This window comes from Nitrospirillum bahiense (assembly GCF_007828025.1).
Taxonomy (GTDB): Bacteria; Pseudomonadota; Alphaproteobacteria; order Azospirillales; family Azospirillaceae; genus Nitrospirillum; species Nitrospirillum amazonense.
Genome location: NZ_VITO01000027.1, coordinates 1 through 83,661, shown reverse-complemented (window position 1 = coordinate 83,661; position 83,661 = coordinate 1). Strand labels below are relative to the sequence as shown.

Here is an 83,661-nt window from a genome sequence, read left to right as displayed (position 1 = left end):
TCCCAGAACGCATTCCCGCGGGGTGGAGCAGCCCGGTAGCTCGTCAGGCTCATAACCTGAAGGCCGCAGGTTCAAATCCTGCCCCCGCAACCAAATACAAACCCCCCGCCCGCGTAAGCCGGCGGGGGGTTTGCTTTTTGGGCCCCGGGGGATTGGCCAGGAGGACCCCGGCTCGATCCTTTGGCATGGCCAAGGCTGGCGGAACCCAACCGCCTTCCCTATGTTCTTCACGCCCACATCGCCAACCCGAGGGTCGTGCATGCACTTGAATTTGCTCGCCGTGGATATCCCCGCGCTGGATACCGTGGACCAGAAGACCCAGGCGTTCCTGGTCAGCCTCAACGCCCTTATCCCCTGGATCGTGACCAACGGTGTCAACCTGCTGGCGGCCATCCTGATCCTGCTGATCGGCCTCTGGCTGTCGGGCAAGGTCAGCCGCATCGTCACGGCCGTCCTGGGCCGCACCCCCCAGTTCGACGCCATGTTGCGCGGTTTCTTCGCCAGCCTGGCACGCTACGCCGTGCTGACGTTGACCGTGCTGGCGGTGCTGGCCCAGTTCGGCATCCAGACGGCCAGCCTGGTCGCCGTCATTGGCGCCGCCGGCCTCGCCATCGGCCTGGCGCTGCAGGGCACTCTGTCCAGCCTGGCGGCCGGTGTCATGCTGTTGATCTTCCGCCCCTTCAAGATCGGGGACAAGGTGCAGGTCGGTGGCGCCACCGGTACCGTGCGCGACCTGTCGCTGTTCTGGACCGAACTGATTTCCGACGACCAGATCCAGATCATCATCCCCAACAACAGCGTGTGGGGCCAGGCGCTGCGCAACATGAGCGTCCATCCCACGCCCGCCCATGCCGGCGAGCTGCGCTTCCGCATTCCGGAAACCAGCGACCTGGATGGCATGGCCGAGGCGGTGCGTCATATCGTGGCCGCCGACCCGCGCATCCAGCCCAATCCCACCATCCTGTTCGACCGCACCGGTGATACCCGCGCGCTGGACGTGGTGGTGGGCTTCTCCACCGCCGACGACATCGTGCCCGCCGTGAAGAGCGACCTGATCCGCGCCATCCACGCGACGGCGCTGCCCACGGAGCCGCCGGCCACCTGACGCCGCCGCCCATTCCCATGATGACAGCCGCCCGGTGGCCCCGCCGGGCGGCTGTTGCGTCATGAGGCTACCGCGCCCCTGGCGTGGCCTTCGCGACTCGCATGGCGGACGAGCGACTGACACCGTTGTCTATTATCTCGCAGGTGCCATATTTGTGTTCGCAGTTGCAGCATGAGGCTGCCGCCACCTTCCCGTTCGAGGTCCGCCATGTCCCGCTCTATCGCCGCCCACTCCATCCTGTTTTCCGCCGTCGTCGCCGGGGCCGTGGGCCTCGCGACCGTGGCCCGTTCCGAGACGCTGTCCGCCGATACGGCCCTGAAGGCCAAGTTCGATGCCGTCGATGTCAACCTCTACTACCATCCGACCCAGGCCGGGTATCAGGTGGTGGTGACCGCCGGCACCCAGGACCCGGCCAGCACCGTTCGTTTCGTGTCCACCCTGGCCCCGGACCAGGAGACCGTCGTGTCCGTGCCGCGCGGTGCCGGCCAGCAGGCTCTGGAGCTGCATTTGCGCCGCGTCGGTGACCAGCTGGAGCTGGTGCGGCCGGTGTCGTGATCTGACCAGCACCTATCCATTCGCTTCCGTCAAAAGCCCGTGGCCCCGGCCACGGGTTTTTTTGTCGTGCCCAGCGGGCTATGCCCCCAGCATCTCGCGGACCTTGGTGCCCAGGGCCTCCAGCGTAAAGGGCTTGGCCAGGATGTCCATGCCGGGCTGCAGGAAGCCGGCGCGGGCTGTGGCGTTCTCGGCATAGCCGGTGATGAACAGCACCTTCAGGCGGGGACGGAACTGTCGGGCGATTTCCGCCAACTGGCGGCCGTTCATGTTGGGCAGGCCCACGTCGGTCACCAGCAGGTCGATGGCGCGCCGGGATTCCAGGTGGGGAATGGCGCCCCGCGCGTCGGCCGCCTCGATATGGCGGTATCCCAGGTCTTCCAGAACATCGATGACCAGCATGCGCACCGTGCTGTCATCCTCCACCACCAGCACCGTCTCCCCCAGCCCGGGCGGCGCGGCAGGCTCGGGCGGCGGCGCCTTCGCCTCTTCCGGCGGGGCCCGGCGCAGGGTCAGGGTGACGGTGGTGCCCTGACCGACCTCGCTGTCGATATGGACATGGCCACCGGACTGACGGGCATAGCCGTAGATCATCGACAGACCCAGGCCCGTGCCCTGGCCGATGGGCTTGGTGGTGAAAAAGGGATCGAAGGCCTTCTCCCGTACCGAGGGCATCATGCCCGTGCCCGTGTCCGACACCTGGACCACGACATAATCGCCCGCGGCGCGCGTCTCCGCCCCGTCGCTGCTCTCGCCCAGGGCCTGGTTGGCGGTGGTGATGGTCAGATGGCCACCGCCCGGCATGGCGTCGCGAGCGTTCAGCGCCAGGTTCAGCAGCGCGCTCTCAAACTGGTTCGCGTCGGTCAGTGCTGGCCACAGGCCGGGGGCCAACCGCGTTTCCAGGGTGATGTCCGCTCCCAATGTTCGACGCAACACGTCGGCAAAATTGGCGACCAGGGCGTTCACGTCCTGGGGGCGGGTATCCAGCGACTGTCGCCGGGCGAAGGCCAGCAGGCGATGGGTCAGGGCAGCGGCCCGCTGCACCGCCGTCGATGCCGCCTCCAGATAGCGGTCCAGCCCCTCAGGACGCCCCGCGTCCACCCGCCGGCGGATCAGTTCCACCGCGCCCGAGATGCCCATGAGCATGTTGTTGAAGTCATGGGCGATGCCCCCGGTCAGCTGGCCCAGCGCCTCCATCTTCTGCGCCTGGCGCAGCTGTTCCTCGGCGGCGCGGCGGGCGGTCACGTCCATGGCCTCCGGCACGATGGCGATGACCTTTCCCGCCCCGTCGAGCACCGGCCGCAATGAGAAGTCGAAGATGTGCCGGCCGGCGGGCAGGTTGATGATGACCTCCCGGCGCACGGTGCGTCCCGCCCGCACCAGGGGCAGGGCGGTGCGCACCAGGTCGGGCATGCCCGGCGTGGCGGTGAACCACGGCGTTTCCCAGAAGGGCTTGCCCACCACGTCCTCCCGCCGCGCCCGGATGCCGGCCAGCGAGGTGGGGTTGGCGTCCAGCACGACGCCCTCGGGCGACAGCAGGCCTTGATGCTGGTAGCTGGTGTTGAAGACGGAGCGTAGTCGCGCCTCCGACCGCTCCAGGGCCTGGGCCTGCTCCCGCTCCCGCGTCACATCGCGGCCGGCGGCATAGATCAGGCCGTCCTCCGGTGCCGCCACCCAGCCGATCCAACGATAGCTGCCATCGCGATGGCGGCAGCGGGCCTCGATATTGTTCAGCGCCTCCCGTGAGGCGTGGGCCAGGGCCTTGGCCTTCAAGTCCCGGTCGTCGGGATGCGTCAGGTCTAGATAGTGCTTGCCGATCAGTTCCCCGGGCTCCCAGCCCAGGATGGTGCGCCAGGCGGGGTTGGCGGCGTGGAAGACGCCCTCGGGGCTGATGACCAGCAGCAGGTCCTGGGCATTGTTCCAGGCGCTGTCCCGCTCCCGCGTGCGCTCCGCCACCTGGCGTTCCAGGGTTTCGTTCATATGGGCCAGGGCCTCGGCGGCGGCCTTCTGGTCCTCGATATCGGTGGTGGTGCCCAGCCAGCGCAGGATGCCGCCGCCCTCGTCACGGATGGGGACGGCGCGCGCCAGATGCCAGCGATAGATGCCGTCGGCCCGGCGCAGGCGGAACTCCGCCGTGTAGGTCCCGCCCGCCTTCACGGCGGCGGCCCAGCCTCCGGCGGCCCGGGCCAGGTCATCCGGATGGGTCACCCAGGTCCACGCCTGGCCGTCTAGGGCGCCGGTGGGCGCGCCGGTATAGGCATAGGCGTGTGGGTTGAACCAGTCGAGGTTTCCCTCCGGTGTGGCGGTCCACACCAGCGCGGGCATGGCTTCCGCCAGGGTGCGGAACTGGGCCTCGCTGTCGCGCAGGCGCTGCAGGGCCATCACGCGGTCCGTCGTCTCATCCACGATGCAGACCACGCCCTCCACCTCCCCCGCCTCGTTGCGCGCGGGGGAGTAGGAGATGTCGAAATAGACGGTCTCGATATAGCCCTTGCGCTCGATGCGGAAGGGGCGGTCTTTGGCCACCACCGTTTCGCCGTCCCGCGCCTGTCGCAGCAGCGGCTCCAGATCGTCCCACAACTCCGTCCAGTATTCACGGGCGGGGCGGCCCAGGGCGTGGGGGTGCTTATTGCCGATGGTGGGGGCGTAGGCGGCGTTGTAGAGCGCCACGAACTCCGCCCCCCAGAACATGACGATCTGGGCCTGGGCCGGCAGGATCAGGCTGACGGCCCCCTTCAGGGTGGGCGACCAGCCCGCCACCGGACCCAGCGGCGAGGTGGACCAGTCCATGGCGCGCATCCGCGCGCTGATGGCGCAGTCGCCGTCCGGGAACGGTTTGCCGCTCCGGCCATCCACGTCGTCCCGCACCGCCGCTCCCTTCCTCACCACCTGGCCCCGCCCCGAAAATCCGGCCTCCTGAAAATCCGGCCCGGACTCTTGCCTCGAAACCTTGCTCAGACAGCAAACTAGGCTGAACAGCCTTGGCTTACAGGGCGGCTCCGTCAATCGCGCCGCTGGTGGCGGGCGAACCGTCTTTCGTCCTATGACGCGGGAGGCGGGCTTAGCCCTTCGGCCTGGCGGACATCTGCCGTCTTGAGCGGCGGGGGAATAAATGTGATTAATGAAACGTTACCGCTAACATCGCCCTTCCGGCCTCTGGAAATCGTTTTCATCCGGAAGATTGACTATAAAAATGAACGATAGGGAGTGAGTCCATGAATCGCGCGTTCCGGGCCGCGGCCTGTGCCGCCCTGCTCAGCCTGCCGCTGACCGCCCTGCTTGTGCCGCCCATGGCGGCGGCCAAGGCAGCCCCATCAACAGCCCCGTCGACGTACCAGAACTTTCGGGTGGCGATCTACATCGCCGTCATCAGTACCCGCCAGCTGGCCGACAAGGCCACCTTCGACCGCGAGTTCGAGCGGGCGATGCGCCAGACCCATTTCAACAAGGTCTACCTTGAGGTCTATCGCAACCACGTCTTCGCCACCGATGAGGAGGTGACCCGCGTCAAGAAGTGGTTCGAGGAAAAGGGCGTGCAGGTGTCGGGCGGCATCACCCTGGCCGCGGGCGGCGAGGGTGGGCAGTTCGGCACCTTCGACTATGAGAAGCCGGCCGACCGCGAGGAATGCGCCAAGGCGGCGGCGCTGGCCGCCAAGCACTTCGACGACGTGATCCTGGACGATTTCTTCTTCTATGCCAGCAAGAGCGACGCCGACATCGCCGCCAAGGGCAACCGCAGCTGGACCCAGTACCGGCTGGAGACCATGCGGCAGGTGGCGCGCGACCTGGTGCTGAAGCCGGCGAAGGCGGCCAACCCCAAGGTCCGCATGATCATCAAGTACCCCAACTGGTACGAACACTTCCAGGGCGCGGGCTATGATCTGGAGCAGGAGTCCCAGGATTTCGACGCCATCTACACCGGCACCGAGACGCGCGACCCGGTGATCACCGACCAGTTGCTGCAGCAGTACGAGAGCTACGAAATCTATCGGTACTACAGCAACATCCGGCCCACCGACGCGAAAGGCGGGGTGGGCAACGGCGGCGGCTGGGTGGACACCTATTCCACCCTCTACGTCGACCGCTATGCCGAACAGCTGTGGGATACGCTGTTCGCCAAGGCGCCGGAGATCACCCTGTTCAACTGGCGCCCCATGTCGGAGGCCGAGGCGGTGCGGCCGGGCGACCGCCAGGCCTGGGCCGACCTGCCCACCAGCTTCCGCTGGCAGGAGATGGTCTCAGGCTACAAGGCGGGCGCCCAGGCCGGCGACCCCGGCCCGGGCTGGGGTCGCGCCGCCGGTTATGCGCTGGAAACGGTGGACAAGGATCTGGGCAAGCTGGGCAAGCCCATCGGCATCGCCAGCTACAAGCCCTACCAGTCTTCCGGCGAGGATTTCCTGCACAACTACCTGGGCACCATCGGCATCCCGATCGAGCTGTCGCCCAAGTTTCCCACCAACGCCGACGTGGCCCTGCTCACCCAGGCGGCGGCCCAGGACCCCAAGATCGTGGATGAGATCAAGGGCAACCTGGTGGCGGGCAAGACGGTGGTCATCACCTCCGGCCTGCTGTCAGCGCTCAAAGGGAAAGGCATCGAAGATGTCGCGGAGGTGTGGGACACGGGCCGCAAGGTGGCCATCCACGACTTCATCAACGGCTACGGCGCCGGCAACGGCGACAGCCTGAACGACCCAGCGCATGATGGCGTGTCCGATAGCAGGCCCGCCGTGCTGTTCCCCGAGATCCACTACTACACCAACGACAGCTGGCCCATCATTCGCGGCGTGGCCAATGCCAAGGGCTTCCCCATCCTGCTGATGAACCGGTATTCCAAGGGCGTCCTCTATGTCCTGACCATGCCGGACAACCCGGGCGATCTCTACAACCTGCCCCAGGGCCTGGTGACCGAGATCAAGAAGTACCTGCAGCAGGACTTCCCCGTACGCCTGGACAGCCCGGACCATGTCAGCCTGTTCGCCTATGACAACGACACCTTCGTGGTGGAGTCCTTCCGCGACCAGCCGGTGCCGGTGACCCTGTCGCTGCTGGGCCGGGGCGTGCATCTGCGCAACCTGTCCACCAACGCCGATATCGCCGCCGCGCCGGTGATGGCGCCCAAGGATGGCAAGTTCCGGCGGGACAACGTGGCCGCCCGCACCGATTTCGGCGTGACGGTGCAGCCGCACTCCTACCAGGTGTTCAAGATCGAGAAGTGAAGCGGCGTACGCCAATGTTCCGCATGTGCTCCTAAGGCCGGCGACCGCCGGCCCCGGAGCCAGAAATCAACCTGTGATCTGTTCTCTTTCCGTTCATGGGTGATCTGCTAGGATGCCGGGGCCATGACCAGCCCCGGTATCCGCAAGATCATCCACGTCGACATGGACGCGTTCTATGCGTCGGTGGAACAGCGCGACAACCCGCATCTGCGCGGGCGGCCGGTGGCCGTGGGCTATGGCGCCAAGCGCGGCGTGGTGGCGGCGGCCAGCTATGAGGCGCGGGAGTATGGCGTGCGCAGCGCCATGCCCTCCACCACCGCCTTGCGTAAATGCCCGCCGCTGATCTTCGTGCCGCCGCGGTTCGAGGTCTACCGCGCCATCTCCCGCCAGATCCGGGAAATCTTCGCCGACTACACCGACCTGATCGAACCCCTGTCGCTGGACGAGGCTTATCTGGACGTGACGGAAAACCGCCGGGGCCTGCCCACGGCGACGGCCACCGCCACGGAAATCCGCGCCCGTATCAAGGCGGAGACGGGGCTGAACGCCTCGGCCGGCATTTCCTACAACAAGTTCCTGGCCAAGCTGGCCTCAGACTACCGCAAGCCCAACGGTCAGTTCGTGGTGCCGCCCGGCCATGGCGAGGCCTTCGTGGAAAACCTGCCGGTGGCCAAGTTCCACGGCGTGGGCCCGGTGACGGCGGAGAAGATGAACAGCCTGGGCATCCACACCGGCGCTGACCTGCGCCGTCAGACCGTCAGTTTCCTGCAGACCCATTTCGGCAAGTCCGGTCCCTGGTACCACGCCATAGCCCATGGCGAGGACCATCGCCCCGTGGTCTCTGACCGGCCGCGCAAGTCCTCCGGCTCCGAAACCACCTTCCTGGAGGATTTGACGGAGCCGGCGGCGGTGGAGCAGGGCGTGCTGTCCATGGCGGATGAGGTCTGGGCCTGGTGTGAGAAGGCCCAGGCCTTCGGCCGCACCGTGACCGTGAAGATCAAGTACGGCGACTTCCGCCAGGCCACCCGCAGCCGTACCCTGGCGGCACCCGTGGTGTCGCAAGAGTCATTGCGCGCCATCAGCGTGGAACTGGTGCGCACCGTCTACCCCCTGCCCACGGGCGTGCGCCTGCTGGGGGTGACCGTTTCCAGTTTTGAGGCGTCCGGCCCGCCGGCGCAGCTGGAGTTCGGGTTCTGACACCCGGCCCCGCCCCCCAACCCCGCTGCACCGGCCGCCGGGATCATCCGGCCACGCTTTCCACCGCCTCCACGATGACCTGGGCCACGGCCTCCGGCATCGACAACAGGGACAAATGGCTGGCCTTCAGCTCGGTGGTGCGGGCGTTCATCAGGCCGGCCAGCTTGCGCTGCAACTCGACGCTGACGATCCGGTCGTCGCCGGAAACGATGTACCAGTTGGGCCGGCTGGACCAGGCGGCCTCGGTGATCGTGTCGGTGAAGGTGCGGGCCGCCAGGGGCGGCTGCAGCACCGCCAGCAGCCTGGCCTCATCCTCCGGCAGGTCCTGGCCCACGTCCTGCACCCAGCCCTCGGCGCTTAGGGTCAGGAAGCCGGCGCCGTCGTCGATGATCTTGGCCAGCGCCGGCGGCGGAGCATGCGCCCCGACCAGGTCGCCGGTGCTCTGGCCCACGCCCGGCGCGAAGGCCGCCACATAGACCAGCGCCTTCACCTTCGGATCGTTTCCGGCCTCGGTGATGACCGTGCCGCCCCAACTGTGTCCCACCAGCACGACCGGTCCGGGGATGGTGTTCAGCGCCCGCCGGGTCGCCGCCACGTCGTCGGCGAGGGAGGTGGTGGGGTTCTGAACGGCGACGACGCGCACGCCTTTCTTCATCAGCAGGGGAATGACGTGGCGCCAGCTGGAGGCATCGGCCCAGGCGCCATGGACAAGCACGACGGTCGGGCTGGGGGAGGGCGGGGTGGGTTCCATGGGCTTCAGCTCCTGAGTGAGACGACCCGTCGGGGGACGGTCGTCACATCTTCAGGGGCGGGGGCTGGTGTCGTATTGGAGAATGCGCGAGGCTTTGGAGGTTTGGCGGCCATATTTGGCCCCGGAAGGCCGTGCCCATCATTACGCCACGCGTAATAATGAAGTGCCGAGACCGATAATTCTCAGCATGGGCCGATTGGGCGACCCTGCGTTCGCGGATCGGGAATGGCCCCGGTCCTGAACATCGGGAACCGGATCATGAAGCTTTATCACTACACCCCATCGGGCCACGCGCACCGGGCGCGCCTGTTCCTGTCCCTGCTGGGCGTACCGCACGAATTGGTCGAGGTCGACCTGAAGGCCGGGGACCATAAGAAGCCGGAATTCCTGGCCCTGAATCCCTTCGGCCAGGTGCCGGTGCTGGACGACGACGGCATCGTCGTGTCGGACTCCAACGCCATCCTGGTCTACCTCGCCCGCAAGCTGGGACGCGTCGACTGGCTGCCTGAGGACGCGCAGGGCACCGCCGCTGTGCAGCGCTGGCTGTCGGTGGCGGCGGGTGAGGTGGCGTACGGTCCGGCGGCGGCCCGCCTGGTCACCGTCTTCGGGTCCAAGCACAACCCGCAAGAGGTCATCGCCCGGGCGCACGGCCTGCTGAAGAACCTGGAGGCCCATCTGGCGGACCGGGACTGGCTGGTGGGCGGGGCGCCGACCATCGCCGATGTGGCGCTCTACAGCTATGTGGCCCGCGCCCCGGAAGGAAACGTCGACCTGTCGGGCTATCCCGGCGTCATCGCCTTCCTGCGCCGGATCGAGGCGCTGCCGGGCTTCGTGCCCTTCGTCGAGACGCCGGTGGGCCTGTCCGCCGCTCAAGGCGTGACCGCCGCGTGACCCCGTGGCGCGGGCGCGCCACCAGGTGCGCCCGCCCGGCCCAGACCGAAAGAGGTGGGCCAGACCGAAGGAGGTGGAAATGAGCGACACCACTTTATCCAAGCTGGCGGTCTGGCATGCCGGCGAGAAAACCATCCAGGAGAAGGTCGGAGTGGCCGAGAGGATGGCGAGCGTGGGGCAGCGGGTGATCCGCGACTACATGCCTGACCAGCACCGCGACTTCTACGCCCAGATCCCCTTCATCGTGGCGGGCAGTGTCGATCCCGCCGGCGATGCCTGGGCCACGCTGCTGGCGGGACGGCCGGGTTTCATCACCTCCCCCACGCCCCGGTCGCTGGCGATCGAAGCGCGGCCCGACCCCACCGATCCGGCGGCACAGGGCATTGGGGAAGGTCAGGCCATCGGCCTGCTGGGCATCGAGCTGCACACCCGCCGGCGCAACCGGGTGAACGGCATCCTGCGGTCCGGCGCCGGCCCCTTCCTCTTCCAGGTCGATCAGAGTTTCGGCAACTGCCCGCAGTATATCCAGTTGCGCGATTACCGTCTGGTGCGCGACCCCGGCGAGGTGTTCACCGGCCCGGTGCTGGAAGGTGCCGAGCTGGATGCCGAGGCGCGGCGCATGATCGCGGCGGCGGACACCTTCTTCGTGGCGTCATACGCCGACCGGGACGACCGCCGCCAGGTGGACGTGTCGCACCGCGGCGGCAAGGCGGGCTTCGTCCGCGTGGCCGCGGACGGCACGCTGACCATCCCGGACTTCGCCGGCAACCTGTTCTTCGCCACGCTGGGCAACATCCTGGTGAACGGCAAGGCCGGGCTGGTGTTCATCGACTTCGAGACCGGCGACATGCTGCAGCTGACGGGCGACGCCCAGGTCATCCTGGACAGCCCCGAGGTCGCCGCCTTCCAGGGGGCGGAGCGGCTGTGGACCTTCCGCGCCCGGCGGGTGGTGCAGCGCCCGGGCGCCTTCGCCCTGCGCTGGGATTTCCAGGAGGACGGCTGGTCCCCCAATTCCCTGATGACGGGCGATTGGGCGCAAGCCGCCGATCGTCTGCGCGCGGCGGACCTGGCCACGCGCTGGCGGCCGTTCAAGGTGACGCGGATCGTGGATGAAAGCGCCGCCATCCGTTCCTTCCACCTGATGCCGGACGACGGCGCCGGCCTGATCCCGCATGAGGCGGGGCAGCACCTGCCCATCCGCTTGACCCTTCCCGGCGCGGACAAGCCGGTCATCCGCACCTACACCCTGTCGGTGGCACCGTCCGACGCCGTCTATCGCATCAGCGTGAAGCGCGACGGCCTGGTCTCCAGCCATCTGCACGACCATGTCCGCGTGGGTGACGTCATTGAGGCGCGGGCGCCGGCCGGGGGCTTCACCATCGACGCCCGGCAGAAACGGCCGGCCGTGCTGCTGGGCGCCGGCGTGGGCATCACGCCCATGCTGGCCATGCTGCGCCACGTGGTTTACGAGGGACTGCGGACCCGCGGCGTCCGCCCCACCACCCTGTTCCATGCCGCCCGGACCAAGGCGGACCGGCCCTTCGAGGCCGAAGTGGCGGAACTGGTGGCGGCGGCCAGGGGTGCCGTGCGGGTCGTGCGGGTGCTGAGCGACGCCACCGGCGCGGCGGAGGGGGCCGATTACGAGGCCGCCGGGCGCATCGACATGGCGCTGCTGGGCCGCTTCCTGGCGTTCAACGACTACGATTTCTACCTGTGTGGCCCGGGGCCCTTCATGCAGGCGATCTACGACGGCTTGCGCGGCCTGAACGTCGCGGATGAGCGCATCCATGCCGAGGCTTTCGGGCCTTCTTCCCTGGTGCGGACGGCCGACAAGGCCACCGCCGCGCCGCCGCCGCGTCAGCCGCCCGCCACCGGCCCCGTGCCGGTGGTCTTCACCACCGCGTTGAAGGAGGCGCGCTGGACGCCCGGGTCCGGCACGCTGCTGGAACTGGCGGAGGCTCGGGGCCTGAGCCCGGAGTTCAGCTGCCGCTCCGGCACCTGCGGCAGTTGCCGGACCAAGGTCCTGGCCGGGGCCGTGACTTATGTGAAGGAACCAACCGCCCCGGTGGCCGAGGGCGAGGCGCTGATCTGCTGCGCCGTCCCGGCCGAGCAACCCGAGGGCGCGGGCCCCCTGCAACTGGCCCTCTGATCCCGAACCGGAGACGACATCATGTTTTACCTGCTGATGCCGGAGGCCATGGACATGGCCGCCGAAGCCGCCCGGCTGACCCTCTGGCTGTTGCGCCGGCGGCTCGCCCGCCTCCGCTTCCTGCTTCGCGGCCCCGCTGCCGTCGGCGTCGATCTACGGGGCACCCTGGCCAAGGGCGAACTGCCGGCCACCTTGCGCGAGCGTATCGCGCTGGCCATCGCCGAAGCCCACGGCTGCGACTTTTGAGAAGGTGTGGACCCCATGATCACCAACCCACTGGACAGGCGCGCGCGCCTGTCGATCGAACTGGCCCTGACCGCCGGCAGCCCCGACCCCCGGCAGGACGCAGCCGCCCGCGCGCTGGGCATGTCGGGTGCGGAAATCGACGCCGCCCGCCAGGGCTGGAGCTTCGATCTGCGCACGTCCCTGGCCCTGGGACTGGCGCTGGCGGCCGAGAACATGCGCCAGGATCGCCGGGCCAGGGCGCTCAAGGCCGGCATTTCCGAAGCGGCCTGTCGCGAGATCGAGGCCCTGGTGCGCCAGGCCGGCACCGGAGGGCCCCGCCATGTGTGACGCCGACCAAGCGGATGACGGGGAGGAGGAGCCTTCGGCCCGTTGGGACGGCGCGCCGCCGGCGCCTGACTATTTTCGCGACATGATCATCCAGGATCCATGTACTTATGCGGAGTTTCTGGCCCGGCTGATGTGAAGGCCGGGCGCGGGGGAGGGGTCCATGGATCGTTGGCAGGCCATGCGCATCTTCGTGAAGGTGGCCGAGACGGAAAGCTTCGCCGAAGCGGCGCGCCATCTGCACCTGAGCGCGCCGGCGGTCACCCGCGCCATCGCGGCGCTGGAGGAAACCATTGGCGCCCGCCTGTTCGTGCGCACCACACGCTCGGTCAAGCTGACCGAGGCCGGCGGGCGCTACTTCGATGATTGCCGGCGCATCCTGGCCGACATCACGGAGGCGGAGGCCGCCGCCGCCGGGTCCTACGCCACGCCCTCGGGAACGCTGACCGTTACGGCGTCCTTGCTGTTCGGGCAAATGTACGTGCTGCCCATCGTGACGGACTATCTGGACGCCTATCCCGCCATGACGGCGCGCACCTTCTTCGTCGATCGTCCGGTGAACATCGTGGAGGAGGGGGTGGACGTGGCCGTCCGCATCGGCCGCCTGCCGGATTCGGGCTTCACCGCCATCAAGGTGGGCACGGTCCGCCGGGTGGTCTGCGGTGCGCCGGCCTATTTTGAGAAGCATGGCGTGCCCACCGCCCCGGCGGAGTTGAAGGATCATCGCATCGCCGTTTCCACCAGCGCCTGGGCCTCACCCGAATGGCGCTTCGCCAGCGATCAGCGGGTCGTCATCCATCCCACCCTGCACTGCAACACCAACGAGGCGGCGATCGCCACCGCCCAGGCCGGCTGGGGGCTGACGCGGGTGCTGCACTACCAGATCGGCCCGGCCTTGCTGGAGGGGCGCCTGCAGGTGGTGCTCAGCGAGTATGAGGAGCCGCCGCTGCCCATCCACGTGCTGTACGCCGAGGGGCGGCAGGCGCCGGCCAAGATCAGGGCCTTTGTCGACAGGGCGGTGGCCGCGTTGCGGGGCAATCGCTTATTGAACTGACCCGCTCAAACGCCCGCGCGCCGGCGCAACTCGTCGCGCTTGGCCGCCACCTCGGCGCGGGCGCGCTGCACGGCCTCCATCTCCGTCGCCTCCAGCAGGCCTTCGATAACGCGGCCCAGATGGTCGCGCATGGCGGCGCGGGCGGCCTGGGGGTCGCGGGCGGCCAGGCTCTGCACGATGCGCTGATGTTCCTCCACCCGGGGGTGGTCGCCCACGGTGCGGGCGCGTTCCAGCATGGCCATGCACAGTGGCGACTTGTAGCGCATGTCCCACAGCTGCTCGACCACGCCGACCAGGGCGGTGTTGCGGCTGGCCCGTGCGATGGTCAGGTGGAAACGGCGGTCGGCCTGCTCTCCCACCGCGTTGCGCTCGTTCTCCTCCCCGATCTCGCGCAGCAGGGCGGCCAAAACCGCCAGCTCCTCATCGGTGATCGTGGTGGCGGCCAGGGCGGCCACCTCGCCCTCCACCAGGCGGCGTGCCTCCGTCAGCTCAAAGGCGCCGATGTCCAGTTCCGCCGCCGCCTCGCTGGGGGGCAACTGCTCCGTCACATAGATGCCGGAGCCATGGCGCGCCTCCACCAGCCCCAGGATTTCCAGGGTGATCATGGCCTCGCGCACTGTGGGGCGGCTGACATCGAACGTTTCCGCCAGATCCCGTTCGGAGGGCAGGCGCTGGCCGGCGGCGTAGACGCCCCGGCGGATGTCGGCGGCGATGGCATCGGCCACCTGGCGGTACAGGCGCTGGCCGTTGGCGGGAAGGGGCAGCATGCGAGTGCTCTGACCAGATGCGGGGCGGACGGCGTCCAGGATAGGGCAGGGGCGCCCCCTCCCGCCAGTCCAATTCGTCTTCTTGACAGGCCTCTGGGCCTATGGAAGACATAAGTGGTAAGACCAATTTATTGGCGTTCCCGGGGTCATCCCGCCGGGTGCGTCCGCTCCAGGGTAAAGGTTCGACCGATGTTGAAGATCAAGGACGCCCGGGTGGTGGTCACCTGCCCCGGCCGCAATTTCGTGACGTTGCGCATCGAGACGGCGGACGGCCTGTACGGCCTGGGCGATGCCACCTTGAACGGCCGCGAACTGGCGGTGGTCAGCTATCTCACCGATCACGTCATCCCCTGCCTGATCGGCCGGGACGCCCACCAGATCGAGGACATCTGGCAGTATCTGTACAGGGGCGCCTATTGGCGCCGCGGCCCCGTCACCATGTCGGCCATTGCCGCCGTGGACATGGCACTGTGGGACATCAAGGCCAAGGCGGCCAACATGCCCCTGTACCAGCTGCTGGGTGGCGCCTGCCGCACCGGCGTGATGGTCTACGGCCACGCCAACGGCCAGACCATCGAGGAGACGGTGGAGGAGGCGCTGAGGTACCAGGCGCTGGGCTACAAGGCCATCCGCCTGCAGTCGGGCGTCCCGGGCCTGCCCTCCACCTACGGCGTTTCCGGCGACAAGATGTTCTATGAGCCGGCGGACGGCGCCCTGCCGACGGAAAACGTCTGGTCCACGGCCAAGTACATGCGCACGGTGCCCAAGCTGTTCGAGGCGGCCCGCCTGGCCCTGGGCGACGATGTCCATCTGCTGCACGACGTGCACCACCGCCTGACCCCCATCGAGGCTGGGCATCTGGGCAAGAGCCTGGAGCCCTACCGCCCCTTCTGGCTGGAGGATGCGACGCCGGCGGAAAACCAGGAGGCCTTCCGCCTGATCCGCCAGCACACCACGACGCCCCTGGCGGTGGGTGAGGTGTTCAACACCATCTGGGACTGCAAGGATCTGATCCAGAACCAGTTGATCGACTATATCCGCGCCACGGTGGTGCACGCCGGCGGCATCACCCACCTGCGTCGCATCGCCAACCTGGCGGACCTTTACCAGGTCCGCACCGGCTGTCATGGCGCCACCGACCTGTCGCCCGTGACCATGGCGGCGGCCCTGCATTTCGACCTATCCATCCCCAACTTCGGCGTCCAGGAATACATGCGCCACACGGCGGAGACGGACGCCGTCTTCCCCCACGCCTACAGCTTCAAGGACGGCTACCTCCACCCCGGCGATGCCCCCGGCCTGGGCGTGGACATGGATGAAGCGCTGGCTGCCAAGTATCCCTACAGCCGCGCCTTCCTGCCGGTGAATCGCCTGGAAGACGGCACCCTGTACAATTGGTAAGGACGGGTTTGGCTTACCGCTTTTCGTTTGGTTCTGGGTGTCGTGGTCTGGCCACAGTCTGGCCGTCGGGTTGACACGCGGCATGTGGTATGACCACTATTCCGCACCCTCCTCCTCCGCCCGTCCGGCCATGTGTTCCGCCAAGGTGCCGGACGGGTGGCTTCTTTCATTTGTCCCGTGTTCAGGTCAAACCTTTCCACGGATCATGCTGCGGAAAGCCGGTAGCTTGAACGCGCTGGCCGGTTGGACGTGAGAACCCCGGGGTGGCAGTCCCCGTGTCCGGCTTCTGCCTAAGAAACAATGCCTTGAAGGAAGGAACCCCATGCCGACCCATGCCGCGCGCCGTCTGAGCCGCAAGCGCTTCCGCGCCACCCTGGCGGTGGCCGCCGTCGCCCTGACGGCCGCCCCGATGGCCCGCGGGGCGCATGCCGCCGAGCGGCGCGACCTGCCGCTCAGCGCGGGCTGGCAGTTCCACCAGGGCGACGTGCCGTCGGGGAAGCAGGGGGGCGCCGAGGCCGCCGGCTTCAACGACAAGGGCTGGACCACCGTTTCCCTGCCCCACACCTGGAACCACCTGGGCGGCACGGCGGCGCGCGGGCCCGACTACAACGCCACACGCGGGGCCGGTTGGTACCGCCTGCGCTTCACCCCACCGGCCGACTACGCCGGGCGGAAGGTGTGGCTGCAGTTCGACGGCGCCAGCATCAACACCGAGGTCTGGCTGAACGGCGTGAAGCTGGGCGTGCACAAGGGGGCCTTCGGCCGCTTCCGCTTCGATGCCACCGCCGCCCTGAAGCAGGGCAAGGTCAACGTGCTGGCGGTCCGCACCGACAATTCCAGCCCGGCCGTGGCGGGATCGCCCACGGCGGAGGTCATCCCCATGTCGGGTGACTTCTTCCTGTTCGGCGGCCTCTACCGCCAGGTGTCGCTGATCGCCACCGACCCGGTGCACATCGACATGCTGGATTGGGGCGGGCCCGGCGTCTATGCCCACACTGCCGCCCTGGACGGTGCCGCGTCCATCGAGGTCAACAGCCGGGTGAAGAACGACGGCACCAAGGCCCAGCCGGTGGTGGTGAAGACCACCATCGTCGACGCGACCGGCGCCACGGTGGCCAGCGACAGCCATCCCCTGACCGTTGCGCCCGGCGCGCTGGAGGAACCGGCGCAGACCCTGAGCGTGCCGAACCCCCACCTGTGGGACGGCAAGGCCGACCCCTACCTCTACCACGTGGTGACGCGTATCGAGACGACGGACGGCCAACTGCTGGACCAGGTAATCCAGCCACTGGGCATCCGCACCTTCCGCTTCGACCCGGACCAGGGCTTCTTCCTGAACGGCAAGCATATCGCCCTGCACGGCGTGTCCCGCCACCAGGACCGGCCGGGCAAGGGCTGGGCCATCAGCCCCGCCGACCAGGCCCAGGACATGGACATCATGCTGGACCTGGGCATCAACACCCTGCGCCTGGCCCATTACCAGCACGACCAGGCCATCTACGACCTGGCGGATCGGGACGGCGTGGTCGTCTGGGCGGAAATCCCCCTGGTGAACCGCACCGTGCCGGAGACGCCGGACGGGGACAAGGGCATCACCACCCCCGCCTTCGCCGCCAACGCCGACAGCCAGCTGCATGAACTGATCAAGCAGAACTACAACCACCCCAGCGTCGTCACCTGGTCCATCGGCAACGAGGTGAACCTGATGGCGGCCAGCGGCCACGGCGTCAGCAACGCCCGGCCGCTGCTGACCCAGCTGAACAAGGCGGCGTATGAGCTGGACCACACCCGCCCCACCACCATGGCCGACTGCTGCGAGCCGTGGCCGGACGCGCCCAAGCCCGGTGTGGACGTGGTGGCGGAGATCACCGACCTGCTGGGCTACAACCGCTACCAGGGCTGGTACTACGACAAGCCGGAGGACCTGGGACCCGTGCTGGACCGGCTGCACAAGCTGCATCCGCGCCTGCCGCTGTCGGTCAGCGAATACGGCGGCGGCGGCGGCCTGACCCAGCATACCGATGAGGTGCAGACCGGCGTGGTCTACCCCAAAGGCCATTTCCATCCGGAGGAGCTGGAAAGCCGCCTGCATGAGATCTGGTGGGCGCAGCTGAAGGCGCGGCCCTACCTGTGGGGCACCTTCGTCTGGAACATGTTCGACTTCGCCAGCGACAGCCGGAGGGAGGGCGACATGGTCGATACCAACGACAAGGGCCTGGTGTCCTATGACCGCACGGTGAAGAAGGACGTGTTCTTCTTCTACAAGGCGGATTGGAGCGACCAGCCGGTGCTGCACCTGAACGGTCGCCGCTATGTCGACCGCGCCTATCCCGTGACCGACATCCAGGCCTACAGCAATGCCGCCAGCGTGCGGCTGAGCCTGAACGGTCGCGACCTGGGCACCGCACTTTGCCCCGACCACATCTGCCGTTGGCCGGCGGTGCATCTGGATGCCGGCGACAACGTCCTGACCGCCACTGCCGACATCAAGGGCCAAGCCGTGAGCGACAGCATCACCTGGCATTTCGGTGGCAAGGCTGACGAGATCCGCATCCGCGCCGGCGCCTCGGCCGGGCTGACCACCGCCGCCGGTGCCCGCTACGGCTCCGACGCCTTCGTCACCGGGGGCGAACCGCATGACCGCAACCCCGGCCCCGAGACCGGCAAGCCGGACAAGGTCATCGCTGCGGCCACCGGCACGCCAGATCCCAAGCTGTATGAGACCTACCGCGAGGGCGCCTTCACCTACCGCGTGCCGGTGCCGGCCGGTCGCTACCAGGTCACCCTGCGCTTCGCCGAGCCGGCGCTGGCGGCCGGTGCCCGCGTCTTCGACGTGGCCGCCAACGACCAGGTGGTGGTCATGCACCTGGACGTGGCGGCGGAGGCGGGTGGCACCCTGAAGGCGCTGGAGCGCACGGTGACCGTCGAGGTGAAGGGCAAGGATGGCATGGCCCTGGACTTCCGCCCCGTCACCGGCCAGGCGCTGGTGTCGGCCATCGACGTGGTGGCGGCGCGGTGAGCGTGGCCATGAAGGACGCGGTGGCGACCCCGGGGGTGATCCCCCAACCGCGGGGCCGCTACCGCTGGCTGGTCTGCTTCCTGCTGTTCTCCGCCGTGGCGCTCAGCTACGTCGACCGGCAGGTGCTGGGGGTGCTGAAGCCCCTGTTGCAGGACCGCTACGGCTGGACGGAAGTCGGCTACGGCACCATCGTCTTCTGGTTCCAGGCGGCCTACGCCAGCGGTTACCTGGTGTTCGGCCGGCTGGTGGATCGTATCGGCGCCCGTGCCGGCTACGCCCTGGCGGTGGCCATCTGGACTATCGCCCACATGGCCCATGCCGCCGCCGGTTCCGTCGCCAGCTTCGCCATTGCCCGCATCCCTCTGGCGCTGGGCGAGTCCGGCGCCTTTCCGGCCAGCCTGGCGGCGGTGGCGGAATGGTTCCCGCAGCGGGAACGGGCGCTGGCCATCGGCCTCACCAACGCCGGGGCCAATGTCGGCGCCGTCCTGACGCCCCTTATCGTGCCGGCCGTCACCCTGGCCTGGGGCTGGCGCGCCGCCTTCCTGGTTACGGGCCTGTTCACCGTGGTGTGGCTGGCGGCCTGGCTGGCCCTCTACCGCCGCCCGCGCGAGGTGGCGCGCCTGAGTCCGGGGGAACTGGCCTATATCGAGGCCGATCCCGTGCCGCCGCCGGTGCGCCTGCCGTGGCGGCGGGTGCTGGCGACGCGTGAAACCTGGGCCTATATCCTGGGCCGTTTCGTGATCGATCCGATCTGGTGGACCTTCCTGTTCTGGCTGCCCGACTTCTTCGCCAAGCGCTATGGCCTGGACCTCAAGGGCTTCGGGCCACCCCTGGTGCTGGTCTACATCCTGGCCGATATGGGCAGCGTGCTGGGCGGCTGGGGTTCGTCCCGCCTGCTGGCGCGGGGCGCCGGGCTGAACCGGGCGCGCAAGACCGCCTTCCTCGTCTGCGCGCTGGTGGTGGCGCCGGTGGCGCTGGCCATGGATACGGGCAGCCTGTGGGGGGCGGCGGTCCTGATCGGCCTGGCCTGCGCCGGGCACCAGGGCTTTTCCGTCAACCTTTACGCCCTGCCGTCCGACCTGTTTCCCCGCTGGGCCGCCGGGTCCGTCATCGGCCTGGGTGGGGCGGCGGGCGGTATCGGCAGCATGGCTATGGCCCAGGCCGCCGGCTGGATCCTGCAGACCACCGGCAGTTACCGCCCCATCTTCCTGATGGCGGCCAGCGCCTATTTCGTGGCCCTGGCGCTGATCCATTGGATGACGCCGCGCTATGCGCCGGCACGACTCACGCGGTGAGGATTTCCACTGTGGCTGATACCGATATCGAAAAGCCCAAGGTGCGGCGGCGCAAGGCGCTGGCCGGCGACGGCCGGCTGGCGGCCCCGCCGGACGCTCCCCTGGCCATCCCCGCCTGGACCCTGGCCCGCGCGCCCACCATCAATGACGTGGCGCGCCTGGCCAAGGTGTCGAAGAAGACGGTGTCCCGGGTCATCAACCAGTCCCCGTACGTGCACGACGCCACCCGCGCGGTGGTGGACGCGGTGGTGGCCCGCATCGGCTATGTGCCCAGCCCCCAGGCGCGCGGCCTGGCCATCAACCGGTCCTTCCTGCTGGGCCTGATCTACGACAACCCCAACGCCCAGTACATTGTGAACGTCCAGGGCGGCATCCTTGAGGCCTGCCATCGTGAGGGCTTTGAGCTGGTGGTCCATCCCTGCCGCCAGGTGGCGCCCGGCTTCCTGGCGGAGGTGAAGACCTTCGTGCAGCGCCAGAACCTGGATGGCGTGATCCTGGTTCCGCCCCTGTCGGAGGACGCGGCCCTGGTCGCCCTGCTGCGCACCATCGGCTGCCGCTACATGCGCCTGATGTCGGTGCCGTTGGACGAGCCCACGTCCATGGTGCTGCACACCGACCGCACCGGTGCCGCCGAGGTGGGCACCCATCTGGCCCAGCTGGGTCACAGCAGGGTGGCGCTGATCACCGGGCCGCAGCGCTATCGCTCCACCCACGAACGACGCGAGGGCTTCCTCGGCGCCCTGGCCGAGCACGGCGTGACCGTGCCCGACCGCTGGATCGTGGAGGGGCTCTACACCTTCGAGACGGGAGAGAAGCGGGGCATGGAGTTGTTGTCCCCGGCCGACCGTCCCACGGCCATCTTCGCCAGCAATGACGAGATGGCGGCCGGCGTCTACAAGGCGGCCTACCGTTTGGGCATCAGCATCCCGCGCGATCTCACCGTGGTGGGCTTCGACGACACGCCCCTAGCCTCACGCATGTGCCCGGCGCTGTCCACCGTGCGCCTGCCCATCCACGACATGGGCCGCCTGGCGGCCGACCGGCTGATCGGCCGCATCAACGACGGGGATGCGGGAAAGGCCCAGCCCATCACGGTGACGCCCCGGCTGGTGGTGCGGGAATCCTCCAGCGCGCCGGCCCAGAGTGTGGTCGCTTCAGGTGGGATCACCTGAAGCGTGGATCACACGACAAAACCGAAGCCTGGAGTCTTTCCGACGATTCAATTCAAGTCAGAAAGACTCTAGAACTCAGCGCCTGGCAGGTCCACGGGCAGGTTGGCGGTGTCGGTCAGGGTAACGCGCAGGGCGCCGGACAGGGACGGGGCGGCCAGGGCCACCTCGGTCTGGCCCTCGGCCCGGGCGGCGGCTAGGGCCGTCTGGTTGAAGCGGCGCACACTGTCGCTATTCGCATCCACCCCGGCGCCATCCACCACCGGGCGGATGTATTCCGCGCCCACCAGCACCTGCAAAGCCTGGATCTGGTCGGCCGCCGCCCAGTCGTTCAGCGGCGGCACGCCCACCAGATCGTCGAAGGTGGTGGCGCCGGCCGCCAGCCGGTCCAGCAGCGGGTTGAAGATGCCCTCGTGCAGGGCGACGTCGCCGAAGGACCGGGGCACCACCATGGGGCAGTCGGCCCGCCGGCGGGCCAGGGTGTAGCGGGTGGCGCGATGGGCGGCGATCAGGTCGTTGATGTTCAGGGGCGCCAGGTCGCAGACATGGATGTCCCGGCGGAACTGCCGGTTCAGGGCCATGTCGCGCACCCCCTCGCGCAGCAGCGCGTTCGGCATGGCCGCCATCAGGGTGCGCGGCTTCTCCGGCACGGCCAGCAGGGGGACGTTGTCGGCGTGGGTGCCGGACCCGATGAAGCCCGCGCCGTGGTTGGCCATGAAGGTCGCGATCTCCTTGTGATAGAAGACGCGCCAGTACTCGTTCAGGTACTCGTGCACGATATAGCTGGCGTCCAGCGTCTCAATGGCCTGCAGCTGCTGTTCGATGGCGGGATTGGATTCGAAGTACAGGGCGCCCGTGTCCGCCATCTGCCGCAGGAAGGCGCGGACCTTGGCCACCCGCTCCTCCACCGTGCCGGTGGTGACGGCATAGACGTCCACCATCAGGGCGCGGATGGGCATCTTGCCGGCCCAGCCCGGCTGGCAGTTATAGCTGGCGTAGACGATGCCGCCGGGCTTCAGCCGGCGGCGGATGACGGCCCCGATCTCCCGCCGCACCGTCTCGCTGACCCAGCTCATGATCCCGTGCATGACGATGAAGTCGCAGTCGGCGATGGGCCCATCCTCCTCCGTCGCCAGGTCCTGGAAACTGGCGGCGCTGAAACTGGCATTGGTGATGCCGGCGGCACGGCGCAGGTTTTCAGCACTGGTGATGTGCACGGGGTTGAAGTCCACGCCCATGAAGTGCCCCTGGGGGAACAGGCTGGCGAACAGCGTGGGGCTGTAGCCATGGCCGCAGCCCAGATCCAGGTAGCGGAAGGGCCGGTCCAGGCGCGGCGCCTGGTAGCCGCACTGCAGGGCGGCGTAGGCGATCGAGGCCGGGTTCAATTCCTGGTAATAGCGGCGCAGGTAGGCGATGCCCGTGACATAGCGGTGAACGTCGTCCTGCACGATGCCTTCGGGCGTGCCGCCGCCGGGGATGGCCTTGTTGCCGCTCATCGACCCTGGTCCTTCGCACTTGTGTCGGTCCTTGGCGCAGACCTTGGCCCCAGGCGGCCCCGCTGTCGAGAGTAAAAGGGGAGCGGTGATTCAGAATGCGGTTGAAACATGGCCGATGGGCGGATTCGCCGCATCACATCAAAGGGTAACAGAGCGCTTATAAGCTGCGACCTTCAAGGTTGAATTACTGTGCGCTCGATAGCATTTACGGTGAATTTTATGAATCTCGCCCTCCGCCCCAAGTTGTTGGCCGCATTCGGTGGCCTGTTACTGCTGACCATCGCCATCAGCCTGCTGTCCTTGTGGCGGATCGGCACGATCAACAGCGCCGCCACGGAAATCCGCGATGTCTGGCTGCCCTCGGTGGACGCCGTGGGCGACATGAAGGCCTTCACCGCCCGCCAGCGCATCTCCGCCGGCCGGGTTGTGGCGGCGGGCGACGACAAGGCGCGGGACGAGGCCATCAAGCTGTATGGCAAGCAGACGGCCGACCTGAACGCGGCCGTGGCGCGGTTCGAGGCCGTGGGCCAGACGGGCGAGATGGCAGCCCTGTACGCCAAGTACCAGGCCCTGCGCGGCCCGTACGAGGCCAGCATGGCCTCCATGTTCGAAACCGCCAAGCAGAACCACGAGCAGGCGGAAAAGGCCATGAACGGCGAGATCGTGGCCGTCTTCCGTAAGGTGCAGGAATCGCTGGAGGCGCTCAGCGCCTATGATCGCGCCGGTGCCGCCAAGGCCAACGACGTGGTGCAGTCCGCCTACACCCACGCGCTGTGGAGCATATCCATCTTCGCCCTGGTGGCGGTGCTGGTGTCGGTGGGCGCCGTGCTGTGGCTGGACCGTGACGTGGTGCAACACCTGGCGCGCCTGGCCGGCGTGATGCGCCGCCTGGCGCAGAAGGACTATGGCTTCACCCTGGACGCCACCGGCCGGCGGGACGAGGTGGGCGACATGGCGCGCGCCGTCGACGTGTTCCGCACCAGCATGCGGCAGGTGGATGAACTGGCCGCCACCCAGGCGGCGGAGGCGGCGGCCAAGACCGAGCGGGCCAACCGGGTCGACGCCCTGGTCCAGACCTTCGACACCGATGTCGCCCATACCCTGCAATCGGTCACCCAGGCCTCCACCGGCCTGCATGAGACGGCGGAGAACCTGACCCGCATCGCCGACACCGGCGCCCGCGACGCGGTGGCGGTGGCCGGCGCCTCGGAACAGGCGGCCGCCAACGTCCAGACCGTGGCCGTGGCGGCGGAGGAACTGGGCGCCAGCATCGGGGAGATCGGCCGCCAGGTTTCCGTTTCCGCCACCATCGCCGCCAAGGCGGTGGCGGAGGCGACGCGCACCAACGTCGCCGTGACCAGCCTGACGGAAGCCGCCCAGCAGATCGGCGCCGTCGTGGCGCTGATCAGCGACATCGCGGGGCAGACCAACCTGCTGGCGCTGAATGCCACCATCGAGGCGGCGCGCGCGGGTGAGGCGGGCAAGGGCTTCGCTGTCGTGGCCAGCGAGGTGAAGGCCCTGGCCAACCAGACGGAACGGGCCACCAACGACATTCGCCAGCAGATCGAGTCCATGCAGGCCGCGACTGGGGAGGCGGCCGGCGCCATCGCCGCCATCGGCCAGACCATTGCAGAGATCGACCACATCACCACCACCATCGCCGCGGCGGTGGAGGAACAGGGCGCCGCCACGCAGGAGATCGCCCGCAATGTGGCCGAGGCCGCGCGCGGCACCAGCGAGGTCAGCGCCGGCATGAACGGCGTGCGGCAGGTGGCGGGCGAGACCGGCACCGTGGCGGGGGAGGTGCTGATGGCCGCCGACGACCTGTCGTCCCAGGCCGATGGCCTGCGCACCCGCGTCTCCACCTTCCTGGCGGCCCTGCGCGCGGCCTGATGGGCGCGGGCTGACCGAAAAGGGTCTCTTGCGGGATGGCCGGTCCGGGTGGAATCGTTGCGCCCACAGATAAAAGTCCCGTGCCGTCTTCGGATGGCGCGGGGTTGTTGGCAGAAGGAACATCAATGAAAGCCTGGCTTTCCACCCTGGCCCTCACCGCGGCGCTGGCCCTGGCGGGCGTTGCCGGCGCCGCCGACGGTACTCCCCCCAGCTATCCCAACCAGATGGAGGGCGACGTCGTCGTCCGCGACTTCGCCCTGACCAATGGGGAGCATCTGGCCGACGCCAAGTTCCATTACACCACCCTGGGCACGCCGCAGCGCGACGCGTCGGGCGCCATCACCAACGGGGTGCTGCTGCTGCACGGCACCACCGGCACCGGCCGCAACTTCCTGAACGCCAGCCTGGGTGGGGAGCTGTTCGGGCCGGGCCAGCCGCTGGATGCCGCCAAGTATTTCATCATCCTGGCCGACGGCATCGGCCACGGCGGCTCCTCCAAGCCGTCGGACGGGCTGAAGGGCCATTTCCCCCACTACGGCTATGTCGACGCGGTGGAGGGCCAGTACCGGATCGTCACCCAGGGCCTGGGCGTCAAGCACCTGAAGCTGGTCGCCGGCACTTCCATGGGCGGCATGCAGACCTGGATCTGGGGGGAGCGCTATCCGGACATGATGGATGCGCTGATGCCCATCGCCTCTCAGCCCGTGGCCATTTCCGGCCGCAACATGCTGTGGCGCCAACTCATCATCGAGGCCATCCGCAACGATCCGGATTGGAAGGGCGGCGACTACACGGCCCAGCCGACCGGCTACACCCGCGCACTGCCCATTTTCCAGATCATGGTCAATAACGCCTCGGTCCTGCAGCAGCAGGCCCCCAGCCGCACGGCGGCCACCACCCTTTACGACCAGTGGGTGGCCGACTACGCCAAGACCGTGGACGCGAACGACTATCTTTACTGGTTCGAATCGTCCTACGACTACGACCCCAGCCCGGAGCTGGAGAAGATCAAGGCCAAGCTGGTGGCGGTGAACTTCGCCGACGACCTGCTGAACCCAGCCGAACTGGGCGTGATGGAGGCGGCCATGAAACGCATCACCAATGGCCGCTACGTTCTTATCCCCGCCTCGGACCAGACGCGCGGCCACCAGACCCTGACGCAGGCCAAGGTATGGAAGGGCGCGCTGGAGGAGTTGCTGAAGTAGGGCGACGGGGCCGGCGCCTCACGCCTTCCCGGCATAGCGGTCGGTGGCGCGGATCAGCTGGTCCAGGATGCCGGGTTCGGCGTGGGCGTGGCCCGCCCCCTCGATCAGGTGGAAGTCCGCCTCCGGCCAGGCCTTGTGCAGGGCATAGGCGTAGCGGGCGGGGCAGGGCATGTCGTAGCGGCCGTGGACGATGGTGGCCGGGATGTGGCGGATGCGGCCCACGTCCCGCACCAGCTGGCCCTCGTCCAGCCAGGCGCCGTGCATGAAGTAGTGGTTCTCGATGCGGGCGAAGGCCAGGGCGAAATGCCCGTCCTTGAAGGGGGCCGAATACTCGGGGTTGGGCAGCAAGGTGACCGTCTCCCCCTCCCAGATGGTCCAGGCCTTGGCGGCCGCCAGCTTGGCGGCCTCGTCGTCGCCCGTCAGGCGGCGGTGATAGGCCGCCATCATGTCGTGGCGCTCCGCCTCCGGGATGGGGGCCTGGAAGCGTTCCCACTTGTCGGGGAACAGCTCCGACGCGCCGAACTGGTAGTACCAGAGCAACTCCCCCTTGGTCAGGGTGTAGATGCCGCGCAGCACCAGCTCGCTCACCCGCTCCGGATGTGCCTCGGCATAAGCCAGCGCCAGGGTGGAGCCCCAGGAGCCGCCGAACACCTGCCACTTGTCCACGCCCACCAGGTCGCGCAGGCGCTCGATATCCGCCACCAGGTGCCAGGTGGTGTTGGCTTCCAGGCTGGCGTGGGGCGTGGATTTGCCGCAGCCGCGCTGGTCGAACAGCAGGATGTCGTAGAGGGCCGGGTCGAACAGGCGGCGCTGGCCCGGGCTGGTGCCGCCGCCGGGGCCGCCATGCAGGAAGACCACCGGCTTGGCTCCCCGCGTGCCGCAACGCTCATAGTAAATCGCGTGCCCGTCGCCGACATCCAGCATGCCGGTCTCGTAGGGCTCTATGGCCGGGTAGAGCGTGCGCAGCGTGGTTGCCGGGGTGGGCATGGGGCCGTTCCTTATTTGGGCGCGTCGCCGTCGGTGGCGGTGGCGGCCGGGGTCGATTCGGCTTCCGCCGGGATCCAGCCGGTCTTGGGGCCAGCCTGAGGGCCCGTCTGGGGGGCGGTGTCCGGCGGGGTCGCCTGGGGCGCGGGCGCCGGGACGGTGTCGGCCTTGGGCGTCTCCGCCGGGGTGTCCGCCCGGGGTTGGGTGACTGGGGGCTGGGTAACCGGGGGCTGGGTAACCGGGGACTGGGCCGGGGCCGTATCCTGCGGGGCGGCGGCGGGCGCCGCGTTGGGCTGGCTTTGCGGTTGGGTCTGTGCCGCCGGGGGCGTCGGTTCGGGCTGTGGTGCCTTGGCAGCGGGGGTGGGTTCGGCCGGGACCACGGGGGGCGGGGACGCCGGTGCCGCCCCCGGCGTGGGAGTCTCGGGTGCGGGCGTCACGGGGGCTGGCGCCACCGGGGCGGGGGCCGCGTGCTTGGCCGGCTTCTCCGGCTTCGCCTCGGCCTTGGGCTCCGGCTTGGGTTCCGGATCGATGTTGACGGTATAGTCGGGAACGATGCGTGCCTGATTGCCGGTGATGACCAGCACCTTCTGCCCCAGCGGGATGGGCGTGGGTTCGCGCTGGGTCACCGACAGCAGGTCGCCGTTGGGCTTGCGCACGATGTATTCCCAGCCGGTGGTGTCGCCGGTCATGTGCTCCGCGCTGGTGCCGACGATGGTGCCCACCACGGTGCCGCCCACGGCGCCTAGGGCGCCGTTGGGACCGATCTGCGAGCCCAGGATGCCGCCAGCGGCCCCGCCGGCCACGGCGCCCACGGCGCCGCTGGCGCTGATCGACACCTGGCGGAAGCCGATGATGACGCCCGGCTCGGCCTTGTTGGCCTGCTGCACGGCGGTGGCGTTGTAGGTGTTGGGTGAATAGTCGGCCGCGCAGCCCGCCAGGACGACGGGGGCGAGAAGGGCGACAGCGGCCGTCAGGCCGAACCGGATGGATCGCGACACGGGGGAGCCGTTCCCTGAAACGACCGGGGCGCGGATTACCCCGGATAGGCTGTATGGACAGCCCCGTGTCATAGGAGATCCGTCCCCGGGTGTCACTTGGCAATTTCATGGCGGCAATGTGGTCAACTTGCCATCATGGCGCGGCGCTCCCGCCCCCGGGCCCGCCCCCGGGCCCAACCGGACCTCCCCGCCATGAAGCAAATCCGCCTCAACGCCTTCGACATGAATTGCGTCGGCCACATCCACCAGGGCCTGTGGCGCCACCCGCGCGACCGTTCGACGCAATATACCGAACTGGCCTATTGGATGGACCTGGCGCGCACGCTGGAGCGGGGCCTGTTCGACGGGCTGTTCCTGGCTGACGTGCTGGGCATCTACGACGTCTACCAGGGTGGGCCCGACGCGGCGGTGCGCGAGGCGGTGCAGGTGCCGGTGGGCGATCCCCTGCTGCTGATCCCGGCCATGGCGGCGGCAACCACCCACCTGGGCTTCGGCGTCACCGCCAACCTGAGTTATGAGCCGCCCTACACCTTCGCCCGGCGCATGAGCACGCTGGATCATCTGACGGGTGGGCGCATCGGCTGGAACATCGTCACGGGATACCTCGACAGCGCCGCCCGCGCCCTGGGCCTGGACGGGCAGGCGGCGCATGACGACCGCTATGCCGTGGCCGAGGAATACATGGACGTCGTCTACCGCCTATGGGAGGGCAGCTGGGCCGACGACGCCGTGCGCCGCGACCGCGCGGGCGGCGTTTACGCCGACCCGGCGCGGGTCCGTGCCGTCCGCCATCACGGCCCGCACTTCCGGATGGAGGGGGCGCACCTGTGCGAGCCGTCGCCCCAGCGCACGCCCGTGCTGTATCAGGCGGGGTCGTCCGAGCGAGGGCGCAAGTTCGCCGCCGCCCATGCCGAATGCGTCTTCGTCAACGGCGGGCCCAAGCCGCACGTCGCCCGCCTGGTGGCCGACCTGCGCGACCTGGCCCGCAGCCTGGGCCGCGACCCCGCCAGCCTGAAGGTCTTCGTCGGCGCCACCGTCGTGGTGGATGAGACCGACGCCCTGGCCCAGGCCAGGCTGGCCGATTATGAGCGCTACGCCAGTGTCGAGGGCGCCTTGGCCCACGCCTCCGCTTCCCTGGGCATCGACTTCGCCGCCAAGGAGTGGGATGAGCCCATTCACGCCGGCCAGAGCCAGGCCGTGACGTCGAACATCGAGAACCAAGCCGCCCGCCGGCCGGACAAGGTGCTGACCCGGCGCGGCTTGATGGACGGGTTGAAGCTGGGCGGGCGCCAGGTGCCCATCGTCGGCGGCCCGGCCAAGGTGGCGGATGAGCTGACGGCCTGGGTGGACCAGGCGGACGTGGACGGCTTCATCCTGGCGCGCACGGTCACGCCGGAATGCTTCGGTGATTTCGTCGACCTGGTGGTGCCGGAGTTGCAGCGGCGGGGTGCCTACAAGACGGAATACGCGCCTGGCACATTGCGGGAGAAGCTGACAGGCCAGGGGGCGCGGCTGCCCGATGCCCACCCCGCCGCCAGCCGGCGCTGGCCGGGTTAGCCCAGCGCATCCTTCAGGAACAGGCTGGCGGCATGCTCCAGCCCGGCCAGGGCCTCACGCCCATGGGCCAAGTCGGGCTCATCGCCCAGGGCGGCGGCGCCCTTCATCATTTGCAGCAGCGTGACGGCCATGGCGGCCGCCCGCTCAGGCGGCAGGGCGGGGGACTTGGCGCGCAGGATGGCGGCGATGCCCCGGCGCAGGCCGGCGCGCAAGGCGCCCTGCTGCGCCACCATGTCGGGCCGAGCGTCGATCAGGGCGAAGGCGGCGGCGCGCTCCACCTTCAGGCTGGGCAGCACGGCCAGCAGGTCGGCCGCCAGTTCGGCCGGCGACAGGGTGGCGGCGCGCGCCTCCACCGTCGCCAGCAGAGCCATCAGCGCCTCCGCGTATTGCGCCAGCAGGGCGTCGGCCAGCACGGCCTTGGTGGGGAAGAACTGGTAGAGCGAGCCGATGGGGGCCCCCGCCCTGGCCGCGATCTCCGTCATCGTCGCGGCGTCATAGCCCTTCTCCGCGAACACGGCGCCGGCGGCGGCCAGCAGGGCGGCCACGCGGGCGCGGCCCCGTTCGCGGGTCGGCATCTTGGGGCCGGCGGTGGGCGCGCCTTCCGCGGATGCGGCAATAGGCGCGGCGGCGTCGGCTGTTGACTTTTGTGAGGACATTCTCATAAATCTTTCATGAGGACGCCCTCATATTCCCATTCCCGGCGCCCGCCGTCCATCCCCGCTTCTGGAGGTTGCCATGAGCTTCAACCTGGATCCCAAGACCACCGCCCTGGTGCTGATCGACCTGCAGCACGGCATCGTCAACCTGCCCCTGGCGCCGCACACGGGGGCCGAGGTGCTGGCCCGGTCCAAGGCGCTGGCCGACCGTTTCCGCGCGGCCGGCGCACCGGTGGTGCTGGTGCGCGTGGCTTTCGCGCCTGATTTCAGCGACGCGCCGCGTCAGCTCACGGACCAGGCCATGACCGTGCCGCCGGGCGGCTTTCCGGCCAATTGGGCCACGCTGGATGAGGATTTGGTGAAGGCGGGTGACATCATCGTCACCAAGCGGCAGTGGGGCGCCTTCTACGGCACGGATCTGGATCTGCAACTGCGCCGCCGGGGCATCACCACCATCGTGCTGGCAGGCATCGCCACCAACATTGGCGTCGAATCCACGGCGCGCGGCGCCTGGGAACACGGCTATGCCCTGGTGTTCCCGACCGACGCCATGAGCACCTTCACTGCCGAGATGCAGGACTTCGCGCTGAACACCATCTTCCCGCGCCTGGGCCGCCGGACCACCAGCGACGCCATCACGCTGGGTTAAGCTAGGCGGCGAAGAGGAAGGTGAAGAGGAGGGGGCAGGTCTCATGGACCAGGGTCCGGATCTCTCCCTCCGTCACGCGATCCCGCGCCATCATCAGGCGCACGATGGGTTCGGCCAGCAACTCGTCCAGCGTCGCTTCCTCGATCTCCGGCATCGGCATGGCGGATCCCCTTCCGTCTCGGTGGAAACTGTATGGCCACAGTAATGATATTAAGAATGATTCGCAAATAGCCTTTTCGCAGCCACCCCTCCGGCATACGCGGGAGGGGCGGGATCACCCTGGCACGAAGGGGCTTTGCGCCGCCGCAGGCCAGCGGTTGCGGAGGGAGCTTCGAAGGTAGCGAAAATCCCATGGTCCCTATGGCATTATGCGATGAGGGCAATGGGAGCGATCAGATGGACTTCACCTACTACGAAGCCATTTTCCTGGGCGGAGTCCTGGGCTTCTTCACATCTGCCGGCTTCGTTGTGGCCCGCTGTGGCAGGGTCGGGCTGATGATGGTCTCAGCCCTGGCGCTTACACTGATTGCCGATGCCGTGCTTTTGATCAATTGGGACGCCGCCGGGCAGATGCCTATTGGCTTCGTCGCGCTGGACTTGGCCCTCATCACCGTATTCAGCGCCATAGGCAATGGGTTCGGTGCCTTGCCCATATTGTTGGTGCGGCGCTTTTGGCATTACCTTCAGGTGAAGCGGGCAATCTGAAGCGACCTAAGCCGCCTCTTGCCCTTCCAGGAACACCACCAGTTCCTCCAGGGCGTGGGTCAGGTGGCCGCGCAACACCTCCACCGCCTCGTCCCCCTTGCCGTCGCGGCACAGGGCCACCAGCTGCTCGTGCTCATCCATGGAGCGATCGTGGATGGCGGGGGTCATGGACAGGTGCAGCCGGACATAACGGTCCAGGCTGTCGTGGATGCGCTTCACCATGTCCAGCATCACCGGGCGCTGGGCCGGCTCGTACAACGCCTCATGCAGTTGCCAGTTCAACGCCCCCCAGCGGCTGGCCTCGGCGGCATGCATCTCCTTCAGCACGGCTTCGGCCTTCTTGATCTGCTTCGCGCTCAGCTGCGGGATGGCGCGGCGCAGCAGGTCGATTTCCAGCAGCAGCCGCACCTCGTAGTATTCGCGCACCTGGGTGGGCGACAGCTGGGCCACGACCGACCCCTTGTAGGGGATGGTGGCCACCAGGCCTTCCGCCTCCAGCTGCTGCAGCGCCTCGCGCACGGGGATGCGGCTGACCCCCAGCTTCTGCGCAATCTCATCCTGGCGCAGCTGGGCACCCAGCGCGTATTCCCCGGACAGGATCATCTGCCGCAAGGCGTCAACCACCTGGGCCGACAGGGATTTCCGTTCGATCTTGGCGCGTGCGATCATTTGGTGGCTTCTTGACGGGGTGCGGATTGGAAAAGGCGGCCCTGTGATTTGCCTCTGAACATCCTGATATCGGATGTAAAAGCAATTGATTTTCTAAAATACGCTAGACGGTTCGGGGATGCCGCGCCATGGGCAGTTGGTGCATGGCCCGGTCTAGTTCCCGTTCAGCCTCAAGCGATAGCATTCCCCGCCGTCCGTCCGGATGCCAGAATGGGTGCCGGTGGCGCTATGCTTGACAGTTTGGATATCGTATCCGATACGCTATCGCCCCACCAGGGCACCCCACGGGCATGATACCCTGGCGCATCCATTCGACGATAACGGGGACGGGCAGGGCATGGCGGTGATGGCGGGGGCGGACAGCCCGGTAAGCGGCCCGGCGGTGGCGCCTGAAGACCACGATGGCGGCCATCCCCCCGGCCTCTACCTGCTGTTCGCGGTCGAGTTCTGGGAGCGGTTCTCCTATTACGGCCTGCAATCCATCCTGATCTTTTTCCTGCTGTGGCACCTATCCATGGACAAGGTGTCGGCCTATGCCGAGCTGGGGGCCTTCGGCGTCCTGGTCTATATGTGCCCGGTGGTTGGCGGCTTCATGGCCGACCGCTGGGTGGGTGCCCGCCACGCCGTGCGCGCCGGTGCCGTGCTGCTGATGCTGGGCCACGGCCTGATGGCCTGGCAGCCGGCGCAGACGGTGGAACGGCTGGTGACGCCTGAGGCCACCTATGACCTGAAGCGCCCCATCCTCTATCCCGCGGAGGGGGAGGACGGCGCCCGCCAGGTGGTGGTGAATGGCACCGCCCAGGTCATCACCAGCCTGGGCAGCGTCCAGGGCGATGACCCGGATGCCCGGGTCCTGACCTATGTCGGTCCCGACGGCGCCGCCGTCACCCTGCGGGGACGCCTGGAAAAGACGCCGGACGCCGGCGGGCTGAAGCTGTTCTACCTGTCGCTGGCCCTCATCGCCGCCGGCGTGGGCATGCTGAAGCCCAACATTTCCGCCCTGGTCGGCCGGCTGTACGGCCAGCGCCACGCCGCGCGCGACCGTGGCTTCCTGATTTTCTACCTGGGCATCAACGCCGGCGGCCTGATGGGCAGCATCGTCTGCGGCTGGCTGGGCGCCGCGCTGGGCTGGGAATGGGGCTTCGGGGCCGCCGGCATCGGCATGGCCGTGGCGTTGGCCACCTTCTCCCTGGGCCGCCGCCTGCTGCCGCCCGAACTCCCCGCGGCCGAGGGCGGCCCCCGTGCCGCCAGCAGCGCGCCGGGTGGCCTGCTGGCCCTGGCCGGTGGCTTGGCCGTGGCGCTGGGGGCCTGGCTGATCGTCGATCATCCGACGGTGGTGGGCCATGTGCTGGACATCGCCGCCGTGGCCGGCCTGGCCGCCGTCTTCTGGTTCGCCCGCCGCTGCGACGCGCGCCAGCGCCGCCATCTGGCGCTGCTGCTGCTGCTCATGCTGGTGTCGGTGCTGTACTGGACCCTGTTCTACCAGGGGCCCGCCTCCCTGAACGTCTTCGCCGCCGAGTGGACGGACCGCCACATCGGCCCGGTGCTGGTGCCGGCCCCGGTGCTGCAGTTCCCGGACAAGGCCTTCGTCATCCTGCTGGCCCTGCCGCTGGCGGCCCTGTGGCGCTGGCTGGACGGCCATCGCCGCGACCCCGGCCCGGTGACCAAGTTCGGCTTGGGTGTGCTGTTCGTCGGCCTGGGCTTCCTGGCGCTGGCCTTCGGCATTGAGGTGACGCCGGCGGGCCTGCGCGTGGGCGTGGCCTGGCTGCTGTCGCTCTATCTGCTGCAAGAGGTGGGGGAGCTGTGCCTGTCCCCCATTGGCCTGTCCTCCATCACCCGCCTGTCGCCGCCGGCCATCACCAGCCTGCTGGTGGGCCTGTGGTTCCTGTCCACGGCCTATGGTCAGCGCCTGAGCGCGCTGGTGGCGCAGGCGACGGTGGTTGACGGCAGCCTGCCGGCGGCGGTGCAACTGGCCTCATACCAGGCGGTGTACCTGAAGGCCGGCCTGTGGTCCTGCGCCGCGGCTGTGCTGCTGCTGTTGCTGGTGGTGCCGCTGCGCCGCCTGAATGATTGATGTGTGATCCCAGAGAAGCGGGTTTGAGACCATGACCAAGGGTATTGGGGGGCTGTCGGCCCCGGCGGTGCTGTCGACCTTGAAGTCCCGGCGGGCGGCGGTGCAGCCCGTCACGGCGGATGAATACCGCGCCCGCATCGAGGCGGTGCGGGCCCATATGGCGGCGCGCAAGGTGGATGCCCTGCTGCTGCCGGCGTCCAGCAACTTCCTCTACTTCACCGGCCTGGACTGGCACCCCAGCGAGCGGCTGACAGCGGCCGTGATCCTGAAGGACGGCGACCCCGTCTATGTCTGCCCGGCGTTCGAGGAGCCCAAGCTGCGCGGCCATATCACCGTGGGTGATGAAGTGCGCACCTGGCAGGAGGATGAGAGCGCCTACGCCCTGGTGGCGGACCTGGTGCGGGCGCAGTCGGGCGCCTCTGCCACGGTGGCGGTGGACGCCCTGGGCTATGCCGGCGTGTTCTTCGACCTTGCAACGGCGCTGCCCCAGGCCACCCTGGTGGATGCCCGCCCCCTGACCGAGGCCTGCCGCCGGGTGAAGTCGGCGCATGAGATCGCCCTGCTGTCCCACGCCAAGGCCATCACGCTGGAGGTCCACCGCCTGGCCGCCGGCATCCTGCGTCCCGGCATCACCCCGGGTGAGGTGGTGGCCTTCATCGGCCAGGCCCACCGCGCGCTGGGGGCCGACGGCGGCAACACCTTCTGCGCCGTGCAGTTCGGCGAGGCCACGGCCTATCCCCACGGCGCCCCCGGCGACTGGTTCCTGAAGGAGGGCGACCCCGTCCTAATTGACACCGGCTGCGCCATCGAGGGCTACAAGTCCGACATCACCCGCTGCTACACCTTCGGCCACGCCACCCCCGAATACCGCCGGGTGTGGGAGGATGAGCGCGACGCCCAGATGGCGGCCTTCAACGCCGCCCAGATCGGCGTTCCATGCGAAGCGGTGGACATCGCCGCCCGCAGCTTCCTGGAGTCCCGCGGCTACGGCCCCGGCTATCAGGTGCCCGGCTGCCCCCACCGCACCGGCCACGGCGTGGGCCTGGACCTGCATGAGCCCGCCTATATCGTCGGCGGCAACAAGCAGCCGCTGGAGGCCGGCCTGTGCTTCAGCGTGGAGCCCATGCTGTGCCTCTACGGCAAGTTCGGCGTGCGCTTCGAGGACCACGTCTACATGACCGAAGACGGCCCCCGCTGGTTCACCGTTCCGCCGACGGATGTGGACAACCCCTTCGGGCTGCATCACTGAGGGGCTTCATGGCAGACGGATATCCGGAAGGTATTGATTGCCTGTGGATAGCGATGGACCAGGGCGGGAGGGTGGGAGCCTTCATCACAGCGGGGGAAGGCCCCGTTCCCGGCCAGGCCTTCGGCTTCGAGGCGTTCACGGCATTCTCCTTGGAAGAGATGCTGCTGGCCCTTGGCGTGTCGACACCGGCCACGCTCCTGGTGGATGTCCCCAGGCCTGACAGTTTCCTGGCCTTGGCCAGCCGGGGGGTCTTCGTTTACGACTGGGGTGAGTTTCATCACAATTCCGTGGGAGACTATCATTCATATCGGCTGGTCGCCGTTCCCGAAAAACCTATCGCCATTGCGGCGCTTCTGCCCGATATCGCCGAGATTGCGTCAGCCATTCATTTTCCGGACGTTTCCTTCGGACGCGCGCTGGTGATCGACCCAAGGGACACGATGGCGTGTGAGGAGAGTGCGGCTTAAGCGTCGGCTTGAGGCGGGCCGTGTTCATCCTCGACACATAAAAGAAGGGCCGGTCCTTGCGGGCCGGCCCTTGAGGATGTGCCTTGGGAGGAAACGCCAGATCTAAGTCAGGCTCGGGACTTAGACCTGGAAGCCACGCCAGAACGGATCCTGGGTGGGGTCGACGTAAATGGTGTTGAGGCCGGTCTGCACCGCCCAGCCCTTGACGGACGGGCGGATGCTGGGGAAGTCGCCCAGCGTGCCGGCGCTTTCCACGCGGCCTTCGAACAGGCTGCCGATGATGCTTTCGTGCACGAAGCTCTGGCCGACGCTGAGCTTGCCCTGCGCCGCCAAATGGGCCATGCGGGCGGAGGTGCCGGTGCCGCAGGGCGACCGGTCGATGGCACGGTCGCCGTAGAACACGGCGTTGCGGCCGTGGGCGTCCTTGTGCTTGGGCTTATCCACCCACATCACGTGGCTCAGGCCCCGGATGGTGCTGTCCAGCGGATGGACGGGGGTGATCTTCTCCCGCACCAGCTGCCGCACCAGGCCGCTGAAATGGATGATCTTCTGGCTGCCCAGGTCATCGATGCCCTTGTAGGCGCCTTGCGGCTCGATGATGCCGTAGAAATTGCCGCCGTAGCTGATGTCCAGGGTGAGGGGGCCCAGCTCCGGCACCTCAATGGTGACGCCCTTGGTGAACAGGAAGCTGTCGATGTTGAACAGCCGTACCCAGTTCACCTTGCCGGCCGCCATCTCATACTCGACGCCGATCTGGCCGGCGGGCACGTCCAGCACCAGCTTGCCCGGCGTGCGCGGGCGGATCAGGCCGTGTTCCAGCGCGAAGGTCACCATGCCGATGGTGCCGTGGCCGCACATGGGCAGGCAGCCCGAGGTCTCGATGAACAGGATGGAGGCGTCGGCCTCCGGGCTGCAGGGCGGGTAGACGAAACCGCCCGACATCATGTCGTGGCCGCGCGGCTCAAAGCACAAGGCCGTGCGGATCCAGTCGAAGCGCGACAGGAAGTCCTGGCGCTTCTCGCTCATGGTGGCGCCCACCAGGGGCGGGTGGCCGCCCATGACCAGTCGCACCGGGTTGCCGCAGGTGTGCCCGTCGATGCAGGCAAAGGTCTGGCGGCCCGTGGGCAGAACGGGATCGCCGGTCGGAACGCTGGGGGCGGTGGTCATGGCATCAGGCCTTAAGGCAGACGGTGGGAACAACACGAACTCTGGAGGTACTCGCGAGGCTGGACCCGGTTCCCCAGGTCCAGCCTCGCTGGCTGGCGACCGCCAGCCCCGCAGCGAGTACCGCAGGGCGCAGCGAGGAAGCCAAGCCAGCGGAGGCTTGCGCCGGCGCTTGAGGAAAACGAACAAACCCCGCCGGCGTCTGAGGGAACTACTTACAGAACAGGCCGCGTCGCGGCGGCCTTTTCGACCATGGCGATCACGTCGGCGCGGGTCTGGCCTTCCAGGATATAGCGCGGCGGGCGCACGCGCTCGGAACCGCGGCCCATGACCTGCTCGGCCAACTTGATGCTCTGCACCAAGTCGTGGCGGGCATCCAGGTGCAGCAGCGGCAGGAACCAGCGGTAGATGGCGCGGGCCTTGGCCAGGTCGCCGGCAACGACGGCGTCGTACAGCGCCACCGATTCCTTGGGGAAGGCGTTGGTCAGGCCGGAGATCCAGCCCCGGGCACCCAGCAGCAAGCCTTCCAGGGCCACGTCGTCCAGGCCGGCCATCAGCATCATCTTCGTCTCATCGATGGCGTTGGCCAGGTCGGTGAAACGACGGGTGTCGGGGGCCGATTCCTTCAGCGCCACGATGGTCGGGATCTCCGCCAGGCGCTGCAGCAGCGGCACGCTGATGTCCACGCGGTAGGCCGGCGGGTTGTTGTACAGCATGATGGGCAGGGCCGAGGCGCCGGCGACGGCGGCGAAGTGGCGGAACAGCTCTTCCTCGGTGGGCACGTAGACCATGGCCGGCAGCAGCATCAGGCCGTCGGCACCGATCTTTTCCGCATCCTTGGCATAGGCGACGGCGCGCGGCGTCGTCAGTTCCGACACGCCGGTGATCACGGGCACGCGGCCGGCGGTCACTTCCTTGGCGGCCGCCAGCACCTGGCGCTTCTCTTCCGGTTCCAGAGAGTTGTTTTCGCCCACGGTGCCCATGATGATCAGGCCGTGCACGCCGTCGCGGATCAGGCCGTCGATCACCCGCTGGGTTTCCGCCAGGTTGATGCTGAGGTCTTCGTTGAACTGCGTGGTCACCGCGGGGAACACACCGCGCCAGTTGGGCAGGGACATCTCTTAAAACCTTTCACGTTTCCGCCATACGCGCTTGTCGGGAAGCGCCGTGACGGATAGTATAATAGGATATTGTATCCAATCAAGGGACTCTGCACATGCCTGTCGCCGATGCCAGCAACCCACCCATGCCGTTCCGGCCAGGATCCGGCACCATCGCGGTGGTGGGCGCCGGCGTGGTGGGCACCGCCACGGCGCTGGCCCTGGTACGTGATGGGCATGAGGTCATCCTGATCGACCGGGATGAGCCAGGGCGTGGATGTTCCTACGGTAACGCCGGCCACATCGCCACGGAACAGTTGTTGCCCCTGGCCTCTTTCGCCACCTTGCGGCGCGTGCCGGGCCTGTTGCTGAAGTCTGGGGGGGCCTTGGGCATCCGAAAGGGAGCCCTGCCCATCCTGGCGCGCGGCTGGGCCAGGGATTTCCTGGGCGCCTGCCTGCCCCGGGCCCACGCCCACGGCACGGCCGTGTTGTCCGGCCTGATCGAAACCGTCATCCAGGACTGGCGCACCCTGCTGGTGGGAACGGGTGCCGAGGGCCGCTTCCAGACGCGCGGCCATCACAGCGTATGGGAAAGTGCAGCGCCCGAGGCTGCCATCGCCGCGTCCGTCGCCGCCGCCCGGGGCCTGGGCGTGCCCGTCACCCCCTGGGGTCCCAGCCCGGGCGATTGGCCCGACCTGCCCCATGCCCTGCGGCGGCGTGTCACAGGGGGCATGACCTATACCGGCACCGGCCATGTCAACGACCCCTTCGGCCTGACCCAGGATTTGGCCGCCGCCTTCGTCGCGCGCGGCGGGCGTATCGAGAAGGCTGACATCCAGGGGCTGGAAAGCGGCCAAGGGGGCCAAGGGGGGAATAATAATGTCGGCTGGCGCCTGCGCCATGCCGGCGGCGTCATCAGCGCCGATGCCGTGCTGGTGGCGCTGGGCGTGGACTCCGGATCGTTGCTGGAACCGCTGGGCTATCGCGTGCCCATGATCGCGGAGCGCGGATACCACGTGGTGGTACCGGGCGACTCGGGATCCAACACGCCCCTCTTGGACCGGCCGGTGGTGTTCGAGAACCGCACCATCATCGTGACGCCCATGACCATGGGCCTGCGCGCCACCAGCTTCACCGATTTCAGCGGGCCGGATGACGCGCCCGATCCCCGCCGCCCGGCGCTGCTGCGCCACCATCTGCGCGAGGTCGGCCTGATGGCACCGGGGGCGGAAAGTTCGGAATGGACCGGCTGCCGCCCCAGCCTGCCCGACTACCTGCCCATGCTGGACGCCAGCCGCCGCCATCCCGGCCTCTACGCCACCTGCGGCCACCAGCATCTGGGCCTGACCCTCGCGGCCGTGAGCGCGCGGCGCATGGCCGACATCGTCGCCGGCCGGGCGCTACCCGATCCGGCCATGGCGCTGGACCGCTTCTCCTGAAGGCCTTCCCTTTGGCGGGGCCTACTTCCGTCCTATGACCGGAGGCGTAGTTCTCTATGATGCAGTATCGTATACAGTATCCCAAAATAACTTGGCAGTTGGGTCCCTTTGCTCCGCTGGCGTCCTCGCCGGCGATCCGGCGCGTCTGCGTGCGGACCCAAGACATAACAATCAAGAACACGGGGGCTTAAGGTATGGTGCGCGATCTGGGAGACGGTCCCATGGCAACCTTCAGCGCCCCCTCCAGGCAAACGGTGTCCCGGCGCACCATCCTGCGCGGTGCGGCCTCGGCCGCGGCCCTGATGGCCGTGCCGGCGGTGGCCGCCCCCTTGGTGCCGGCGCTCAACACCGGCACCGCCGAACCCTTCCCCCTGTCGGCCGTGCGCCTGAAGCCATCGCCCTTCAAGGCGGCGGTGGATGCCAACCTGGCCTATCTGCACAGCCTGGAGGCCGACCGCCTGCTGCATAATTTCCGCAGCGGCGCCGGCCTGCAGCCCAAGGGCGCCGCTTATGGTGGCTGGGAAGGCGACACCATCGCCGGCCACACCCTGGGCCATTATTTGAGCGCCCTGTCCCTCATGCACGCCCAAACCGGCGATGCCGAGTGCAAGCGGCGGGTGGACTACATCGTGGCCGAGCTGGCGGACTGCCAGAAGGCCCAGGGCGACGGCTATGTCGCCGGCTTCACCCGCAAGCGCGGCGACATCGTCGAGGACGGCAAGGTTGTGTTCGATGAACTGCGGCGCGGCGAGATCCGCTCCGCCGGCTTCGACCTCAACGGCTGCTGGGTGCCGCTGTACAACTGGCACAAGCTCTACACCGGCCTGTTCGACGCCCAGACCCTGTGCGGCAACACGCAGGCCCTGGATGTGGGCGTCAAGCTGGGTGGCTACATCGATGAGGTGTTCAGCCACCTGAATGACGAGCAGGTCCAGAAGGTGCTGGACTGCGAGCACGGCGGCATCAACGAGAGCTTCGCCGAGCTGTACGCCCGCACCGGCGACCGGCGCTGGCTGAAGCTGGCCGAGCGCCTCTACCATGCCAAGGTGCTGGTGCCCCTGTCGGAAGGCCGGGATGAGCTGGCCAACATCCACGCCAATACCCAGATCCCCAAGCTGATCGGCCTGGCCCGCCTGGCGGAGCTGACGGGGTCCGAGCGCCACGCCAAGGCCTCCGCCTTCTTCTGGCAGACGGTCACCACCAACCATTCCTACGTCATCGGCGGCAACGCGGACCGGGAGTATTTCCAGGCACCGCGCAGCATCTCCCGCCACATCACCGAACAGACCTGCGAGGGCTGCAACAGCTACAACATGCTGAAGCTGACCCGCCTGCTTTACGCCCGCCAGGCCGACGCGCACTACTTCGACTTCTATGAGCGCGCGCACCTGAACCACGTGCTGGCGCAGCAGAACCCGGCCACCGGCATGTTCACCTACATGACGCCGCTGATGTCCGGCTCGGCGCGGGAATTCTCCACGCCCACGGAAGATTTCTGGTGCTGCGTCGGCACCGGCATGGAGAGCCACGCCAAGCATGGCGAGAGCGTCTATTGGAAGCGCGGTGCGGAGGATTTGGCCGTCAACCTCTACATCCCTTCCACCCTCACCTGGGCGGAGCGGGGGGCGGTGGTCGATCTCGACACCCGCTATCCGGAAGCTGAGACGGTGCTGCTGACGCTGAAGGCCTTGAAGCGTCCCGCCACCTTCGCGGTCAGCTTCCGCATCCCGGCCTGGTGCACCGGCGCCACCCTGGCGGTGAACGGCAAGCCGCAGGATCTGCAGTTGCAGAGCGGCTACGCCGTCGTGCGGCGGGAATGGAAGGCGGGCGACGCCGTCGCCCTGCGCCTGCCCATGGCCCTGCGCCTGGAATCCACCAACGACGACGCCGACACCGTGGCCTTCCTGCACGGCCCCCTGGTACTGGCCGCCGACCTGGGCGCCGCGCCCAAGAGCGAGGCGCCCACCGGCTCGCCCCAGCCCACGCCTGTCTCCGACGCCTTCCAGGGTCCGGCGCCGGCGCTGGTCTCGGCTTCCGTCCTGGACGGCTTCCAGCGGGCGACGCCCGACGCCCTGGTGTGGCGCACCACCGGCATCGGCCGGCCGGGCGACATGGAGTTCAAGCCCTTTTACCAGCAGTACACCCGGCGCACGGCCGTCTACTTCAAGCGCTACACCGAGGCGCAGTGGAAGACGGCGGAGGCGGCCCTGGCGCAGGAGGCGGCGCGCCAGCGCGACATCCAGGCGCGCTCGGTCGATGTCATGCACCTGGGCGAGATGCAGCCGGAACGCGACCATGGGCTGGAGGCCAAGATCTCCTATCCCGTGACCTACCGCGGCCGGAACGGGCGCGACGCCCGCACCGGCGGCTTCTTCGAGTTCAAGGCCAAGGTCCGCGGCGGCGCCATGGTGCTGCAGGCGACATATTGGGGCGATGAGCGCAAGCGCCTGTTCCACATCCTGGTCGATGGCACCCGCATCGCCACGCAAAAGCTGGACGCGGAGCGGCCGGGTGAGTTCTTTGACGTGGAATACCCCATCCCCGCCACCCTGACGGCGGGCAAGTCCACCGTCGTCGTCCGTTTCGAGCCGGAAACCGGCTACTCCGCGGGGCCCGTGTTTGGGTGCCGCGTCGTCGCAGCATCAGCCTCTCAGGGAGCGCCCATTTGATGAATCGCCTGCCTTTAGAACGTCTGGCCGCCCGCCTGCTGGTCGGCACCGCCCTGTTCACCGGTGTCCTGACCCTGGGCCAAATCACCGTGACCCCCATCGTCGGTATGGCCCATGCCGCGACCGCCACGGCCGGCAAGGCCGACGCCCAATTCAAGGCGATCTACACCAAGGAATGGAAGTGGCGTCAGGAGGAGTTCAAGGGCGAGGATGACGAGGACAGCACGGACACCGTCGCCGGCCATCTGCCCAAGGTGGATGCCGCCACCCAGGAAAAGCGGCAGAAGGTCTGGGAAGGCGTCCTGAAGGAACTGGCGGCCATCCCCCAGGCCGACCTGTCGCCCGAGGCGCAAGTGGACTTCAGCATCTATCGCGACCAGGTGACGGTGCTGCTGAACAGCCAGAAGTTCAAGGACTATGAGAAGCCGCTGAACGCCGACAGCTCGTTCTGGTCCAACATGGCCGGCGGCGCGCGCAAGCCCTTCCACACCGTGGCGGAATACAAGGCCTTCATCGGCCAGCTGAACGACATGCCGCGCTATTTCGGCGAGCAGATCGTGAACATGCGCGCCGGCCTGAAGCGGGGCTTCACCCCGCCCAAGGTGACGCTGACCGGCCGCGACAGCGGCATCGTCAACGTGGTCGAGGCCAAGACACCGGAAGACAACGTCTACTACACGCCGTTCAAAAAGATACCGGACACCATCCCGGCCGCGACCCAGGCGGAACTGCGCGCCGCCGCCGTGGCCGCCATCACCAAGTCGGTGGTGCCCGCCCACCAGGCCCTGCTGAAGTTCATGCGCGAGGAATACATTCCCGGCGCCCGCACCGAGCTGGCGGCGGAGTCCCTGCCCGACGGCAAGGCCTACTACCAGTCCAAGATCAAGGAGTTCGCCACCGTCGACCTGACGGCGGACCAGATCCACAAGATCGGCCTGGAAGAGGTGGCGAAGATCCACGCCCAGATGCTGGACGTGATGAAGCAGGCCAACTTCCAGGGGGATTTCCCCGCCTTCCTGAAGTTCCTGCGTACCGATCCCCAGTTCTACGCCAAGACCCCGGAAGAACTGCTGATGCGGGCGGCCTGGATCGCCAAGAAGTTCGACGGCAAGGCGGACCAGTACTTCGGCTACCTGCCGCGCTCGCGCTTCGCCATCATCCCGGTGCCGGCGGACATAGCACCCTTCTACACCTCCGGCCGGGGCGGCCCGGGCGTGTACCTGGTGAACACCTATGATCTGCCGTCGCGCGGCCTGTACGCCCTGCCGGCCCTGACGCTGCATGAATCGGCCCCGGGCCACGCCTTCCAGATGCCCATCGCGGCGGAACAGAAGGACCAGCCGGAGTTCCGGCAGAAGGTCTACATCTCCGCCTTCGGCGAAGGCTGGGCCCTGTACTGCGAGAAGCTGGGCGAGGAGATGGGCATGTACGAGACGCCCTATGAGCGCTTCGGCATGCTGAGCTATCAGATGTGGCGCGCTGCCCGCCTGGTGGTCGACACCGGCATCCATGCCAAGGGCTGGACGCGCGAGCAGGCGCAGCAGTACCTGCACGACAACACCGCCCTGGCCGACCATGAGATCGAGACCGAGGTCGACCGCTATATTGCGTGGCCAGGGCAGGCCCTGTCCTACTATCTGGGCGAGATGGCCATCCTGAAGGCCCGGGCCAAGGCGGAGAAGGCGCTGGGCCCGAAGTTCGACCTGCGCAACTTCCACGACACGGTGCTGAAGCTGGGGGGCGTGCCGCTGCCAGTGCTGGAGGCCCGCATCGACCGCTTCATCGCCGAGGGCGGCAAGAGCCCCTATCCGGCGCAGTAAGCGTTACATTACAGGACGTGAACAGGCGGGGGCGGATGGCGACATCCGTCCCCGTTTTGTTCTTATGATGCCTTTCCCTCAAGCGGATGTGGGTGTATCAAACCCTCACCCCCATCTTCTTGAGCAGGACGCCGTCCCATGTCGCTCGATCTCATTTCATTGGCCCTCGGTTTCGTCGCGGCGCTGGTCGTGGCCCTGGTCGCCGTCCGCGTGGCGGGGGCGGGCGCCCGCGCGGCGCAGGCCGAGCGGCTGGCGATGCTGGAGGCCGACCTGGCCGACCTGCGCGTGGCCAAGGCCGAGGCCGACCGCCGCCTGGCGGTGGAGGGCGAACGGGCCTCGCGTGTGCCCCTGCTGGAGCGGGACCTGGCCACGGTGCGGGAGGAGGGCGCCCGCCTCAGCCAGGCGCTGGCGGCGTCCAAGGAGGCGCTGGCGCGCGAGCTGCGGCAGGCGGAAGAGAAGATGGCCCTGCTGACCCAGGCGCGCGAGACCATGGCCAGGGAGTTCAAGGTCCTGGCCGATGAGGTCATGACCCGCCACGGCGAGACCTTCGCCAAGCAGAATCGCACCCAGCTGGATGGCCTGCTGGCGCCCTTGCGCGATCGCATGGTGGAGTTCCAGCAGGGCCTGCAGCTGGCCCATACGGAAAGCGCCAAGGACCGTGCGGCACTGGCGCAGCAGATCCGCCAACTGACCGACACCAGCGCCCGCATGACCAGCGAGACGCACAACCTGACCCAGGCGCTGAAGGGCAAGGCCCAGACGCAGGGCGCCTGGGGTGAAATGATCCTGTCCACCATCCTGGAACGCTCCGGCCTGCGCGAGGGCGAGGAGTATGTGACGCAGGAGAGCCGTACGGACGCCGATGGCGGCCGCCTGCGCCCCGACGTGGTGGTGAATTTGCCGGGCGGCCAGCGGGTGGTGATCGACGCCAAGGTGTCGCTGACCGCGTTCGAGGCGCATGTGAACGCGGAGGATGAGGTGGCGCGCATGGCGGCGCTGGCGCGCCATGTCGTTTCCCTGCGCACCCACATCAAGACCCTGGGGTCCAAGGACTATACCGGCGCCGTGGGCAGCGGCCTGGACTATGTCCTGATGTTCGTGCCCATCGAGGGGGCCCTGGCGGTGGCGGTGCAGGAGGATCCGGCGCTGACGGCCTACGCCGCCGACATGAACGTGGCCATCGCCACCCCCACGACCTTGATGGTCGCGCTGCGCACCGTGGCCAACGTCTGGCAGGTGGAACGCCGCAACCGCAACGCCGAGGCCATCGCCGACCGCGCCGGCAAGCTGTACGACAAGTTCGTCGGCTTCCTGGAGGACATGCGCAGCCTGGGTACCCAGCTGGACCGCGTGCAGAAAAGTTACAGCGGCGCCATGACCAAGCTCAGCACCGGCACCGGCAATCTGGTGCGCCAGGTGGAACAGCTGAAGGACATGGGCGCCAAAACCTCCAAGGCCATTCCCGTCGACCTGCGCGAGGATGGGCTGGAAGACAAGGCGGCGGCCCTGGAAGCCGCCGGCGCCCTAGCCCTGACCTGACAAAACCTGTCTCGCCGCTGTGACGCGGTGCCATCCGCAGCGTGCTGCACCAGGCTTGACAGCGTTGTCTCAATCAGTAATCCTCAAGCCAATCGACCAGGGGTTGTGGCGTCGCGCCCACCCCGGCAAAAAAGAAGCAGGGATTGGGATCGCGCCTATGGCATCGGGACGACACCACACGCTCCTATCCGGCCCCTGACAGGGTGGCAGGCGCCCCCGTAATTGCGGAGGGTGCCATGACGGGGGTGCGGTCCCGGGCCCAAGGGAAGGGGGGCTCCCAAAGCCCCCGCAGGCGGCCGCGCTGGCCTTGGGGATTCAGTCTGGGCACCCCATGGCGGCGCGGCCGTCTTTTTTTCAGCGGTGCGTGGTTTTAAAGCGCAAGGTTGCGGCAAGCCGCCCGTATCAGCACTGCCGGAACCTTCTCCGGCATCCGCCGGGGACCTTGCCCATGACCAGCCTTATCACCAGCCTGACGCGTCGTCTGAGCGACCGGGGCCTTGACTTGGCGGTTCTGGTGGTGGTGTCCGCATTTCTAACCCTGGTGGTGCTGAGCGCGGCACCCGATGCAACGGTGGACGAGGCCCAGGCCGCGCCCGCCGGCCCCGCCCAGCTGGCCGATGGCCAGGCCGGGCACTGATCCCCTCCCGCGAGATCGGTCGGGACCCTAAAGGTACGTCTTCCCGAAGAAATACAGCGTCATCGCCACGCCGGTGACGATGACGAAGCGGCGGACATAGTCGCCGGGCAGTTGACGGGCCACGGCGGCGCCCAGATAGCCGCCGGCGATGGCGGAGACCATCATGACCAGGGCCGGGGCCCAGACCACGCGGCCGCTGAGGGCGAAGGTCACCGTCGCGATGGCGTTCAGGCTGCCGCTGAGCAGGGTCTTCCACGCGTTCATGGCGTGCATGTCGCGCAGACCGAACAGGGTCATGGCCGCCATGGACAGGATGCCGACGCCGCCGCCGTAATAGCCCCCGTAAATGGCGATGACGAACTGGCAGCACAGCAGCGCCGTGGGCGTCAGGCGCACGCTGTCCTGCAGCAGGCCGGCCAGGCGGCGGCCGAAGGCGAAGACCAAGGTGGCCATCAGCATCAGCCAGGGCACCAGGGCCACGAACACGCTCTCGGGCGTCCACAGCAGCAGCAGGGCACCGGCGACACTGCCCACCAGACTGACCACCACCATGGGCACCATGCCCACGCCCTGGATGGGCTGGAACTCCCGCCGGTAGGCGTAGACGCTGGCGAACGATCCGGGAAACAGGGCCACGGTGTTGGTGGCATTGGCCGTCACCGGCGGCAGGCCGGCGAACACCAGGGCGGGGAAGCCCAGGAAACTGCCGCCGCCGGCGACGGCGTTCAGGACGCCGGCCGCGAAGGCGGCGCCGATCAGCAAGGCCCAGGTCCAGGGATCCATCGGATGTCCGGTGCGGTTGGTGGCGGGCGCTTCCCCAACCGCCGCCCCGTTCCCGGGCGGTCTGATCAGGGGGCGGGGGCCGGCATCGCGTCGTGCAACACGCGATAGAGCTGGAACCCCTTGCCCTCATGAACCAGGTCGGCCAGGCCCGTCAACTCCCGATGTCCAGCTTCGGTGTTCAGGACGATGACGTAGTCATAGTCCCGCTGCCAGTCCTGCCAGAAATAGGTGCCGGGGGGCAGGGGATTGGTCACGGCCTTCACCATCTCGCCCGTGCTGGGCGGGTCGCCGTCCTCACGGTCCACGCGCTCGGTGTAGGCGGGCTTCACGGTCAGGATTTGCTTGCCGGCCACGCTGAAGGCGGTGCTGACCAGGCTTTGGCGGTCGATGATGGCCAGGCAGGGCGCATGGCTGAAGGCGGCGTTGAAGTTGACGTCGCCCGTGGGCACCGTCGCCTCCGCCACCAGGATGGTGGACCCGGGCTCCACCGCCGCCATGGACGCGCGCATGTCCTTGTAGACCTGGCTCAGGGGCAGCCAGTCGCCGATCATGACCACGCTGCGGGCCACGATGATGGCCAGGATGGCGGCCAGGGCGATCATGCGACCCAGGCGGCTGCGGAAGTCGAACCGCACGAAGCCCAGGCCCAGGAACAGCAGCGCCACCGGCAGCCGCTCGTCGGCGTAGGCCGAGCCGAACAGGATGGTGGGCATGGCGACATAGGTCACGGCGCCGGTGGCCAGCAGCATCCAGCCGGCGGCGTGTAGGTGCATGCGCCGGGTGGCCAGCAGGGCGGCGACCACGCCCAGGCCCGCCAGGCCCAGCGGCACCTCCCAATTCTCATGGAAAGTGGTGACCAGGAAGCGCAAGCCCTCGCCCTTGCCCACCCAGCTCCAAACCACCTGGTCGGCCAGGCCCATCGTCGGGCTGGCCGCCAGCAGCGGCAGGACCACCAGGAAGGGCAGGCCCATCAGGCCCAGGTGGCGCAACGCCTGACGCCACGGCCGGCGCAGCAGGCCCGGCGCCTCCAGGCAGAAGATGGCCATGCCATAGAGGCCGACGGCGAACAGATGGCAGACGAACAGCACCAGCACCGTGGCGGTGGAGGCCGCCAGGCGTTGCAGGTGCGACCGGCGGCGCAGCGACAGCCGGATGGCCGTGCCCCACAGCGCCAGGCCGATGCCGAACAGGAAGTTGGTGAAGCCCAGCAGGAAGATGCCGTTGTACATGAAGGCCATGGCCAGCAGCGCGTTGGCGCCGCCGGGGCCATGCTCCGCCCGGTGCAGGGCTCGGTGCAGGGCCCAGGTGCCGGTGACGATGCTGATGATGATGGCGGCGATGAACAGCTTGCCGGCGATGAACACGCCCACGACCTTGACCATGGGCGGCGTCACCAGGTCCATGGCCAAGTTGGGAATGACCTGCCAGTCGATGGCGTAGAAGCGCTGCAGCAGGGGCTCCTGCCCCAGGTGCGCGATGATGTCCATGCGGGCCAGATGGTTGGCGTAGTCCGTCAGCGGCGGCACCAGCACGAAGAACAGGGGGGCCAGGACCACCGCCAAGGCGAGAAGGCCCAGCACCGTCGCCACGGGCAGGTCCAAGCTACGGTGGCGGGCATCGCTGCGCGCGTCGGCATCCAGGGCAACCATCATCCCCGCCAATTAACAGGGCGCTCCCGCAGCGCACAAGACAATCAAAAGGCACACGGCCAGCGAAAGGGGAATATGGGATCCCCTGTTTATGCTGGCGCTACACTTTGCCTCAGTCCGCGCTGTTCCGGAACCGCGGTGGAGTCGCCTGCGATTGTTGGACGGCAAGGGCGGCGCGGCCTTGCCGGAGGGGCGCCGGCTTGGGCGGCTCCCGCTTAAATTTTTTGATGCGCTGTCGTTTTGTGATTCCCGGCTTGTGTCGCGGGCGCGATTCCCCTAACGAAGCAGGCTGACAACGGCGCCGGCCCCGGGTGGGGTGCGGCGACCATGATGGACAACAGGTGGGCATATCCGCCGCGACGGCTTTGGGGGCCGACGGCGAAAGGGCAGCGCGGGCGTGAATGGGCAAGGCCGCCGCATCCCGGTTGCGGGATGTCCGGGCGCACCCGTTCTGTAGGGGGCCGCGGGATAGGCACCAATTTTTCCAAGGATTTGGGCATGCAGGCACAGGTCACGGCACGCGTTCGGCATCCGGTGGGTTTCTGGTTCGTCTTCTGGGGTGAGTTGGCCGAGCGCGCCTGCTACTACGGCATGCGGACATTGCTGGCGCTCTACATCACCTCGCAGCTGGGCTTCTCGGACAGCGACGCGGCCACCGTCATCCAGATTTTCATGGCGTCCTGCTACGCCTTGCCCCTTATCGGCGGCGTCATCGCCGACCGTTGGCTGGGCCGCTATCCCACCATCATCTTCTTCTCCTTCCCCTACATCTTCGGCCAGGTGGTGCTGGGCTTCGCCAGCAGCCCGTGGATGCTGTACGCCAGCCTGGCCATGCTGGCCATGGGTGCCGGCGCCATCAAACCCAACGTCAGCCCCATGATGGCCCGCATGTACCAGGAGCAGGGCAAGGAAGCCCTGATGGACAAGGCCTTCAGCTACTTCTACGTGGCCATCAACATCGGCGGCTTCGTCACCTCCTACGCGCTGCCCTGGGTGCGCGACAAGGCGGGCTACCAGGTGGCGCTGATGCTGCCGGCGGCCCTGATGACGGTGGCCCTGGTGGTGTTCGCCGCCGGCAAGCGCTTCTACCCGCAGGAAAACGCCGCCGACCGCGCCGCGGCCCGCGCCAAGGCCGGACAACCCGCCGGCGGCATGACGCCGGAGGAACGTACGCGCCTGGTGCGCATGCTGCTGGGCTTCCCCATGATCCTGGTGTTCTGGATGGCCTATGACCAGACGGCCACGACCTGGGTGTTTTTCGCCCGCGACTACATCGACCTGAACCTGTGGCCCTTCGGCTTTAACCTGACACCGGACCAGCTGCAGGCGGTCAACCCGCTGATGATCATCCTGCTGACCCCCATCTTCAACGCCTTCTGGGGGTGGGTGGACCGCCGCCGGGGCACGCTGACCCCGGCGCGCACCAAGGTGTTCGTGGGCTTCGGCATCACCGGCCTGTCCATCGCCATCATGGCGCTGGCCGGGTTGCTGGCCACCAAGGACCATCCGGTCAGCATCTGGTTCATGCTGGTGTCCAACATCGTGCTGGGCTTCGGTGAGCTGTGCATCAGCATGATCGGCCTGCAGTGGGCGTACATGGAGGCCCCGGCCCGGCTGAAGTCGTCCATCACGGCCGTGTTCTATCTCACGGTTTTCGCCGGCGACATGGTGGGTGGGCTGTACGTCCAGCTCTATGACCGCCTGTCGCCCTTCGCCTATTTCGGCGGCCAGGTGGCGTTGCTGGTGCTGGCGGGGGCTATCTTCTACGGCGTCGCCCTGCGCCGCCAGCGGGTGCTGGCGGTGGCGTAAGCCGGGGTCGCCAGCGTTCGAAAAGAAAAGGCCGCCGTCCCCTGCCTGGGACAGCGGCCTTTTTCTTGGTCCCGCCGATTGGGCCCGCTTGAAATCGCGCGGGCTTCAGGGGGGGCCGGCGATGCGCCCCCGGGTAGTTTCCAAGGTTTGATCGGATTCCAGCGGGCGTGTCACCCGTGGTCCGGTGCTTCCTTTCAGGCCGCGCCCGCCGTGGGGGTCGCTTCCGTCAAGCCATTGTTCAGCGCCCAGATGGCGGCCTGGGTGCGGTTGTTGCAGTTGATCTTGCGCAGCAGGCTCTTCAGGTGGACCTTCACCGTCGCTTCGGTGATGTGCAGGCCGTTGGCGATCACCTTGTTGCTCTCACCCTTGACCAGGGCCCGCAGGATTTGCGTTTCCCGCATCGACAGGCCCTTGTGCGGGCTGCCGGCGCCGACGCCGCCGGCGTGGTTCTGCTGGGTCAGCAGCAAGGCCAGATCGGAAGGGAACACCTTCTCGCCCAGCATGACCAAGTGCAGCGACTGGATCAGCGCGTTGGAAGAACGGTCCTTGGTCAGGTAGCCGTCGATCCCGGCCTCCAGCGCCATGCGCAGGCGCGGCGCGTCGAACCCGTTGGTCAGATAGACCAGGCGGGCCTCGGGGAACAGGTTGTGCAGCTGGCTGGCCGCCGCCCGGAATTCCCCTGCGTCCGTCACGTCGAACAGGACCAGGGCGATGCCACGGCCGGATGGCTTGGCGCCGGATATATCATTTGGTGTGGGGGCGGACAGCTCCGCCCGTGCCGCCTCGACATCGCGCGCTTCGGAAACCACGCGAAAATCCTGCGGCAGCAGTTGCCTTAAGCCCTGACGGAACAGGGTACTCGGGTCTATCACCAGAACATCATGGGTGGCCATGATCCAAACCTCCGACGCAGATGCAACTAGATCGGAGTGTTTAATATTGGCTCTTTCGGTCCGTTAGACAACCCTCACTTGTGTCCGGTCGCCTTAGCCCTTTCGCGTATCCAACCCGCGTTAGCTAGCCAGGAATAGCCGGAATGCCGCTCAAAAGGGATAGATGGGTCAGCGGCGGTAGCGCTTTTCCTGCATAATCTCAAGTTGCAGCTGCTGAATCTCGGTGAGCCGCTTCCACTGCCGCTGGATAAGATAATCAATTTTTTCGTGCAGGTGGCGGATCTCCAGCTCCGCCTTGAGGTTGACGCGGTAGTCGTTCTCGGACCGCAGGCGATCCTTCGCCTCCTGCCGCTTCTGGCTCATCATGATGATGGGCGCCTGGATGGCGGCCAGGCAGGAGAGGATGAGGTTAAGCAGGATGAAGGGATAGGGATCGAAAGACTTATCCCCTTGGAAGCTGCTGATGATCATCCAGACGATCAGGAAGCCGCCGAAGGTGAGGATGAAGGTCCAACTACCGCCGAAGCTGGCCAGATGGTCCGACATGCGCTCGCCCAGGGTACGCTCCTCGGCGTAGCCTTCCTCGATGTTCTCCGCCAGGGTCTCATGGGTGGCGATGCTTTCCGCCACCTGGCGGTCCAGTTCCGTAAGCTCGCCCTTTTCCTGCTGCAGCAGTTCCTCGACATACAGGGAGCGGTAGCGGGCGACCACGCCGCGGCTGACCAGGGCGTCGGGCGGCAGGCCGGGGTGGTCGCGGCGGATGCGTACGGCCAGGCTGGGGCGTAGGGTATCCAGGCTGATAAGGTCGCGCTTGGGGCGCAGCTTGCCGGTGACGCCGCAGGCCACGCGCTTGCCGCCGGCGGGCGCCGTGCCGTCCGATGGCGGGGCGCCGTCCAATCCGGGCTCTTCCTCCGCGCCATCAAGGCCGTCATCGTCGCCGCCCTCGTCGCCGCCCTCGTCGCCCAGGTCGATGTCGGCCAGCTCTTCCGCCTCGGCCGCCAGCTCGGCGGCGATGGCGGCGTCCTGCTGCGCGTCCCTCGCCGGCTGCGCCGCGTTCTCGTCCTGCGGGTTCATGCCGCCACGCCCCTCATCCATCGCACTCGTCCTCTTGATCCGGCATCACGCCTCAGGCCGTTTTGGCCCAGCACCCGCCGGGGCGCAACCTAAACGCTGACAGGTGTTTCTATAACCGAACTATGACAATTTTCCGCGATCACCATAGGGGAAGATGTGTTCCGTCCGCCCGGCCCCCCCCGTGCGCAAGTGTCGCAGGTAAAGAAAAACCCCGCCGGCGAACCGGCGGGGTTTCCCTTGTACAGGATGTCTCCCCGAAGGGGACAAGCCTTAAAACGTGAACTGGCCTTAGAACGTGAACTGAACGCGCCCGCCCAGGGACTGCCAGTTGTCGCCCACCTGGGTGTTGTTGGTGGCGGACGAGTACTTCTTCAGGTCGATGAACTGGTAGTCCAGCATGAAGCGGACGTTGCTGGTCATGTACCAGTTCAGGCCCAGGGTCCACACTTCCTGCTGGCCGCCGCGCACGCGGTTGGCGGTGTTGGTGGCCCAGGTGTCGGAGTTCAGGTTCAGGAAGCTGTAGCGCGCCACGGCTTCCCAGGTGCCCCACTGGCCGGCACCGGGGTTCAGGGGCTTGTCCACCGTCGGGGCGCTGAAGGCGCCCTGGTTGGCGACGTAGTTGCGCTTCTGGCCGGTCAGGACCCAGCCGGCTTCGGCGTAGTAGCCGAAGAAGCTCGGGTCGTTGGTGGCCGTGGACAGGTCCTTACGGCGCTTCACGTCGATCTGGTAGCCTTCGCCCTGGGCCCAGAAGCTGTCGTAGCGGGCGGCCAGCTCGCCGCCGTAGATGGCGACGCTGTCGGCGTTGATGTTGCCGGTGTTCAGGATGGAGCCCAGGCCGCCGTAGCGGTTTTCCGGACGCTCGGACAGGGCCAACACGTGCGAACCGGCGGCGTTCACGCCGTTGGTCTGCGGCGGGGCGTACATGTAGCCGACGTCGCCGGCGATGTGGACGATGGTGTGCTCATCGTTGATGGGCCGGAAGGCGGCGCGGGCGAAGGCGGCCTTCTGATCGTCGGCGACACCGGTCACGGCGCTGGACGTGACCGAGGCGGTCGCGCCGCCGGTGCTGGTCAGCACGGTGGTGCTGCCGAACGGGCTGGTATTGACGCTGTTACCGGTCAGGTAGACGTCGGCGAAGTAGTTGTCGCCGAAGGTGCGCACGCCGGCCGACAGGCGGCCTTCGCTGGCGATCAGGCCGGTGACGACGTTGTTGATGCCGGGACGTTCCAGCAGGCCGATGTCGTTGGAGCTGATGCTGTCTTCGAAGGTGAAGGCCGGCTGCATGGCGCCGACGTCGATCAGCCAGCCCTTGTAGCCGGTGTAGGTCAGCTGGGCGGTCTGCAGGCGGCCGGACTGGTTGAAGCGGCCCGGGAAGTCGGCCGTCACGTTGTAGGTGAAGTCGTTGAAGGCCTTGCCGGCGAAGCCGATGTAGGCGCGACGGAAGTTGAAGCCGTCGGTGATGTCCTTATTGGCGCGAGTATCCGGATTCTTGGCGTCCTGGAAGTTGTATCCGTAATCCAGGTGGATGCGGCCGACGGGCTGGAAGCTGAACGCCTTGTCCGCAGACGTGAAGGTCGGCACGCCGTTGGGGAAGGTGATGCTGGGCAGGTTCGCCGTGGCGGCGGTGGCCGAGGTGGCGGCCTTCTCGGCGGCGGCCTTGGACTCGGCGGCGGCCTTGTTGGCGGCGTCGGTCTGGGCCGAGATCGCCTGCAACTGCGCCTGCAGCGCCTGGATCTGCTTGTTCAGGGCGTCGATCTGCGCCTGGGTGGCCAGCGGGGTGGCGGCGGCGGCGGCAGTGGCGGAGGCGGCGTTCGACTTCTTGGTCTCTGCAGCGGAGGCGCCGGCGGCGGCGAAAGCCACGCCCAGCACCGTGCCAGCGAGCAACACGGTCTTCAGGTTCATTCCTAGATTCTCCCATCATCCGGTCTACGGCATGCCGCCCAATCCCGGGTTTCGGGGCCGACGTCACGCGTTTGGAGCGTTTGGGCTGCGGCCCTAACGAAGCGCTCGGTAGCAATATAGCATGACAGCGAGACTGCTAAAGGTTGACAGATTTATGAAAGGGGCTAGCTGTGGCGCCGCTGCAACAGTTTCGAGTCGGGCGTTTTAGCGGCCTTAAAGTAAGGCGGCGCAACAAATTCGGGACTACAGCAGTAGAGTCCGGACGGGGCTGGCGGCCCTGAAAAAGAGGGCGGGCGGATCGACTGCATCTATAGTGTTGTGAATAGGGCGCACCCCGGGGCCTGCTTATGGCGACCACGGGGATGCCGCTGCGGCGCAGAAAAAATGGCGATGGGCTGCGCGTCCGCCGACTCTTGAAAAGAAATTGAGAATCGGCGTTGACTCATGAGAGCCGCCGGGTTCCGGCTGGTATTGCCGCGGCACGTCAGGGCCGGCGGCCGGTACGGGGCGTGAACGAGGGGTGGTCCTGCGACAAAACGCCCACGGTTTCATAAAACTGTAACAAACTCGTCACCAAAGGTTCAGGACCCGGAATCTAGGGTCCGCCCGTCGAGACGGGATCAGGAAGCGGTCGCGGGGGTCTACCCCTGGGCGGATCGGCCGGGGCCCCGAGATGGTCGACTAAGACGTTCCAACCCGTGGGGGAATCCCGTGAACTTTCAACCGAAGAACCTGCTGAAGGGCATGGTTGCCGCCGCGGCCGCGGTGGTGATGGTGGGCGCCGCCCAGGCTGCCGACATCAGCGGCGCCGGCGCCACCTTCCCGTACCCCATCTACGCCAAGTGGGCCGAGGCCTATAAGGCCAAGACCGGCGTGGGCCTGAACTACCAGTCCATCGGTTCCGGCGGCGGCATCAAGCAGATCAAGGCGAAGACGGTCACGTTCGGCGCCTCCGACATGCCCCTGAAGGCTGAAGAGCTGAAGGAAGCGGGCCTGCAGCAGTTCCCGATGATCATGGGCGGCGTCGTCCCGGTCGTGAACGTGAAGGGCATCGCCCCCGGCCAAATCCAGCTGGATGGCCCGACCATCGCCAAGATCTACCTGGGCCAGATCGCCTCGTGGGACGACCCGGCCATCAAGGCGCAGAACCCCGGCCTGAACCTGCCCAAGACCTCCATCGTCCCGGTGTACCGTTCCGACGGGTCGGGTACGAACTTCCTGTGGACCACCTACCTGTCCAAGGAAGACAAGGAATTCGCGGAGCGCGTCGGTGCCAACACCTCGGTGCAGTGGGCTGCCGGCCTGGGCGCCAAGGGCAATGAAGGCGTCGCCAACATGGTGAAGCTGACCGACGGCGCCATCGGCTACGTCGAGTACGCCTACGCCAAGCAGAACACCCTGACCTACACCAAGCTGAAGAACCACGACGGCAAGGTCGTCAGCCCGGAGATCAAGGCCTTCCAGGCCGCCGCCGCCGGTGCCGACTGGGCCAACGCCCCGGGCTTCTACCTGGTGCTGGTCGATCAGCCCGGTGCCGACAGCTGGCCGATCACCGGCGCCAGCTTCATCCTGGTCTACAGCCAGCCGCAGGACGGCGCCGCCGTCGCCGAGGCCCTGAAGTTCTTCGACTGGGCGTACAACAACGGCCAGGCCGCCGCCGAGCAGCTGGACTACGTCCCGATGCCGGCCGCCGTGGTCGCCCAGGTCGAGAAGTCCTGGAGCACGGTGAAGACCGCCGACGGCAAGCCCGTCTGGTCGAAGTAAGAGTCCTCGGGTAAAAGGAAGCGCCCGCGGGGCTTTGGCCCCGGGGGACAAAGGTCGGGAGAGGGGTCGCCTACGGCTCCTCTCCCTCTTTGTCGGCTTCCTTGATAGACATCCGGGTTTTTTAGGTCATCGCGTTTCGGGTTATCGCAGGGCCTACGGCCGGAGGGGTGCTTTGGTGGACATGGCGGTAAAGGCATCGGACATCAGCGCGGAAAGTCCGCGGGCGCGCACGCAGCGCCGCAACGACCTTCTGTTTCGCGGCGCCACCCTGTTTTTCGCCCTCCTGGTGCTGACGCTCCTGGGCGGTGTGATCATCTCGCTCATACACGGCGCGTTGCCGGCCCTGAAGGCCTTCGGCTTCGGCTTCGTCACGACCGAGATCTGGAACCCGGTGACGGAGAAGTTCGGCGCCCTGGCGCCCATCTACGGCACGCTGGTCACCTCGGCCATCGCCATGCTGGTGGGCGTGCCCGTCAGTTTCGGCATCGCCATCTTCCTGACCGAGCTGTGTCCCGCCTGGGCCAAGCGGCCCATCGGCATCGCGGTCGAGCTGCTGGCCGGCATCCCCAGCATCATCTACGGCATCTGGGGCCTGTTCGTGTTCGCGCCCTTCCTGCAGCGGACCGTGCAACCCTTCCTGATCAACACGCTGGGCACCATCCCGGGCATCGGCGCCTGGTTCAAGGGCCCGCCCTACGGCATCGGCGTGCTGACGGCCGGCCTGATCCTGGCCATCATGATCCTGCCCTTCATCACCTCCATCACCCGCGACGTGTTCGAGACCATGCCCGCCATGCTGCGCGAAAGCGCCTATGGCCTGGGCGCCACGACGTGGGAGGTGGTGCGCGACATCACCATCCCCTACACCCGCGTGGGCTTGGTGGGCGGCGTCATGCTGGGCCTGGGCCGAGCCCTGGGTGAAACCATGGCCGTGACCTTCGTCATCGGCAATTCGCACCGCATCGCCTCCTCGCTGCTGGCGCCGGGCACCACCATCTCGGCCGCCATCGCCAACGAGTTCACCGAGGCGGTGGGCGACACCTACACCTCCTCCCTGATCGCGCTGGGCCTGGTGCTCTTCGTGATCACCTTCATCGTGCTGTCGCTGGCCAAGCTGATGCTGGTGCGCATGAACCGCAAGGCGGGGACCTGATCCATGGCCATCACCGACACCACCCCTCCCGGCACCAACTTTGCGATGGGCCGCTATAAGCGCCGCAAGGTTGGCAACACCATCACCATGGGCCTGGCCGTGGGCGCCGCCGTCTTCGGCCTGCTGTGGCTGGTCTGGATCCTGGCGGTCCTGCTGATCAACGGCCTCAGCGCCATCAGCCTGGGCCTGTTCACCCAGATGACCCCGCCGCCCGGCAGCACCGGCGGCCTGCTGAACGCCATCTTCGGCAGCATCGTCATGACGGTGCTGGGCATGGTGATCGGCACGCCCATCGGCATCATGGCCGGCACCTACATGGCCGAATACGGCAAGGGCACGAAGCTGGCGGAGGTGACGCGCTTCATCAACGACATCCTGCTGTCCGCGCCCTCCATCATCGTCGGCCTGTTCATCTACACCATCGTCGTGGTCCCCATGGGCCACTTTTCCGCCTGGGCGGGCTCCATCTCGCTGGCCGTGCTGGTCATCCCGGTGGTGGTGCGCACGACCGAGGACATGCTGAACCTGGTCCCGGGTTCCCTGCGCGAGGCCGCCGCCGCCCTGGGCGCGCCGCGCTGGAAGGTCATCGTGCAGGTGACCTACCGCGCCGCGCGCAGCGGCATCATGACCGGCGTCCTGCTGGCCGTGGCCCGCATCAGCGGCGAGACGGCGCCCCTGCTGTTCACCGCCCTGAACAACCAGTTCTGGAGCGTCAACATGAACGCTCCCATGGCGAACCTGCCGGTCACCATCTTCCAGTTCGCCCTCAGCCCGTATGAGGACTGGCAGCGCCTGGCGTGGGGCGGTTCGCTCCTCATCACGGTCGCCATCCTCGCGCTCAACATCGGCGCCCGCATGCTCGCTTCCATCGGCACCAAGAAAGGCCAGTGATCCCCATGACCGCGCTTTCCATGACGGCGGAACAGTCCCAGGCGGCCCTCGCCACCGATGGCGACATGCGCGAGAAGATCAGCGTCCGCAACCTGAACTTCTATTACGGCGGCTTCCACGCCCTGCGTAACATCAACCTGCCGCTGTTCGACAAGCGGGTGACGGCCTTCATCGGCCCGTCCGGCTGCGGCAAGTCCACGCTGCTGCGCATCCTGAACCGCATCTACGACCTCTACCCCAACCAGCGGGCCGAGGGTGAGGTGCTGCTGGACGGCGAGAACCTGCTGTCGCCCAAGCAGGATTTGAACCTGCTGCGCGCCCGCGTCGGTATGGTGTTCCAGAAGCCGACGCCCTTCCCCATGTCGATCTACGACAACGTCGCCTACGGCATCCGGCTGTATGAGAAGCTGAGCCGCGCCGACATGGACGTGCGCGTGGAAGAGGCGCTGCGCAAGACCGCGCTGTGGACCGAGGTCAAGGACAAGCTGCGCCAGAGCGGCCTGTCGCTGTCCGGCGGCCAGCAGCAGCGCCTGTGCATCGCCCGCGCCGTGGCCGTGCGCCCGGCCGTGCTGCTGCTGGACGAGCCGACTTCGGCGCTGGACCCCATCTCCACCTCCAAGATCGAGGAATTGGTGGATGAGCTGAAGCCCGACTACTGCATCGCCATCGTCACGCACAACATGCAGCAGGCGGCCCGCGTCTCCGACTTCACCGCCTTCATGTACCTGGGCGAGCTGGTGGAATACGGCGCCACCGACACCATCTTCACCGCGCCCAAGGAAGAGAAGACCGAGCAGTACATCACCGGCCGCTTCGGCTGATCCGGCCGAAGGCCGCGTTGCGGGACTGAAGGGCGGCCTCCTCCGGGGGGGCCGCCCTTTTCCATAGAAGCGCCGCTTTTATCGTCCATATCGGGCTGGTCCCCTGCTATCACCCTTGTCCTGACCGGACGCGGCCCCATTTCCCCGATACCATGGATACCTTTCCGCCTTCCCCGCAGACACCGGCCGCGCCCTCCGGCCCGGAGTCCGCGCCAGAGGCGGAGGGAACGGCTGCGGCGGCGGTGGGCTCGACCCATGGACCACAACAGGCGGCGCAGCAGGGTGGCCCCCGCCGGCGCGCCAGCCGTCGCCTGCCGGTGGTTTGGCGTGCGCTGACCCACGCCCTGACGCCCAAGGGCCTGCGCTCCTCCGAGCTGTCGCTGGCCCTGCTCAGCGTGCCGGTGGGCATCGGCGTGGGCCTGGCGGTGGCGGGGCTGCACGCCCTGGTGCTGGCGCTGCACAGCCTGGCCTTCAAGGTGCCGTTCGGCGATCACATCAGCAGCGCCCTGTTCATCCCGTCCAGCCTGGCGCTGGCCGCACCAGTGGTGGGCGGCGCCCTGCTGGCGGGCCTGGGCCTGCTGTTCCGCCGCGCCCGCGACACCGTCGACCCCATCGAAGCCAACGCCCTGTATGGCGGCCGCATGTCCCTGCGCGACAGCCTGCGCCTGACCCTGTCCATCGTCGTGTCGCACGGCGCCGGCGGTTCGGTGGGAATGGAGGCGGCTTTCACCCAGACCGGCGCCGGCCTGGCGTCCAACTTCGGCCGGCGGCTGAACCTGCGGCGCAATGATCTGCGCACGTTGGTGGGGTGTGGGGCGGCGGCGGCCATCTCCGCCGCCTTCACCGCCCCTTTGGCGGGCGCCTTCTACGCGTTCGAACTGGTCATCGGCACCTACACCATGGCGACGCTGGCGCCCGTCTGCGTCGCCGCCGTGGTCGCGAACCAGGTGGCGCAGATGGCGCTGAACCGCCCGGCCCTGTTCATCCTGGCCGAGCCGCCGGTCATCCGGGGCGGCGATTTCGCGACCTTCCTGCTGGTCGGCCTTGCCGCCGGGGCCCTGGCCATCCTCACCATGCAGGCCGTCACGCATGCGGAACGGTTGTTCCGCCAGCTGCCCATTCCCCGCGCGCTACACCCCGTCCTGGGCGGGCTGCTGCTGGGGCCCATGGCCCTGGTGCTCCCGGGGGTGCTGGGGGGTGGGCAGGGTGCCCTGCAGTACGGCTTCGACCATGGCTACGGCCTGGGCCTGGCCTTCGTCATGCTGGTGGCAAAGGTGGTGGCGTCCGCCCTGTGCCTGGGAGCGGGCTTCCGTGGCGGCCTGTTCAGCGCCTCGCTGCTGCTGGGCAGCCTGTTCGGCAGCATGGTGTCCGACATCGGGACCCTGCTGCCTTGGGACCTGGTGGCCCAGCGCTCCGCCGTCATGCTGGTGGGCATGGGCTCCTTCGCCGCCGCCGTCGTGGGCGCGCCCGTGACCATGGTGCTGCTGGTGCTGGAGCTGACGGGCGACCTGCGCGCCTCGGCCGGTGTGCTCATGGGGGTCATCGCCTCCACCCTGCTGGTGCGCGAGACCTTCGGCTATTCCTTCGCCACCTGGCGCTTCCACCAGCGCGGCGTGCAGATCCGGGGCGGTCACGACATCGGCTGGGTCAAGGACATGACCGTGGGCCGGCTGATGCGCGGCGACCCCAAGACGGTGCCGGCCGACATCACCCTGGGCGCCCTGCGCGGCCACTACCCGCCCGGCAGCGCCAAGACGGTGTTCGCCCTGGATCCCAACGGCGCCTTCGCCGGCCGGGTGGACATGAACGCCGTGCACGACCCCCAGCACGAGCTGCCGGCCGACCAGCGGGCGGCGGAGCTGGCACGCGACCGTGAGCATTTCCTGCTGCCCGACCAGTCGGTGCGCATGGCCCTGCAGCGCTTCGCGGACTGGGACGCCGACAGCCTGCCGGTGGTGGAGGGGGTCAGCAGCCGCCGCGTCGTCGGCTACCTGACCGAGGCCTACGCCCTGCGCCGCTATTCGCAGGAACTGGAGCGTCGGCGCGGCGACGAACTGGGTGTGCGCGACCTGTTCGGCGGTGTCTGACGCCGCGAACTCTTCAACTGCACAGGGCTATAGATCGCCTTAGGCGTTGCGCCCGGTGCGCCGATGTTGCATCACGGGGGCGGCCCCATGTTCAGTGCGGCGTCCGCGCCCGGAACCCTCCGGGGTGCCGCCTGCCTTACTTCTCAGGGATAGTCCGCATTGTTCGATGATTTCGGCGTGTTGATCCGGGGTATCGTCCTGGGATTGGCCATCGCGGCGCCGGTCGGCCCCATCGGGCTGCTGTGCATCCGGCGGACGGTGGAGCGGGGCATCATCGCGGGGCTCGCCACCGGCTTCGGCTCCGCCCTGGCCGACGGCTTCTTCGGCGGCGTGGCGGCCTTCGGCGTCAACGCCATCCTGGACGCTCTGCTGGGCCACGTGAAGGAACTGCGCCTCATCGGCGGCATCTTCCTGCTGGGCGCCGCCATCCATTCGCTGCTCAAGGAACCGCACGAGCGCAAGAACAGCCCGCCCGACGCCGGCAACCTGATCGGCTCCGTCGGCACCGGCCTGTTCCTGACGGTGACCAACCCCATCACCATCATGGGCATCATCACCGTGGTGGTGGGCTTCGGCGGCGCCCTGGACCACGCCAAGGCCGGCACCATGACCCTGGGCGTGTTCCTGGGGTCCCTGACCTGGTGGTCCATCCTGTGCGGCGGCACCTTCCTCATCCGCCACCACTTCACACCGCGCCTCGTCCTGTGGATCAACCGGGGCACCGGCGTCGTGCTGGGCGTGGTGGGCCTGATGGCCCTGCTCAGCTTCTTCTCCCTGGTGCCGGAGAACCTGCAGGATCTGGTCGGGGCTTTTATTAGTAAGTAGATAGGGACGTGGCGCTGAACAACACCTATCCTCTCCTGCGGGCGTGGGGGCCAACTTGGCTGATAATCGTATCGACGATTTAAGAAAGCCTTCGCTTTTAAACTATAAAGATCTTATAGAAGAAAAGGACGGCAATTAAAATTCCGCCAGGAATGTACATTGTTAGTAATATTAAATCCCGATTATACATTCGGCCCGTCCCAGATTTTTCTTTATCGATGTACCTTTTAGACATCCAGACAAAAGACAATATTATTGCTGCAATGAAAAATTTAACAATTTCTAAAATGTTATCCATAATTATTCCTCCAATGTCCGGCTTTAGATCGGTAAGTGGAGGTAACATTGCGAGAAAAAGAAAAATGGTGGGCATTGTTATTATGCCCAGGATATCCAGGGTGGATACTAGCAGCCGGACCATTTAGTTTTCCTCACCCTCAATAATCCCACTGGTACTTCAGGCCCACGGTGTCGTCCGTGCTGCCGACGGCGCCGTTCAGGCGCAGGCGGGAGGTCAGGGCGTATTCCAGGGTGACGTTGGTGCCGGTGCCGCCCACCGACTGGCTGACGCCGACATAGGTGCGGCTGTTGATGTAGCGGCCGGCGGTGACCGTGCCGAAGGCGCTGGAGCCGACGGCGGCGCTGGAGAATTCCAGCCGGTCGATGCCCAGGTTGCGCTTCACGTTGTCCAGGATGCCCGGGCCGCTGCCCAGCACACCCGACAGCTGGGCCACACCCTGCGCCAACTGCAAGGCCTCCAGCGCGCTGATCTGGCTGATCGGCCGGTCGAACAGCAGGCGGGACAGCACCTCGTCCTGCGGGCGGGGCGGGTCCGAGGTCAGGGCAACGGTGGGTTTGGACAGGCGGCCGGTGATGTTCAGGATGGCCGTGAAGTCCGCCTTGGTGGCGGAGGCGGAGATGTCCAGCAGGGGGTCGCTGTCCCCGGTGAAGGTGATGTCGCTCTTGGTCAGGGTAAAGGTTTGGCCCTGGGCGCTGAAATCGCCCTTCACCAGGAAGACCCGGCCGGTCAGCTGCGGGTCGGCGCTGGTGCCGCGCGCCTGCATGTCGGCGGCGAACTCCGCCGTCAGGCCCCGGCCCTGGACGTAGATGCGGTTGCGCGCCTTGATGTCCACCTTCAGATGGACCAGCAGCCCGCCGCCGGCGGCCGACATCTGGCCCTGGGGCTGGCGCGGCCGGCCGTTGACATAGCGCACGGGCAGGTCGGCCACGTCGGCCGGCGGCTTGTCCGGCAGGCCCACCCAGGTCTCGCGCAGCCGCACGGTGCCGGCCAGGTCCGGCTTGTTCATCAGGCCCTTCAGCGTCAGGTCGCTGTCCACCCAGGCGGTGATGGGGTCGGTGCGCAGCAGCCGGGCGTTGGTGGTGGTGACGTGCAGGTCCAGCACGGGCGCCTTTTCCTGCGCGTTGGGGTCGCCCAGGTTGATGCGGCCGCTCAAATCCACGGCACCGCCGTCGGCCGTGTCGCCGTGGAATTTCTCCACCGCCAGGCCGCGCGCGTCGCCCACCAGATGGGCGTTGAGGCCGAAGATCTGGGTGCCGGTGCTGCCGTTCTCATACTTCGCGTCGATCAGGTCGACCGAACCGGTGACCTTGGGATCCGCCACCGTGCCGGCCACCGCCAGGTCGACCGAGACCTTGCCGCCGATGCGCTGGGCCGAGGCCGCCAGGAAGTCGTTGTAGCGCGACAGCTCCGTCCGGCCGTTGATCTTGGCGCTGACCGGCCCCTGGATCACCGGCGACATGGTCTCCGGGTTCAGCGCCAGGGGCGTGTCGGCCTCGGCGTTCAGGTCTACCGCCCCGTCGGCGGTGTGGGCCGCCAGGGTGCTGCGCAGCCGCCCGCCGCGCCAGGCGGCGGTCAGGGTGGCGTCGGCGTTCAACCGCCGATCGGCGCTGTTCTTGACCTCCAGCGTCTTTTTCTTGGCCGGGGTGGTGTCGGCGCCGGTGGCGTTGGCCGGGTTGTTGGCGACGGCCGTGCTGACGGCCGGCTTGCCGTCGGGCGTGGCCTCGGGTGGGGTGCCCGGCGCCTCCGTCGCCCCGCTGTCCAGGGTCACGGCCAGCTGCTGCATGGACAGGCCGTGGATGCTGACGGTGGCGTCGGCCGTGGGGTTGGCGGCGGTACCGCTGGCTGTGACCTTGGCGTCCAGGGTGCCGGCCAGGGTCAGCGCCGGGTCGGCCAGGGCGGCCAGTGCCAGCGGCAGCGCCGTCGCCTCCACCTGCGCCGTCACTTCCTTGCCGTTCAGCGCCACGTCGGCGCGGATGCGGCCCGTGCCCAGCGCCACGTCCAGGCCCTTCACCGCCACGCTGCCCTTGGCCACGGTGATGGTGGCGGGGGCGGCCAGCTTCAGGGTGGTCTGGTCCAGGCGGCCGTCCAGCTGGTCCAGCCGCGCCACGGTGGGCCCTCGCGCCTCCTTGGGTGACCTGGGCTCCGGCGCCTGGGTCAGGTGGCCGGCGCTTTCCACCTGGAAGGCGCGGCGGCGGCCCACGCTGCCCACGCCGGTGGTGCCGTCCAGGGCCAGGGTGATGTCGCCCTCGCCCAGCGTGCCGCGCCAGGCGGCGGTCACCTTGTTGACCAGCACCTGGCCGGCCTCGATGCCGTCGGCCGCCAGGGTGACGTTGGGGCGGGGGCTGCCCAGCACGTCATCGACATGGCCGCTCAAGGTGGCCTGGTGGATGCGCTGGTCCTCCACCACCAAATCGTCCAGCACCACCTTCAGGTCCACGCCCTGGGTGGCGCCCCGGGCGGGTGCGGGGGGCGGCGGGGCTGCCTGGCCTTTCTTCGCCTTGGGCTGCTGGGCCTTGGCTTGCCGGGCGGTGCGCGCGGGCGCCGGGGCGGCCGTGGCGGCGCCCAGCACGATGTCGGCCTTGGCGCGGCCCGCCAGGCGCGTGCCGGCCAGGGCGCCCAGGCTGGATAGGTCGGGGAAGGTGGCGGCCAGCTTGCCGGTGGCCAGCCGCCGGTCCAGGTCGGCGTCCAGCCCGCCCTCCAGCTTGTTCGGGCCCAAGGCCGCCGCCAGGTCGCGCACGGTCAGGCGGGGGCCCGTCTTGACCACATGGGCGGCCACGCTGGCCGGGTTGCCCACCACCTGGCCGCTGCCCTTCAGGTCGGCCGTCAGGGTGTTGTCCTTCAGCGTGACGTTGCCCGCCAGGTCGACGGCGCCGGTGCGCACGGTCAGCGGTGTGACCGCCACGTCCTTGCCGTCCAGGGTGGCGCGGACCTTGCCGTTGATCTCCGCCCGGCCGGCCAGCAGCGCGTCCTCCGTCGGCTGGCCGGTGCGCAGGTCGGTCGCCTGCACGGACAGTGTGCCCTCGGCCACGCCGTCGGCCACCGTGCCCTCCACCGTCGCCGCCACGTGGCCGGTGATGATGTCTTCCGGCGCCGGCTTCGCGCTGGGCGGTTCCTTGCCGCCGGTGCCGCCCCCATTGGCCAGGGCCATCAGCGTGGCCAGCTCGCCATCGGCCAGCTTCAGGCTGCCCCTGGCTTGGCGGCCCCAGGCCTGGGCGCTGCCGCTGCCGGTCAGGTGCCCGATACCGCCCGTGAGGTCCAGCTTGTCCACCTGGATGTTGCCGCTGGCGCGGTCCAGCGCGCCGGTCAGGGCCAGGTCGGCATGGTCGGTCAGGGCCGGGGGCAGCCCGGTCGCATCCAGGCCCTGCAGCTTGGACGTCAGGTCCAGCAGCAGGCGGGTGCCGTCCTCCTGCAGCCTGGTGGTGGCGGTCAGGTGGCGCACATGGGCATCGTTGTAGCCCAGTTCCTCCACCGTCAGGTCGGCGGTCACCACGCGCTGCTTCTTGGCGCCGGCCTTGCCCGCCGCCGGGTCGGTGGTGTGCAGCACGGCGTCCAGCTTGCCCAGCGCCAGGCCGGGCACGGCGGGGGACAGGGCCTCCGGCGCCGCCGGCACCAGCCGCAGGGTCAGGTCGCCGTCCTTGTCCTTCAGGCTGCCCTTGGCGGTCACGCGACCGAAGGCGGCGGCCAAATCCAGGCTTTCCAGGGTGATGGTGCCGTCGTCGGCCAGGGTGGCGGCCGTCTGCAGGGTGGCGGCGTCGCCCGCCATCCACGCCAGATTGTCGGGCAGCAGGCGGCCGGGGGCGGCCTTCAGGTCCAGGGTGACGCGCTTGGCCTTGCCCTTGGGCCGGGCCAGGCCCACGTCGGCCACCAGGGCCACGGTGCGCGGGGTGACGGTGGCGCCATCGGCGGCCTTGGCCGCCTGCGGCGTCTCCTTCAGGTCCAGGTGCGCCTGGAACTGGTCCAGCGGCCCGCTGCCCGTCAGGTCCAGGGTCAGCGGGCCCAGTTCAGGGTGGCCAGCCAGGCGGGCCACCAGGCCGCCCGCCTCCTCCTGCCCCCGCAGCTCCAGGGTCAGGCTGCCGGGGCTGGTCAGGCCGGGCGCGGTGAAGCGGGCGGTCAGCTCGCCATGGGCGGCCCCGCCGTCCAGCTGCGTCAGGGTCAGGCGGCTGTCGCCGTCCAGGTTCGGGCCCAGACGCACCGTGCCGCTGGTGGACAGCGCCGCCCCCTGGCCGCCGGCCAGGCTGGGCGCCAGCTCGATGCGCGGCAGGTCCAGGCGGGCCACGGTGATGCTGAAGGGCAAGGTCAGGGGATTGGCGTCGTCCTTGACCGTGCCGTCCGGCGGCGGCTCCAGCGAGGGGGCCGGCTGGGCCACCCAGATGCGCCGGGCGCTGAGCGCGTCCACGGCCAGTTCGCGGTGGGCCAGGGGCAGCAGCCGCCAGTCCAGCGCCGCGTCCTCCACCAGCAGCCAGGGCTTGCCCGTGATCAGATCCACCAGGGTGGCGCGCGCCACCCGGGGGTGGAAGGGCAGGCCCGACAGCCCCTCCACCTTCAGGCCAGGCACATTGGCCTCCGCCTGGCGGGTGGCGAAGGCGCGGCCGGAGCCCGTGTCCATCCACCACAGGCCGATGCCCGCCGCGGCGGCCAGGCCGGCGACGATACCCAGGATGGCGAAGGCCGCGATATGGCCGGCCGACAGCAGGCGCCGTCCCCAGGAACGGTGCGCGGGCGGCGGGGCGGGGGCGGGACCGGGCGGTGGGGGGGTGTCGGACATGCCGGGTTCCGTCAGAAGGACTGGCCGATGCTGACGTACAGCTGCCACATGCTGTCGCCGCTGCGGCGATCCAGCGGCACGCCCACGTCCAGGCGCAGGGGACCGAAAGAGGTGAAATAGCGCACGCCCAGGCCGGCGCCCCAGCGCATGCCCTGGCTCAGGTCCGGATAGGCGGACTCGAAGACGTTGCCGCCGTCGATGAAGGGCACCAGGCCGATGGTGTCGGTCAGGCGGATGCGCAGCTCGGCGCTGGTTTCGATCAGCGAGCGGCCGCCGGTGGGGTCGTTGTTGACGTCCAGCGGACCTACCTTCTGATAGGCGTAGCCGCGAACCGAGCCGCCGCCGCCGGCGAAGAAGCGCTTGTCGGCCGGCACCAGGGCCAGCGAGCCGCCGAAGACGGCGCCCAGGTTCACCCGCGCCGCGAAGACATAGGCCTTGGCGTCGTCCAGCGCCCAATAGCCGCTGCCGCCGGCCTTGCCGATGACGAAGGTGCCGCTGTCGCCGAAGGGGCTGAAATAGGGGATGAGGCCGGTGTTCCAGCGATAACCCTGCGTGGGGTTCAAAAGGTTGTCGGTGTTGTCGAAGTTCAGCGTCACCGGCACGCCCACCAGGGTGTTGTCGGTGGTGGTCAACACGCCGTTGCCCGTCAGGTCCTGCCGGATGGAAGATTGCTCCAGCGTCACGCCGGCGCTGGCCGTCAGATGGGGCGTCAGCGGGTGGGTGACGATGGCCCCCAGCGTCAGGGCGTCGCGCGAGTAGGCTTCCGGATGCTCCGACACCGCCAGGGCCGACAGGTTCAAGGTGGTGTCGGTTTCCAGGAAGTCGGGCTTCTTCAGGGTGGTGCCCAGGCTGTAGTCCAACCCGTCGGAATCGCGGAACTTCTTGCGGGCGATGCCGCCGATGGACCCGGTGACGGTCAGCGCCTCCGCCCCGCCCAGGAAGTTGCGGTCGCCCCAGGTGGCGGTGGCGGCCGCCCCATCGGTGGTGCCGTAGGTCAGGCCGGTGTTGACGAAGTGGCGGTCCCGCTCCTCCATCTGGCCCAGCATGGGAACCTCGCGCGACCCGTCCGGCTGCACCGTGCCCGGCACGTCGTCCAGAACCACCCGCACCTGGGAGAAGACGCCCAGGTCCGTCAGCTTGTTGCGGGCGGTATCGACCTTGGCCGGGTCGTACACGTCGCCCGGCTTCCACGGCAGGCGGCCATAGGCGACCTCGGGGTCCAGGCGGCCCAGGCCGGTGAAGGTGGTGGGGCCGAAGCGCACCAGCGGCCCCGGGTCCAGGGTGAAGGCCACGGCCATGGTGTGGGCCTGCACGTCCACCGCCAGGTCGCGCTGTCCCACCTTGGCGCGGGCGTAGCCGCGCGTCGCCATCAGGGGCGTCACGGCCGCCTCCGCGTCACGGATGGCCGGCCCCCGGGCGGGATCGCCCGGCTTCAGGTGCAGCTTGCCCAGGTCCAGCGGGCCGCCGGGGGGCGGGGAGCCGTCGGTCTGGGTCAGGGTGATCTTGGAGATGGTGTAGCGCTGGCGCGGCGTCACCTCGATGACCACGGCCACCGGTTTGGCGTCGGCGTCCACCTTCACCATGACGCTGCCATCGAAATAGCCTTCGGAACGCAATGCGGCCGCCAGCTTGTCGTAATCGTTGTCGATGCGCTTCTCCAGGCCCAGCAGCGACGACGGCGGATCGTTCTGCAGGGTGATGAGGGAAGAGGCGCTGCGCAGCACGTCCATCAGGCCGTCGTCGGCCTCAACGCCCGGGGCCGGATGGAAATCCACGGTGTAGGTCGCCGGCGGCGGCTCCGCGTCCGGCTGGCCGGCGGGGGCGACGTCGGGCGCCTGCTCCGCCTTGCGCGCCAGCACGGCGCCGGGTGTGTCCGCATCATCGGACGAGTCCGCGGGCGTATCGGCGGTGGGCCTATCGGCGGTCTGGGTGGCGGCGCCTTGGGAACCACCGTCCTTGGGCGCGTCCTTGCCGGCCGCGTCGTCGGGCTTGGACGGCGGTGTGGCGGGGGACGACGCCGGCTGGGCCGCGGGCGCATCTTGGGCGTAGCCCTGCGCGGACCAGCACACAAAGGGCAGGGCCAGGCTCAGGGAGGGGAGCAGCGCCAAGGCGATCGGGCGGACCGGCGCTCGGTGCTGAAGGCGGGGGGCGGCGAAGGGCGACGCGGGCTCCAACGGCTGCGGGTGGTCGGGCGGGCTTTGGGGCCAGGCGGATGACGGGCCGGGGCGGGGCGCCCGGGCGGGGGTTTTTGCCTCCTTGTTTTTCGACCCATACGCCGGCGGACAGCGTTAAGTCTTTGTGACGGCACGGGGGCCGGCCCAGCTGCCCCGATTGAGGAAAAGGGCCGGCGGACATGAGCTTAACCAACAAGATCGTGGCAAATTTATAGTCTGCCTTGCGGTACCCGTAACCCCCTCTTGCGTCCAACCCCCTTCGGCAGGCCTTTCTCCCGACCCTGCCAATAGCTATATTCCGCCTCGTGAAACCCGGTCCCGGCGCCGATGCGTCAGGGGGCGGGCTTTTGTTTTTGGGCCATCGCCAGGCGCACGTCGCGTTTTTGGACCGGGCCCCAAGCTTCGCGGGATTAGCGTCCAATGGATATGCGTAACATCGCCATCATCGCGCACGTCGACCATGGCAAGACCACCTTGGTTGACGTGCTGCTGCGCCAGTCGGGCGCTTTCCGCGACAACCAGCAGGTCGCCGAGCGCGCCATGGACAGCAACGACCTGGAGCGTGAGCGCGGCATCACCATCCTGGCGAAGTGCACCAGCGTCCTGTGGGAAGGCACCCGCATCAACATCGTCGACACCCCCGGCCACGCCGACTTCGGCGGCGAGGTGGAGCGTATCCTGAGCATGGTCGACGGCGTCATCCTGCTGTGCGACGCCGCCGAGGGCCCGCTGCCGCAGACCAAGTTCGTGCTGGGCAAGTCGCTGAAGCTGGGCCTGAAGCCCATCGTCGTCATCAACAAGGTCGACCGTTCCGACGCCCGTCCGGACGAAGTGCACAGCGAGGTGTTCGACCTGTTCGCGGCGCTGGACGCCAGCGACGAGCAGCTGGACTTCCCGACCCTGTTCGCCTCGGGCCGCAACGGCTGGGCGGCGGAAAGCCTGGACGCCCCGCGTGAGGACATGCGCCCGCTGTTCGAGCTGGTGCTGCGCCACGTGCCGGCGCCCAAGGTGGACGTCGACGCCCCCTTCACCATGCTGGCCACCACGCTGGAAGCCAACCCCTACCTGGGCCGCCTGCTGACGGGCCGCATCCAGACCGGTGTCGCCCGCGCCAACATGGCCATCAAGGCCCTGACCGCTGACGGCAAGCTGATCGAGCAGGGCCGCATCTCCAAGCTGCTGGCTTTCCGCGGGCTGGAGCGCGTGGGCGTGGAAGAGGCGCAGGCGGGTGACATCGTCGCCATCGCCGGCCTGACCAAGACCACCGTGGCCGACACCATCTGCGAGCCGCTGGTGTCCGAGCCGCTGGCCGCCCAGCCCATCGACCCGCCGACCCTGGCCATGACCTTCAGCGTCAATGACAGCCCGCTGGCTGGCCGAGAAGGCGACAAGGTCACCAGCCGCATGATCCGCGACCGCCTGATGCGCGAGGCCGAGGGCAACGTCGCCCTGCGGGTGCGCGAGACCGAGAACGCCGACGCGTTCGAGGTGGCCGGCCGTGGCGAACTGCAGCTGGGCATCCTGATCGAGAACATGCGCCGCGAAGGCTATGAGCTGTCGATCTCCCGTCCCCGCGTGCTGCTGAAGACGGACGAGAACGGCCAGCGCATGGAGCCGATCGAGGAAGTCGTGGTCGACGTGGACGAGGAATTCTCGGGCGTCGTCGTCCAGAAAATCTCCGAGCGCAAGGGTGACATGCTGGAGATGCGTCCGTCCGGCGCCGGCAAGGTCCGCCTGGTGTTCCACGTGCCGTCGCGCGGCCTGATCGGTTACCAGAGCGAGTTCCTGACCGACACCCGCGGCACCGGCCTGATGAACCGCCTGTACCACGGTTACGCCCCGTACAAGGGTCCCATCCAGGGCCGCCGCAATGGCGTGCTGATCTCCAACGGCGAGGGTGAGGCCGTGGCCTACGCCCTGTGGAACCTGGAGGACCGCGGTCCCATGATGATCGAACCGGGCGCCAAGGTGTACCAGGGCATGATCATCGGCGAGCACAGCCGTGGCAACGACCTGGAAGTGAACGTCCTGAAGGGCAAGCAGCTGACCAACATCCGCGCCGCCGGCAAGGACGAGGCCGTGCGCCTGACCACGCCGATGGACATGTCCCTGGAAAAGGCCCTGGCCTACATCGAGGACGAGGAACTGGTTGAAGTGACGCCGAAGTCCATCCGCCTGCGCAAGCGCCTGCTGGACCCGACCGACCGCAAGCGCGCCCAGAAGCAGGCCGAAGCCGGCTGATCGCTGGCCATTCCGGTTTGATCAGTTCGAAGCCCCGTCCACCCACCGGTGGGCGGGGTTTTCGTTTAAGGAAGCGCCGCGCACGAACGTCCAATACCGGCCTGCGGTCGGCCCGGCATGGTGAAGGTCTTGCCAACCTGGAGACCGTCATGCCGCCCACCCCCATCCGCTTCGCCGACAAGTTCGCCCTGTTCACCGAGCAGTGGCAGCCCAAAGTGGTGGCGGAAATGAACGACTATCAGTTCAAGCTGTCGCGCCTTGAGGGCGACTTCCTCTGGCACGCCCACGCCGACACGGATGAGACCTTCATCGTGCTGGAGGGAACGCTGCGCCTGGACTTTCGCGACGGCGCCATCACCCTGGGCCCTGGTGAGATGGCCGTGGTGCCCAAGGGCGTGGAGCACAAGCCCTCGGCCGAGGCGGAGGTGAAGCTGCTGCTGATCGAACCGCGCGGCGTGGTCAACACGGGCGACGCCGGCACGGGTGAGCGCACGGCGCTGAACGACGTGTGGATTTAAGCGACCACCCTGCGAATATCCGCCGTCTCCAGCACCGCCTGGGGTGCCCCTCTCTCGGCGGCGTTCAGCATGGCTTGGCCGATCTCCACCGTGGTCAGAACCTGATTGGGGAACAGGCGGCGGGCCAGGGGCAGCAGCGGCGCCGTCAGTGTGTAGAACAGGCGATAGACGCTGGTCTTGGACCGGGCGCCATGCAGGGGCGGGATCAGGCCGGGACGGAACAGGTACACCGCCTTGAAGGGCAGGCGCCGCAAATCGTTTTCCGTCCGGCCCTTGACCCTTGCCCACATGGTGCGCCCCCGCTCCGTCCCGTCCGTGCCGGAACCGGAGACGTAGATGAAGGTCATGCCCGAGTTCAGGCGGGCCAGGGTGCGCGCCACCTCCAGCGTCAGGCCGTGGGTGATGCGGGTGTAGGCGTCCTCGGTCATGCCGGATGAGGAGACGCCTAGGCAGAAGAAGCAGGCGTCATAGCCGGCCAGCAGCCCGTCCAGCGTTTCCCAGTCCGTCATACCCGGATCGGTCATGGCGGGAAGGGTCAATTCCGACAGTTTGGCATGGGTGAGGCCGGTGGCGGTGCGGCCCACGGCCAGGACTTGGGTGACCCGGGGGTCGTGCAGGCATTCCCGCATGACCCCCTGGCCCACCATGCCGGTCGCCCCGAACAGGATGACCTTCATGGCGTGCGTCCTTACGAGCGGGTGGGCGGCGTGAGCACCGCCTGGGGTGCCGTTTCCGGCAGGGCGGGGACGGGGCCGTCATAGGCCACGTCGGTCGAGCGGCTGACAGCCTCCCACGCCGCCAGCTGGGCCGCGCGCTCGCCGTCGGCCAGGCCGAAATAGTGCAGGGCGTCGCTGCCCAGCAGCAGATGCGGGGGCAGGGTGGGATGGTCGGCGAGGCGCAGGATCAATTGGGCAATCTTGGCCGGGTCGCCGGCCTCATTGCCGATATAGGGTTTGAACATCTCCACCAGCGCGCCGACCGAGGCCTGGTAGTCCGGCATGACGGCCGGCGTGTCGCGCAGCGAGCGGGTGCCCCAGCCGGTACGCATGCCGCCGGGCTCCAGGGCGCAGATCTGGATGCCCAATGGGTTGACTTCGCCCGCCAGCACCTCTGTCAGGCCCCCCACGGCCCATTTGGCCGCCTGGTAGGCGCTGAGCCCCGGCCGGCCCAGCCGCCCGCCGACGGAGGACACCTGCAGGATGTGACCGGACCGCTGGGCGCGCATCACCGGCAGGGCGGCATGGGTGACGTTGACCACGCCCATCAGGTTGGTGTCGATCTGGGCGCGGAAGACCTCCAGGTCCATCTGTTCGAACGGGGCGACGTCGGCGTAGCCGGCATTGTTCACCACCACGTCCAGGCGGCCGAAGGCATCCACCGCCTGGGCCACGGCGGCGCGGGCGGCGGCCGCGTCGGTCACGTCCAGCGCCAGGGTGCGCACTTGGTCGCCATACCGGGCGTGCAGGTCGGCCAGCCGCTCCGGCTGGCGGGCGGTGGCCACCAGGCGGTGACCGGCGGCCAGCACGGCCTCGGCGATATCGCGGCCCAGCCCGGCGGCGCTGCCGGTGACCAGCCAAACCTTTGAAACGGTGCTCATGATGAAGACTCCATTGATGGAAGGAAAATTGAGCGATCAATCACTCATTTATCAGGCGAGAAACGGGCATGGGCCGGGTGGATACGCCTCGGCGGTTAGCGGCTGAGGGCGTTCCATAGGGCGTCGAAACCGGCGGCGCGGTAACGCTCGGCGCTGTCGGGCTGACGCAGGATGAAGTCCATGGTGGTCTCCGCCAGCGAGGTCAGGATGGCGGCCACGAAATCAGGGGGCTGGTCCCGCATCAGGCCTTGGGCCACGCCCTCCCGCATCACACCGTCGATGCGGGCGAAACCCTCGCTGCCCAGCGCCCGCGTCTCGGGCGTCAGGCGGTCCGACACGATCAGCTGCGCCATGGCGCGGCGCCGCGCCGGGTCGCGCACGCCCCAGTCGACATAGCGGTCCCAGATATGGCGCACCCGGTCGCGCAGGGGGCCGTCGGCGGGATAGGCCGTCATCATGGCCTGGCGCAACTCCCCCTTCAGCGCCAGGTACAGCTGGTTCAGCAACAGGTCCTTGGTGGCGAAATAGGTGAACAGCGTGCCCTCTGCCACGCCGGCCAGGCTGGCGATGCGGGCGGTGGGGGCGCCCAGGCCCTGGTCGGCAATGACCTGGGCAGCCGCCGCCAGGATGGCGTCGCGCTTCTCTTCGCTTTTGGGCCGGGCCATGGAAACACCAAAGGGAATAAAGAGTGAGTGAGCACTCAATATAGCGGCCTCGGCTGGAATGCCAAGTGCGCGACGTCACAGGGGGTGGGACGCGTGCGGCGTTTGATCCGAATCAGGGCGGCGCCCGCAGACGCAAGTTAAGTTTCGATGCGAGGGCGCAACCGCACGCAAGGGTGTTTCGCGCTTTGGTGGTGCGGCGGCTGGTGAGCATGCTTGCGCCCGGATTGGTAAATGGCCAAGACTAGGGGCGGGGGATGACGAAAGGCCGCCCCCACCGGAATTTCCACCGCCTTTCCCGCCGGCCCCGTTAACCTTGACAGGGGCGCCGGTGGGGCGGGCCGCCCTATGATAGACAGGGCATGAAATCGTTCGGGAAGAGAGGAACATCATGGTCGAAGTGGTCATCGCCGGCGCCGCGCGCACGCCCATCGGCAGCTTCAACGGTGCGCTCAGCAGCCTGTCGGCTGTCGCTCTTGGCACCGTGGCCGTCACCGAGGCCCTGCGCCGCGCCCATGTCGACGCCGCCGAGGTGTCCGAGGTCGTGCTGGGCCATGTGCTGAAGGCCGCCACCGGCCAGAACAGCGCCCGCCAGGTGTCCGTCGCCGCCGGCGTGCCGGTGGAGCGCACCGCCTACACCCTGGACCAGGTCTGCGGGTCCGGCCTGCGCGCCGTGGCCCAGGGCTTCCAGGCCATCCGCCTGGGCGAGGCCGAGGTGGTGGTGGCCGGCGGCATGGAAAGCATGAGCCAAGCCCCCCACGCCATCCACCTGCGCAACGGCACCAAGATGGGTGACGCCAGCATGGTAGACACCATGATCAAGGACGGCCTGTGGGACGCCTTCAACAACTACCACATGGGCACGACGGCCGAGAACGTGGCCAAGAAGTGGGAAATCTCCCGCGAGGCCCAGGACGCCTTCGCCGCCGGCAGCCAGCAGAAGGCCGAGGCCGCGCAGAAGGCCGGCCGCTTCAAGGATGAGATCGTCCCCGTCACTGTGCCCGGCCGCAAGGGCGACGTGGTGGTCGAGGCCGACGAATACCCCAAGGCCGGCACCACGGCCGAGACGCTGGCCAAGCTGCGCCCGGCCTTCGCCAAGGACGGCACCGTCACCGCCGGCAACGCCTCGGGCATCAACGACGGCGCCGCGGCGCTGGTGCTGATGACGGCCGAGAACGCCGCCAAGCGCGGGGTGAAGCCGCTGGCCCGCATCGTTTCCTGGGCCACCGCCGGCGTCGACCCGTCCATCATGGGCACGGGCCCCATCCCGTCCAGCAAGCTGGCGCTGCAGCGCGCCGGCTGGACGGTCGCCGACCTGGACCTGATTGAGGCCAACGAGGCCTTCGCCGCGCAGGCCTGTGCCGTCAACAAGGACATGGGCTGGCCCGACGACAAGGTGAACGTCAACGGCGGCGCCATCGCCCTGGGCCACCCGATTGGCGCCTCCGGCGCGCGTGTGCTGGTGACCCTGCTGCATGAGATGCAGAAGCGGGACGCCAAGAAGGGCCTGGTCACGCTGTGCATCGGCGGCGGCATGGGCATCGCCATGTGCGTGGCCCGTGACTGATTGATGCGGTGCGCGACTGGAAATGATCTTTCCGGTCGCGCAACCAGCTAGGTTTTGCCTGGGGTTTGGCGTGGAGTGATCGCGCCGGCCCAGGCTGGGGGGCCGGGATGCCGGGCGAATGCCGATCCTCCTGAAGCGTGACGTTCTATGGACGTATTCTGACTCGTGAAAAAGGGGAGGATTAGATGACAGCGCGTGTTGCATTGGTGACGGGTGGTACCCGCGGCATCGGTGAAGCCATCTCGGTGGCGCTGAGGGACGCCGGCTATAGGGTTGCGGCCAACTACGGCGGCAACGAGCAGAAGGCGCGCGAGTTCACGGAGCGGACGGGCATCCCCGCCTATCGCTTCGACGTGGCCAGTTTCGAGGATGTGCGGCACGGCATGACCAAGATCGAGCATGATCTGGGCCCGATCGAGATCATCGTCAACAACGCCGGCATCACCCGCGACGGCGTGCTGCACCGCATGGATTTCGAGCAGTGGAACGAGGTCATCCAGACCAACCTCGCCTCCTGCTTCAACACCTGCCGCGTGGCCATCGACGGCATGCGGGCGCGCGGCTTCGGCCGCATCGTCAACATCGGCTCCATCAACGGCCAGGCCGGCCAGTACGGCCAGGTGAACTACGCCGCCGCCAAGTCCGGCATCCATGGCTTCACCAAGGCCATGGCGCAGGAAGGGGCGGGCAAGGGCGTGACGGTCAACGCCATCGCCCCGGGCTATATCGACACCGACATGGTTCGCGCCGTGCCGCCCAACGTGCTGGAGAAGATCGTCGCCAAGATCCCCGTCGGCCGCCTGGGCAAGGCAGAGGAGATCGCCCGCGGCGTGCTGTTCCTGGTGGCGGACGACGCCGGCTTCATCACCGGCTCCACGCTGTCCATCAACGGTGGTCAGCACATGTATTAAGAGGTCCCTCAGGCGCCGGGCGGCGGCATCCGCCGCCTTGGCTTGTCCTCGCGTTTCAGTCCGCTACGCTCCCCAAAACGCTCCCCAAAACGCTCCCCAAAACGCTCCGACGGCCGCGGTCGCGGCCTGGGAAATTTGGGGACGAGGACGTGGTGCGAGGCATTAGCCTGAGACGCGTGCCTTGAGGTATGACAGGGGCGGGTCCGGTGACGGGCCCGCCTTTTGTCATGGGTGCAGCCATGTCCGACCAGCCGTCCGCCTCACCACATCTTTATCCCGACCAGCCCCGCGTGGGCGTCGGCGTGCTGGTTTGGAAGGGGGACCAGCTGCTGTTGATCCGGCGGGCCAAGGCGCCCCTGGCCGGGGAATGGTGCCTGCCGGGCGGCAGCCAGGAATTGGGCGAAACCCTGTTCCAGACGGCGGCGCGGGAGGTGCGGGAGGAAACCGCCATCGCCTGCCGGCCCTACACCGTACTGACGGCGGTGGACGGCATCACCCGCGACCCGCGTCCCCAGGGTGCCGGGCCGGAGGTGGAGCCCCGCGTGCGCTTCCACTTCACCATCGTGGAAATCATGGCGGAGTATACGGGCGGGGAGCCCCAGGCGGGCGATGACGCGGCGGCGGCGCTGTGGGCCGACCGAGCGGCCTGCGAGCGGCTGGTGACTTGGCCCTCGATCAAGGCGGTGGTGGATCTGGGCTGGGCGGCGCGGGCCGCCACCGGACGGGGGTAACAGGCATGGACAGCGCGGTTGGGAACGACAAGGCGACGGCGGTGGGCGGCATGACCGCCCGGCGCGCCACCCTCATCGGTGCCAGCGCCATCCTGCTGTGGTCCACCCTGGCGCTGCTGACCACGTTGACCGGCCCCATCCCGCCGTTCGAAATCGAGGCGGTGGCCTTCGCCGTGGCGGGCCTGGTCGGCATCGTCTGGATGGCGGCGCGCGGCCGGTCACCCAGGGCGGCGTTGCGCCAGCCCCCCGTCGCCTGGCTGCTGGGGGTAGGGGGGCTGTTCGGCTATCACTTCCTGTACTTCCTGGCGCTGAAGTCGGCGCCAGCGGCGGAGGCCAACCTCATCAACTATCTGTGGCCGCTGTTGATCGTGCTGTTCGCCGGGCTGCTGCCGGGGGAGCGTCTGGGCCGCCGCGAGGTACTGGGCGCCCTGGTCGGGCTGGCGGGCACCGGCCTGCTCGTCACCGGGGGCCGGGGCATCGCCATCGACCCCGCCTATCTGCCGGGCTTCCTGGCCGCCGCCGGGGCCGCCGTCACCTGGGGCGCCTATTCCACCCTGTCGCGCCTGCTGGGCGCCGTGCCCACCGACGCCGTGGCCTTCTTCTGCCTGGCCACCGCGGCGCTGTCGGCCCTCTGCCATTGGGGACTGGAGGCGACGGTGGCGCCCGACGCCGGGCAGTGGGCCTTGCTGGCGCTGATGGGCCTGGGCCCCGTGGGGGCGGCCTTCTTCGTCTGGGACATCGGCATGAAGAAGGGTGACATCCACACCCTGGGCGCGCTCAGTTACGCCACGCCGCTCCTGTCCACCCTGCTGCTGATCCTGACCGGCCGGGCCCAGCCCAGCGGCGTGGTCGCCGCCTCCTGCCTGCTCATCATCGCCGGCGCCGTCATCGCCAGCTGGAAGCCCCGCCGCGCCTGAAACTTTTCGCACATATAGCGCTTGCGCAAGCGGTCCGCTTCCGCTACGTTCCGCGCCGCTTCGCCAGCCGGCCCCTTTCCCGTTCGACAGCAAAACGGGGGCCGGACACGGGAATGGATACGGAGAGGTGCCGGAGCGGTCGAACGGGGCGGTCTCGAAAACCGTTGTACCAGCGATGGTACCGTGGGTTCGAATCCCACCCTCTCCGCCATTTTCCGCGCCGTAATTCCCTCATCTGACTACGATATCGCCGTTCTCCCACCTTACGGCTGATGCCGTGCGGCCCTATAGCGTGCGGTCGAATTCGGTCACGCCGTCGTGGCTCAGTCGGTACAGCTGGGCTGGGCGGGCGGTGGCTTTGCTGCTGGCACCGGCGATGGGTTGGATGACCCGCAATTCGTCAATCTTGCGCCGGAAGGCACTGTCGTTCAGGGCGCGGCCCAGCACGCTTTCATAAGCCGCGCGCAGGGCCGACAGGGTGAAGTGCGGCGGCAACAGGAAGGCCGGCAGAGTGGAATAGGCCGCGCGCCGCCGCCAGCGGTCGGCGGCCTTAGCCAGGATGGCGTCGTGGTCGAAGGGCAGGCCGCGTGCCTGATCCAGCGGCGTCAGCATTAGATTCCGGTCGGTGGGCAGGGACTCCGCCGGCTGCAGGGCGTAGTAGGCAATGGACGCGGACCAGCCGCGCGGATCCCGCCCGGCGCCGGAAAAGGTCATGAGCTGCTCCAGCAGCCGGGGCGTAATACCGGCTTTCTCACGCAAGACCCGCAGGGCCGCTGCAGTGGCGGACTCATCTTCGTCCGCCCGGACATAGCCGCCGACCAAGGCCATCTCATTCGCGTAGGGGGCCTTATCCCGACGTTGCAGCGCGACATGCATACACCCATCCTTCAGCACCAGCGGAATGACGTCCACGGTCAGAATCGGGCGGATCAGGTCTTCGATCATTTTTTGGGTCATTTTTATGCAACTTGCAAATAACAAATTGCATATCTCAGGCGACACGTCAATCTGGGGCGAACACAGGATGGATGAAAGGCCGTGAAAATGATCGTCGTTTGGCGTGTTGTGACCGCCTGTAATCTCACCTGTCCGTTCTGCGCCTATGACCGCCGTCTGGCCATCCCCCGCCCGGCGGCCGACATCGCCGAGATTCGGCGCTTGGCCGGCCTGCTGGCCGACTATCAGGCGGAGAGCGGCGATGAGGTGCTGGTGAGTTGGTTGGGTGGAGAGCCGTTGCTCTGGCAGCCGTTGGCGGATTTAACGGCAGCGGTGCGCGGCCTGGGCTTGGCTGTCAGCGCTACCACCAACGGCACCAGTCTCGGCAGCCCGGCTGTGCGCGCCCAGGTGGTCGCCCACTACCGGGAACTAACGATCAGCGTGGACGGTGTAGGGGGCGCCCATGACAGCCTGCGCGGCTGGGACGGCGGTTTTTCCAAGTTGGGCACTTGGATTCCCACCCTGGCCGCCGAAACGCGCGCCGCCGCCAGCGCCTTGAAGATCAAGGTCAACGTCGTGCTCACCCGCCGGACGCTGAGGGATTTCAACACCCTGTGCCAGACGGTAGCGGACTGGGGTGTAACCGAAATCACCTTCAACCAATTGGGCGGGCGTGACCGGCCGGAGTTTTATCCGGACCACCGTCTCCGTCCCCACGACTTGGACCGGTTGGAGGAGTTGCTGCCCCCCTTGCGGCGAGACTTGCTGGATAGGGGTGTCACGCTGGTTGGCGGGACCGCCTATCTGGAGCGCTTCCGGGCCAGCGCTTGGGACAGGCCGATGCCAGTGGAGGATTGCGGGCCAGGCGAGCGCTTCCTGTTCATCGATGAGGCTGGGCGGATGGCGCCCTGCAGCTTCACGGCTGAGGACTACGGCATCGATCTGTCCAGCGTGAGGACGGTGACGGATATCGCCGACCTGCCGCGGCGCTTCCGCCAATTGAGCCAGGCGGCCCGGTCCCGGCACTGCGATGACTGCCTCAGCACCCAGATCTGCGACAAGTTCAAAAGGCAACCGGCGTCCGCTGCGGCGTGACTGGGCGTCTGTTGCCTATTTCCGGCACTCGACGCACAGGCTTTCCATGATGCGCACCGGCTGCTGCGGCTCGATCTCGAAGATGTTCTCCACGTACTCGCTGCTGGCGTAGAGCGTCTTCTTGACGTGGGTGAAGCCCACGTGCTCCAGCACCCATTTCAGGGTGTCGAAGTCATAGCCGCACTTGTGGTCGTGATTGTGCAGCATGCCCATGAAGATGGCGGCGTTGGTCACGTATAGAGCGGGATCGAGCGCTTCCTTCACGTATTCCTCAAGGAAGAAGCGATCGTTGTTGAGGTAGGCCTTGGCCCATTTCTCCAGGTCGGGGACCAGGATGCGCATCTTTCCGCCGTCGGCCAGCTTCGCATAGCATTCCTTCAGGAAGGTGATGCCGTCGGTATAGCTGATGTGCTCCAGAAAATGGCTGTGGTAAATCAGGTCAAGTGAACCATCGAGGGCAGGTATTCCTTCCCTCAGATCGTGGTTCATCATGAATGTACCATCGGTGTTGTTGAGGTTTTGGTACACGCCGCCATTTTGTAAATTGGGCCAGTATCCTATATTAAGGAATCCACGATATAACATGGCACCACAGCCGAGATTATATTTCTTGAATGTATTTGACAGCGTCATCCATTGCGGATCCATTATATGATTTCCCTCCGTTGGGCTTGCGACGCGGAAAAACAGGAAGAAGAAATGAGTTTAGCGGCGGTCAAATGGGGCATCAGTGCGGCTATTTTTTAAAATCTATAGAGAGACTCATGGTTTAGCAACCGGCTGGGAGATGGCCCGCCCCCGAGGGGACGGGCCATCCAGGCGGGGGGTATCAGCAGGGGGGCGATCAACCGCTCCGGCATCACGGCAGCAGCAGCAAGGCCCCGGTCGTGCGGCCGGCCTCCAGCGCGGCGTGGGCCTGTGCCGCCTCGGCCAGCGGATAGCTGCCGCCGATGTCGGCGGTCAGGCCCCGCGCCAGCTGGGCCAACACCTCAGTGGCGGCCGCGTGGTAGATGCCGATGTCGGTCAGGCGGGCTAGGACGCTGGGCCGGGTGAAGGTGACGCCACGGTCGCGGGCCAAACCCTCCGCCGCCTCCACCGCGACCGTGCCGCCGGCCTGGCCGATGCTGGCCACCGTGCCGCCTGCCCGCGTGGCGGCGATGAACCTCGGCAGCGCGTCGCCGCCCACGCCGTCGATGGCGTAATCCACGCCCCGGCCGCCGGTCAGCGACGCGACCTCCGCCGCCACGTCGGCATCGCGGCCGATGATGACGGCATCGGCGCCATGGTGGCGGGCCAGCGCCGCCTTCTCCGCTGTGCTGGTGGTGCCGATGACCCGGGCGCCCAGTTGCCGGGCCCAGCGCGTGACCATGATGCCCAGGCCGCCGGCGGCGGCGGAAACCAGCAGCACGGTATCGGCCCTCACAGCATGGGTCGCGGCCAGCAGCATCTGCGTCGTCAACCCGCGCAGCAGCGACGCGGCGGCATCCCGGCTGGATACGGCGTCGGGCAGGGGCAGCGCGCGGTCGGCCGGTAGCAGGCGGGTGCTGGCATAGCCGCCGGCGGTCCCGGCATAGGCCACGCGCTGGCCCACCGTCAGGCCGGTGACCCCTGCGCCCAGCGCCTCGATGACGCCCACGCCCTCCACCCCCGGCACGCCACCGGGCAGGGGGTAGAGCCCCCGGCGGTGATAGGTATCGACGAAGTTGACGCCGGTGGCCTCATGGCGCAGACGCACCTCGCCCGCCCCAGGGGTCTGGGGGCCGCGCGGAGTGACACGCAATTGCTCGACGCCGCCGGGCGCGGCCACGGTGACAACGATATCAGGGGAGCTCATGTCGGGCCTCCTTCAAAGCCGATGTGACGATGACCGCGATTGTCGCGTCCTATTCTTTGTGAGAAAATTCCCGAAATTTTGCCAATATATGTGCGGAAATTAACGGAAGGAGGCGCCATGGATCGCGCCATGGACTGGGAGGATCTGCGCCATTTCGCGGCCTTGGCCACGGGCGGCAGCCTGTCGGCGGCGGCTCGCGCGCTGGGGGTGGAGCATGCCACCGTGGCCCGGCGGGTTGCGGCCTTGGAGCAGGCGCTGGGTCTCAAGCTGGTTGACCGGCGCGGCCGACGCCTGGCCCTCACGGCGGAGGGGGAGCGCATCGCCGCCGTGGCGGACCGCATGGCCCGGGATGCCCGGGCGGTGCGCCGCCTGGCCGACGGCGCCCGGTCCGACATCGCGGGCACCGTCACCATCAGCGCCCCGCCGGCCCTGGCCGTGCTGGTGCTGGCGCCCGTGCTGGCCACCTTGCGCCGGCGCCACCCAGCCCTGACGGTGACCCTGCTGGGGGAGGTGCGCAGCGCCTCGCTGGAGCGGCGGGAGGCCGATATCGCCGTGCGCATGAGCCGCCCGACGGAGGGCGACCTCACGGCGCGGAAACTGGCGCCCTTGCCCTTCCACTTTTACGCCACGCCCGCCTACCTGGCGGCCACAGCGCCCGCCGACTGGGTCTTCATCGGCAGCGCCGCCCCTTTGGACCAGTCCCCGCAGCAGCAGGTGCTGGAAGGGTTGGCGGCCGGCCGGCCCACCGTCTTCCACGGCAACACGGTGGAGATTCAGCAGGCTGCCGCCGCCAGCGGCATGGGTGTGGCGCTGCTGCCCGACTTCATGGCAGCGGACGACCCGCGCCTGGCTGCCGTGCCCGGTCCGCCCGTCCTGTCGCGCGACATGTGGCTGGTGGTGCACAGCGACATGACGGCTTCCGCCCCCATCCGGGCGACGCTGCGCTGCCTGCAGGAGGAGATGGTGGGAAGGGTGGCGCGACACGCGTGACCCTCCCGCCGCCATTGCCTATTCGAAGGCCTTGATGAAGTCGTCCGGCTTCCAGTCGGCGATGATCTTGAAACTGACCACGTTCAGATAGGCGCTCGGATGCTTGGAGCCGGCGAGGACCTCGTCCCACACGGCGCGTGCCTCCTCCGGCAGGCGACCGAAGAGATAAGCGGCGGCATAAACGCGCACGCCGTCATCCGCATCCTTCAACAGTGGCACCAAGGCCATGCGTCCCTCAGGGGCCACCGTGTCCAGAGCCTGGACGGCGTTGCCCATCTTCGGCAGGCAGGCCTTCATCGTCCGGCGATTGCCCATGATATCGGCATGGAAGTACCGTTTGACCTGGGTGCGAAATTCCTCGATCAGCGCGGCGGCGCTGGCGTCTTTTCCATGAGTGGTCATGGCGTGGCTCCTACTTCACCAGGCCGAGGGAGCGCATGACCTCCAGGCCCTTGCGCATCCGTTCCTCGAACGGGGCCGTCTTCAGGTATTCGCGTAGGCTGATGGGCGCGCCCTTATAAGCGGGGCGATTAAAGGCGGCCGTGACTTCCTCATGCAGCAGCCTGGGCACTAGCAGGCTGTTGAAAAAGCCTGTGGCTGCCTGAGTTTCAGCATGATTCACTGTTGGCCTTGGAACGGAGCCGAGGGCGGCATGCGGGGATCGG

General features: G+C 68.0%; 67 protein-coding genes and 2 tRNA genes. 43 read left to right on the top strand and 26 right to left on the bottom strand.

From position 1 onward, the window contains the following. Positions 1 to 16: 16 nt before the first annotated feature. The 3 genes from FBZ88_RS26930 (at position 17) to FBZ88_RS26920 (ending at position 1,660) form a co-directional block, all read left to right on the top strand. Positions 17 to 93, top strand: a tRNA-Met gene (locus FBZ88_RS26930). A gap of 166 nt (positions 94 to 259) precedes the next feature. Further along, entirely contained in the window at positions 260 to 1,105 is an 846-nt protein-coding gene (locus tag FBZ88_RS26925; protein WP_186464615.1) for a mechanosensitive ion channel family protein, read from the top strand. A gap of 207 nt (positions 1,106 to 1,312) precedes the next feature. Next, positions 1,313 to 1,660, top strand: a complete 348-nt coding sequence (locus tag FBZ88_RS26920; protein ID WP_145620081.1) for a hypothetical protein — start codon at positions 1,313 to 1,315, stop codon at positions 1,658 to 1,660. A 78-nt stretch (positions 1,661 to 1,738) separates the two neighbouring features. Here FBZ88_RS26920 and FBZ88_RS26915 read toward each other — a convergent pair whose 3' ends face one another. Next, a complete protein-coding gene (locus FBZ88_RS26915) occupies positions 1,739 to 4,543 on the bottom strand; it encodes a hybrid sensor histidine kinase/response regulator (RefSeq protein WP_211102813.1) in 2,805 nt (934 codons plus the stop codon). Between the two features lie 329 nt (positions 4,544 to 4,872). Here FBZ88_RS26915 and FBZ88_RS26910 point away from each other — a divergent pair, with 329 nt between their 5' ends. Both FBZ88_RS26910 and dinB read left to right on the top strand, forming a co-directional pair. Continuing rightward, positions 4,873 to 6,873 (top strand): hypothetical protein, encoded by a 2,001-nt coding sequence (locus FBZ88_RS26910; RefSeq protein WP_145620079.1) that lies wholly within the window; start codon positions 4,873 to 4,875, stop codon positions 6,871 to 6,873. A gap of 123 nt (positions 6,874 to 6,996) precedes the next feature. Further along, positions 6,997 to 8,070, top strand: coding sequence for a DNA polymerase IV (gene dinB, locus FBZ88_RS26905; RefSeq protein ID WP_145620078.1), 1,074 nt, complete (start codon positions 6,997 to 6,999; stop codon positions 8,068 to 8,070). A 43-nt stretch (positions 8,071 to 8,113) separates the two neighbouring features. Here dinB and FBZ88_RS26900 read toward each other — a convergent pair whose 3' ends face one another. Then, positions 8,114 to 8,821, bottom strand: a complete 708-nt coding sequence (locus FBZ88_RS26900) for an alpha/beta fold hydrolase (RefSeq protein ID WP_145620077.1) — start codon at positions 8,819 to 8,821, stop codon at positions 8,114 to 8,116. Positions 8,822 to 9,079: 258 nt separating this feature from the next. Between FBZ88_RS26900 and FBZ88_RS26895 the strand changes: the two genes are divergently transcribed. The 5 genes from FBZ88_RS26895 (at position 9,080) to FBZ88_RS26875 (ending at position 13,485) form a co-directional block, all read left to right on the top strand. Beyond that, positions 9,080 to 9,712, top strand: coding sequence for a glutathione S-transferase family protein (locus tag FBZ88_RS26895; protein WP_145620076.1), 633 nt, complete (start codon positions 9,080 to 9,082; stop codon positions 9,710 to 9,712). Between the two features lie 79 nt (positions 9,713 to 9,791). Continuing rightward, positions 9,792 to 11,861: a 2Fe-2S iron-sulfur cluster-binding protein gene (locus FBZ88_RS31430; protein ID WP_145620075.1), complete on the top strand. Its 2,070-nt coding sequence runs from the start codon at positions 9,792 to 9,794 to the stop codon at positions 11,859 to 11,861. Between the two features lie 21 nt (positions 11,862 to 11,882). Further along, positions 11,883 to 12,107 (top strand): hypothetical protein, encoded by a 225-nt coding sequence (locus FBZ88_RS26885; protein ID WP_145620074.1) that lies wholly within the window; start codon positions 11,883 to 11,885, stop codon positions 12,105 to 12,107. 15 nt (positions 12,108 to 12,122) lie between these two features. Then, positions 12,123 to 12,434 carry a hypothetical protein gene (locus tag FBZ88_RS26880; RefSeq protein ID WP_211102812.1) on the top strand — a complete coding sequence of 104 codons (312 nt, stop codon included), beginning with the start codon at positions 12,123 to 12,125 and terminating at the stop codon, positions 12,432 to 12,434. 160 nt (positions 12,435 to 12,594) lie between these two features. Then, on the top strand, positions 12,595 to 13,485 hold the full coding sequence (locus FBZ88_RS26875) for a LysR family transcriptional regulator (protein WP_145620073.1): 891 nt from the start codon (positions 12,595 to 12,597) through the stop codon (positions 13,483 to 13,485). A gap of 5 nt (positions 13,486 to 13,490) precedes the next feature. On the opposite strand, the gene FBZ88_RS26870 is transcribed toward FBZ88_RS26875, so the two are convergent. Beyond that, positions 13,491 to 14,252, bottom strand: a complete 762-nt coding sequence (locus FBZ88_RS26870) for a FadR/GntR family transcriptional regulator (protein WP_145620072.1) — start codon at positions 14,250 to 14,252, stop codon at positions 13,491 to 13,493. A gap of 189 nt (positions 14,253 to 14,441) precedes the next feature. Here FBZ88_RS26870 and manD point away from each other — a divergent pair, with 189 nt between their 5' ends. The 4 genes from manD to FBZ88_RS26850 all read left to right on the top strand — a co-directional run bounded on the left by manD (position 14,442) and on the right by FBZ88_RS26850 (position 21,139). Next, positions 14,442 to 15,653 carry a D-mannonate dehydratase ManD gene (gene manD / locus FBZ88_RS26865; protein WP_145620071.1) on the top strand — a complete coding sequence of 404 codons (1,212 nt, stop codon included), beginning with the start codon at positions 14,442 to 14,444 and terminating at the stop codon, positions 15,651 to 15,653. A gap of 322 nt (positions 15,654 to 15,975) precedes the next feature. Further along, on the top strand, positions 15,976 to 18,672 hold the full coding sequence (locus tag FBZ88_RS26860) for a glycoside hydrolase family 2 TIM barrel-domain containing protein (protein WP_145620070.1): 2,697 nt from the start codon (positions 15,976 to 15,978) through the stop codon (positions 18,670 to 18,672). Continuing rightward, positions 18,669 to 19,967 carry an MFS transporter gene (locus FBZ88_RS26855; RefSeq protein ID WP_246138880.1) on the top strand — a complete coding sequence of 433 codons (1,299 nt, stop codon included), beginning with the start codon at positions 18,669 to 18,671 and terminating at the stop codon, positions 19,965 to 19,967. Before FBZ88_RS26860 ends, FBZ88_RS26855 begins: the two co-directional genes overlap by 4 nt. 11 nt (positions 19,968 to 19,978) lie before the next feature. Beyond that, on the top strand, positions 19,979 to 21,139 hold the full coding sequence (locus tag FBZ88_RS26850; RefSeq protein ID WP_246138879.1) for a LacI family DNA-binding transcriptional regulator: 1,161 nt from the start codon (positions 19,979 to 19,981) through the stop codon (positions 21,137 to 21,139). Positions 21,140 to 21,207: 68 nt separating this feature from the next. Here the strand turns inward: FBZ88_RS26850 and FBZ88_RS26845 are convergent, their stop codons facing one another. Beyond that, positions 21,208 to 22,632 (bottom strand): class I SAM-dependent methyltransferase, encoded by a 1,425-nt coding sequence (locus tag FBZ88_RS26845; RefSeq protein ID WP_145620069.1) that lies wholly within the window; start codon positions 22,630 to 22,632, stop codon positions 21,208 to 21,210. Between the two features lie 219 nt (positions 22,633 to 22,851). On the opposite strand from FBZ88_RS26845, the gene FBZ88_RS26840 reads away from it, so the two are divergent. Both FBZ88_RS26840 and FBZ88_RS26835 read left to right on the top strand, forming a co-directional pair. Beyond that, positions 22,852 to 24,525, top strand: coding sequence for a methyl-accepting chemotaxis protein (locus FBZ88_RS26840; protein ID WP_145620068.1), 1,674 nt, complete (start codon positions 22,852 to 22,854; stop codon positions 24,523 to 24,525). A 125-nt stretch (positions 24,526 to 24,650) separates the two neighbouring features. After that, positions 24,651 to 25,730 carry an alpha/beta fold hydrolase gene (locus FBZ88_RS26835; RefSeq protein ID WP_145620067.1) on the top strand — a complete coding sequence of 360 codons (1,080 nt, stop codon included), beginning with the start codon at positions 24,651 to 24,653 and terminating at the stop codon, positions 25,728 to 25,730. An 18-nt stretch (positions 25,731 to 25,748) separates the two neighbouring features. On the opposite strand, the gene pip is transcribed toward FBZ88_RS26835, so the two are convergent. Further along, complete coding sequence (gene pip, locus FBZ88_RS26830) at positions 25,749 to 26,717, bottom strand: prolyl aminopeptidase (protein WP_145620066.1); 969 nt, start codon at positions 26,715 to 26,717, stop codon at positions 25,749 to 25,751. A gap of 11 nt (positions 26,718 to 26,728) precedes the next feature. Then, positions 26,729 to 27,712: an outer membrane lipoprotein gene (locus FBZ88_RS31140; protein WP_246138882.1), complete on the bottom strand. Its 984-nt coding sequence runs from the start codon at positions 27,710 to 27,712 to the stop codon at positions 26,729 to 26,731. Between the two features lie 192 nt (positions 27,713 to 27,904). Between FBZ88_RS31140 and FBZ88_RS26820 the strand changes: the two genes are divergently transcribed. After that, the gene (locus tag FBZ88_RS26820; protein WP_145620065.1) at positions 27,905 to 29,269 is read left to right on the top strand and encodes an LLM class flavin-dependent oxidoreductase; all 1,365 of its coding nucleotides are present in this window, start codon (positions 27,905 to 27,907) and stop codon (positions 29,267 to 29,269) included. On the opposite strand, the gene FBZ88_RS26815 is transcribed toward FBZ88_RS26820, so the two are convergent. Beyond that, positions 29,266 to 29,925 (bottom strand): TetR/AcrR family transcriptional regulator, encoded by a 660-nt coding sequence (locus FBZ88_RS26815; protein ID WP_186464613.1) that lies wholly within the window; start codon positions 29,923 to 29,925, stop codon positions 29,266 to 29,268. The two genes, FBZ88_RS26820 and FBZ88_RS26815, sit on opposite strands and share 4 nt — an antisense overlap. 79 nt (positions 29,926 to 30,004) lie before the next feature. Between FBZ88_RS26815 and FBZ88_RS26810 the strand changes: the two genes are divergently transcribed. Beyond that, positions 30,005 to 30,574, top strand: a complete 570-nt coding sequence (locus tag FBZ88_RS26810; protein WP_145620063.1) for a hydrolase — start codon at positions 30,005 to 30,007, stop codon at positions 30,572 to 30,574. A gap of 1 nt (position 30,575) precedes the next feature. Here FBZ88_RS26810 and FBZ88_RS30410 read toward each other — a convergent pair whose 3' ends face one another. Further along, a complete protein-coding gene (locus FBZ88_RS30410) occupies positions 30,576 to 30,734 on the bottom strand; it encodes a hypothetical protein (protein WP_186291171.1) in 159 nt (52 codons plus the stop codon). A 236-nt stretch (positions 30,735 to 30,970) separates the two neighbouring features. Here FBZ88_RS30410 and FBZ88_RS26805 point away from each other — a divergent pair, with 236 nt between their 5' ends. Then, entirely contained in the window at positions 30,971 to 31,279 is a 309-nt protein-coding gene (locus FBZ88_RS26805; protein WP_145620062.1) for a hypothetical protein, read from the top strand. A 6-nt stretch (positions 31,280 to 31,285) separates the two neighbouring features. Here the strand turns inward: FBZ88_RS26805 and FBZ88_RS26800 are convergent, their stop codons facing one another. Beyond that, entirely contained in the window at positions 31,286 to 31,948 is a 663-nt protein-coding gene (locus tag FBZ88_RS26800; RefSeq protein ID WP_145611188.1) for a GntR family transcriptional regulator, read from the bottom strand. Positions 31,949 to 32,285: 337 nt separating this feature from the next. Here FBZ88_RS26800 and FBZ88_RS26795 point away from each other — a divergent pair, with 337 nt between their 5' ends. Genes FBZ88_RS26795 through FBZ88_RS26785 form a run of 3 tightly spaced genes read left to right on the top strand, consistent with a single transcriptional unit; the run spans position 32,286 to position 35,738 of the window. Next, positions 32,286 to 34,022 (top strand): peptide MFS transporter, encoded by a 1,737-nt coding sequence (locus FBZ88_RS26795; RefSeq protein ID WP_145620061.1) that lies wholly within the window; start codon positions 32,286 to 32,288, stop codon positions 34,020 to 34,022. Positions 34,023 to 34,053: 31 nt separating this feature from the next. Continuing rightward, the gene (locus tag FBZ88_RS26790) at positions 34,054 to 35,271 is read left to right on the top strand and encodes a M24 family metallopeptidase (protein ID WP_145620060.1); all 1,218 of its coding nucleotides are present in this window, start codon (positions 34,054 to 34,056) and stop codon (positions 35,269 to 35,271) included. A gap of 8 nt (positions 35,272 to 35,279) precedes the next feature. Beyond that, a complete protein-coding gene (locus FBZ88_RS26785; protein WP_145620059.1) occupies positions 35,280 to 35,738 on the top strand; it encodes a hypothetical protein in 459 nt (152 codons plus the stop codon). 120 nt (positions 35,739 to 35,858) lie between these two features. Here the strand turns inward: FBZ88_RS26785 and FBZ88_RS26780 are convergent, their stop codons facing one another. Both FBZ88_RS26780 and FBZ88_RS26775 read right to left on the bottom strand, forming a co-directional pair. Beyond that, positions 35,859 to 36,905, bottom strand: a complete 1,047-nt coding sequence (locus tag FBZ88_RS26780) for a 4-hydroxyproline epimerase (protein ID WP_145620058.1) — start codon at positions 36,903 to 36,905, stop codon at positions 35,859 to 35,861. Between the two features lie 212 nt (positions 36,906 to 37,117). Next, entirely contained in the window at positions 37,118 to 38,020 is a 903-nt protein-coding gene (locus FBZ88_RS26775; RefSeq protein ID WP_145620057.1) for a dihydrodipicolinate synthase family protein, read from the bottom strand. Positions 38,021 to 38,118: 98 nt separating this feature from the next. Between FBZ88_RS26775 and FBZ88_RS26770 the strand changes: the two genes are divergently transcribed. From FBZ88_RS26770 to FBZ88_RS26750, 5 genes are all read left to right on the top strand, one after another. Further along, a complete protein-coding gene (locus FBZ88_RS26770) occupies positions 38,119 to 39,441 on the top strand; it encodes an NAD(P)/FAD-dependent oxidoreductase (protein WP_145620056.1) in 1,323 nt (440 codons plus the stop codon). A 221-nt stretch (positions 39,442 to 39,662) separates the two neighbouring features. After that, the gene (locus FBZ88_RS26765) at positions 39,663 to 42,110 is read left to right on the top strand and encodes a glycoside hydrolase family 127 protein (protein ID WP_246138878.1); all 2,448 of its coding nucleotides are present in this window, start codon (positions 39,663 to 39,665) and stop codon (positions 42,108 to 42,110) included. Then, positions 42,110 to 43,930 carry a DUF885 domain-containing protein gene (locus FBZ88_RS26760; RefSeq protein ID WP_246138877.1) on the top strand — a complete coding sequence of 607 codons (1,821 nt, stop codon included), beginning with the start codon at positions 42,110 to 42,112 and terminating at the stop codon, positions 43,928 to 43,930. Before FBZ88_RS26765 ends, FBZ88_RS26760 begins: the two co-directional genes overlap by 1 nt. A gap of 138 nt (positions 43,931 to 44,068) precedes the next feature. Next, the gene (locus FBZ88_RS26755) at positions 44,069 to 45,469 is read left to right on the top strand and encodes a DNA recombination protein RmuC (protein WP_145620055.1); all 1,401 of its coding nucleotides are present in this window, start codon (positions 44,069 to 44,071) and stop codon (positions 45,467 to 45,469) included. 448 nt (positions 45,470 to 45,917) lie between these two features. After that, positions 45,918 to 46,106: a hypothetical protein gene (locus FBZ88_RS26750; RefSeq protein ID WP_145620054.1), complete on the top strand. Its 189-nt coding sequence runs from the start codon at positions 45,918 to 45,920 to the stop codon at positions 46,104 to 46,106. 27 nt (positions 46,107 to 46,133) lie between these two features. On the opposite strand, the gene FBZ88_RS26745 is transcribed toward FBZ88_RS26750, so the two are convergent. Both FBZ88_RS26745 and FBZ88_RS26740 read right to left on the bottom strand, forming a co-directional pair. After that, positions 46,134 to 46,889: a sulfite exporter TauE/SafE family protein gene (locus FBZ88_RS26745; protein WP_145620053.1), complete on the bottom strand. Its 756-nt coding sequence runs from the start codon at positions 46,887 to 46,889 to the stop codon at positions 46,134 to 46,136. A 65-nt stretch (positions 46,890 to 46,954) separates the two neighbouring features. Continuing rightward, positions 46,955 to 48,541: a hypothetical protein gene (locus tag FBZ88_RS26740; protein WP_145620052.1), complete on the bottom strand. Its 1,587-nt coding sequence runs from the start codon at positions 48,539 to 48,541 to the stop codon at positions 46,955 to 46,957. Positions 48,542 to 49,036: 495 nt separating this feature from the next. Between FBZ88_RS26740 and FBZ88_RS26735 the strand changes: the two genes are divergently transcribed. Continuing rightward, on the top strand, positions 49,037 to 50,347 hold the full coding sequence (locus FBZ88_RS26735) for a peptide MFS transporter (protein ID WP_186464612.1): 1,311 nt from the start codon (positions 49,037 to 49,039) through the stop codon (positions 50,345 to 50,347). 194 nt (positions 50,348 to 50,541) lie between these two features. Here the strand turns inward: FBZ88_RS26735 and FBZ88_RS26730 are convergent, their stop codons facing one another. The 3 genes from FBZ88_RS26730 to FBZ88_RS26720 form a co-directional block, all read right to left on the bottom strand. Beyond that, positions 50,542 to 51,240 carry a LuxR C-terminal-related transcriptional regulator gene (locus tag FBZ88_RS26730; RefSeq protein WP_145620050.1) on the bottom strand — a complete coding sequence of 233 codons (699 nt, stop codon included), beginning with the start codon at positions 51,238 to 51,240 and terminating at the stop codon, positions 50,542 to 50,544. Between the two features lie 168 nt (positions 51,241 to 51,408). Beyond that, positions 51,409 to 52,335 (bottom strand): DUF1003 domain-containing protein, encoded by a 927-nt coding sequence (locus FBZ88_RS26725; protein ID WP_246138876.1) that lies wholly within the window; start codon positions 52,333 to 52,335, stop codon positions 51,409 to 51,411. A gap of 267 nt (positions 52,336 to 52,602) precedes the next feature. Further along, positions 52,603 to 54,216, bottom strand: a complete 1,614-nt coding sequence (locus FBZ88_RS26720) for an OprO/OprP family phosphate-selective porin (protein WP_186464611.1) — start codon at positions 54,214 to 54,216, stop codon at positions 52,603 to 52,605. A gap of 711 nt (positions 54,217 to 54,927) precedes the next feature. On the opposite strand from FBZ88_RS26720, the gene pstS reads away from it, so the two are divergent. From pstS to FBZ88_RS26685, 6 genes are all read left to right on the top strand, one after another. Further along, positions 54,928 to 55,980, top strand: coding sequence for a phosphate ABC transporter substrate-binding protein PstS (pstS, locus tag FBZ88_RS26710; protein ID WP_244410793.1), 1,053 nt, complete (start codon positions 54,928 to 54,930; stop codon positions 55,978 to 55,980). Between the two features lie 181 nt (positions 55,981 to 56,161). Continuing rightward, positions 56,162 to 57,133, top strand: a complete 972-nt coding sequence (gene pstC, locus FBZ88_RS26705; protein WP_088872617.1) for a phosphate ABC transporter permease subunit PstC — start codon at positions 56,162 to 56,164, stop codon at positions 57,131 to 57,133. Between the two features lie 3 nt (positions 57,134 to 57,136). Beyond that, a complete protein-coding gene (gene pstA, locus FBZ88_RS26700) occupies positions 57,137 to 58,024 on the top strand; it encodes a phosphate ABC transporter permease PstA (protein ID WP_211102811.1) in 888 nt (295 codons plus the stop codon). A gap of 5 nt (positions 58,025 to 58,029) precedes the next feature. Next, positions 58,030 to 58,845, top strand: a complete 816-nt coding sequence (gene pstB, locus FBZ88_RS26695; protein ID WP_040843855.1) for a phosphate ABC transporter ATP-binding protein PstB — start codon at positions 58,030 to 58,032, stop codon at positions 58,843 to 58,845. Between the two features lie 152 nt (positions 58,846 to 58,997). Then, entirely contained in the window at positions 58,998 to 60,932 is a 1,935-nt protein-coding gene (locus FBZ88_RS26690; protein ID WP_145620049.1) for a chloride channel protein, read from the top strand. A gap of 159 nt (positions 60,933 to 61,091) precedes the next feature. After that, complete coding sequence (locus FBZ88_RS26685) at positions 61,092 to 61,757, top strand: LysE/ArgO family amino acid transporter (RefSeq protein ID WP_145620048.1); 666 nt, start codon at positions 61,092 to 61,094, stop codon at positions 61,755 to 61,757. Positions 61,758 to 62,194: 437 nt separating this feature from the next. On the opposite strand, the gene FBZ88_RS26680 is transcribed toward FBZ88_RS26685, so the two are convergent. Together FBZ88_RS26680 and FBZ88_RS26675 are read right to left on the bottom strand one after the other, a co-directional pair. Next, the gene (locus tag FBZ88_RS26680) at positions 62,195 to 66,823 is read right to left on the bottom strand and encodes a translocation/assembly module TamB domain-containing protein (protein WP_145620047.1); all 4,629 of its coding nucleotides are present in this window, start codon (positions 66,821 to 66,823) and stop codon (positions 62,195 to 62,197) included. A gap of 11 nt (positions 66,824 to 66,834) precedes the next feature. Continuing rightward, the gene (locus tag FBZ88_RS26675; protein ID WP_145620046.1) at positions 66,835 to 68,931 is read right to left on the bottom strand and encodes an autotransporter assembly complex protein TamA; all 2,097 of its coding nucleotides are present in this window, start codon (positions 68,929 to 68,931) and stop codon (positions 66,835 to 66,837) included. A 486-nt stretch (positions 68,932 to 69,417) separates the two neighbouring features. On the opposite strand from FBZ88_RS26675, the gene typA reads away from it, so the two are divergent. Further along, positions 69,418 to 71,238 carry a translational GTPase TypA gene (gene typA / locus FBZ88_RS26670; RefSeq protein ID WP_088872138.1) on the top strand — a complete coding sequence of 607 codons (1,821 nt, stop codon included), beginning with the start codon at positions 69,418 to 69,420 and terminating at the stop codon, positions 71,236 to 71,238. 149 nt (positions 71,239 to 71,387) lie between these two features. After that, positions 71,388 to 71,756: a cupin domain-containing protein gene (locus FBZ88_RS26665; RefSeq protein WP_145611204.1), complete on the top strand. Its 369-nt coding sequence runs from the start codon at positions 71,388 to 71,390 to the stop codon at positions 71,754 to 71,756. Here FBZ88_RS26665 and FBZ88_RS26660 read toward each other — a convergent pair. The 3 genes from FBZ88_RS26660 to FBZ88_RS26650 form a co-directional block, all read right to left on the bottom strand. After that, a complete protein-coding gene (locus FBZ88_RS26660; RefSeq protein WP_145620045.1) occupies positions 71,753 to 72,433 on the bottom strand; it encodes an NAD-dependent epimerase/dehydratase family protein in 681 nt (226 codons plus the stop codon). The two genes, FBZ88_RS26665 and FBZ88_RS26660, sit on opposite strands and share 4 nt — an antisense overlap. Before the next feature lie 11 nt (positions 72,434 to 72,444). Further along, complete coding sequence (locus tag FBZ88_RS26655; protein WP_145620044.1) at positions 72,445 to 73,353, bottom strand: SDR family NAD(P)-dependent oxidoreductase; 909 nt, start codon at positions 73,351 to 73,353, stop codon at positions 72,445 to 72,447. 95 nt (positions 73,354 to 73,448) lie between these two features. Then, the gene (locus tag FBZ88_RS26650; RefSeq protein WP_145620043.1) at positions 73,449 to 74,018 is read right to left on the bottom strand and encodes a TetR/AcrR family transcriptional regulator; all 570 of its coding nucleotides are present in this window, start codon (positions 74,016 to 74,018) and stop codon (positions 73,449 to 73,451) included. Between the two features lie 388 nt (positions 74,019 to 74,406). On the opposite strand from FBZ88_RS26650, the gene FBZ88_RS26645 reads away from it, so the two are divergent. The 5 genes from FBZ88_RS26645 to FBZ88_RS26625 all read left to right on the top strand — a co-directional run bounded on the left by FBZ88_RS26645 (position 74,407) and on the right by FBZ88_RS26625 (position 78,352). Then, positions 74,407 to 75,582, top strand: coding sequence for an acetyl-CoA C-acetyltransferase (locus tag FBZ88_RS26645; protein WP_145620042.1), 1,176 nt, complete (start codon positions 74,407 to 74,409; stop codon positions 75,580 to 75,582). Positions 75,583 to 75,767: 185 nt separating this feature from the next. Next, positions 75,768 to 76,493: an acetoacetyl-CoA reductase gene (phbB, locus tag FBZ88_RS26640; protein WP_145620041.1), complete on the top strand. Its 726-nt coding sequence runs from the start codon at positions 75,768 to 75,770 to the stop codon at positions 76,491 to 76,493. A gap of 239 nt (positions 76,494 to 76,732) precedes the next feature. Then, the gene (locus FBZ88_RS26635; protein WP_145620040.1) at positions 76,733 to 77,224 is read left to right on the top strand and encodes an NUDIX hydrolase; all 492 of its coding nucleotides are present in this window, start codon (positions 76,733 to 76,735) and stop codon (positions 77,222 to 77,224) included. Between the two features lie 5 nt (positions 77,225 to 77,229). After that, positions 77,230 to 78,141, top strand: coding sequence for an aromatic amino acid exporter YddG (yddG, locus tag FBZ88_RS26630; RefSeq protein WP_246138875.1), 912 nt, complete (start codon positions 77,230 to 77,232; stop codon positions 78,139 to 78,141). A 121-nt stretch (positions 78,142 to 78,262) separates the two neighbouring features. Further along, positions 78,263 to 78,352: transfer RNA gene (locus tag FBZ88_RS26625), tRNA-Ser, on the top strand. A 74-nt stretch (positions 78,353 to 78,426) separates the two neighbouring features. Here the strand turns inward: FBZ88_RS26625 and FBZ88_RS26620 are convergent. Then, positions 78,427 to 79,086, bottom strand: coding sequence for an NUDIX hydrolase (locus tag FBZ88_RS26620; protein ID WP_145620039.1), 660 nt, complete (start codon positions 79,084 to 79,086; stop codon positions 78,427 to 78,429). A 99-nt stretch (positions 79,087 to 79,185) separates the two neighbouring features. On the opposite strand from FBZ88_RS26620, the gene FBZ88_RS26615 reads away from it, so the two are divergent. After that, positions 79,186 to 80,172 carry a radical SAM protein gene (locus tag FBZ88_RS26615; RefSeq protein ID WP_145620038.1) on the top strand — a complete coding sequence of 329 codons (987 nt, stop codon included), beginning with the start codon at positions 79,186 to 79,188 and terminating at the stop codon, positions 80,170 to 80,172. Between the two features lie 15 nt (positions 80,173 to 80,187). Here the strand turns inward: FBZ88_RS26615 and FBZ88_RS26610 are convergent, their stop codons facing one another. Both FBZ88_RS26610 and FBZ88_RS26605 read right to left on the bottom strand, forming a co-directional pair. Continuing rightward, positions 80,188 to 80,664, bottom strand: coding sequence for a class I SAM-dependent methyltransferase (locus FBZ88_RS26610; RefSeq protein WP_186464610.1), 477 nt, complete (start codon positions 80,662 to 80,664; stop codon positions 80,188 to 80,190). Positions 80,665 to 81,031: 367 nt separating this feature from the next. Beyond that, on the bottom strand, positions 81,032 to 82,006 hold the full coding sequence (locus FBZ88_RS26605; RefSeq protein ID WP_145620036.1) for a zinc-binding dehydrogenase: 975 nt from the start codon (positions 82,004 to 82,006) through the stop codon (positions 81,032 to 81,034). A 117-nt stretch (positions 82,007 to 82,123) separates the two neighbouring features. On the opposite strand from FBZ88_RS26605, the gene FBZ88_RS26600 reads away from it, so the two are divergent. Continuing rightward, positions 82,124 to 82,996: a LysR family transcriptional regulator gene (locus tag FBZ88_RS26600; RefSeq protein WP_211102810.1), complete on the top strand. Its 873-nt coding sequence runs from the start codon at positions 82,124 to 82,126 to the stop codon at positions 82,994 to 82,996. Positions 82,997 to 83,014: 18 nt separating this feature from the next. On the opposite strand, the gene FBZ88_RS26595 is transcribed toward FBZ88_RS26600, so the two are convergent. Then, positions 83,015 to 83,398 (bottom strand): hypothetical protein, encoded by a 384-nt coding sequence (locus FBZ88_RS26595; protein ID WP_145620035.1) that lies wholly within the window; start codon positions 83,396 to 83,398, stop codon positions 83,015 to 83,017. Positions 83,399 to 83,408: 10 nt separating this feature from the next. Then, on the bottom strand, positions 83,409 to 83,661 hold a 253-nt coding region (locus tag FBZ88_RS26590; RefSeq protein WP_211102809.1), incomplete at its 5' end, for a hypothetical protein.

Coding starts and splice junctions, on each gene's coding strand:
- FBZ88_RS26925 (WP_186464615.1), top strand. CDS start 260: ATGCACTTGAATTTGCTCGCCGTGGATATCCCCGCGCTGGATACCGTG.
- FBZ88_RS26920 (WP_145620081.1), top strand. CDS start 1,313: ATGTCCCGCTCTATCGCCGCCCACTCCATCCTGTTTTCCGCCGTCGTC.
- FBZ88_RS26910 (WP_145620079.1), top strand. CDS start 4,873: ATGAATCGCGCGTTCCGGGCCGCGGCCTGTGCCGCCCTGCTCAGCCTG.
- dinB (WP_145620078.1), top strand. CDS start 6,997: ATGACCAGCCCCGGTATCCGCAAGATCATCCACGTCGACATGGACGCG.
- FBZ88_RS26900 (WP_145620077.1), bottom strand. CDS start 8,821: ATGGAACCCACCCCGCCCTCCCCCAGCCCGACCGTCGTGCTTGTCCAT.
- FBZ88_RS26895 (WP_145620076.1), top strand. CDS start 9,080: ATGAAGCTTTATCACTACACCCCATCGGGCCACGCGCACCGGGCGCGC.
- FBZ88_RS31430 (WP_145620075.1), top strand. CDS start 9,792: ATGAGCGACACCACTTTATCCAAGCTGGCGGTCTGGCATGCCGGCGAG.
- FBZ88_RS26885 (WP_145620074.1), top strand. CDS start 11,883: ATGTTTTACCTGCTGATGCCGGAGGCCATGGACATGGCCGCCGAAGCC.
- FBZ88_RS26880 (WP_211102812.1), top strand. CDS start 12,123: ATGATCACCAACCCACTGGACAGGCGCGCGCGCCTGTCGATCGAACTG.
- FBZ88_RS26875 (WP_145620073.1), top strand. CDS start 12,595: ATGGATCGTTGGCAGGCCATGCGCATCTTCGTGAAGGTGGCCGAGACG.
- FBZ88_RS26870 (WP_145620072.1), bottom strand. CDS start 14,252: ATGCTGCCCCTTCCCGCCAACGGCCAGCGCCTGTACCGCCAGGTGGCC.
- manD (WP_145620071.1), top strand. CDS start 14,442: ATGTTGAAGATCAAGGACGCCCGGGTGGTGGTCACCTGCCCCGGCCGC.
- FBZ88_RS26860 (WP_145620070.1), top strand. CDS start 15,976: ATGCCGACCCATGCCGCGCGCCGTCTGAGCCGCAAGCGCTTCCGCGCC.
- FBZ88_RS26845 (WP_145620069.1), bottom strand. CDS start 22,632: ATGAGCGGCAACAAGGCCATCCCCGGCGGCGGCACGCCCGAAGGCATC.
- FBZ88_RS26840 (WP_145620068.1), top strand. CDS start 22,852: ATGAATCTCGCCCTCCGCCCCAAGTTGTTGGCCGCATTCGGTGGCCTG.
- FBZ88_RS26835 (WP_145620067.1), top strand. CDS start 24,651: ATGAAAGCCTGGCTTTCCACCCTGGCCCTCACCGCGGCGCTGGCCCTG.
- pip (WP_145620066.1), bottom strand. CDS start 26,717: ATGCCCACCCCGGCAACCACGCTGCGCACGCTCTACCCGGCCATAGAG.
- FBZ88_RS26820 (WP_145620065.1), top strand. CDS start 27,905: ATGAAGCAAATCCGCCTCAACGCCTTCGACATGAATTGCGTCGGCCAC.
- FBZ88_RS26815 (WP_186464613.1), bottom strand. CDS start 29,925: ATGTCCTCACAAAAGTCAACAGCCGACGCCGCCGCGCCTATTGCCGCA.
- FBZ88_RS26810 (WP_145620063.1), top strand. CDS start 30,005: ATGAGCTTCAACCTGGATCCCAAGACCACCGCCCTGGTGCTGATCGAC.
- FBZ88_RS30410 (WP_186291171.1), bottom strand. CDS start 30,734: ATGCCGATGCCGGAGATCGAGGAAGCGACGCTGGACGAGTTGCTGGCC.
- FBZ88_RS26805 (WP_145620062.1), top strand. CDS start 30,971: ATGGACTTCACCTACTACGAAGCCATTTTCCTGGGCGGAGTCCTGGGC.
- FBZ88_RS26800 (WP_145611188.1), bottom strand. CDS start 31,948: ATGATCGCACGCGCCAAGATCGAACGGAAATCCCTGTCGGCCCAGGTG.
- FBZ88_RS26795 (WP_145620061.1), top strand. CDS start 32,286: ATGGCGGTGATGGCGGGGGCGGACAGCCCGGTAAGCGGCCCGGCGGTG.
- FBZ88_RS26790 (WP_145620060.1), top strand. CDS start 34,054: ATGACCAAGGGTATTGGGGGGCTGTCGGCCCCGGCGGTGCTGTCGACC.
- FBZ88_RS26785 (WP_145620059.1), top strand. CDS start 35,280: ATGGCAGACGGATATCCGGAAGGTATTGATTGCCTGTGGATAGCGATG.
- FBZ88_RS26780 (WP_145620058.1), bottom strand. CDS start 36,905: ATGACCACCGCCCCCAGCGTTCCGACCGGCGATCCCGTTCTGCCCACG.
- FBZ88_RS26775 (WP_145620057.1), bottom strand. CDS start 38,020: ATGTCCCTGCCCAACTGGCGCGGTGTGTTCCCCGCGGTGACCACGCAG.
- FBZ88_RS26770 (WP_145620056.1), top strand. CDS start 38,119: ATGCCTGTCGCCGATGCCAGCAACCCACCCATGCCGTTCCGGCCAGGA.
- FBZ88_RS26765 (WP_246138878.1), top strand. CDS start 39,663: ATGGCAACCTTCAGCGCCCCCTCCAGGCAAACGGTGTCCCGGCGCACC.
- FBZ88_RS26760 (WP_246138877.1), top strand. CDS start 42,110: ATGAATCGCCTGCCTTTAGAACGTCTGGCCGCCCGCCTGCTGGTCGGC.
- FBZ88_RS26755 (WP_145620055.1), top strand. CDS start 44,069: ATGTCGCTCGATCTCATTTCATTGGCCCTCGGTTTCGTCGCGGCGCTG.
- FBZ88_RS26750 (WP_145620054.1), top strand. CDS start 45,918: ATGACCAGCCTTATCACCAGCCTGACGCGTCGTCTGAGCGACCGGGGC.
- FBZ88_RS26745 (WP_145620053.1), bottom strand. CDS start 46,889: ATGGATCCCTGGACCTGGGCCTTGCTGATCGGCGCCGCCTTCGCGGCC.
- FBZ88_RS26740 (WP_145620052.1), bottom strand. CDS start 48,541: ATGATGGTTGCCCTGGATGCCGACGCGCGCAGCGATGCCCGCCACCGT.
- FBZ88_RS26735 (WP_186464612.1), top strand. CDS start 49,037: ATGCAGGCACAGGTCACGGCACGCGTTCGGCATCCGGTGGGTTTCTGG.
- FBZ88_RS26730 (WP_145620050.1), bottom strand. CDS start 51,240: ATGGCCACCCATGATGTTCTGGTGATAGACCCGAGTACCCTGTTCCGT.
- FBZ88_RS26725 (WP_246138876.1), bottom strand. CDS start 52,335: ATGGATGAGGGGCGTGGCGGCATGAACCCGCAGGACGAGAACGCGGCG.
- FBZ88_RS26720 (WP_186464611.1), bottom strand. CDS start 54,216: ATGAACCTGAAGACCGTGTTGCTCGCTGGCACGGTGCTGGGCGTGGCT.
- pstC (WP_088872617.1), top strand. CDS start 56,162: ATGGCGGTAAAGGCATCGGACATCAGCGCGGAAAGTCCGCGGGCGCGC.
- pstA (WP_211102811.1), top strand. CDS start 57,137: ATGGCCATCACCGACACCACCCCTCCCGGCACCAACTTTGCGATGGGC.
- pstB (WP_040843855.1), top strand. CDS start 58,030: ATGACCGCGCTTTCCATGACGGCGGAACAGTCCCAGGCGGCCCTCGCC.
- FBZ88_RS26690 (WP_145620049.1), top strand. CDS start 58,998: ATGGATACCTTTCCGCCTTCCCCGCAGACACCGGCCGCGCCCTCCGGC.
- FBZ88_RS26680 (WP_145620047.1), bottom strand. CDS start 66,823: ATGTCCGACACCCCCCCACCGCCCGGTCCCGCCCCCGCCCCGCCGCCC.
- typA (WP_088872138.1), top strand. CDS start 69,418: ATGGATATGCGTAACATCGCCATCATCGCGCACGTCGACCATGGCAAG.
- FBZ88_RS26665 (WP_145611204.1), top strand. CDS start 71,388: ATGCCGCCCACCCCCATCCGCTTCGCCGACAAGTTCGCCCTGTTCACC.
- FBZ88_RS26660 (WP_145620045.1), bottom strand. CDS start 72,433: ATGAAGGTCATCCTGTTCGGGGCGACCGGCATGGTGGGCCAGGGGGTC.
- FBZ88_RS26655 (WP_145620044.1), bottom strand. CDS start 73,353: ATGAGCACCGTTTCAAAGGTTTGGCTGGTCACCGGCAGCGCCGCCGGG.
- FBZ88_RS26650 (WP_145620043.1), bottom strand. CDS start 74,018: ATGGCCCGGCCCAAAAGCGAAGAGAAGCGCGACGCCATCCTGGCGGCG.
- FBZ88_RS26645 (WP_145620042.1), top strand. CDS start 74,407: ATGGTCGAAGTGGTCATCGCCGGCGCCGCGCGCACGCCCATCGGCAGC.
- phbB (WP_145620041.1), top strand. CDS start 75,768: ATGACAGCGCGTGTTGCATTGGTGACGGGTGGTACCCGCGGCATCGGT.
- FBZ88_RS26635 (WP_145620040.1), top strand. CDS start 76,733: ATGTCCGACCAGCCGTCCGCCTCACCACATCTTTATCCCGACCAGCCC.
- yddG (WP_246138875.1), top strand. CDS start 77,230: ATGGACAGCGCGGTTGGGAACGACAAGGCGACGGCGGTGGGCGGCATG.
- FBZ88_RS26620 (WP_145620039.1), bottom strand. CDS start 79,086: ATGATCGAAGACCTGATCCGCCCGATTCTGACCGTGGACGTCATTCCG.
- FBZ88_RS26615 (WP_145620038.1), top strand. CDS start 79,186: ATGATCGTCGTTTGGCGTGTTGTGACCGCCTGTAATCTCACCTGTCCG.
- FBZ88_RS26610 (WP_186464610.1), bottom strand. CDS start 80,664: ATGATGAACCACGATCTGAGGGAAGGAATACCTGCCCTCGATGGTTCA.
- FBZ88_RS26605 (WP_145620036.1), bottom strand. CDS start 82,006: ATGAGCTCCCCTGATATCGTTGTCACCGTGGCCGCGCCCGGCGGCGTC.
- FBZ88_RS26600 (WP_211102810.1), top strand. CDS start 82,124: ATGGATCGCGCCATGGACTGGGAGGATCTGCGCCATTTCGCGGCCTTG.
- FBZ88_RS26595 (WP_145620035.1), bottom strand. CDS start 83,398: ATGACCACTCATGGAAAAGACGCCAGCGCCGCCGCGCTGATCGAGGAA.